Below are 112,974 nucleotides of genomic sequence, written 5' to 3'. Positions count from 1 at the left end.
CCGGGCTTGTTTTGTTCTCTGGTAGAGCAGAACAGGCTCAGGGCTACTGAAAGCCCGCTCCGTACCGCTTAGCGGTCGGAGCCGGGTAGTTTACTGCTGCCTATCCATTACGCCCAAGTCTGGTCACTCTTGAGGGTAATGGGGGAGCAACAACTTATTATTGTTATTGGAATTGATTGGATTCACGGGATCCCAGCCAACTGGCGGGCCACCAGGGCGGGAAGTTGAGCCAACGGGATCCCTTCCAGGGCTTCTGCCGCAAAAGCGCAGGTGAGGAGTTGCCTGGCCTCAGCTTGGGGAATACCCCGGCTTTGCAGATAAAAGATCTCTTCCGCCTCCAGTTGGCTGACGGTGGCCCCATGGGCGCATTTGACGTTATCGGCAAAGATCTCCAGTTGCGGCTGGGTGTCGACCCGGGCTTTGGGGCCTAGGAGCAGGTTGCGGTTGGTCTGGGCGGCGTCCGTCAGTTGGGCCTCTCGGCTCACCAGAATCCGTCCGCTGAAGACCGCATGGGCCGTCTCGTCCACAATGCACTTGTGCAATTGGCGGCTGCTGCCGTGGGGGGCCTGATGCACCAAGCGGGAGTGGGTGTCGCTGTGCTGGGATCCCTTCAGCAGCGTTAGCCCCTGCAGTTGGGTGTGGGCCTGGGCTCCGGCTTGGGTGATCTCCAGGTTGTGGCGGGAAAACTGGGATCCCCACTGAATGGCCTGGAGGCGGTGGTGGCTGTTGCGGCTTTGGCGCACGGCGGTCTGGTTGATGTGAAAAGCCTGAGACCCCTGCCTTTGCAAAATCACATGGTGCAAACGAGATCCCTCTGCCAGGGCGATCTCCGTAACCGCGTTGCCAAAGGGGATCCCGGATCCCAGGGATACATGATCTTCGATCAGCGTGAGGGAGCTGTGGGCTTGCAAAGACAGCAGGCAGCGGGGCTGGGCCAAAACGGCCTCTCCCTCAGGAGCCACCGTTATGAACAGCAGGTGCAGCGGTGACGGAACTTCCTGGCCGGGCTGTAGGCCAATCTGGATCCCATCTCCCAGATGAGCGGTGTTGAGGGCCGTAAACACATCCGTCTTGGCCAGGGTTTGCAGCAACTCCCCTGGGGCTTGGGCTAAAGGGATCACCTGCAAAGCGGTGGGCAGGCCGCTCAAATCAGAAAGCTGGGGGGCAAAGTAGCCGTTGACGAACACGGCGTGGCTGTGGCTGGCTTCCGGCCAAAGCCAGGGCTCTAGGGTTGCCGCATCCAGAGCCGGATCCGCCGCGACAGCCAGGCGAAACTCGTGGGCCAGCAGCGGCGAGAGATCGCTGTATTTCCAATCTTCTTCCCGTGGGGTCGGGATCCCCAGTTCGGCCAGTTGGGCGCGGGCCTGCTGCCTAAGGGTGGTGTAGGGATCCTGCCTTTCCGGGATTTGGCCGAGGATGTGCTCCAGGAATAGGCGGCTCTCTGGGGCGAAAGGTTTGGGCAAGGTGGCGCTCATCCCTCTTCCTCCCGCCGGGATGTTGCGGCTGCTGATTCTTGGCCCAACTGAGTTTTGATCCAGTCGTAGCCCCGTTCTTCCAGCTCCAGCGCCAAGGTCTTGTCCCCGCTGATGACAATACGCCCCCCTTCCATCACATGCACGTGGTCGGGGGTAACATAGTCCAGCAAGCGTTGGTAGTGGGTGATCAAGAGCATGGCATTCTCAGGGCCGGCCAGTCGGTTGATGCCGTGGGCCACAATGCGCAGCGCGTCGATATCCAGACCGGAATCCGTCTCGTCCAAAATGGCCAGCGTAGGCTCCAACACCGCCATTTGCAGGATCTCGTTGCGCTTTTTCTCGCCGCCGGAAAAGCCCTCATTCACAGAGCGCTCCAAAAAAACGGGATCCATTTTGACAATATCCAACTTTTCCCGTACCAGGTCGTCAAAATCCAGAGCATCCAGTTCCGGCTGATCCCGATATTTCTGGCGAGCGTTGTAGGCGGCGCGCAGGAAATCCAAGTTGCTCACCCCCGGAACCTCGATGGGGTATTGAAACGCCAAGAAGATCCCTGCCCAAGCCCGCTCCTCCGGTTCCATTTCCAGAAGATTCTTGCCCAGATAGAGGATCTCGCCTCCTGTCACCCGGTAGTCGGGGTGGCCAGCCAAGATCTTGGAAAAAGTGCTTTTTCCAGAGCCATTGGGGCCCATGATGGCGTGGATTTCTCCGGCGCGAATTTCCAGGCTCAACCCCTTGAGAATGGGGGTGCCGTCGATCTCGGCGCTGAGATCTCGAACGGATAAGATAACAGGGCTGTTTTCACGGATCATGGCTAGACTCTAGGGTTGACACCGAAGGGCAGGAGCTGAAAAGTTAAGGGATCCCTAAACCAGGTTTGGATTTTGGGCCTAAGGATCCCCTATAGCTCTATTGGGAGTGGCGATTGAGGATATCCCGGATCTCTGTCAGCAAAACCACTTCTGGTGGGGGCAATGTGGGAGGAGATTCTTCCTCCTTTCGCTGTAGGGTGTTGATCGCCTTCACCAGTAAGAAGATGGCAAAAGCGATAATCACAAAATCAAACACAGCTTGCAGAAAGCTACCGTAGTTAATCGTAACTGGGTCTTCAGGACTTCCACCGATTTTCCAGACCAAGTTCTGGAAGCTCACTCCACCAATCATCAAGCCTAAAACTGGAGTAAACAGATCTGCTACAAAAGAAGTCACAATCTTCCCAAAAGCACCTCCAATAACAACGCCAACAGCCAAATCTAAGGCATTGCCCCGGCTGATGAACTTTTTGAACTCCTCCAGAAATGCCCTCATGGGGAACTTCTCCTGCCTAGCCTTACGGTTCAAAACTCCTTGATTATCCCCTCTCCCCCCCTGCATCCATGCGCTGTTTGCAACGTCGCCAAGCCCTTGGGCCGCCTCTGGCTTCAGGGGATCACAGCCCTCTGCCTTGGGAGTTACCTAACCCCTTACCCTTCTCCTGAAAATGGCAGCGCCTGCTCCCACAGCGTGTCAGCGGCCTCGCCCACTTGCTCAGCTTCGCATTGGGAGCAATCCCCTAGCCGACGGATCCCTCTAACTTCAGGCTCAGCAACCGATCGGCTTCTACGGCAAACTCCATCGGCAATTGGTTGAACACCTCTCGGCAGAAGCCGCTGATGATCATGGACACGGCATCTTCCATGCCGATCCCGCGCGACTGGAAATAGAACAATTGCTCCTCTCCAATCTTGGAGGTGGAAGCTTCGTGCTCCACTTTGGCGGTGTTGTTTTGCACCTCAATATAGGGGAAGGTGTTGGCGCTGCACTGATCCCCAATCAACATGGAATCGCACTGGGAAAAGTTGCGGGCACCTTCCGCTTTCGGCCCGATTTTGACCAGGCCGCGGTAGCTGTTTTTGGAGTGCCCAGCCGAGATCCCTTTGGAGATAATTTTGCTGCGGGTGTTGCGGCCCACGTGAATCATCTTGGTGCCGGTATCGGCCTGCTGGTAGTTGTTGGTTAGGGCAACCGAGTAAAACTCGCCCACCGAGTTTTCCCCCACCAACACGCAGCTAGGATATTTCCAAGTGATGGCCGAGCCGGTCTCCACTTGCGTCCAAGAGATTTTGGAGTTGGCCCCCTGACACAGGCCGCGCTTGGTTACAAAGTTGTAAATGCCCCCTTTGCCGTTTTCGTCGCCGGCATACCAGTTCTGTACCGTCGAGTACTTGATCTCGGCATTGTCTAGGGCGATCAGCTCCACCACCGCCGCATGCAGTTGGTTGGTATCGAACATGGGGGCAGTACACCCTTCCAAGTAGCTGACGTAGGATCCCTCGTCGGCAATGATCAAGGTGCGCTCAAACTGGCCCGATTCGCCGTTGTTGATGCGGAAATAGGTGGAAAGCTCCATGGGACAGCGCACCCCTTTGGGCACATAGACAAAGGAGCCATCGCTAAACACCGCCGAGTTCAGCGCAGCGTAGTAGTTATCGGCAATGGGAACCACACTGCCCAAGTACTTGCGCACCAGCTCTGGATACTCCCGCAGCGCCTCTGACATGGAGCAGAAAATCACGCCTTCCTTGGCCAGCTTCTCCCGGAAGGTGGTGGCCACCGAGACGCTGTCGAAAATGGCATCCACCGCCACATTGGCCAGCCGCTTTTGCTCTGACAAGGGGATCCCCAATTTCTCGAAGGTCTCCAACAGCACCGGATCCACTTCGTCCAGGCTCTTTTTCTTGGGCTGCACCTTGGGGGCCGAGTAGTAGACAATGTTTTGGTAGTCAATGGGCGGGTAGCTGACGTTGGGCCAGGTGGGCTCGCTCATCTTCAGCCACTGGCGGTAGGCCCGCAGCCGGAACTCTAGCATAAAGTCCGGCTCCCCTTTCTTGGCCCAGATCTGCCGAATCACCTCTTCGTTCAAGCCTTTGCCAATCGACTCAGAGGGGATGTCGGTTACAAAGCCGTACTTGTAGGGCTGGTTGACCAGGGCGCGGACGCTCGTAGACATGGATGGCTCTCGGGTAGTGACAGGGTAGAAACGCGACTAAGACAGATGGCCAAATAAAACAACAGAGTTGTTGTTTAACTGATCCTCAGGTTACTTTAGCAATGATCCCGTTGTCAAAATAGCAGAGAGCTGTGCTGGCAGCGGCAGCCGATTAACCCAGTCTAACCAGGAGGGCGAGGGTGGACAGCACGCGCAAGATCACCGGGCAGGTCGCTCAACCCGCTTCGAGTAAGCAGGCCATCTTGGTCTACCTGCGCAAGGCGGGGCAGGCCAACGCCCAAACGCTGGCAGAGCACCTGCGCATTTCTCCCCAGGCCATCCGCCGCCACCTCAAGGATCTGGAGGCAGAGGGGTTGATCCAACATGTCGCTCAACCCAATGGCCTAGGCCGCCCCCAGCATCTCTATCAGCTCAGTCCCTTGGGAGAAGAGCAATTTCCCGCCAGCTACGATGAGTTTGCCCTTGGCCTGCTCAACACCCTGGCCGAAACTCTGGGATCCGAACAGATGGGATCCCTTCTCCACCACCAGTGGCAGCGCAAAGCCCGGGAATATCAGGCCCAACTGGGATCCGGATCCCTGCGGGAGCGGCTGGAGCGTTTGGTGCAGTTGCGCCAGGCAGAGGGTTACATGGCGGAGTACTACCCCTATCCTGCCGACCTGACTGTGCCGATGGCAGCAGAGGGATCCGAGCCTTACGTCGAGCAGTATGTGTTGGTCGAGCACAATTGCGCCATTGCCCAGATTGCCCACACCTTTCCCAGCGTCTGCGGCCACGAGCTGGAGATGTTTGCTGCCGCCTTGCCCGATTGCCGAGTAGAGCGCATCACCTGGCAGGTGCAGGGAGAACACCCCTGCGGCTACTGGATTGCCAAGCCGGCGGCTCGGTCGGCTTAAGACTTCCCGCTGGTCTCTCCGCCAGGAAACCGGATCCCTGAGGTGTCAAACGAGGTTTTTTCGGGTATAGTTATCTCGTACAGGTTTTAAGTTTGCTCTCCGCATGGTCTGGCGCGCTTCCTTTTTTGGCTACTTTAGCTTTCCCTGGCAACGACCAGGGCAGAAGGGTGGCGCGTAAACAAAGACCTACAGTTTACCCGAGTCAGTCCTGAAGCCCTGAGCCCAGCGCCAGGGCTTTTTTGATGGCTCGACGACCCCATCTACCCACTTGCACGCTGAGGACAGTTCCATGCCCCCTCAAACCGACAATTGCAATATCCAAGAGGTGACTCCCTTGATTGCCCCTGCTGCTGTCAAGGCCAAGCTGCCCCTTACGGAAACGGCAGCCCAGGTGGTGCTCTCCACTCGGCAAGCCATCCGCGACATCATCCACGGACGGGATCTCCATCGCTTGGTGGTGATCGTCGGCCCCTGTTCCATCCACGATCCTGCAGCGGCTCTGGAGTATGCCCATCGCCTCAAGCGGGTGGCCGACCAAACTCGGGAGCACCTGGTGATCGTTATGCGCACGTATTTTGAGAAACCCCGCACCACGGTGGGCTGGAAGGGCCTGATCAACGATCCCCACCTGGATGGCTCCTGCGACATTGCCACCGGCCTGCAACTGGCCCGTTCCATTCTCCTGCAGATCAACGAGCTGGGCCTGGCCTGTGCTACCGAGATGCTGGATCCGGTGACCCCTCAGTACACGGCAGATCTGGTGAGCTGGGCGGCCATTGGCGCCAGAACCATCGAAAGCCAAACTCACCGGGAAATGGCCAGCGGTCTCTCCATGCCTGTGGGCTTCAAAAACGGCACCGACGGGCGGCTGGAAATTGCGCTCAATGCCATTCTCTCCGCCAGCCATCCCCACAGTTTCCTGGGCATCGGCCAAGATGGCATGACGGCTCTGGTGAAAACCACCGGCAACCCGGATCGGCACATCGTGTTGCGGGGGGGAGGGGGCAAGACCAACTACGGCCCGGAAGATGTGGCGCGGGCAGCACTGCTGATGAAGGATCAAGGGATCCCGCGCTCGGTGATGGTGGACTGCTCCCACGACAACTCCCACAAGGATTACCGCAAGCAGGGATCCGTCTGTCGGGCAGTGCTGCGGCAGTACCAAGAGGGGCAGCGGGCTCTGATGGGGCTGATGCTGGAGAGCAACCTCTACCCGGGCAAGCAAACCTGGCAGGAAGGGGCGCCGCTCCAGTACGGGGTTTCCATCACCGATGGCTGCATCGGCTGGGAAGAGACGGAAGATCTGTTGCGGGAGATGGCAGCGACCGTAGAGGGAAGAGCGTTGGCCCTCAGCCGCTGAGGGACGGGGATCCCGGAGTTTGTTAAAGAATCAAAAAGGAAATGGGGATAAGGGGCAGCCTGCTCCTAGGGTCGAGCCAAGGTTTCGTTGTTTCGCCAGGCCCTGCGGGATAGGGTCTCCAGGTCGAGCTGGGAGGTTGTGATGGAGCTACAGATCCCCACCAGTGTCAGCAGCGACGGTCAGCAGCCCTATCCGGATCCCGATCGGATCCCTCGGCAACCCCCCGAGCAGTTGCGAGATCGGCTGATCGTCTCCGGCCTGCGCTACTACGGTTATACCGGCCTTGATGAGGCGGAACGGGCTTTGGGGCAATGGTTTGAGGTGGATTTCGAGTTGTGGGCGGATCTGCGCCCGGCTGCTCTCAGCGGCCAACTGTGTGATAGCCTCGACTACCGTTCTGCTGTGGCCGGGATTGCGGAACTGGTGAAAAGCAATCAGTTTGTGCTGATCGAGAGTTTGGCGGAGGCGATTGCCGAAATGGTGCTGCGGGAGACAGGGGCCAGCAAAGCTAAGATCCGATTGACCAAGTGTCATCCCCCGATCCCGGAGCTGACGGGGCGGGTTACTGTGGAGATTGTTCGTCCCTAGAACTTCTCTTAACCCTTTCCTACCGACCCTGTGCTTGCTCTAGAACTTGCTTCTCGTACCTCTGAGGACTGGATCGAACAGGCTACCCGGCACATCGATCTGGTCTTGCTAGACCACGCCAATTGTGAGAAAAAAGCAGCGGGCAACGCCCTCAGCTTGCTGTTTCGCTACCCGGCTAACGGGCGTTTGGTGGAAACCCTCTCGCCGCTGGCGCGGGAGGAGCTGCAGCATTTTGAGCGGGTGCATCGCCACCTGCAACGGTTGGGGATCCCCATCAAGCCCTTGTCGGCTGCGCCCTATGCGGGTCGCCTGAACCAACACCTGCGCCGCTCTGAGCCAGAGCATCTGCTCGACACCTTGCTGGTGGCAGCCATTATCGAGGCCCGCAGCCACGAACGCTTGGGCCTGTTGGGGATCCACGCGCCCGACCCAGAGCTGCGGCAGTTTTATCTCTGGCTGGCGGCTGCGGAGGAGCGCCATTGGCAGCTTTATTTGGATTTGGCGTTGGAGCAGTTTCCCGCCGATCAGGTGCAGGAGCGGCTCGATACTCTACTCCAGGTGGAGGCCGAGATCTTGTCTTCCCTTCACCCCGAACCCCGTGTTCACAGCTAGCCCCACTCCGTTTCCCCCCGCGGTGCAGCTCCCATGTTTCAAGCGACGCGGCAGTGGTTGGCCTTCTGGTATACAACGGTTACGGCAGTGTTGCTGCTGTTGTTTGCCGGCAGCTTCTATTGGTACGTGCAGTCAACCCTGATTGAACGGGTGGACGATACCCTTGGCCATGTGGTGGAAATTGTCGAGCGGTCTTTGGTGGTGGATGAGAGCCTCTTGGATCCGCAGCAAGCCCGCCGCAGCTTGGAGGCCAGCTTTCGGGATGATCCCAGCACCCTAGAGGACGATCACATCGACTTGGAGTGGTTCGGCCCTCAAGGAACGCTCATCTGGTCCACGGTGCCCGGCGGGATCCCTGCCCCCCTGTTGACCGAGGGATCCCTGCACACTGCCCGTATCGCCCCTGGGTATTGGCTGCGCCAGTTCACCGAGCCGATCGTGGCCCATGGGAAGCTGCTGGGCTATCTGCGGGTCAGCCATCCTTGGTTTGAGGTGAGCAAGCCAACGCGACAGTTGATCCGGGATCTTTCCCTGTGGGTGGTGGCCGGCTTGACGAGTGTGGGAGCCATCGGCTGGATGCTCTCCGGTTTGGCCATGCAACCCATCCGGCAGTCTTATCAGCAGCTCAAGCAATTTACCGCCGATGCCTCCCACGAGCTGCGCAGTCCCTTGGCCAGCATCCAAACCGCGGTACAGGTGGCTTTGGCAGATTCCCAATTGGATGCCGACACCCGGCAGCGCTGGCAGATGGTGGAGCGGCTGTGTTTGCGGCTGGGTCGCCTGGTGGATGACCTGCTGTTTCTGGCCCGCCACGACAGCGGTATGGTGCCTTTCCAACCCCGTTGCTGTGCGCTGGATGCTCTGCTGCTGCAGGTGGTGGAGGAGCTGCAGGGCCTGGCCAACCAAAAACAGATCCGCTTGCAGCTGGAGATTGCTGCCCCTGAGAGCGGGACGGAACCTTCTCCCGCCCAGGTGGATCCCTTCGGTTTTTGGGGAGATGAAGATCAATTGGCCCGCCTGTTTACCAACTTGATTGAAAACGCCCTTCTCCACACTCCCCCCCAAGGAGAGGTGCAGGTGAGGCTGGAGCAGCGGCTGCGCTCCGGATCCCCAGAGCTGGTGGTGCGGGTACAAGATACCGGGCCAGGGATCCCGCCTCAGGCTCTGCCCCATGTGTTCGATCGCTTTTATCGAGCAGATCCGGCTCGCAGCGGGGATCCCGGTCGCCTCTCAGGGTCAGGTTTGGGGCTGGCGATCGTCAAAAGCATTGCCCAACAGCATCAAGGTCAGGTGCAGGTGGAGAGCGAGCTGGGCCAGGGATCCAGCTTTGAAGTTATTTTGCCCCAGCGGCAGTTGGAAATCTGTACCCCAGAGAGGGTCTGAAAGTGCTCTGGAAAACAGACAGTCCTCGGTCAATATGCTAGCTTTAAGCCAACATTGACTGAGTCTTTATTCAGAACTGTATTAAGAACCGTATTGGCCCAGTTGAACTAAATTTCTGGGTGTCAAAGACCTTCTCTTAACCTTTGCTTTCCAGATTTAAGAATCTCTCTTTTTCCCGGATAAAACAGCAGAGATGGGATCAGCTCCCAGGCTCTTGCCCTTCTCAGCCGGCTGCTGAGCTGTTGATTGGGTGATGAGTGAGTGCAGTCCGCCCGCGCAGCCCCACAATTTCCCATTGAATCCTGTGCCAGGAAAACGTTATGTATCGCTTCCAGGTTCGTGCCATCACCCAGCCGGGCGAGAGAATTGCCTTGGTGGGATCCAGCGCAAAATTGGGCTCCTGGGATCCCTGCCATTGCATTTGGCTGCAAACGGATCCGACTCGCTATCCGCTGTGGTGGGTAGAGTTGCCGTTGAGCCCGGCAGATGGCGCGCCCGGCCCGTTGTTGCCCTATAGCGGGTGTTCAAAAGAAATCCCTCGAGTAGAGTACCGGTATCTGCGCGTTCAAGCCGGTGGCGAAGTGATTTGGGAATCCGCCGCTGTCAATCGCTGGGTGCCACTTGAGCCGGAACCTTTACCGGCAGTTTTGATTGTCGAGGATGGGGAGTTTGGCCAGATCCCTGCCTATCCTTACGGCTATTTTGCCGATCCCATTCCTGAGGTCGAACCGGAAAATCCGCAAGGGCTAAAAGTCGTCATTTTGGGCAGCTCCGTTGCCCTGGGGTGCAGCGCTTGGCTGTTGCGAGGTTGGGCTTGGCTGTTGCAGAAAGCTCTACAAGAGCGCTATGGCCATCAAGTGCGAAATCTCTCCCAATTGGGGGCCAATGTCAGCCGAACTCTGTTGCGGTTTGAGCAGGCGGTGATCCCTGAACGTCCTGATGTCGTTATTGTTGCCCTGTCCTTGGGAAATGAAGGCTTGGTATCGGCCTTGCCCCAGCATCGCCGCGCCCTGCAGAGGCGGTTTGAAAACGGCCTGCAGCGGCTAATTCAGCGAATTCAAGACATTGGAGCCTTGCCAGTTCTGGGAGGGGTTTATCCCCATGCAAACTACGGCCCAGAACAGCATCTTCTTTTGCAAGAAACTCAGCAAAGAATGCTCAGCTGGGGATGCCCTGTGTTCAATTGGCTGCCTCATTTGGAAGATGGACAGGGCCGCTGGAAACCAGACCTTGCTTTTGACCCAGCTCACCCCAATTCCAAGGGTCATCAGGTCATGTTTGAGGCCATCGATCTCTCTCTTCTGGATCCCGGCCAAGTTAGCTCGGCTCGTGGCAAGCTCCCTCAACCCATTGGGGAGCAGGTCATTTTTGAAGAGGAGCATGGTTTTTGGGTAACCGTAGAGACGGGCAAAAGTCAATTTCGCATCGTGAATATAACTCCCTACCCTTACACCATCACGCCCACTTGGCAACCTTTGCAAGCCGCTTTCCAAAAAGTAGGTCTACAGCCGGGTCTGTATATTGGCAAAAGCGATGAAAGGCTAGGGGATGCTACCTTATATTCCCTTTCCGTACAAGAAGATGGTTCGGTGCAAACCACCCTCTCCGTTCCTGCAGATGCCGATCTGGTCTTCTCCCCAATAGCTCAGTTCTTTTCCTCGGAATCAGTAGAAACGATCTTCGAGGATGGATCGTTGATCCTTCTCAAGCTCAGTGGATCCTCAGAAGGCTCTTCTAATCCCATACCTCGCCTGTGCGTGATCAACCAGAGCAGTCACGAGTACAACATCCACCCCATGTGGAAGGAAGTGCGGGCCGCTCTCAAAGCCATGCCAGCGGGTGTTTATGAAGATCCGAGCCACCGGGAAGCTCTCTTCCGCACCTTGATGATCGGGGAAGGCGGCCTCGAAAGCCGGGTAAAGGCTGCTCCTGGATCGGTCATGCTGCTGGAATACACCTGCAAATTATCGGATATTCATCGTGTTGCCATTGTGCCGTTAGGGGATCGCTGCGCGGTGCGAATGCTGCTCTACAAGTTGGAATATGACGGGCCTGCCTTTCCTTTTGATTTGACACGCACCAGCAATTTGGCTGATGTGGCCGATATGATCCACAACGAGTTTCAGGGCATGTGGGATCCGCAATATTTACACTACAGCCCTGAAGATCGGCGAATTTACCACAGCAAGTGGACGGGCCTCTCTTTTGGCCATGAGGTGGAAGAGGGGGAGGATCCACTTCAGAATATGCACCCCATCCATGAGCGAATGCGAACTCGCTACACTGCTCGCGCCAAGCGTTTTATGTATGTTTTGGAAAAAGCCGATAAAGTCTTGTTTGTGCGCACAGGGGGTTGCCGGCGAGAGGCCGTTGTTGACTTAATGGATAAGCTGGCGGCTAAGCGCAGGGGCAAGCCTTTTCTGCTGCTGATTGTTTCTCCTCAGTCTTCTGATGAGTTTGCCGGGATCCCCAATGTTATCCATTATGAGATGGAGTTAAATCCCGACCGCATGTGTGCAGATCCTGAGCATTGGAAGTACTGCACAGGGGTAATGAGAGATATTCTCCATTCTTTGGGGGTCTCTACCCGAAATCTTTTCTGGTGCCCTCCACAACTGTAGCCGTTCCAAGGTTTCACTGCAATTCGAAAGAATGATCGCTGCTGCCCAAACGCTCCGCGCCGCTTCCGCGACCACCCCCAACTCTTCTCCCAAGGGGACTCTGAGGTGTTCAACTCCAGAAAGCTGATGATCGGACTCGAACCGACGACCTGCTCATTACGAGTGAGCTGCTCTACCAACTGAGCTACATCAGCAGGGCTTTGAAGTGAGGACTGGATAGGAGAATCCGCAGACCCACCGGTGGGCCTATCGATTCTAACTCATCCTTGCCTTGCTCGGGATCCCCAGCGCCATAGCCCCAAAGATAGCCCCAACGTCAGCCACGCCAGCCAATCCCCCGCGCGATTGTAGAAAGTTGTCTCAGAACGCCGCTTCACTTCTCCCGTAATCACCCCCCGCTGAAAGATGGGGCCAACCTGCTGGAGCCGACCTGAGGGATCCACCACCAGATTGCCGCCTGTGTTATTGACAAACACCACGCCCCGCCGATTTTCCACAGCCCGGAAAACCGAGAGCTGGCCATGCAACATCGGCCAGTGGCTATTACCAAACCAGCTATCATCCGAAATCACGATCAAAGACTCGGCGCCGCGACGGGTTAAAGTTCGGCTGGGCGCAGGCAAGACACTCTCCAAGCAGATCATCACCCCCAAAGGCCCGAAAAGCTCCCCTCCGTCCAGAGGCCGATAGCCATCGGTTGAAGGCACGTAGCGCCCCGACTCGAAATAGGGAAAGATCCACTGCTTGCCAAACCCATCCAGTAAGTTGCCCCGGGCGTCAAACAACAGGGCCGTGTTAAAAAATCGCTGCTCTGGCTCCGGCAAATGGGCTGTGCGGGGATCCGGCTCTGTTGCCCCCGTAATCAAAGCGCCTTCCGGCGGCAGAATCGCTTGCATTGGCTCGATCACGTAGGGTTCCAGGCCAGTATTCAGCAGCCGTGCCCGCAGCGCCCCCTCCGGCCAAACCACCAACTGTGCCCCAGCAGCCACCCCCTGGGCAGAAAGCTGATGCAGCTCCCGGTAGCGCTCCAGGCGGTAGTTCCAACTGCGATCGGCTTCCAGCCAAGCCACCTGCTGCACCGCCGCCACCCGAAAGTCAGGATCCCTGTTTTCGACGGCCAAGGCATCGAAGTAGGCCAGGCGTGCGCTTCCATAGGCCAAGACCAGCCCCGTCAACCCCAGGCCGCAGGCGAGCGTACCCCAGAAATCCCTGTTCCTGAGCATCTCACCCAAAACGTTTCTCAGGGATCCCCCAGCCGCCTGCCACCGGCTGGAAATCTGCCTGGCCATCTGCCAAAGAACCCCATTGACGAACACGGCATAGAAGGTAACCCCCCAGATCCCCGTAACATCGGCTACTTGGATCCCGAGGGGCCAGTCGAACAACAGGGATCCCCAGTGGAAAGGGATGGGCCACCAGAGCAAGCCCAACAGCCCATCCAAGCCCGTCCAGACCGTGGCCAAACCCAGCGGACGTGCCCAAACCGGCAGGGGACGACTCAGTTGCAAACTCAGGAGCGTAGCAGTGGTGAAAAAGAGGGGGATCAGGGGAGCCACCACCACGCCCCCCAGGATCTCCCAGGCGCTCAACACCTTAACCGAGAAGGGATCCACCCAGAAGGCATACAGGCAAACCCAAAACCAGAGGCCATAGGCCAAACGCCACCGCGCCCACCCTTGCCGTTGCTCGCACAGGCCAAACAGCAGGGCTAAGCCCAGCAGCGCTCCCGGAAACCAGTGCCACCAGCGGTTGGGGAACCCCAGACAGAGCAGCAGGATGGCTAGACCCATCAGCCAGCGGGATCCCTCGCCTGGGTTTCTCTTTTGGGGCAGATCCTGCCGTTGAGTTGAAGATTTCAGTTCCAGCTTCATCACCTCAATAAAGTTCAGCCTATTCGGGAAACCCCACGTAATGCCCTAGGATTGAACACGCCCTTGCCAACAGATCTTCTCCAGAGTAGCGTTTTGCAGCAGCCGGGAATATCTCCTGGAGCACAGAACTCCTACTGCTTGAATCTAAAGCTGTGTTAACATTTTGCATAACTTCAGGGGGCTGGCGCCTTCCGGCTTGGGTTGGGGATCCCGTCAGCGGTGCGCGGCACTATGGGCAAGGTTTTGGTTTTGAATGCCTCCTACGAGCCGCTCAACATCACCAGTTGGCGCAGAGCGGTCGTTCTATTGCTTAAGGGCAAGGCCGAGCAAATCGAGCACAATGGCCGAGTGGTGTACGGCAACATTCCCTTGCCCACTGTCATTCGTCTGCGCCACTATGTCCACGTTCCCCACAAGGAGATCCCGCTTACGCGCCGCAACGTCCTCTACCGGGATGGGCATCGTTGTCAGTACTGCGGCTGCTTCGGCGAAGATCTCACCCTGGATCACGTGATCCCTCGGTCTCGTGGCGGCGGGGATACTTGGGAAAATGTGGTCAGTGCCTGTGTGCGTTGCAACGTGAAAAAAGGGAACCGCACCCCCCGCGAAGCCGGTATGCCCCTGCTGCGCCAACCCCGCCGTCCCCACAGCACTCTTTACTTTGAAATCTCCAAAGCCGTCGGCAGTGGTTCCCATCGAGAATGGTCTAAGTACACCATCGGCCTAGAAGGGGATCCCCAGGAGGAATTGTTGGACAGCCCAAGCTAGACGGGCCGCCTAGGGATGGACTTCCGATACAGGGGCAGCTTTGGAAATGGGGGGAGAAGTGGTGGCTGGGATCCCGGTCTCGATCCACCGGTGAATCAGGGCATTGACCTCTTCGGGGCGCTCATCGTGGGGGCAGTGGCCAGCCTCCAGGAAGTATTCCACTGCTTGAGGGTAGTGGGCCCGGTACAGCTTAGAGCGTTCCCGAGCCCGCATCCAGGGATCCCGTTCTCCCCAGATCAACAACAGCGGGCGCACCAAGCTGCACAGCAGCTCATCTACATACCGTCCCTTCTGCCCACCTCGCATCAAGGCCACAAACACATCGGCAGCCCCCGGATCCTGGGTGGGGCGATGGATGGCCTCGACCAGCTGATCGGTCACGGCTGCCGGGTCGTAGTAAACCTGCTTCAGCTTGGCTCGGATCACGTGCGGCTGCCGCAAATACTGAAACAGCAGGTAAGACACCAGGCGCTGGCGCAGGCCCCAGCCCACCAATCCGCCTATCCATTGCCGCCATCCGGTCGGGGATCCTTTGAGGGTGGAAAACCCACCTGCCCCATTCAAAAGCACCACGCCCCGCACCCACTCCGGCCACTCCGCCGCAAAACTGAGCACCACATAGCCGCCCAGGGAGTTGCCGATCCCCACCACAGGCCGACGGATTACCTGTTGGCAAAAGTCCCGCAGCTGATCCCGCCAGATTTCGGCGCGGTAGTCCCAGTTGGGCTTGGCGGAGCGACCGAAACCCAGCAAATCGATGGCGTACACCTGGTAGTGTTGAGCCAATTCGGGAATGTTCTTGCGCCAGTGGTCGGTGGAGGCTCCAAAGCCGTGCACCAGAAGCAGAGGCTGCCCCTGCTCACCCTGTTTGACGTAATGAACTGACTGCCCCCGCCAGATCCACTGCGCCGAAATGGGAGTGGCCGATGCCGATGTCGAAGCCATAGGAGTTGCTTGTAAGCCTTTCTTAATTCTAGGTTCTTTGCAGCTACTCCGGGGGGAAGCCCACCCTCTACGGGCAACGTAAGAGCAGGGGGCCTGTTAGACATAACCTCTGCTTTTTAGGCTTTGTATCACCAGGTCAATACATTCGGGGATGCTTTGCTCGGCAGTTTTGCACACCACCTCCGGCTGTTCCGGCGGCTCGTAGGGATCGTCAATACCGGTAAAGTGCTGGATTAAGCCTGCCCGCGCCTTTCGATAGAGGCCCTTCACATCCCGACGTTCGCACACCTCCAGGGGGGCATCCACAAAGACTTCGATAAAGCTGCCAATATACTGCCGTACCTCCTGCCGTGCTGCCCGATAGGGGGAAATGGCCGACACCAGCACAATCACCCCGTGCCGAGTCAGCATCTCCGCCACAAAGCCGATGCGGCGAATGTTCTCCTCCCGATCCACTTTGCTGAAGCCCAGACCCTTGGTGAGATGTTGCCGCACCAGGTCCCCATCGAGCACTTCCACCGGCAGCCCCCAAGCGCGCAACTGCTGGGCCACGCCGCAGCTCAGGGTGGTTTTGCCCGCCCCGCTCAATCCCGTAAACCAGACCGTTACCCCCCGCCGCGACATCTGTCTGTTTGCTTCTGTCTGTTTGCTGTGGATCCCTGAATCTTTGGCCCCGCCAGAATATCATCTCCAAAGCAGGGTGGTACACTCGAAACACGGCTTGCGCCAGCCCCAAAGCGCTCCGCGCCGCCAACACGACAGCAATCTTTTACCGGCCATGTCCCCTCTAACTTCGCCTCTTGCCAGTGCTCCCTCGGGATCCCCGACAACTGCCGAGCTGTTTGCCGAGCATGTGATGGCCACCTATGGGCGCTATCCCCTGACCTTGGTGCGCGGGCAGGGGTGTCGGGTTTGGGATGAGCAGGGGCGCGAGTACCTGGACTTTGTGGCCGGCATTGCCACCTGTACCCTGGGGCATGCCCACCCGCTGTGGATTCAGGCGCTCACCGAGCAGGCACAACAGTTGCACCATGTTTCCAACCTTTACTACAACCAGCCGCAGGCACAACTGGCTCAATGGCTGACCCAGCACTCCTGTGCCGACAAGGTGTTTTTCTGCAACTCAGGGGCGGAAGCCAATGAGGGAGCCATTAAGCTGGCCCGCAAGTATGCCCACACGGTGCGCGGGATCTCAGATCCGGTGATCCTCACCGCCCATGCCAGCTTCCATGGCCGCACCCTGGCCACCATTACCGCCACCGGCCAGCCCAAATACCAAAAAGACTTTGCCCCTCTGGTGCCCGGCTTTGATTACGTTCCCTACAACGACATCGAGGGCACAGCAGCGGTGTTGGAGCGCTGGGGCGAGCGGGTGTGTGCCGTGCTGTTGGAGCCGTTGCAGGGGGAAGGGGGGGTTGTGCCGGGGGATCCCGCCTATTTTCAATGGTTGCGCCGGATCTGCAGCGAGCGGGGCATTCTGCTGATGTTGGATGAGGTGCAGGTGGGCATGGGCCGTACTGGCATGCTGTGGGGCCACTGTAACCTGGGGGTGGAGCCGGATGTGTTCACCTTGGCCAAGGGCCTGGCCGGTGGGATCCCCATCGGGGCCTTGTTGGCGAAAGACTTTTGCGCCGTGTTTCAGCCGGGGGATCACGCCAGCACCTTTGGGGGCAACCCCTTGGCTTGTGCGGTGGGCCTGGCGGTTTGCCGCACGCTAATGTCGGAGAGTTTGGTTTGGAATGCCCAGCAGACAGGGGTGTATCTGCGTCAGGGGCTGTCCCGCTTGGCGGAGCAGTTTCCGCAGCTCGTTGAGCAAGTGCGGGGCTGGGGCCTGATTCAGGGCTTGGTGGTGCGCATCCCGGCGGCTGAAGTGGTCAAGGCAGCCATGGACTGCGGGCTGTTGTTGGTGCCGGCAGGATCCCAGGTGGTGCGCTTTGTGCCCCCCTTGATCGTCACCCCGGCAGAAATTGACGCGGCTCTAGCGATGTTGGCATCGGCTTTGCAAAGGTTGGCCGCCTCCCTTGGCCATTCCGGGGCAGCCTAGCCTCGCCAGACTTGCCGCAGAAATGCCTGCAACTGCTGTCGGGCAGGGAGCTCGTGGGGAGCGGGATCCCTTGCCTGTTCCAGAAGGGGCAATACCTCCTCCGCATAGGCCGGAACAAAGCCGGCAGCAGGCCAGAGCAAATCCGAGGTGGCCCGCAGGTTGAAGACTTGGGATCCCTGCCTGAGCAGGAGGGGCCGCACCCAGAGCAGCGGCGGGGTGTCAGAGCCTGCCTCAAGACTGTGGCGAGAAACCTGAATCAGCTCCACATAGAGGGTGGCCTGCGACCCTGGCAGGGCGAGAATGGGACGGGGTGAGGGGGGAGCGCTGCCCACTTCCGCCGAGGCGGGCAAAGGGCGCCCCAGCAGACGCAGGCCCTCAACAGAGTCACACTGGGCGGGCAAACAAGGCAACAGGGTCATGCAATCGTTGACCGGAAACTGTACAGACTGTACTTATCCTAATCGATGGCTTTCTTACGTTTCTTTGGCAGGCGGGTTGGCCGGGGATCCCGTCTTTGCGGGCATTTCGTGAACCCGATTTTGTGGCATGGTGCTAGGTAGCTTTCTGATCAAACTTGGACGGATCCCGCCATGATGCACACTTTTGTCCCGCCCCACCGCTTTTTCCCCTACCTGACCTGGACGGAGATCCAGGCCATGCCCGACAAAGAGAACGTGGTGATCATTCAGCCGGTTGCCTCAATCGAGCAACATGGGCCCCACCTGCCCCTGGTGGTGGATGCCTGCATCGGCACGGCGATCATTGGGCGCGCCATGGAGAAGCTGGAGCCTGAGATCCCGGCCTATGTTTTGCCCACCCAATGTTACGGCAAAGCCAACGAGCATTGGCATTTCCCCGGCACCATTACCCTCTCGGCTCAAACCCTGATGGCGGTGCTGACAGAAGTGGCAGAGAGCATCTACCGAGCTGGGTTTCGCAAGCTGGTGTTCCTCAATTCCCACGGTGGCCAGCCACAGGTCCTGGAGATTGTTGCCCGCGATCTGCACCAGAAGTATGAAGATTTCATGCTGTTTCCGGTGTCGGTCTGGCGCGTTCCCCACGAAGGACGAGAGCTGTTTACCGAGAAAGAACGGGAATTGGGCATTCACGCCGGCGATGGGGAGACCAGTATGCTGATGCACCTTTTGCCGGACACGGTGCGAACCGACCGATTGGTCTGCGAATATCCCCACGATCTGCCGGAAAACAGCCTGCTCAGCATGGAAGGGCGGATCCCTTTCGCTTGGGCAACTCGCGATCTCACCCAGAGCGGAGTTTTGGGCGATGCCACCGCCGCCACGCCGGAGAAAGGCAAAGTTTTGGTGGAGTCCATGTCTGACGGCTGGGTGCGGCTGATCCGAGATCTGCACCGGTTCCAGCAGCCCAAGGCTTGGCGCAAAGCCCCGCTGCTGGTCTAGGGATCCAGGCAAAAGACCTACGGCCTGCTTTGTGAAAGGCTTTCGCCAGAACTGGCCGACCAAGATACGACCTGCTGACGCGATCAGGGCAGCTTTTTGCTGGGCTGCTGCAAACTCTATCTGCCCAATGGGAAAGGGTGATACCTTGACCCCAGAACACACCCGTTCTGGTGGAAATGGGGTGGATTTGGGCAAAGTTCACCTGGCCACCGCCCATGAGGGTATGGATATCTTCATCGCTAACGGTCAGGAGCTGCAGTCGAAGCGGCAGTACCCGGAAAGCCGAAGGGGAAGCTGGCCCAGTTGCTGCGTTGCAGGCAAAAGGGTTCGCGGCGGTATCGCCGACTGGTTCGTCATCTTTCCTGTCGGGCCCAAGCTGTTCGCCTCTGGCGGCGGGGAGCGCTTGAAAGAATCCTCGCCCTCTGGGTCAAGACTCAATTAACCAACGGCTCCAGCCCCCGCAAACACGCTGCCAATGCGGCGCATTGCCTCTTCCACGTTGGCGCGGCTGTTGAAAGCGGACAGGCGCAGATAGCCCTCTCCGGCGCTGCCGAAGCCAGAGCCAGGGGTACCCACCACATGGCAGGTGTGCAGCAGCTTGTCAAAAAACTCCCAACTGCTCAGCCCATCGGGTGTTTTCACCCAGACGTAGGGGGCATTCACGCCGCCATAGACTTGGATCCCCACTTCGGCCAACTGCTGGCGAATGATGCGGGCATTTTCCAGGTAAAACTGCACCAGACCTTGCACCTGCGCTTGCCCCGCTTCGGAATAGACCGCCTCCGCCCCCCGCTGCACAATGTAGGACACCCCGTTGAACTTGGTGGATTGACGGCGATACCACAAGCTCCACAGATCCACCCAGGATCCATCGGCAGCTTGCCCCCGCAAAGACTTGGGCACCACCGTAAAGGCACAGCGGGTGCCGGTAAACCCAGCGGTTTTGGAAAAGGAGCGGAACTCGATGGCACATTCCCGCGCCCCTGGAATCTCGTAAATGGAGTGGGGGATCCCGGGCTCGGTGATATAGGCTTCGTAGGCGGCATCGAACAGGATCAGGGAGCCGTGGGCACGGGCATAGTCCACCCAGTTTTGCAGATGCTCCCGTGTGGCCACTGCGCCTGTGGGGTTATTGGGGAAGCAGAGGTAGATCACATCCACCTTTTGGCTGGGCAGGCTGGCGGTGAAGTGATTTTCGGCAGTGATGGGCAGATAGACCAGGCCCTCGTATTCGCCGCGTTCGTTGGCCGGCCCCGTATGGCCCGCCATCACGTTGGTGTCCACATAAACCGGATAGACAGGATCCGTGATGGCGATGGTGTTGTCGTGGCCGAGGATATCCAGGATGTTGCCGCAATCGCACTTGGAGCCATCGGAGACGAAGATCTCGGAAGCGTCGATATCGCAGTTGCGGGCCTGGAAGTCGTGCCGGGCAATGGCCTGGCGCAGCCACTCGTAGCCCTGCTCTGGCCCATAGCCGCGAAAGGTGGCCCGTTCCCCCATTTCCTCCACCGCCCGGATCATGGCCGTTCGACAGGCTTCCGGCAGCGGCTCGGTGACATCGCCAATGCCCATTTTGATAATTTGAGCTTCGGGATGGGCGGTGGCAAAAGCCTGCACCCGCCGGGCGATCTCGGGAAAGAGATAGCCGGTCTTGAGCTTGAGGAAGTGGTCGTTGATCCTGGCCATGGAGGTTTGCCGAAGAGGAGGTCATCGGCTTTTCAGTGTAGCTGTTCGCGCTAGCGGGACGGAGTCCTTAGCCGGTTCCGGGCCAGAACTCTTCTACGTCGCGGTTCCCCTGCCCATAGCAACAACCCCGGCGGAGGCGGGACGGAGTAGGATGCTACCTTGGCAAAGATTCTTTGGAGAGCAGGGATGAAGCAGCAGAGGGGAATGGCTCGGCACGAGAGGTGGGCGGTGGGCCTGTTGGCGATCTGGGTTTGGCTGAGCTGGGGGGTGGGGGCCTGGTCTGCTCCCCTTTGTCGGGATCCCCTCTTGCTGCGGCAGATCTTGGCAGCTCTGGGCCGCCCGGAGGTGAAGGTAGAGGAGGTGGCCCTTTTTGATTCGGATCAGTGCCTTGTCCAACTGGTGCTGGATCGTCAGGGGTTGAGCGGATCCCTGCCGCCCGAAATAGGCCAATTTCGCCGGTTGCGAGCCTTGTCCCTCAGCCACAACCAACTTTCCGGCCCCCTGCCGCCCGAGCTGGGGCAACTCGGCCAGTTGGAAAACCTGTTTCTCGACTACAACGAATTCTCCGGCTCCATCCCATCCGAGCTGGGGCAGCTGCGCAACCTGCGCGGCCTGTTTTTGGATCACAACCAGCTCTCTGGGCCTATTCCCCCCCAGCTGGGGCAACTGCGCCACCTGGAAAACCTCATCCTGCAAAACAACCGCCTCAGCGGCACCCTTCCCGGCCAACTGGGCCAGATGAGCTCTCTCAAGGGCCTGTTTTTGGATCGCAATCAGCTCTCTGGGCCTATTCCCCCCCAACTGGGGGAACTGCACCATCTGGAAAACCTCTACTTGTCGGACAATCGCCTCAGCGGATCCCTGCCCCCCGAACTGGCCCAACTGAGTCAGTTGCGGGATCTGCGCTTGGCACGTAACCAGTTCACGGGAGAACTGCCGACCTTTTTGGCAGAACTGCCCCGACTGGAGCGGCTGCACATCGAGGGAAACCCCGGCCTCTGCTTGCCGGCCGCCCTGTCGGAGTGGTTTGCCGGCCTAAACCCAGCGGATCCCCTGCCATCTCCCCTCTGCTCATGGACTCCGTCCCGCTAACGCGACCGGTAGCCTACTGGGACTCCGTCCCGCTCAAGTGCTCCGCACCGCGACCGCGAACGGCGCAAGTGTGGGATCCCAGCTTGTCCCGGGTGGAGGAGGAGAGCCGTAGCGACGACCAGGCCACTCCTGCTCGGTGGGCCACCACCACTCCAACCGCCTCCAGATAGGAGGTTACCGACACATGAGGGATCCCCAACTGGCGGGGGTGCACCTGCATCACGGTGGTGTTTTCCTCGACGGCAATGAAAAGCGGAGGACGGGCAAGGACTCCGTCCGTTCGCGTCAGCGGCGGAGCATTGTGGTGGGGTTGCGACAGCATTGCGGAGCCATAACGGCTGGCCAGGTGCAGCAAGCCAGGCCCCCCAAAGGCAGTGGCCGGGGCAATGACGCTGTCCACCTGCTCTGCTGTCAGGTCGCCCGGTTGGGCGGGATCCCCGCTCTTGACGAACTGGGGAGCGTAGCTGAGGCCCACCAAAACCGAAGGCAAGAAGGTAAACCCCACCTCTTCAGCAGCAGCGCGGGGGTGAACCGGCTTGGGGAAAGTCTCAGGGTAGAAAGCGGGGGCATGGGCACAAGGGATCCGCAACTCCCGCACCACCAGGTGGCTGATCAGGGCTTCGACGCCGGCCAGGGGATCCACCCCCCTTCCCTGCTCGTACTGGCTGAAGTCCAAGTCATCCGGAAAGCGGGCCACCACGGCAATGGCCTCTGCCCCCAGGCGAACCAGCTCCTGGGCAGTCTCCAAGAGAGCATCAGGCTGGGCCAGGGATCCCTGGCTGGCTCCTGAGGGGGAGAAGCCGACGGAAACGCCCAAGGGTTGGCGGGTCAAGCGCCAGGGGCCAATGTTGAGCCCCAAGGTGGCCTGAGCAGCCTGCATCACCTGCAGGTGGCGTTGTTGCAGATCGGGGGGGATCCCGGCATCCAGCACCACCCCAACACAGTTTTGGCGCACTGGCCGCAAATTCCACACCCCCGCACAGAACTGATCCAGGCCGTACCCTTCCACGTACAACACGTTCCCCATCGGCCAAAACAAACTGGCTCCGTTTAACACGTTGGGATGGGTAATGACCCGCTCTGCGGCTGCTGCCAGAGTGCGGGCAACAGGCAGGGCATCCCCGGCAAAGCCGCCAATGCGGGCACCAATGCCGGTGGGGATGAGCAGGAGGCTGGTGTAGGGATGGCTCATGCTGCTATGTCTACAGCACTCTATGCTGCTACACGCGAACGGGAACCGCACCGCTAACGCCGGACGGACAGGATCTGCTGGGCTAGGGCCTCGGCCCGCCGCACACAATCTCCCAAGGCCACGCCATCCAGGTAGTTGGCACACACCCACACCCCTGGGGTTTGGTCGGCCAGGCTGGCCTGCAATTGGGCAATCCGCTGCCGGTGGCCAAGCGTATATTGCGGGATAGCCTGGGGCCACAGGCGCTCTCCCAGGCGGATGGGTTCGACAGGGCGGGTGAGCAGGATCTGGCTGAGTTCTGCATGCACAATTTGGGCCCGCTCGTCAGGGGAGAGCGCCGTAATGGGCGGGATCCCTTTCTGGCGGGCAAAAGCCGCATCGGTAGCTCCCCCGATGAAGCTGACCAGGCAGTGATAGCCCTGAGGAGCCCGCTCTGGAAAGAGGGAGGAGGCCCAGATGGTGCCCAGGGTGCGCAGGCCCTGAGAGCGAGGGATCAGATGGCCAAACCCTCGCAGCGGTTGGGGGAGGGCTTCTTCTGGATAGGCCAAAGCCACCACCGCCACAGGCGGGTAGGGGATTTCCCTCAGCAGCCGGCTGGCCTGGGGGTTGAGATCCTGCAGGAGGGTGGCAGCAGCGTAGGCAGGGAGGGTGAGCACCACCTGTTGAGCCGCCACCCAGTGGATTTCTTCTGGGGCCGTGTGCTCTGCACCGCTGTCGTGTATGACGAAGCCCACCCGGTAGCCCGTCTCATCCCGCTTGAGATGCACAGCCCGCCAGCCCAGCCGCAGCGCACTGCCCAGTTTCTGGGCAATCGCCTCAGGTAGCTGCTGCAACCCCTGCCGCAGGTTACCCAGTTGGCCCCGCTTGGGAGGAGGTTGGATAGGGGAGTTGCCGCTGTCCTGTTGACGGGTTCGCGGGAGCGTCGCGTAGCGATAACGGCTGCGCAAAGCCTGCACAGCACCGGCAAAGAGGCTGCCGTAGCGTTCTTCCAAGCCGGCAATGCGGGGGAAGGCTGCCAAGGCGCTGAGCTGATCCGGATCCCCGGCATACACCCCTGAGGTGAAAGGTTCGACCAGCCGCTCTACCACCTCGGATCCCAGTTGCCGCCGGAAGAATTGCCGCACCGTTTCCTCTCCGCCTGGCGGCGGCGCAACAAACCCCAACAAGCCGCGCAAGGCCCGCAACTTGCCGCCCACGCTCAACAGCCGCGAGCCAATGGCTGCAGAAGGGCTCAGGGGCACCGGCAGCAGCGCTTTCTCCCAGTAAACGTAGCGGGGCAGCTTGGCATCGGCCAGCACCAGGTGCTCCGCCAAGCCCACCTCGGCAATGAGGTTAAGCAGGGCGGGGACGGGGGTAAAGCTGTTGGGGCCCTCTTCCCAGCGATAGCTGTCTTTGGATTGGGTGGAGATACAGCCCCCCACGCGGGAGCTGGCCTCGGCCAGGAGCAGCGGCTGGGTGGATTCATCCTTGGGGGATAAGCCCTGTTGTAATCGCAAGGCCAACGTTAGGCCGCTGATGCCCGCCCCCACCACCACCACCTCGGCCTGCAAGGACTGCGTCCCGCTAAAGTGCTCAACAGAAGAGTTCATCTTTTGGGTTCCAACGGGGTTTTCAATCCTCAAGAGTCAAACAATTATGCTCTGAGCCGCTCCCCGTCCCACCAGCGCGTTCGCGTCAGCGGTGCGGAGCATTTTGGATCTATAGCAGCTAGCGCAGCACCCGAAATAGGCTGGGGATCCCGGCTACCTGGGGCAGTTGTTGGATCTCGGCCAGCGCCTGCCGGCAATCGGCCTCGCGGACGGTGTGGGTGAGGATGACGATCTCCGCCTGCTCTTGGTGACATTCCTTTTGGGTAATGCTCTCCAGGCTAACCCGGTGGCGGCCAAAGCAGGTGCCAATCGCCCCCATTACCCCCGGCTGATCCTGGGCCAACACCCGCACGTAAAACTCCGACTCCAATTCCGAGAGAGGGATCAAAGAGGCGGCAGCGGGGAAGCAGGAGAATCCCCACAGCGGATTGGGGGCATCAGCCCCCGTTTGCCGGTGGGCAATCAGGGTCAGCAGATCGCCAACAACGGCACTGGCAGTCGGCCCCCGCCCCGCCCCCGGCCCCGACAGCACCACCTGCCCCAAAGGATCCCCCTGCACCAAAACGGCATTGTCCACACCGTTGATGTTGGCCAAGGGGTGGGTAGAGGGCAGAAGGGTGGGGTGAACCCGGATATCCAAAGCCATCTTCGCTGCCTCCCCGCCAGAGTTGGCCCTTTGGGCGATGGCCAAGAGCTTGAAGGTGTAGCCCCACTCGCGGGCATAGCGAATGTCGGTGGGGCTGATGCCGCGGATCCCTTCGCAGGGGATGGCTTCCCGCTTCACAGACACCCCGAAAGCAAGGCTGGCCAAAATGGCGATCTTGTCGGCGGCATCCCACCCTTCCACATCGGCGCTGGGATCCGCTTCGGCGTAGCCGTGGGCCTGGGCCAGGGCCAGGGCTTCCTCAAATGAGCTGGCCGCCTGGGTCATCTGGCTGAGGATGAAGTTGGTGGTGCCGTTCACAATGCCCCAGACCGCCTGGATGTGGCTGGCCTGCAGGGACTGTTGCAAGGGCTGCAGAATCGGGATCCCGCCCCCGACTGCCGCTTCCAAGAGCACCGAGACTTTGGCTTGGGCTGCCGCCTGAAAGATCTCCTCCCCGTGGCGGGCGATCACCGCTTTGTTGGCTGTGATCACCGGTTTGCCGTGGTCAAGGGCTTTTAAGATCAAGGTGCGGGCCGGCTCCAAGCCCCCCATCAGCTCGATGACCACGTCGATTTCCGGATCCGACACGATTTGCTCCAGATTGGTGGTCAGGCGCTCAGGTGGGATCCGCACTTGCCGTGGCTTGTCCAAAGAGCGCACCCCCACCGCCGCAATCTCAACCGACTGCAAGAGAGGATGCCGGGGTTGCTGCAGAATTTGCACAACACCCGTGCCAACCGTGCCCAGCCCCAATAGCCCAACTCGTTCGCGGTAGCGGCGCATAGCGCTTTAGACCACAACTCTTCCTTTTGCCTGCTGTTCCCGTTAGCGGGACGGAGTCCTTTGCCCTGTGAGGGCTCCGCCTCGCCAATGCAAACAGGAAGCGGACGGGATCCCCTCACCATTATCACGCTTGGATCCACGCTCTGCTAACGCGACCATGATCCGCATGCAGAGCACTTTGTTCGCGCTAGCGGGACGGCGTCCTTAGTTGGGATCTATCACTTGTCCGCCAGAGAATCCCGCAAGGCACGGACAAAGTGATAGGGGGGCAAAGGGGCGCTCCAATCCAGTTGCCAATGGGGGTGCTGATCCAGCCAGGTTTGGGTGAGCTGAGCGGCGGCTTCCCACTCGGCAGAGGTGAGCAAAAAGTAAAGCCGCAAGGCTTCTCCTGGCTGGGGATCCACCCTTTGCACAGGCCAGGTGGAAGGCCAAAGCTGCTGTAGGGCTTGCTGCTCCTGCTCTTGCTGCTCTTGGGCCTGTCGTTGCTGGAGATAAGCTTGCTTGCGGGCCAACAGATAGGCTGTTCCGCTCAGGGAGGACTGTGGCTCCGGTTGGGGCTGAGGTCGAACCCTTCCTTTGAGACAATACTCGGCCCGCCCCCCAATGGCTGCGAGGGCTTGTTCGTACTCCGTCTGCCGGGACAGCAGATGGGATCCCAGCTTTTCTGCTGAGAGGAAGCAGGTGCCGAAGCGCAGGGGCAGCACCGGCATCTGGGCGAACAGTCGGCAGATCACCTGGTCGTGGCGCAGGGCAGAACGCACCAACACCTCATCCGAGACTTGCAGCGACTCCGGATCCGGCATCGGCTCCACAGCAGCGGCAATTCGGCTGCCTGTCGGGGAGAACACCTGCACCGACCGATGGATCCCCTCGGTTTGCCGGATGAAGGGCAAAAGTTCTGGAGCTGGCTGCGGGAAGAAGGCGTAGGTGTAAAGGGGGCTGTTGATACTCTGCTCATTCCCGTCAGCAGTACGGAGCACTTGGGGTTCTGGCTGAGCTGGGAAGGTCATGGTCTCGGATTTAAGACGAGTAGGTAAGACGGGTAGGCTCGCCTTCCCAGTCTACGCAACCTAGGATTGGGATCTTTGAAACCTACAGGGTTCCACCTATAGAGTTCCACGGCCAGAGTTCCACGGCCAGCCTGGAGATGCGATAGACTAACCTCGCATCGGTTCTGCACAGGCTGGGGTGTCTGGGGCCGGAACAGGGCCTGTTTTTAGGCGGGCTCCCCACCCCAACCCCCCCAACAGGTGAGGCCATGACCAGCCGCCCAGATTTCCAACTCTTCGAAAAAGAAGAAACCGAACGGTTGCGGGATCTGCTCCCCGCTTCTTTCCGACCCTTGATCACCATTGTTCCCCACTTCGGGGGCGAAGCCCTGCTCATCTCCCGCCGCAAAGCCCCTTGGCAGCCCCAGGGCACAATTGCCATCGATTTTCGCCGTTGGCAAGGGATCCCTCAGCCGCAGCGGGATCTGTTGTTTCTGCGGGAGGTGGGATGGCTGGGCAACCGCAATTGGTTGCAGCCGGGGTTTTACCAATCGCTGGCCTTGATGGGGGGCATCACCACCGTGGCGGAGCTCTCTTTGCAGCACCCCTTTTCCGCTCTGTTGGCAGGTGGCATTACGGCTCTCTCCGTCCGGCAGATCTGGCAAAACCTGAACCGGGAGAGCGCCCATTTCGACGCCGATGAATTTGCCCTGCGCCGTGCTCAGTTTCGCGGCTACACCCGACAGGAGGCCGCTCAACACCTGGCAGATGCCATAGAACAGGTTCTGAAGCTGGATCCCACCGATATCCTGACGGCGCTACGGCTGCAACGGCTGAGAACCATTGCCCGCAACCTGGCTTCTACCCCCCCCAGCGGAAACGCCTGAGGCCAGTTGCACTTGGGTGATGGCCACCCGACCGGAGAAGCAGATGTCGGTATCGGTTTGGGGATCCCGAGCGCGCTCCGCATAGCGGCCCCGATAGCGAAACCACAGCGACTCTGCCCCATTTCCCTCGGCTTCCACTGCATAATCGAGCGGCAGGGGTTGGGTGCAGAGGGGACAATAAACCCGCTCCGGCAGAGGGGATCCGGCGGGCAAGTGAGGCAGGTTCACATTCCAAAACGCCCCCCTGGGCAGGGATTGTTCCATCAGCTCCGCCAAGATTTCCCGCGTCCACCGCTGGGCTTGCTCCCAGTCGATGGGTTGGCCCCCTGCTCGGTATTGGGAAATGGCAATTCCCGGGATCCCGCGCATCGCTGCTTCCCGTACCGCCGCCACCGTTCCCGACAGATACACATCCGATCCAAGATTTCCCCCCTCGTTGATACCGGAAAGCACCCAATCCACCGCTGGGGCCAGCTTGAATAGGGCCACCCGCACACAGTCGGCAGGGGATCCCTCGACAGCAAAGGTGCGCTCGCCGCGGGCCAAGGCTCGAAAAGGTCGCCCCGTCGTCACCTGGTGGCTGCAGCCGGAAATCTGCTGGTGGGGGGCCACAATCCAACAGTGTTCTTCCGGGATGAGAGAGTTGAGGGCCAACTTGAGGTTGGCCAGCCCGGCAGCCTCGATGCCGTCATCGTTGGTCAGCAATACCTTCATTCCTACTTTTCCCTTCTGCCGGCAACTTCTTGGGTGAGTCCCAGTGGCAAATCTGGAGATCTTGGGTGCAAAAGCGATGGGGATCCCGTTCTTCTTTTACCCTATCCCTAGGGGGGCAGCGTCTCCCATGCCGCGTCCCCTGATCCATCGTATAAACTGATACCGGAGGATTGCGATGACCACACGGGTAGCCATTAACGGATTTGGTCGCATTGGGCGGGCCTTCCTGCGGGTGCTGCTGTCTCAGCCAGCTCCAGAGCTGGAGGTGGTGGCAGTCAATGACCTGACCGAACCCGACAACTTGGCCTACCTGCTCCAGTTCGACTCGGCCTATGGGCGCCTGCCCCAAACCGTGAGCGCGGTGAACGGACATCTGCAAATCGGCAGCCACCTGAAAGTCCGGGTTTTGGCAGAGCGGGATCCGGCACAACTGCCCTGGAAAGATCTGGGGGTTGACCTGGTGGTGGAATCGACCGGCTTGTTCACCAAACGAGAGGGGGCGGCCAAACACCTGGAGGCCGGGGCCAAAAAGGTGATCATCTCTGCTCCTGCCAAAGGCCCCGACTTGACGGTGGTGATGGGGGTCAACGACGACCAATACGACCCAGAGCGGCATCACATCGTCTCCAATGCTTCCTGCACCACCAACTGCTTGGCGCCGCTGGCCAAGGTTTTGTTGGATCGCTTCGGCATCGAGACCGGCTTTCTCACCACTTGCCATGCCTATACCGCCACTCAGGCAATTGTGGATCGCCCGGATCCCAAAGATTATCGGCGGGGCCGCTCAGCAGCAGTGTCGATCGTGCCTTCCACCACCGGGGCCGCCACGGCAGTGGCCGAGGTTTTGCCCGCCCTGAGAGGGAAGATGGATGGCCTGGCGCTGCGGGTGCCCACCTTGACCGGCTCGATTGTGGACTTTGTGGTGCGTACCGAGCAGCCCATCACCAAAGAAGCCGTCAACCAAGCCTTTATCGAGGCTGCAGAAGGCCCGCTGCGCGGCATCCTGGCCATTGCTCCGCCAGAGATCGTATCGGCGGATATTGTCGGGGATCCCCACTCTTCCATTGTGGATTTGGGATCCACCATGACCTTAGGGGATCGCACGGTGAAGGTGCTCTCCTGGTATGACAACGAGTACGGCTATGCGGCGCGGCTGGTGGATCTGGCGGCCAAAATCGGGGCTGCGCTGTAGGCGGCCATCCTTGTTGCGTTCAAGGCAAGGCTATTAGAACCGGATTTGCGGTGGGGCAGTTACGGTTCAGATGCGGTTGTGGCCGGGGTTGCAGTCGATGAAGGGGGGCCAAGCCACAGTAGGATCACCATCGCCGGAGCAGCTGTCATCGCTGTAATCAAATAAAACAAAGGCCAATTGACTGCAGCCGCCAAATAGCCCGACACGGCCCCGGCCAAGGTTCCCCCCACGGCAAATACACTGGTGAGCAAAGCATACTGGGTGGCACTAAATTGCCGATCGCAAAGGCTCATCAAAAAAGCCAGAAAAGCAGCCGTGCCCATGCCCCCGGCCATGTTGTCGAAAACGGTTGCCCCCAGCAGCAGCGGATAGTTTTGCCCCACCAACCCAATCGCTCCCAGGCCCAAATTGCCGATCCCTTGCAAGGCTGCGAAAATGAACAGACAGCGGTAGGTGCCGATGCGGCTGACCCACTCCCCCCCCACAAAAGCCCCCGCCAAGGTGGCCAACAAGCCTATCCAACTGCGGATAATGCCCAGATCGCTGGTGCTAAACCCCGTCTGCAACAAAAATGTAGGGGTCATTTGCCCTGCCAAGCTGTCCGGCAACTTGAAGCAGACCACAAACAGCAGGATCGCCCAGGCCAAGCGGTGCCGCCAAAAAGATTGAAACGGCTCGATGATGGCCGACCGCAAAGAGGTAGGCTTGAGGGCGCTGTTTTCCGGCTCAGGGGCCAAAAACGAGGTAATCAACCCGATCAACATCAGCAGCGCCATGATCCCGTACACCTGCCACCAGGGCAAATAGTCCGCCAAGATCAAGCTCACGCCACTGCTGACCAGCAGCGCGATGCGGTAGCCGAATACAAAAATCGCTACCCCTGCCCCCATCTCCCGCTCTGCCAAGATATCGGTACGGTAGGCATCCACCGCGATGTCCTGAGAGGCGCTCAAAAAAGCCACCAGCAACCCCACCAGAAAGATCGGGCGGGTGAAAACCGTGATTCCCGGCCAAGTCTGGGCCAGCTCTTCCCATCCCAGAGCTTCCAGCCAGGTTTGGGTCGGATCCTGAAAACCCAGTAGCCCTATGCTGAGCAGCAACAGCACTTGGGTCAGGGCCATCCACCCCCGCCGCCGACTGCCCCGCAGGGATCCCGGTGCCGGCAACAGAAATCGATCCAGAACAGGCGACCACAAGAACTTAAAGGAGTAGGGCAAATTGAGCAGGTTAAACAAGCCGATGGCAATGGTGGTCAAGCCCGCTTGGGTCAGCCAAGCATTCAAGGTGGTGTTGATCAGCAGCAGCGGCAAACCCGAAGAAAACCCCAACAGCAGCAGAACGCCCATCTTAGAGCTGCCGTAGACGCCCAACATCCGCCTCAAGACGCTTGCCCCCGCCTCAATCATGACTAGCCCTCCCCGCCATCCTGTCTATTTTCAGGGATCCCTGTATTGCCAGTATGGTCATTTCAATTAAACTAGGGCACTGCACCCACACCTAAAACTCTGAGTGCAGCAGGCTATAGGGCTTTTCAAGGACTCCGTCCCGCTGGCGCGATCAGCAGCCCAGGCGTCTCACCTTAACCTGAAATGACCATAACATCCCAGTGAAACTCCCCATTGCGTAGCTCCCCTCTCTCAAGGGGAGAGGGACTTCCCTTAGGGCCAATCCTGAACGCAAACCACCTGCTGGGTTTGGGCAGATCGCTCGGCTGCCTCGGCCACCGCCAGGGCGTGGAGCATGTTTTCAGTATGGATATAGAGGGGTCTGCCGTGGCGCAGGTGATCCAGCACCATGCGGGTGTCTTGCTCGAACAGGCCGTGGCGGGATCCCGTCTCTAGAGGGTGGGCGCTGCCGGGCCGCAGCAACGTTGCCTCTTCGCCGTTGATCAATAGGCCCCCCCGTTGACCGTGGAACTCCAGTAGCCGCTGCGAGCACCACAGGGAATCCCCCTTGCCATAGGTCAACACCGCCAGCAACCCACTGGCAAAACTCAGCTGGGCTGTGCAGTAGCAACTGCTGTAGCGGTGGGGCAGATCCGGCCCGTCGTAGCGCAGTTGGCAGCTCACCCGTTCTACCCTGCCCAACAAGTCCACCAAGCGGTGGATGCGAGAAACGGCCCCCATGAGGGGGAAGCCAAACAACTCAGGCCGATAGGTCCAGCGATCGGGGGCGGGGTGGGTGGCGGTGAGAGTGATGTAGCGAACGGCAAACAGCTTGCCCAACCCTTCCAGCTCTTGTTTCAGCAACCGGTGAACGCCGCTAATTAGCTCGATGTGTTCGACGTGCAGCAGCACTTGCCGCTCGGCTGCCAATTGCACCAAGGAACGCGCTTCGGCAGCGCTGAGGGCGAGGGGATATTCCACGACGGTGTGGATCCCTGCCTCCAGAGCAGCACGGGCAATGGCGGCATGATCCCGATTGATGGTGCTGACAAAAACCAGATCCAGCCGCTGCTCGCCCAACAGAGAAGACCAGTCCGAATAGGCGACGGCCCCCAACTCGGCGGCAAAAGCATCGCTCCGGTCGGGAGCTCGACCGGCAACAGCGACAATCTGCACTTGCCCATCTTTGCGCAAGGCCTCGGCCCGTGAGCGAGCTGCGTAGCCGGTGCCGATGATCCCCACCCGCAAGGTTTGTTCCCTCCCCTAGCCTGCCTCTGTCTGTAGCATCACACAGGAGGGATCCCTTCCACCAGCTGGCAATCGGGATCTCGCTCTCCCCAGGTCTACTGCTGCACCCTTTGCACCATTCATTTCCGATTGCAGCAACCTGTGTGATTGTGTTGGCTCTCCTCTCCCGGGGGGCAAGGGCAGTCAATTGCAGCCCACCACCGGGAAAAAGAAAGGAATCTGTCTCAAACCAACCCAAAGCGGCTCCTCTGCAGAAGGAAAATCACTCGTGCCCGCCCCACAGAGCCGTTCGCCGATGGAGGGTCAGCGTGGGCATTGGGAAGAAGCCGCTGTCTCAACCTGCTGTACCCGCGACGCAATGGCAAAATGCCGCTCCAACAGATCCGGGATCCCCTGGGGGGAAACGCCGCTATAACGGGCTTTGTCGGGCATAAACACCACATGGGGGCCCCGTTTGCAATCTTTCATGCAGCCCACCCCCTGCACGCAAATCGAACCAGAGTAGGCGGCCAAGTGGGCGTTCAGGGCTTGCATCACCGCTCCGGCCCCACGCCGATAACAGTCGGATTTCTGGCAGACCAGCACCTTACCTTTGATGTCTGTACCTTTGATATCTCCTTTGATATCTGTGATGTTTGGAGCAACCGGTTCGGAAGCTGCCTCAGCCCCAGAAGCCGAAGACAAACCCCCCGCCCTCTCTCCGAGGGGAACCACCCGGTAAAGCACCCACTTCTCTCGCCCTTTGTGCGGATCCACCTCCCGCTCCCCACAGATCTGCACGGTGTCTCCAGGTTTGAGGGTGCGGTAGAGGGCAGAGCGCAGAGACTTGGGGATCTTGCCGGAAAAAACGTCCGCTCCGGCTTGCCAACGCAGGTACTTGAGCTTGCCGTCTTTATCGGGAAGAAATCCCAAAAACCGGCCTTCCGACTCAAACGGGATTCCTTGCTTAGGGAACTTGCTCATCTTGACCCCCAGCCTCTGTGTTGAGCTGCCAACAAGCCTCTAGGCCATCCAATAGCTCCTGTCGTCGCGCTGTGTGCTGACGGATCACGCTGCGCACCTGTAGAACAGCCAATGGAGTACTCACCTCCACCCGCAGACGACCATCTCCTGTACAAATCGCCGGGATCCCCAATTCCATCAGCCGCCGACCAACGCGCCAGCGCTCGCCCAGAGGAATGTTCAAGAGATAGCCGCGCTCAGAGTCCAGAAAGACGGGGTTCATGGCCGGGATCAGCACCTCAGAGTAAAGAATAGTGAAGAGATGAAACAAATTCTCAATAGCCTTTCAAAAAAAAGCCAGAGGCCGGAAGCTAGGCAGGCTCAAGCCCACCTGTAGACCCTCTGGCTAGACTCTGCCGTTCATCAAGCCGAACACCAGGCTGTCGTTGGCCAGGAAGTGATGGAGATGGAAGGCGCGATCCTCTGTTTTCAACAGGATTTGCTCGTAGAGGTAGCGGGTGGCCCGATCCCCAAGGCTCTCCGCCTGGGCTGCCTGTCGCCGCAGCAGATCGATGATGGCCTGCTCTGCCGCCAGGTCGTTCATCAACATTTGCCGCGCCTCAAAAGCTCCATCCGGCTCAGGGGTAAAGCAGCAAAGCTGGGCCAAGGTGGCAAAGCTGGCTACCGGCACACCTCCCAGACCTTCCAGGCGCTCTCCCAAGTCGTGGACATGCTCCCTCACCTGCTCGTAATGATCTTTGAAAAGCTGGTGCAGCGGATAAAACTCGGTGCCCTCCACCACGAAGTGATGCTTTTGGTACTGCAAATACAGCCCCTGGAAGCTGGCCAGCAGGGCGTTCATCCCCTCGCAAACCGGCTGGGTTACCTCGGTGCCAAGCAAGACAGGATTGTCGCGCACGCTGTTGAAAGACTGGCGCAGGGTTGAAGTTTCGGACATAAAATTCTCCAGCACAAGTTAAGAGGAGCTGCGAATCCTAAACTGCCCGCCATAGCGGGCCTGGGATCCTTGGGTGTTTATCTCCAAATCTAGCATAGTGCAGAAAATGGCTCTTGTGAATAACTCTCAATAAGCCCGTTGTTGCAGATCCCTTTGGAGTGGGATCAGGGCGCAGACAGATTGGCTCTTGGCTAGGTCAGTCTCCGGTATCGGAAGAAACTTGGCAGTAGGATCCGCCCTGAACTACCTTTGTGGGGCTATCGGCCTTAGGGGAAGAAGCAAGAAGCATGTCTCAGAAAAGCCCATCCTTCTTAGAGAAACTGACTGACCTAACCCGCCAAATTGTTGACCGTGCCCGAGGCATCCCAGAAGCTTCTGAATCTCTCGAGAAGCCAGAAGCCTTTAAGTCTTTCTGGAATTCGGTGTCTCAGATACTACAGAAGGACCTCCTAGAGGCGCAGACAGAGTTGGGCCACTGCAACATCCTGGTCATTGGCAAAAGCGGGGTGGGCAAGAGCACCTTGGTCAATGCAGTGTTTAGAGATGAGCTGGCCCGTACCGGTGTTGGCAGCCCCGTCACCCGCCACATTCGTCAGTATTCCAAGCCAGGTTGCCCAATCACCATCTACGATACACCTGGCATGGAACTAGACGGTGAACAGAATCAGCAAGTTCGCCTGGAGGTTTCCCAGCTTATCGAGGAGCTGCGCTTTAAGGATCCTGAACATCACATCCATCTTGTTTGGTACTGCCTCCACCACGAACTGAAGCGGTTGGAGGAAGTTGAACGCAAATGGCTAAAGGAGTTGGAACTCAAAGACGTTCCCGTCATCTTGGTCTTAACCCAATGCTTGGAATATCCCAATCCTGAAGAGAGCGAGTTTTTCCGGTATTTGCAGCATCAAAATTTGCCTGTCCGCTACATTGTTCCCGTTTTGGCCCGCAACAAGGCAATTAACCGGCAAATTACCATTCCTGCCCACGGGCTGGAGCACCTAATTGGCTGCACGCTAGAGCTTTTGCCGGAAGTGGCTCGCCTTGCCTTTATCCGCCAGCAATTGCTGCGGGTGGATCTCAAAGCCGAGGCTGCCTTTAAGTACGTATCAGGCTATGTGGCCAGTGCAGCGTTTATCGGGGCAGTGCCCCTTCCCTTTGCAGATGCCCCTCTGTTGGTTACAGCCCAAGCAGGCATGATTGCCAATATCAGCTTTATTTTTGGCTTCGAGGCTTCCCCTTCTTTTTACTACTCTTTGATAGCCGCTTTGGCAGGCACTACAATTACAACAGCAATCGGGCGAACGATTGTGTCCAACTTGCTGAAGATGATTCCCGGCCCGGGGATTGTAGGCAGCGCTATCCAATCCACTACGGCAGCCACCCTCACTCTCTCTCTGGGCCTGGCCTATATCGAGCTGATGAAGGCCATCGCCCGCGCCAAAATCCAAGGGATCCAGCTATCTCCAGAAGAGATGAAAGATATCTTTATACGCGAGTACCAAAGTTATGTTGCCTCGGGATCCAAAACTCTGAAAGATGACTTTTCATCCTAGCTTTTGCGTAGGTACTGAATCTAGGGCAGGGGAAGGTCGTGGGGTCTCAAACCCAAAGGTGCCATCGACCAGGTAGAGGGGGCGGCCTTTCACTTCTTCAAAAACGCGGCCTAAATACTCGCCAATCACGCCCAAGCTGATCAGCTGGATCCCGCCCAAAAACAAGATCATCACCGCTAAAGAGGCATAGCCAGGTACATCGGAGCCAAAGAGCAAGGTGCGGATGATGAGAAAAAGGCCATACAAAAAGGCTGGAACCGAGATCGCCAACCCTATGTAGCTCCACACCCGCAACGGCCAAGAGCTAAAAGAGGTGATGCCTTCTATGGCTAGGTTCCACAGCCGCCAGTAGTTCCACTGGGTTTTGCCGCGAAAGCGGGGGGCGCGATCGTAAAAAATGGCCGTTTGCCGGTAGCCCACCCAGGCAAAGATCCCTTTCATAAAGCGGGTGCGCTCTCGCAGCTGTTTAACTGCCTCCACCACCTGCCGATCCAGCAGTCGAAAATCCCCCGTATTGCGCGGGATCCGCACCTGGCTGAGTTGATCAATCAACCAATAGAAGCCGTTGGCTGTAAAGCGTTTTAGCCAGCTCTCCCCGCGGCGGCTGCGGCGCACCGCATAAACCACCTGATAGCCCTGCCGCCACTGCTGCAGCATCTCCGGGATCAGCTCCGGCGGATCTTGCAAGTCGGCATCGATGGGAACAACAGCTCGACCAGAGGCGTGATCGAGGCCGGCAGTAAGGGCGATCTCCTTGCCATAGCAACGGGAAAGGTTCACCACTTTGATACGGGGATCCCGACGATGGAAGGCAATGAGCTTTTCCAGCGTGTTGTCTTGGCTGCCATCGTTGACGCAGATAATCTCGTAGGGGATCCCCAGCGGCTCCAAGGTAAGTTGCAGGCGTTCGAACAGGTGTTCCAGGTTGTCCGCCTCATTTTTGCAGGGGACAACAACCGATAATTCAACCAACTCAACCGGGGGCTCAGACAACATCGAGAGGTGTCAGAATCGGGATCCCGTAGTTGGCCATCATTGTGCCATCAGGGGGTGGCCGACATCTCCGCCACAATCGAGCGCAGCTCGTCTTCCGAGATGCGGTAGACCTCGTTGCAGAATTGGCAAACCGCTTCTGCCCCCTTGTCGGTGTGGATCATATCGAGCAACTCGTCCCGCCCCAGCATGCGCAGAGCCCCCTTCACCCGGTCGGAATTGCACTTGCAGTAGAAGCGGATGGTGCGCATTTCCGGCGCAATTTTCAGATCCAAGTCGCCCAGGCAGATTTGCAACAGCTCCCGCAAGCCGCCGCCACCAGCCAACATCGGGCTAAATTCTTCCACTTTGGCCAAACGGGCTTCCATCTCTGGGATCAAACTGGCCGGCGCCCCTGGCATCAGCTGCAACAACACTCCGCCGGCGGCGCGTACCCGCTGTGAGTCGAGATTTACTCCCAGAAGGACTGCCGAGGGAATCTGCTCTGAGGAGGAGAGGTAGTAGGTGATGTCGTCTCCCACCTCTCCCGAAACCAGCTCCACCGCGCTGGTGTAAGGCTGGCCATACCCCAGATCCCGCAGCACATGGAGGTAGCCATAGCGCCCAACGGCTTGGCCCACATCCAACTTGCTCTCGGCAGTGAGAGGAAGCTCAATGGCGGGGTTGCTCACATACCCGCGTACCGTGCCATCCAAGCCGGCATCCACCCAGATGTTGCCCAAGGGGCCATTCCCTTTCAGTTGCAGGTTAATCCGCGCCTGGCGTCGCTTCAAGTTGGCCGCCAGCAACAGGGCTGCGCTCATGGCCCGCCCCAAGGCCACTGTCGCCACATAGGAGAGCTTGTGCCGCTCCCTTGCCTCTTGTACCGCCTGGGTGGCCACCAAGCCCACCACTCGGATTTTGCCTTCTGCCGCCGTGGCCCGGATGAGGTGATCCGGCAGAGATGAGGGCGTACCCTCAGAAATACCTTTCGCTCGCTTCAATCGTTCTGACCCAGAGGCATCCGTCATCGCAACCTCAACGCATGTCTTAAACCAAGCCTGCAGGGATCCCCTGGCGACTCAGCCTTCATTCTAAGTGAGTCTAAGTGAGATTGTAGCCCCTCTCTTGCCGGACTTTGGGGAGGGAACTGCCCTGTCGGGCCTGTCGGGGCGGGAATGGGACTGTCCCTTTTCTGGGAGAGATTTTAAGAAGTGTGAAGATCTGAGATGGCAGACGGCAAGCATATCGGAAAATAACTTGCGGGTATGCTCGTCATACTCTTTAAAAAATCGACTTGAGGATGGATATCCATGAGTGTTGTTACGAAATCGATTGTGAACGCGGACGCGGAGGCCCGCTACCTCAGCCCGGGGGAACTGGATCGGATCAAGTCCTTTGTCACCTCGGGCGAGAAGCGGTTGCGCATTGCTCAAGTCTTAACCGAGTCTCGTGAGCGCATCGTCAAACAAGCTGCCGACCAGCTCTTCCAGAAGCGCCCTGACATTGTCTCTCCGGGGGGCAATGCCTACGGGGAAGAGATGACGGCGACTTGCCTGCGGGATATGGACTACTACCTGCGCCTGATCACTTACGGCATCATTGCCGGCGATGTCACCCCGATTGAAGAGATCGGCCTGGTGGGTGTCCGCGAGATGTACAACTCTTTGGGCACACCCATTCCGGCGGTGGCCGAGAGCATTCGTCAAATGAAGCAGGTGGCCATGGGTCTGCTCTCTCCTGACGATGCGGCTGAAGCCGGCTACTACTTCGACTTTGTGGTGGGGGCAATGAGCTAATCCCTCATTGTTTTTGCCGCACAACCCTTTGCTGTTCGTCGATTTGGATTTAGGAAGCTCATCATGCAAGACGCAATTACTGCTGTAATCAACAGCTACGATGTTCAAGGCAAGTATCTGGACAGCTCGGCCATGGAGAAGTTGAAAGCCTTCTTCGCCACAGGCGAGCTGCGGGTGCGGGCGGCTGCCACCATCGCGGCCAATGCCTCCACCATCGTCAAGGATGCTGCTGCCAAGGCGTTGCTGTACTCTGATCTCACCCGTCCTGGCGGCAACATGTACACCACCCGTCGCTATGCTGCCTGCATCCGCGACATGGACTACTACCTGCGCTACGCCACCTACGCCATGCTGGCCGGGGATCCCTCCATTCTGGACGAGCGGGTGCTGAACGGGCTCAAGGAGACCTACAATTCCCTGGGAGTACCCATTGGGGCAACCATCCAGGCCATCCAAGCCATGAAAGAGGTAACTGCCGCTCTGGTGGGTGCTGAGGCCGGCAAGGAAATGGGGGTGTACTTCGATTACATCTGCTCTGGCCTGAGCTAACTCCCGGCGTCATTGCCTCAGGGGAGGTGCATTCTTCAACGAGCACGGCGGGCGATTTGCCACAGGGATCTGGTGTGCTAGCTGAAGTACGCGAGCTTTCTGGGGTGAGTCGCCTGTTTTGCTGGTCAAGATAGCCCATTTTGTTGTTGAGCGGGGATCCCATATCATGCGCATGTTCAAGATCACGGCCTGTGTGCCCAGCCAAACCCGAATTCGCACCCAGCGGGAGCTGCAAAATACCTACTTCACCAAGCTGGTGCCCTATGAGAACTGGTTTCGGGAACAGCAGCGCATCCAGAAATCGGGTGGCCGCATCCTGAAGGTGGAGCTGGCCACGGGTAAGCCTGGGATGGACGTAGGACTGCTGTAGTTCCCCTATTCGTTCGTTGCTTTCCCTCGGATACTGAGAAATAGCCCTCTGCAGATCCGGTATGCCCAGCTCTGGAAGCTCTGTTCTTGGGGTTGGGGTAGCGGATCTGGCCGTTTTGTAGGGGTGGGGGTAGATGTTGCCTGATGTGCCGACCCGGTTGGAGCCAATCATCGCTGCCCACAACCTGAGCAAGGTTTACCCGGTGGCCGTCAAGGATCCCGGAGTGGTTGGCACCCTGCGCCACTTTTTTCGCCGCACCTATCGCCACATCCCGGCAGTGCAGTCCGTGAGCTTTCAAGTTCAGCCGGGGGAGATGGTGGGATTTTTGGGGCCCAACGGGGCGGGCAAGACCACTACCCTCAAGATGTTGACTGGTTTGATCTATCCGTCCGGCGGCACGGTGCAAGTGGTGGGTCATGTGCCTTACCGCCGGGAGCCGGCGTTTTTGCGGCAGATCACCCTGGTGATGGGGCAGAAGCAGCAGCTCATCTGGGATCTGCCGGCAATGGACTCTTTGCGCATCAACGCTGCCGTTTACGAGATCCCTGAGAAGGAGTTTCGGGAGCGGGTGAGGGAGCTGGCGGAGCTGCTCGACCTAGAAAGCAAGCTGAAGCAACCAGTGCGCAAGCTTTCCTTGGGGGAGCGGATGAAGGCGGAGCTGTTGGCGGCTCTGTTGCACCGCCCGCAGATCTTGTTTTTGGACGAGCCCACCTTGGGGTTGGATGTCAACGCCCAGGCCGGCGTGCGGCAATTTCTGCGGGATTACAACCGCCGCTATGGAGCAACGGTGCTGTTGACCAGCCATTACATGGCCGATATTACTGCGCTGTGCCAACGGGTGCTGGTCATCAACGCGGGGCAGCTCATGTACGATGGCGACCTCGAGGCATTGCTGGAGCGCTTTGCCCCCTACCGAGAGGTGAGGTTGAAATTGGCTCGCCCTTGCCCTGTTGCCCAACTGCAGCTCTATGGAGAGGTGCGCACGGACGGGGATCCGGGCAGCTGTGAGGCGCGGCTGTGGGTGCAGCGGGAGCAGCTCACCCAAACGGTGGCCAAGCTCTTGGCAGAGCTGGATGTGCTGGATCTAACGGTAACCGACCCGCCCATCGAGGAAGTGATCGGGCGGGTGTTTGCGGATGGGATCCCTTCGGCCAGCCCATAGGGTCATTTGCAACAGGGTTAGGTTGAGCGTGGGCTCCCTTCTTCCCCAAGAGGAGAGGGGCTGGGGGTGAGGGTCAGCAGCGAAGGATCCCAGCTTTGTTGGAAACGACTGGGATTCCCTAACCCTTCCCTCAGATCTTCTGGGCAGCAGCCTCGCGCTGGTCAGCCGTCGAGCGTGCCGCGTGCAGCGCAGAGTAGAGCTTGTTGAGGGCATTCATGTAGGCTTGGGCCGAAGCGACGATGATGTCGGTGTTGGCGGCATGGCCGGAAAAGATGCGGTCTTCGTGGCGCAGGCGGATGGTGACTTCCCCAATGGCGTCGATGCCGGCAGTAACCGATTGGACGGAAAACTCGATCAGCTTGTTGGGGATATTGACGATGCGGTTGATGGCCTTGTACACCGCATCCACCGGGCCTGTGCCCACGGCAGCGTCCACCCGCTCTTCTCCTTCCGGGGTTACCAGCCGCACCGTGGCGGTGGGAGCTTCCCGATTGCCACACACCACTTGCACATGCTCCAGGCGATAGAGCTCCGGCACCGGGCGAGTTTCGTCGTTAACAATCGCTTCCAGATCCAGGTCGGAGATTTCTTTTTTCTTGTCAGCCAGCTCTTTGAAGCGCAAGAAGGCCTTGTTCAGATCCTGCTCCGACAGCTCGAACCCCAGTTCTTTGAGGCGGGTGCGAAAGGCGTTGCGGCCCGAGTGCTTGCCCAACACCAAGGTGCTCGATTGCAGGCCGATGGTCTGGGCATCCATGATCTCATAGGTCTGGCGGTTCTTCAACATGCCGTCCTGGTGGATGCCAGATTCGTGGGCAAAGGCGTTGGAGCCGACGATAGCCTTGTTGGGCTGCACCAACATGCCAGTGAGGTTGGAGACGAGGCGCGAGGTGCGATAGATCTCCTGAGTTTTGATGTGGGTGAGGGGCTTCTCGGAGTCCACCGGCAGGCCGAAGTAGGGGTTGAAGTAGCTGCGCCGCACGTGCAGGGCCATCACCAACTCTTCCAGGGCTGTGTTGCCGGCCCGCTCACCAATGCCGTTGACCGTCACTTCCACCTGACGTGCGCCCTGCTTGATCGCTTCCAAGAAGTTGGCCACCGAGACGCCCAGATCGTCGTGGCCGTGCACAGAAAGGATCGCTTGCTTGATGTTGGGCACGTTCTCGCGGATGCCCTTGATCAGTTGGCCGAACTCCTCCGGCATGACGTAGCCGACGGTATCGGGGATGTTGATGGTTTTGGCCCCCGCCCGAATGGCCGCCTCAATCACCTGGTATAGGAACTCGGGATCGGAGCGGGTGGCGTCCATCATGGAGAACTCCACATCGTCCACGAAGGACTTGGCGTAGGCCACCATCTCCTCGGCAATTTGCAGCACTTCGGCGCGGGTTTTGCGCAACTGATACTTCAGGTGAATGTCGGAGGTGGAGATGAAGGTGTGGATGCGGGGCTTGGCAGCAGGCTTCAGGGCGGCGGCGGCGGCCTCAATGTCCGGCTTTAGGGCACGGGCCAGGCTGCAAATCACAGGGCCATCGGGGGTTCCCACCTGCTCGGCCACCTTCTGCACGGCCTCAAAGTCACCGGGGCTGGCATAGGCAAATCCCGCTTCGATGATATCGACGCCCAGCCGGGCCAACTGCCGGGCAATGGCCAGCTTTTCTTCGGTGTTGAGGGTGGCGCCGGGGCACTGCTCCCCGTCTCGCAGGGTGGTGTCGAAAATGAGTACGTGATCCAAAGCTTGGCCATCAAACGCAGCGACCGCGGCAGCATCCATAACGGTTACTGGGATAACGAAACATTGCCTTACTATTTTGACATTAACTGGCAGGGGTTCTAACCTGGCTCGGGGGAGATTGGGGTGGGCTCTGTTAAATTGCCATTTGGCTTGTTTTCCCTGCGTTCCTCGGCGGCAGAAGGAGATGGAGAAAGGTGGATCCCGAAGGCGCAGGCGAGCAGTTGTTCATACTCTTTCTCATCCCTGAGAGGGCGTTCCCAGCGGCCTTCTGGGGTGGTCTCGATCCACTTAAAAGAGCCATTGGCGCGGGCGGTGAGGGTGACCCGTCCGGTCGGAGTGGCCAGGGTGCAAAGGCGCAGCCGGGTAAACATCGATTCTGGCGAAGTTTGGTGAAAGTGGCACATGGGCTCGAACTCCTGCAGGGAGCGTGGGATCCGATCCAGAAGAAATAGAGTTTTCCAGGTGCGATCCGGCTGTTCCTGCTGAATGAGCCAATAACGGCAAGCAGTGGGATCCCCTGGCCAAGGGGTGAGGCGGTAGCGTCCTTCAGCCTGGGCTTGAATCCCGGGATCCCCCAGCCGCAGCGGTTCGCGAAAGGCATCCCCATACCCCACATCTGCCAGCCAGGCTGTATCGCCAATGTTCACCTGCACAGCCAAGTGGTCGCACTCAGGCCCAAAGCGGACATCGAACTCCGACCGGCTCACCTGTCCTGAGAGTAGGTGTACCGAAAACCCCATCCCCTGCAGGGCAGCGGCCAGCAGGCTGTTCAGCTCGAAGCAAAACCCACCCCGCCGCTCCCGGACAATCTTGTGAAACAGGGGATCCCGCTCCAGGCGAATGGCACGACCCCGATGAATGTCCAGATTTTCAAACGGCACCCGCAGCAGGTGGGCTAGGTGGATCTGGCGGAGGGTTTGCAGGGTGGGCTGGGTGGGGCCAACGTAGCCAATCCGATCCAAGTAGGCCCTGATTTGGGAGGGGGTCAGTGGCTCTAGCATCAGCACAGAAGCCGGTTGGCTGCAAACTGCAAAGCAAGCTTTTGACCTACCCTAGCCTTGCCACGAATCCCCGGCCAGAGCCAGAAGAACAGTTCACTGGAATCTGAAAGACGGCATCTTTTCCCCGGAGCCGATTTTTCTGTGGCTGTAGGGATCCCTGATGGCCAGGATATGGGCAGAGGATTCTGGTGGACAAACCGGCCAAAGATTGCCCAATATTGTCCACAAGACCGTCCAAAGCAGGTGGGAGCGCTACCGATGGCTGCTGCCCAAAATTTGCCCTCCGATGAGCTTTTTCCCATCACGCTGAAGCTCTTTGCCGTCTATCAAGAAGTAATCGGACAAACCGAGATGCGCCTGCAGGTGAGCCCTGGTACCACCGTCGGGCAACTGTGCGATCAACTGATCCAGCGCTACCCCAGCTTGGCTCCTTGGCGCTCCCAAACGCGCTTCGGTCTCAACCTCAATTTTGTAGCTGCCGACACTCCCCTATCGGCGGGAGACGAAGTCGTTCTGATCCCTCCGGTCAGCGGGGGCTGAAAAGGCACAGAAGGAGAATGCTACGATAGCGGCAAGAAAAAAAGAAGGCGAAGCGTTACATGGCAGAATACACTCGGTCAATTTCCTTTTATGGGCGGGAAATTGACATCAATATTGGGCTGATGGCCCCCCAGGCAGGGTGTGGGGTTTGGCTGACTTCGGGCGAAACCTCGATTTTGGTTACCGCCACACGGCAGCCAGGCCGGCCTGGCGTTGATTTTATGCCCTTGTTGGTCGATTACGAAGAGCGCCTCTACGCAGCGGGGCGGATCCCAGGGGGATATCTGCGGCGAGAAGGCCGGCCACCGGAACGGGCCACTTTGATCTCTCGCTTAATAGACCGACCCATTCGTCCGTTGTTCCCGGAATGGCTGCGGGATGATGTGCAGGTGGTGGCCACCACCCTCTCGGTGGACGATACGGTGCCGCCCGATGTGTTGTGTATTTTGGGAGCCTCGTTAGCCATTCACGGCGCTCGCATCCCCTTCAATGGCCCCGTGGCGGCGGTGCGGGTGGGCTTGGTCAAGGATGAATTTATCCTCAACCCCACCTATGCCGAAATTGAGGCGGGCGATCTGGATCTGGTGGTGGCCGGCTGTGCCGATGGCGTGATCATGGTGGAAGCCGGGGCCAACCAACTGCCGGAAAAGGATGTGGTGGAGGCCATCGAGTTTGGTTTCGAGGCCATCCAGGAGCTGCTCAAAGCTCAACAGCAAGTCCTGGCGGATCTCAACATCACCCCGGTAGAGCTGCCCCCTCCCCCCAAAAACGAGGAGCTGATTGCCTTTGTAGAAGAGCAGGCTCAGGAGGGCATTCGCTCCATTCTCAGGCAGTTTTTGGACAAGACCAGCCGGGAACAGCAACTGGAGGAGCTCAAGGCCAAGCTGGAGGCCCAAATCCAGGAACGGCCAGAGGGGGATCCCTTGCGGCTCTATCTTCTGGAAAACCCCAAAGAGTTGGACAACCAGTTCAAGGCTCTGCTCAAGAAGCTGATGCGCCAGCAAATCCTGCAAGAGGGGGTGCGGGTGGATGGGCGCAAGCTGGACGAGGTGCGACCGGTCTCTTGCCGGGTGGGTTTGATCCCAAGGGTTCACGGCAGTGCCTTGTTCAATCGCGGCCTCACCCAAGTCCTTTCCATCACTACCCTCGGCACCCCCGGCGATGCCCAGGAGCTGGACGACTTGCACCCGGTGGATGAGAAGCGCTACATGCACCACTACAATTTTCCGGGCTTTTCAGTGGGAGAAACGCGGCCTTCACGCTCCCCGGGGCGGCGGGAGATCGGTCATGGGGCGCTGGCGGAGCGGGCCTTGGTGCCGGTGCTGCCCAAGGAAGAGGAGTTTCCCTACGTGGTGAGGGTGGTGTCGGAAGTGCTCTCCTCCAACGGCTCCACCTCGATGGGATCCGTCTGTGGCTCCACTCTTTCCCTAATGGATGCTGGGGTGCCGATCAAAGCGCCGGTCAGCGGGGTGGCCATGGGCCTTATTAAGGAGGGGGATGAGGTGCGCATCCTCACCGACATCCAGGGGATCGAGGACTTTCTGGGCGACATGGACTTCAAGGTGGCCGGTACGCGGGCGGGGATCACCGCTCTGCAAATGGACATGAAAATCACCGGCATCACCGTTGACGTGGTGGAACAGGCCATCCGGCAAGCCAAGGCCGGACGCGAGTTCATCCTCGACAAGATGCTGGAGACCATTGCCGCGCCTCGACCCCAGTTGGCCAAAACGGCTCCCCGTCTGCTCACGTTCAAGGTGGATCCGGAGGACATCGGCAAGATCATCGGCCCCGGTGGCAAGACCGTGCGCGGCATCACCGAAGCGACAGGGGCCAAGGTGGACATCAGCGACGACGGCACAATCACCGTGTCTTCCTCGGTGGGCGGCCAGGCGGAGGCGGCGCGGGCGATGATCGAAAATCTGGTGCGGCGGGTGGAAGAGGGGCAGGTGTATTTGGGCAAGGTGACCCGCATCATCCCCATCGGCGCTTTTGTGGAGTTTTTGCCCGGCAAAGAGGGCATGATCCACATTTCGCAACTGGCGGAGTACCGCGTCGGCAGGGTGGAAGACGAGGTGGCTGTGGAAGATGAGGTGGTGGTCAAGGTGCGCAGCATCGATCACAAAGGCCGTATCAACCTCACTCGCCTCGGCATTAGCCCTGAGGAAGCAGCGCGGGTGCGCAACCATCACCACTGAGGCTGCGGTTTTCCCCCAGCAACGGGGGGGCCAGGGATCCCCTCGACAGCCGCCGGCAGCGGCCAAAATGGCAGAGAAAACTCCATCGCGACAGCGGTGCGGAGCGCTTTTTAGCTGGCTCGCGTCTGCACTGCCGTTCGTGTGGTCGCGTCAGCGGTGCAAAGCCCTTTGCAATATGCCGGATCCCGTCCCTCCCTTTCTCGTTGGCCAAGGCTATACTTCTCCAGCTCGACTGTCCCCCTCCCGGCGGCGGCTGGGCTGGGCGTTGGCTTGGGGCTTGGGTTGGGCTGCTCTGCTTAACCTTTCTGCTCAGCATCCTTTGTTGGTGCGGATGGAGAGCGACGCCCAGGAGTGGCTGTACGCTTGGCGTGGCCCTCAGCAGCCTTCTCCCGAGGTGGTGATCGTCGGCATTGATGGTCGTATAGGACTCGATCGCGACAGCGGTGCGGAGCACGTTCCCGCTAACGGGAACAGCGGACAGGGGGAAAGCAATGGCCGCACCAGTGGTGCAGAGCACCTTGGCCAACATCAAGTTGACTTCCTTCTGGAACGGGCCAACTACGCCGGCCTGACGTTGCGTCTACTGGAAGAAGCTGAGGCCAGGGTGGTGGTGCTAAACCTGCCCAGCAGCTTTGTGGTACCTCAAAACCTGGGCAACGAGAACTTAGATGCCCCTCTGCGTCAGGTGGTACAGCGCTACCCAGATCGCTTGGTCCTGGCCACCCGCAGCAGCGAGAGCTTTGGCCGCTCCGAGATTAACATCTACAACCATTTTCTGCCCTTCTCTTCTCTGCGGCTGGAGTACCTGGTGCCGCCAGAGCATGTGCAGGGGGTGGTGCAATATCGGGTGGATAGGGCCGGGATCCTGCGCCAGGCCCAGCTGCGGGGGCTCTACCTGCGCCGCGACAGCCAAGAGGAGCAGATGTTCGCCTCGGTCGAGGCTCTGGCTTTTGCCAAATACGACCCGGAGCGGGCCAGCCGCTGGTTTCGCGAGCGGGGGTTGCAGCCGATCCAATTCAACCCCCTCGGATCCCAGCACGGGATCCCTATCATCCCCATCGAACGGGTTTGCCCTCCAGCTGTTCTCCAGGCAGGATCCGGGTCTGTTGCCCCGATGATCAACCCCAGCCAAGCCTGCCGCGGCCAAGAAGGGATCCCTCCCCTCGATCCCGAAGTTGCCGACCAATTGCGGGACAAAATTGTCCTGGTGGGTTTTGTGGGCGGCTACCCCGAAACCTTCCCAGTGCGGACTGCGGATGGATCCCAGATTGCGGCGGTGGAGCTGCAGGCGCAAATCCTCTCCAGCCTGCTCACCGGAGAGGTCTACCAATCTGTGCCAGAGGGGGTGGCGGCTGCGGTGGTTTTGCTGCTGGGAGTGGGAACGGGACTGCTTTTGGTGCTTTATCGTCCCCCCCTACGTTCGCGTCAGCGGTGCGGAGCACTTTTGAGCCCTTGGGGCTGGAAGCAACAGCAGTTTCTCCTGCGGCCTGTGGTGGGGCTTGCCGTTTACGAAGGGTGGGCTGTGGCCCAGTTTCTACTGGGGCGTTGGGTTTGGCCTCTCGTCTTGCCGGCCCTGGCCAGTGGGCTAACGGGGGTGAGCCTGCTGCTCACTTTGGTCATTGTGGAGAATCAAGAACGGCTCTTGGCCCAGCAACAGGAACTGGAGCGCCTGCGCCGAGCCGAACAGGAGGCAGCTATCGACCAAGCCCGCAAGTTGCTCTACCGAGTAGCCACCGACATTCACGATCGGGAGCTGCAGGAGTTGAAGGTGGTGATGGACGACTTGGAGAGCTTGCAATGGCAGCAGCAGCAAGGCAGGTCGCCCGACCCCGCCGTCTACGATCACCTGCTCGAGCAACTGGAGAGGATCGGACGCGGGATCCGGAATCAGCTCAACGATGTGCGCACTCTAGCTGCCAAGCTGCGCATCTCCCCCAGCTTACGAGAAGGGCTGCATCGAGGCATCGAGATCTATCTGGATGAACTGATCCAATCGGGCAGCCTAACGCTATCTGTAGAGCGGCAACTGCAACCGCTGCAGGAGCCCAACACCGGTGAGTGGTTTGATCAGCGAGAAGACATCTTGCGCTTTTTGCGGGAGGCCATCGGCAATGTCATCGCCCATGTACAACCCCCCAAAGGCAATGCTTCCTTTGTCAAGGTGTCGCTGGCCCAAACGGAGCGCCACTGCTGCCTTTCCGTGGTCAACGATGGTATCGAGTACGCTCCCGGCCTCAGCGGCGGCTACGGCAGCAAGGCCATGAACACCATCGCCCGCTATCTACCCAAGGGATCCTGGCATCGCACCCGCACCCCAGAAGGCCATACCCATGTCGAGCTGCACTGGGAGATGCCGCTCTGAAAGACCTACACAGCACTGAACAGAACAGATTTTTGCTCAGCGCTGTTGCTTTCTTCCTGCTTCAGCAACCCTTGACTAGCGGTAGGTTTTAGACCTACCACCCCGCCAGAGGAGTCTCCACAGGCGTTAGTTCCCCCAGAGCTTGGGGTACATTTCAAACGGTAGCTGGGGTCTAGAAACATAAACCTAACCACCCGCTCTCTGCACACTCGCACAACTGCCTAGCGCTTGCACATCAGGTTGTAGAGAACTGTGCAGCAAAGTGAGGACTCGGTCCCACTATCGCGAACAGTCAATCGGCGATTAGAGACAGCCCTCTTCCTAGGAAGCGTTCTTTGGCTTATCGGCCCAGGGACTGCAGCCAGCCAATCAGGGTGGTACCAGACAGAGCTTCAAACAGGATCAGGGCAACAAAGCCGATCATTGCCAAGCGCCCGTTCAAGCGCTCTGCATAGTCGGTGAAGCCCACGCGGGGGGTGCTATCCACATACATTTCTGGCTCAATGGCGTAGTTGTTCAGCCGACCGCCTTCTTCGACGACGACGGAGCGATATCGGGTCATAGGGTTCTCCTTGTGCTTTCTTCACCAGCGTAGCTCGCTTTGCATGGGATTGTAAAGTTTTATTTACAACGTTGTTGACGCCCAATGTTCCGAGCTGCCGGGCAGAGTTCAACCAGGCCAGGAACAGCCTGTAAGCAGGGTTGTGGCTCTTGTCTCAGTACAGGGGAGCTGATAATAGCAAGGGGACTGGAGGACAACTATGTCGGCGCTGGAGCGGTTAAATACGCTGCTGGATGGCCAGCCGGTGGCCAGCTTGGCGGTGCTGGAGCAGGGATCCCCGGCGGTGTCGTTGGTGCCTTTTGTGGTGCAGCGGGATCCCTTGCGCTTTGCCATTGTCATCAGCGATCTTTCTGGCCACACCCAGGCTTTGCGGGCAGATCCCCGGGCCGCGCTACTCATCCACGAGCCGCCCACCCCAGGGGATCCCCGCAGTAACCACGCCCTGCCGCGGGTGATGGTGAGCGGAGAAGCCCAGTTTCTCAGCCGCGAGGAGGCGCAGGCGCAGGGGTTTGAAGCCCTCTACCGCGCCAAGTACGAGATTGCCGAGATGATCCTAAGTTTGGCGGATTTTCACTTCTGTCAGATCGTCCCCAAAACTGGTAGCTTCATCCAGGGGTTTGGCCAGGCATTCCGGCTGAGCGGCCCCAACCTGGATCAACTGGAGCACCTTGGTCGGGCGTAGATTATGAGAATTCCAAGGGCAGCCCGCGCCATCCTTGAGCCCAGGGAAGCTCTTGCTGCGCCGCTTCCTAGCTCCCCTCTTCTGGGGGGAGAGAATGGAGTCCTTTCTCAGGTTTTCGGGTGGGATCCCGGATCCAGTCCAACAGCAGCGGGTTGACCAGCTCGGGGGCTTCATCCTGGGGGCAATGGCCAACCCCTGGCAACGGGATGAACCCCACCACGCAAGGAAACTCTGCCAGGGCCCGCCCCAGAGCAATGGGTTCCCAGGGATCCGCTTCCCCCCACAAGATCAAGACGGGACAGGTGAGCTGAGGCAAGAGATCTTCAGCCAAAGGCCCCTGAGAATAGCGCACAAAGGCCAAAAAGACCTCTGCCGCCCCCGGCTCCAAAGCGGGTTTGAGCAAAAGCTGGATCAGCTCCTCGGTAACCGCTTCTTTGCGCCCGTAGGCTTGGAGGAGGATATTGCGAATGGCCCTAGCCTGGGCCACCTGAGCAAAGAAGAAACGACCAAAGGGGGGCCACCCCAGCAGGGATTGCAGCAAAGGGGTAAACTGGCGGCGCAGCCAGGAGACCTGGCCCCGTTTCCGCTCGTGCAATAGCCGCAGCGAGGGATCCAACATCGCTACCCCTAAAACCTGGGCCGGATCCAGAACCGCCGCCTGCAAAGCCACGATGCCCCCAATCGAGTTGCCCACCAGGTAGGCCGGCTGGCCCATCACCTCCCGCACAAAATCGGCCACCAGGGATCCCCAGGTCTCGAAGGTGTAGGGCAAAGGGGATCCCGGCAGAGGCTTGGCGGATCCCCCAAACCCCAACAAATCAATCGCATACACCTGACAGTGCTGCCCCAGCTCCGGCAAATTTTTCCGCCAATGGTCGCTGCTGGCCCCAAAGCCATGGATGAGCAACACGGCTGGGCCTGTGGATCCCGACTGTTGGTAGCGAATGGGCTGGTCACGCCAGAGCCAGCGATGCTCTGTGTTCGCGTTGGCGCTGCATGGCAACATGGGGGTGCAGTGTAGGTTTGAGTCAGCGTTGCGATCCTAACCGTTCGCGACAGCGGGACAAAGTCCTTGTGATCGGGGCAACTGAGAGTACTGGCGGAGGGTGGCCCCCTTCCACCCGTTGGCGCACTTGAATCGAGGAACAAGGATCGGCCTTCCTCTGAGTTGGGTGATCCCAAGGGGCACCACCAAGCGGCTACAACATCCCATCTCAAGCTTCCGGGAGAAAGTGGGGAATACTGGCAGTTGAGGGTTTTGCGGTGGGTCGGCTTTGGTTTGGCTAGTTGGCCTCAGCTTGTTTGGTAGCGCTTTTTGCCTCTTCTGGGGACAGTTGTTGGTGGGCAAGTTGCTGTTGCCGCTGTGGGGGGGATCCCCCCTGGTGTGGAATACCTGCCTGGCCTTTTTTCAGGCCACCCTGCTGCTGGGCTACCTGTGGGCAGACCGGCTGGGGCGCGGGCTCAATCCCAGGATGGGGGTGCTAATCCACGGGATCTTGCTGCTGGTCGGGCTGAGGCTTCTGCCCTTTCAGCTGGGGATCCCCGGCCAACCGGAAGGATGGTGGCCCCCTCTCGCTCTGTTGGCAGACTTGACTTTGGGAGCTGGGGTGCCGCTGTTTCTCCTGTCGGCGACGACGCCGTTGCTGCAACGGGGGTTGGCGGCAAGAGGGGTCGCGGGGCAACGGGAGGCTTTGGATCCCTATTTTCTCTATGTGGCCAGCAATGCCGGCAGCTTGGGCGGGCTGCTGGGGTACCCGCTGTTGTTGGAGCCTCGTCTGTCTTTGGCTTGGCAAACTCTCCTGTGGACGGGATCCTACGCGCTGGTGGCAGCCCTGGTGCTGCTAAGCGGGGTGGGTCTGCTGCTCAGTCGCAACAGCGTTGCGGAGCAACAAGAACGTGGGGCGGATTCCCAGGGATCCGGCGCTGCTCCGGGGGATTTGACTGTTTCCTGGCGAGAGCGTTGGCGCTGGGCGGGGCTGGCTTTTTTGCCGGCGGGCCTGTTGGTGGCGGTCACCACTTTGTTGACCACCGACGTGGCGGCGGTGCCCCTGTTGTGGGCCATCCCCCTGGGGATCTATCTGCTGACATTCATGCTGGCTTTCGGGGGGATCCACCCAAATAAGGGGGTTTTGGGAACGACAGCTCTTCTGGCCTGCGGGGCGGTGGGGACACAGGTCTTGGGCTGGGTGAGGCCGGGTTTTTTGCTTTTGCCGCTGCATCTGACCACCTTTGGGCTGGTGAGCTGGGGCTGCCACAGCCGGTTGGCTTGCCGTCGCCCGCCGGTGGAGCAGTTGACGCAGTTTTACCTGTGGCTGGCTTTGGGGGGGAGCTTAGGGGGAATGTTCTCTGCCCTCTTGGCACCGCAGGTGTTTGAGACAGTGCTGGAATATCCCCTGTTGCTGGGGATGTCGCTGGCCGTGCTGGGGGCGCAGGGGGGGCGGGTGGGCCTGTGGCTGGGGCTGGGGCTGCTCCTGCCTTTGCTGCTGTTGCACTTTCGACCGCAGGCGTTGCTGCAGGTGGGCGCTGGGGTGGGTTTGGCGTTGGGCTGGGCGGTGCTGGCGCTGTTGGTGTCAGGGGAGAGCCGTTCACAGCAGCAGAGCGGAGCCCCTGGCTGGCAGGCCAAGGTCGGTTGGGTGGGAGCAATGGCGGGGTTGGTTGTGCTGCTGGGGCAACCCTGGCTGCAGCCGGGACTGCAGGTGATCCACAGCGAGCGCAGCGCCTTCGGCCTCAACCGGATCGTGGAATACCAAACTGAGCAGGGATCCTTCCGCAGTCTTCTGCACGGCACCACTCTACACGGCAGCCAAAACTTGGATCCGGAAAAAGCGCTGGAGCCGCTGACCTATTTCGCTCGGCCTGGGCCCGTTGGGCAGGTGTTTGCGGCGTTCAGAGCCCAGACTGTGGATCCCACGCCCGCCATTGCGGTGTTGGGGCTGGGGATCGGCACGTTGGCCGCCTATGCCGAGCCAGGGGATGAGTGGACGTTTTTCGAGTTGGATCCCACCGTGGCCGATTGGGCGGGGCGCTATTTTTCCTATCTCCGGTGGGCCCAGACGCGGGCGCGGGTGCAGGTCATCCTCGGTGATGCCCGGCTCAGCCTCAAGGGGATCCCAGAGGGCAGCTACGACCTGATGGTGATGGATGCCTTCAGCTCTGACGCGGTGCCGGTGCATTTGCTCACGCAAGAGGCTTTGGCCCTCTACCTCAGCAAGCTCAAGCCCCAGGGCTGGCTGCTGTTCAACATCACCAACCGCCACCTCGACTTGGCCCCGGTGTTGGCCGGCCTGGCCGGATCCCTGCAGCTTCACGCTTGGCACCAAGACCATCGGGATCTCTCCCCTGAGCAACGCCAGGCGGGGCTGGCCCCTTCCCACTGGGTGCTGTTATCGCCGCGCGACGCTTCGACGACCGCCTCAGCAGGGCGGAGCCCTTTGGCCCAAAACTCTGGAGTCCTGCAGGAACTGGATCCCTGGCAGCCCCTTTTGCCCCAGGCCGGGGATCCCGTCTGGCGGGATGACTTTTCCAACCTGCTGCAGGTGATCCGTTGGCCCCGGATCCCTTTGCTAAAGGGTATCCAGATCCCCAGTTTTGGATAGGAATCCGGCTGTTATCGCTTATGCAACGCTTCGGCGAATGCATTAGGGTTGGGGAGCAGAAAAGTTAAAGAAATCTTTACAACTCGAAGTTGGTATGAGTTATGATTGTTTGCAACGTAACTGATGTCTGCTCGGGAGTCCGGCCCATGTCTCCTCTACAAGCCCTCACTGGCAATCCTCAAACCACCATGGCTGAAACCTCTGCGGCTCGTTTCGTGGCAATCGGGGGCAGCTTGCGGCCCAATTCCCTGACGTACCAGGCGCTGGAGGTGGCGCGGCGCGAGTTTGAGAAGTTGGGGATCCCGTTGCACATCCTCGATCTGCGGCAGATGAAGTTGCCCTTTGTGGATGGCTCGGAATCCTATGCAGATTATCCCGATGTGGCGGTCTTACAAGCAACCATGAAGCGGGCGGATGGGATCATCCTAGCCAGCCCGGAGTACCACGGCGGCATCAGCGGCAGCCTGAAAAATGCACTGGATCTGTTGAGTTTTGAGCAACTGGAGGGTAAGGTCTTTGGGTTAATCAGCGTTTTGGGCGGCGAGAGCAACAGCAATACCCTGAACCAGATGCGCTTGATTGTGCGTTGGGTGCATGGCTGGGTGATCCCAGAGCAAATCGCCATCGGTCGGGCTTGGAGCGCTTTTGACGAGCAAGGCAATCTCAAAGACGAGAAGCTAAAACAGCGCTTTCAACACTTTGTCCAGAGCTTGGTGACCCATACTCACAAGCTGCGAGGGATCCCAGTGGTGAAGCCCTCCTGAAATTACAGTCATTCCAAACTAGATTGAGACACTCTCCAAGCGTTCCGCGACCAACCCCAGGGAAGTTAGGAAGCCATGAAGGACGGCTGCAGACAGACTACACTGGGGCTGGGTGAGAGATGAAAACCAAATCTTTCACTGCGTCGAGGATGGGGCGAACGCCCGACGTCGAGAATCCCTGCCCCTTGGGGCGGAGAGTATGCCAAAGTTGTTCCAAACAGCAACAAGTCCGGGCTCTCTTCTTCTCACCTGTTGCTCAGCGTTGCCCAGCAACAAATAAGGCTCAGATCCGACGGAGATCTGGCTGAGAGGGCATTGACTTGCAGAGGAACCCGCAGAATAGCTCCACACAGGTATGGTTCAGTCTGTTCCCCCTCATTCCGATAGAGCTGGGCCAATATCTCCCCTGGTGGCCCTGCAAGCAACCTTGCAGCAGATGCGGGAGCAGAGCGATGCCAACACCCTCGTTCAGCTCACGCTGGAGTATGTCAAGGCGGCGTTTGGGGCGCCGCTGATCTGGCTGGCCTTTTACAACTATCCAAATCACCAGTTGGTGGGTCAGGGGGGAGTGACCCTTCTTGAGGATCAAACCCTACTGCGGGCGGTGCATCCTCTACAGCCGGGGGAGATCCTGGAGCAGGTGGTGATCGAGCAGCGACCGATCAGCCTGCCTGACCTCTCTCAGGAACCGCGCATGGGCATTTGGCAGCGGGAGGCCAGGCGACTGGGCGGGATCCAGGGCTGTTTCATTTATCCCTTCTCGGCCTACGGCCCGCTGTCGCGAACGGCAGTAGGACGGCGGCGCTGCTTGGGGATCCTGATGCTGGGATCCCAAATGTGGGGGGTTACCACCCATGAGGACGAAAAGGCTCTCTTGGGAATTTTGCTGGGGCAGTTGGCAGCTTCTCTGCAAGAGTTGGAAAACGCTTGGCAACAGCAGACCGAAAAGCGCCTTGAGGATCCGCTCCTGAGGTTGGGAACGGCGATGCGCCAGGTGGGATCCCTGCAGGAACGGGTCAGCCTGGTGAGGCAGGAGTTACAGTCTTTTCTGGGCGCTGTCCACATTCAGGTGTATTGGCACGAGCGTAGCCAGGGTCAGTTCGTTCCCCACGGGAGCGTCCCCAAAGCTGTTCGCGACAGCGGGGCGGAGAAAGTCGGAGCAGGGCCGACAGGAGAGGTCAGCCTTTCGCTGCGGGAATTGGGGGACATGTACTACACCCTCGCCGATGGCCAGGTGGTGGTGGGCGGCACAGGGACGACTCGCTCTGAGGTTCCCCCCAAGCTGATGCAGCAGTTGCGGGCCCAGGCCGTTTTGGCGGCCCCGATTTTGCTGGAAAAGGATCTGCTGGGGTTCATCTGGGTGCAATCGGATGTGCCCCGTACCTGGCAAGCCGCTGAGCGACAGTTGGTAGCTGCTGCCGCCAATGGGTTGGCCTTGGCTGCCCCCCTAGAAAATCTGGATCGCCGCATTCGCCAGTTGGCCGATGACCAAGAGTTTGTGCAACAGGTGGGCCGCTCGCTTTACAACCCGGCGGAGCTGCAACAGGCTCTCCAGCAAGCCGTTGTCGGCCTGGCCCAGCGCCTGAAAGTCGGTGCAGTGGCCGTGTTGACGGTGGATCCCGACAGCCCCATCCCCCGCCTCTTCTACGAGTACCGCAGGGAAGGCAAGCAGACTTTGCCACAGCAGCTCAGCCCTCTGAGCGACCAGGACTGGCAGGATCTCATGCGCAGCGAGGTGGTCGTGGCAGAAAACTACGACCAAGATCTGCGCCTGCTCTCTTGGCGGCAGGAACTGGCAGGGGTTCGTTCCTTGATGCTGACCCACACCGGGGTCGGCGGTACCGCCACCACACCCGTGGAAGGGCTGCTCTTGGTGTTGCATCCCCAGCTACGGACCTGGAGCCGGGAAGAGCGGCAACTGCTGCGGGGGATTGCCCAACAGGTGGGGGTGATCCTGCGGCAAATTCGGTCAGAACAACGCCGGCAACGACAAGAGCAGTTGCTCAAGGGCCTGATCACCACTTGTTTAACCTTGCAAAACTCGGCCACCTTGTCAGATCTGTACACCACTACCACTCGACAGACGGCCCAATTGCTGGGGATCCCTCTGGCGCTCATGGTTAGTTGGCAGCCGGGGGAAAGCCGGGCTCAGCTCCAGGGGCCTTTTACTACCGCTGCCGGGACGGAGACCGGCCCCACCGAGATCGATCTGCAAGATCCCCTACTGGCCTACGCGCTGCAGTCGGCAGAACCTCTGCCGCTCACCCAGATCCCCCCTGCCAGCCGCACTTGGCTCAGTCGCGTCAGCGGTGCGGAGCACTTTGCTGCCGGCCTGGGATCCTGGCTGCTGGTCAACACTGTCCCAACGGAATCTCAGGCGGGAGCTTTGGGAGTTTTGATCTTGGGGGCAGAAGCGGGCAAGGTTTGGGATCCCGACGAGCGGGCGGCTGTGATGCTGATCGCCCAGACCTGCGGCTGGACGGTGCGGCGCTTGCTCTGGATGCAAACTTTGCAAGAGCAGCAGGAGGTGCTCAGGGAGTTGAACTGGTACAAACACCGCCGCCTGATGGACATGCAGAATGCCCTTCTGGACAGCCTGCGCCGCCTGGGTCAGGTGCCGGAGATTCCCGGAGACGAAGCCACCCGCTGGCAAAAGGTGGTGGAGATCGGCAGAGGGCTGCGGGATCTGACTGTCTCCACAGGGCCGTTGTTGCAGTCGGAAACTTGGCAGGTGCAGCCGCAGTCGCGGTCGGTGCCCTTGGCAACCTTGGTGCGCAAAAGCCTGCGCCGGGTGGAGGGCCTGACCCAAAAACGCAAGCTGTGGCCGCGGGCCCATGGGGACATGAGCATTGCCGTCCAGGGGGATCCCGAACGACTGGAGATGGTGCTCTGGGAGGTGTTGACAGCCGCTATTTTGCGCAGCCCGGAAGGGGGGCGGCTGGATCTGTGGAGCCAAGCCAGCGTTCGCGACAGCGGTGCGGAGCCCTTTGGCTATGCAGAGCTGCTGGTGGTGGATCAGGGCAGCTTCGACCCTCACCTGATGGCCGCCCTTCAGTTGGGGCCAGAGCAGGTGATCTACGCAGATCCTCTGCTCAAGTCGCCTCTATCGGTAAGTCCTGGTCTGGAACTCAGCCTGTGCCAACGGGTGGTGCAGCGGATGGGGGGCCAGCTCTCCTTTTACCTCTCTTCCGATGGGCGTTGTGTCTCTCGGCTGCTCCTGCCGATGGGCAGCGACGAGCCCCATCCCCCTGGGTAGGAAAAAGCTGTGTTGCCGGTCACCTTAGGGGGACAAGGTTCTGAGCAGCCAAAACAGGGGCAGTAGAGCCAGTAGGCCGCGATCCAGCCGCCGCAGTTGTAGGCGGTGCCAGCGCAGGGGATGGTCTGGGCCGGTCAGCCCACGGGCCTGCATTGCCATAGCCGTCTGTTCGGCACGCAGGAGCAAGTTTTCAAAAAAGCGCTCCACCAAGGCCAGCAGGGTTTGCATCCCGCCCCGGAAACTCAGGGATCCCCAGCGCACATCCCGAGTTCGCACCGCCCGCGCCAAGTTTTGCACCTCTTCCATCACCAAAGGCAGAAAGCGCAGCGCCAAGGTGAGGGTGAGAATTACTTCGGCAATCGGCCAGCTCCAACGCTTGAGAGGCTGCAACCATTGGCCGATCCCTTCGGCAATTTCTTCGGGGGCCGTGGTCAACAAAAACAAATGGGTGGCGTAGAGCAACGTAAAAATGAGGGTGCCCAGCCGCAGCGCCACCGATAGAGAACGGCGGGAGACCTGAAAGGTTCGTCCCAATAGGGAAAACTGAACCAGGCGGTAGCGGTAAGGGGTTTGCCAAGCACGGGTTTGCGCCCGCCAGGCACGGTCTGGGGATCCCTGTTCTACGGCCAAGTCGAAGTGCCCTGCACCGCTAACGGGAACAGCGGGGATCCCGGTCAGCCCATAGCCCACCACCTGCATATCCTGCCGTTGCGGTTGGGGAAAAACCCCCAATCCATCCGGCGCCAAGCTGGTGATCCCAAAGGTGAGCAGGCTCAGGGCCAGCACCAGGGAGAGTTGGCCCGACCAAACCCGGCGCGGCAGACGGGCCGCCACAGTTAGCAGCAGAAGAGCCACCACCACGGCCAAGCGCCAACCATTGCCGGCCAAAATGGGGCTGAGGAGAAAGCTGAGCAGCCAGGCCAGCTTAACCCGCGGATCCAGGCAATGTAGCCAGGTGCGAGGCTCTTCCAGATAAATCCCCAGCGGGGCATTGCGCAGAATATCCACAACAGTTGAGAAGGAAGCAGACTATACCCCTTAAAAGGGCGGGACCGAGAACTCCGTCCCCGTAGCGCGGTCGCAGCAGCGTTGCGGAGCAATAACAGCTGGCAGCAAGGGAGAGCTAGAGCCGTTCCACCAGACGGGTGGAGCCCGACTGGGCGGCGACCCATCCCCCGGGCGCGCCATCTCGCTCAATGCGCAGCCAGACGGGCACCTGTCCCTCCCCAGCCTGCACCTCCACCACCCGCAGCAGGGCTTGGCGTGGGGCTGTCCCGACAATGGCTCCCGTCAGGCTGGGTTGCTGGCGAATGTTGAGGCCATCGTTGGAGACCACCCGCACCTGTTGTACTCCTTGCCACTCCGCCAGAGGGCCGGTTAGCTCAGGCGGGGGAGTGAGTTCCGTCTGGCCGGGATTGTCGTTCGCGGAGGCGTCGCGTAGCGATATGTCAACCGGCGGCTGCTCAATTTGCACCTGGGGTTGCTCCAGCGGTGGTGCCGGCGGCGGCGTGAAGAGGCCCCGCAACATTTGCCAGATGACCAATAGGGAGAGGATGCCCACACCGACCACCCCGGCCATTCGCGCCAGCGGTGCGGAGCCCAAACGAACGCCAGCGGGAAAGGTAGGACGCTTACGGCCCCCCAAGCGGCTGCGGCGGTAACGCTCCACATCCTGCAAACCGATCGCGCCAGCGGACCTTAGGCTCTGGACTCCGTCCCCCTGAGGGGAACGGTCTTGGGCGCGTTCGCGACAGCGGTGCGGAGCACTAGAACTCTCATCCGCAAGAGCAGAGACGCCCGCCTTGGGGGTGCTCCGGTAGGAGGGCAAATCCGAGAGGCGCGGGGGTTCTGGCGGGGGCATCACTCCTCCCCGTTGCCAAGGGGTGGGGGGGCGCTGCAATTCTTGGGTTGGATTAGGGGGGCGCACGCCACCCACCACGGCAGGCAAATGAGGTGGGGGATGGGGGACTTGGGGAGAGAGCATCCCCGCCGGCGGATCCTCGCGGCTGGGCATTTCGTCCAGGTAAGCTTGCACTTGGGGGTTGTCGAAGTAGGCTTGCAACGTCGCTTGGGTGGCTTCCAGACCGCGAAATTCCGGGAACACCTCCTCCTGAAACCATTTTTCTGTGAAGCGGCACAGACCCGGCAGATGGTCGGGAGAACCGGCGGAGTGTTCTTCGATAAACTGCAAGGCCTCTACTTCTTGGGTGGAGCGCAGATGGGCGAGCGCGTCTTCGGTCTGCCCCAGCAACAGACTACAGATGGCCTGCTCCAGATGCACATCCTGCCGCTGCGCCAGACGAGCCAGGTAGCCGCGAGCACGCCGCACCAGAGCCGGGCGGTTTTCCAGATAACCTGCCGCCAGCAACACCTGCACGGCCAAGTAGGCGGCCACCATCGAGGGACGCTCAGCCTCCCGCTCGAACAACTCCTGCTGTTCTTTGAGGGTGAGGTGGCGACGTACCCGTTGGATAAAGCGCAGGAAATCTTCGGTGCTGAGGCCAGAGCCATCTTGCCCCATCCCCTCGATGCCGCCCCGTTCGTCCAGCATGGCTTTGAGGAGAGCCAGTCCCTGCTGTCGCTCCCCGTTCCCATCAGCGGTGTGTCTTCCAGCTTGGGCGGGAGCACTTTGGCTGAGGAGTTGCAAAATGCGATAGGGGCGCAGCTTGCCCAAATCAATGCGGATCTCCGCCTGCATCTGCGGAAAGGCCTGATACTCCTCCAGCTCCGCCAAGCCCGCCTGTAAAGAACGCGCCGCCTCCTCGTAGGATCCCTGTTGCCAGGCTTCTCGACCCAGTTCCAGACGAGCGATGGCCCGCGACAAAATGGCATCGGAACGAGCAGGGTGGCCCTGCTCCAACATCTGCTGAGCCAGATCCAACGCAGGCTGGTACTCTCCGGCTTCGCAATACAAGCACAGCACTCCCGGTAAGCGCGCCTCCTCCACCGCCAAGGTGGGATCCGCCGGCATAAGGTGTTCGTCGTAGTTTCGCCGCGCCTCAGGGTCGAGCAGTACGGAAGCCGCCTCTTGGATCAGTTGAGCGCGAGCTTCCACAGCCTGTGGCGAGAACCCCAGCAGCCAGGAGCGCTCGCCCGGCTTGAGATCGATCCGCTCCCGGTATGCCTGTTCAATCTGATGCTCATCTGCTCGTGCCGACAGCATCAAAACCCGATAGTAGTCGAGGGGCACTCGCACCGTCATGGTTTTTGTCCGCGCTCTCCTGTTCGTGCCAGCGGGACGGAGTCCTTGGACAACTTACCCGCATCGACTTAACTGTAGTCCTTTTCGTGGGTAAAAGGGATCCCCCCTCGGGAATCGCTGCTCCGCCCCTACCAGTTCCAGCTACCCGGCTCTCCTTTGAAAGGGCCTACGACCTTTGAGGTGATCCAACCGCCGTAGAAATCTCCGGGTTGAGGCCGGACTCGTTCTCCACCTACCCGGCACTCCTGCACACGGCCTGGATAAAAGGCAAGGTAGTCGCGGATGGGCAAAAACGCCGGGCTGGGATCCGGATAGCTCCAGGCGGCATCTACGGCTGTTTGGGATCCGACCTGAACTGTCCAGTAGCAGGCAGCCCCTTTGAACTCACAGAAAGAGGTGCGAGAGCTGGGGCGGAGATACTGCAGTCGAACGTCGGTGGGGGGAATGTAGTAGGTGGGCGGGTGGCTGGTTTCCAGGACGCGGTAGCAACGGCGGCTTTGGGCAATGAGCTCGCCATTGAAGAGAACTTCCACCAGTTCTGTGGTGGGCTCCAGACGAGGTGGGCGCGGATAGTCCCAGACAGATTCTTGTCCTGGATGGGGAGAAATCGGTTGGGGAGACATGGGTCAATATCTTCAATATCTCGGTTGGGGAGACATGGGTCAATATCTTCAATATCTAAAGCAGACGGGTGGCCTCCAGCAGTTTGGCGTACTGGATCAGCAGCAAAGACTGTTGCTCCGGCAAAGGCTGAATAACTCCCTGCTGCTGCAGACGGCTTAGCACCGCCGTGGCTGTCTCTCGGCTAACCTGGCTGAGATCGGCCAAATCCTGGGGGGGAGGGTAGACAATGCGCATCCCCTGGGGGGTCTTCTCGCCAAAAGCTTCCGCCAGTTGCACCAGCGTATGCACCACTCGCAGCGGGGGGCTCTGCTGGTCAAGATCCGCCTGCAAGTTGGCCAGGCGCAGGCGACGGGAGAGGCTGCAGGCCAGCTGGTAACACAGTTGCGGCTCCCGCAACATCAGCGCTTTGAAGGTTGCCGCCGGGATCCCGGCCACCCGCAGCGGGGTTAGGGCCAGCACATCTCGGGAGCGGGGAGCTTCGTCCAGTACCGCCATTTCCCCCACCCAAGCGCCCGGCCCCAGCAAGGCAAGGGTTTTGGTGCTGTCTTGCGCCCGCAAAGCCCGCCGCACCTTAGCCCAACCGGCGAGGATCAGATAAACTACGCTGCCCCAGGCATCTTGCATGAAGAGGGCCTGTCCCGCCGGGATATCCCGCAGCTTGACCTGGGATCCCAACCATTGCAAGGACGTCGCCGAAAGTTCGGCCAACATGGGTACCGCCTTGAGCTCGGAGAGGACGGCAACAGGAGCATCGGAAGTCATGGCGGGTCGGACGTTTCACCATACCGCAAGCCCACTGTAGCCCAGTTACCAACTCAAGAGCTATCCTGCAATCCACCACCCCGCCATGTGCGCCAAGATCTAGTGAGGAGGTGGTCTTGCTGTGGAGTCTTGCCGGTATGGCCCTCAGAGCCTCTAGAGCTACCCTGCGGTTGAGGGTGGGGGGAACCCAAACTCTGCCATTTCGTCTGGGCAACAGAGGTTCTGTCTGGGAGGGGATCCCTCCGCTGTTGTTGTTAGAACTTATGGATGCCTATGGATGCTGCCCTCAGCGACATCAGTGGCCAGCGCTGGTCCGTCTTGGTGAAGAACGTGCCTGTGCGGCCCGAAAAGCTCGCTGATGTGGATCTGGTGCTGATCTGTCAGCAGGGATCCCAGCCCCATCGGGAGGCTTTTGCCGAGCTGATGCGTCGCCATCAGGCCCATGTGGACAAGGTGCTCTATCATCTTGCCCCGGACTGGCAGGACCGGCATGACTTGGCCCAGGAAGTTTGGATCCGGGCCTACCGCCACCTGAAACGCCTACAGGAGCCGGCAAAATTTCGCAGCTGGCTGGGGCGGATCGCCACCAACCTGTTTTACGACGAGCTGCGCAAGCGCAAACGACAGCAGCAGCCCCTTTCTCTGGATGCGCCGATTCAGATGCGGGATAGCGAGATGGAGTGGGAGCTGCCCAGCGAGAGCCCCAGCCCCCATGAGCACCTCGCCACTTGCGAGTTCTATGAGCGATTGCACCAAGCCGTCCGCGACCTGCCGCAGGCCTTTCGCCAGACAATCCTGCTGCGGGAAATTCAGGGGATGGCTTATGAGGAAATTGCCGAGATCACAGGGGTGTCTTTGGGCACTGTTAAGTCTCGCATTGCCCGCGCCCGCGCCCGCTTGCAATCCACCCTAAAACCCTACCTTAATGGTGAATGACCATGGTTCGCGGCAACCCCAACCCCGACCCCAGGGATCCCCAGCAAGAGCTGCCGGTGGTGGATGAGCGCTTTGAACAGTTGAGCGCCTACCTGGACGGGGAATTGTCGTCCCAGGAAGCGCGGCAGGTGGAAGATTGGCTGGCCAGCGATCCTCAGGCGCGGCAACTGTACAGCCAACTGGCAGCTCTGCAGGCCGGTTTGGCCAATCTCAAGGCCCCCACCTTGGATCCCATCCAGACGGAGCTGTTGATCAGCCGTGTGTTCGCTGAGCTGGATCGGCGGCCAATGCTCGACCTGGGCTGGCGGCAACGTAAGGGCACCCCTTGGGGACGGGTGGCAGCGGCTGTAGTGGCCTTGGCAGGGGCGGGCTGGGTGGGATGGCGTTGGTCTCATCCCCAGCCTTTGGTATCGCTGGAAGATCCGCCGGTGCGCGTGGCCATCGTGCCTGCCTCTGCTCGTGTTGCCCAACGCTATCTTTTCGAGCCGGGGCAAAAGCAAGATGCCTACTCGATTTTGTTTGAGACAATCCCCAACCGTGGATCTCGCCCCGCCAACGCGACCAGGGCCGAGGTGGGCTGGGAATGACCTGAGCAGGCTTGAGAAAGACTGAGGAGCGCAGGGTGGAAAAAGCAGTTCGCTGGGCTTGTGGGCTAGGAGTCTGCCTTTGGCTATGCAGTCTGGGATCCCTGTCGGCCCAGGCAGATCCCAGCAGTAGCCATCTGGCAACGCCGTCCGCGCCGGCGGGACGGAGTCCGAAGCAGTTGCACTCCTCTCCCAGTGGACAGGAGCCTGCCCCCCAGCCCACAAACCTGCCTTCACCCGGATCCCGTCTCACCCCTGCCCCCGATCAAAACCAATGGGCCCCTCCCAAGACGGAGCTATCGCCCTTTCCGGACTTCCCCCTTCTCAAGGAGTTGGATCCGCCCCCGCCAAGCTTGGCCGACCTGGGCATCCATTGGGATCGCTTGGCCCTGCTGCCGGATCCCGAGCTGGCAGAGGAAATGGATGTGGAGTTCAGCCGCCGTCTAGCCCGCCTAAACCGGCAAATTGCCAACCAACAAGAGCGCCTCTACCGCCTTTTGCAAACCTGGGACTCCGACGAGGCCGATATCCGCCAAATTCAGGCCCAACTGAGCCAGTTGCGGACAGAACGGGATCGCCTAGCTCTGGAACACCTGTTGATGCTGCGGCAGCTGCAAGAGAACTTCGCCCTACCTCTACCCAATCGCTCTGCTGCCAGCCCTCCCTGAGGAGTCCTTGGGTTCGGGTTATGATCTGAGGGAGGGGCAGACGCGACCACCAACGGAGCTGAGGGATGGCCAAAGTGCCCAGCAACCCAGACATTGAGCAATTAGCTGCTGCCATTGGCAAGGAAGTTTACATCGATGTAGCCCGCTGGCATCTTTACCTGCGCGATGCCCACCTGCATACCCTTTTGGCGGAGCGACTGGCACCCCAGGTGATGGCAGGCAAGGTGGATGAGGACGCCGTCACAGAGATCTTGCAAGGGATCCCGGTGAAAGTGGGGGGTGGGCGCAAAGAATTGCCCCTGGCCGATCTCCTGCCGATGCAAAGCCTGCTTAACCTGCTGGATGTGCTGGAGGAGTTTAGCCGCAAATGGGCTCAATAGAGAAAGGTGGAGCGGTGCATCACCCGCCCAAACCTGTGGGATGCTGGCCCGGCCCCTGGCTCAAGCTCGGCAGCCTTATTCCGCTGCTCTGGCTGTTGTCGGCCTGTCAGGGAACCGAGTGGGGAGAACGGCTGGAGCGCGCTGTACGCCCAGTAGGTCTGCCCACAGCCCAACCTGAGCTGCCGGCATCTCCCTCGCCTCAACCTTTGCCGGGATCCATCCCACCCTCTATCTCGATCCCCACTGCTCCCACCCCTTCCTCACCCCTGCCCAGCCCGGACAGCAGCCGCTTTACAGACTTGGAGCCCGGATCTCTGGTGGCCCGTTCGGTGGGATACCTAGATCGGTTGGGAGTTTTTGCCGATATCTCCAGCAGCGAATTTCAGCCGCAGCGCAGCGTTCGTCGCGGAGAATTTGCCCGTTGGCTGGTGTTGGCCAACAACGCCATCCACGCCGATGAGCCCAGCCGGCAAATCCGCCTGGGATCCCCCTCGGAACGCCCCCTCTTTTTGGATGTGCCGGAAGAGGATCCCCATTTTCGCTACATTCAAGCCCTGGGAGCTGCTGGCTTAATTACCGGGGATGCCAATCGAGAGTTTCGCCCCAACAGCCTGCTGTCCCGGGCGGAGTTGATCCGCATGAAGGTGCCTCTGGACTTACCTCCCGGCCAGATCAAGGGATCCCGAGCGGAGCTGGAGGAGCGCTGGGGGTTCACCGATGCGGCGCAAATTCCTCCTGAAGCCATTCCTGCTCTGGTAGCCGATCGCAGCCTAGAGAATGCCTCCACCGTGCTGCGCACCTTTGGCCCCATCCGCACCTTCAACCCCTTCGAGCCGGTCAGCCGCGGGGAAGCCGCCATCGCCCTGTCGGCTTTTGGGGAACGAACGGCCCAAGACGCCATACCCCAGCCGCCAGCCTTGCCAGACCCAACCCCTGAGCCTCAGCCTTCTCCCCCTGCCGCAGAACCGGAGCAGACGGCTTCTCCCGAGCCGGATCCCACCCCTGCCTCTCCCTCGGATGCTGCTGATGAGCCCCCTGGGCAGACCCGACCCAACCCCCCGGAAGTCGCCCCAGGAGAGGGTAGGATCGTCACGCCGGGTAAGCCCTAACCCTGAGGTGAGAGGGATCCCATCGGCGTATACTGTCCAGGTTTTATCAGCAGATGGAACACCTCAGAGCTCCAGCAGGGATCCCTGCTACGGCTCTTACAAGGAGCAAAAGGAGCCATAACAATAAAAACTATCCCTAACTCCCCTCGGGAGAGGGGCTGTACAGCGCAGAGGACTTCCGCCCCCATTCCCCAGGCGGCTCTAGCTCTTGCCAGTCCCCTGAGCGCCCCTCTGCTGGGGAAAACCCTTGCCGCCCATAGCCTATAGAATGGGGGAAGCCAGCCTTGGAAAACCTGCAGGGATCCCAACTGTGTCCGCCATTGTTCCTGAAATCCGTTCTGCCGATCTGCTGCGCTACACCGTGATTGGGTCGCGGCGGCCCAGCGTGTACTTTTGGGCGGTGGCGCTGACGGGGGGAGGGCTGGGCTTTACCTTGGCCGGCCTTTCCAGCTATCTCCACCGCAATTTGCTCCCCTTTTCCGATCCCGCCAGCCTGGTGTTTATTCCCCAGGGCATTGCCATGCTCTTTTACGGGGTGCTCGGATCCCTGGCGGGGCTATACCAGTGGCTGAGTTTGTATTGGAACTTGGGAGGCGGCTACAACGAGTTCGACCGGCGCACGCAAAAGATAACGCTGGTGCGCCAGGGCTTTCCGGGCAAAAACCGTGAAGTCCGCCTGGAGTATGACTTTGCCGATGTGCAAAGCTTACGGGTGGAGCTGAGAGAGGGGCTTAACCCCCGCCGAGCCATCTACTTGCGGGTGAAAGGACGTGGCGACATCCCCCTCACCGGCGTAGGCCAGCCACCTCCCCTGACGGAGATCGAAAACCAGGCAGCCGAGATCGCCCGCTTTCTCAACGTCAGCCTAGAGGGCATTTGATTCCCTGCGGTGCCATTGCTTTGACCCCGCCCTGCTGGTCGCTTGAGCGAGACGGAATCCCATCCTTGGGCAACAGTGAAACCATTGAGGGGGATCCAGAACTGTGGAGTCGAATAGAGAGTTGTCGAGATTGTTTTCAATGTAGCGGGATCTCTTCGAGGAATGATCTACCCTTGATGCCAGCGCAGTTGTTGCCTGGGAGAAGCCTGTGATGGCCAACCTGAACCCCTTCATTCCCCTACAGGCCAAGAAGCTGGGGTCTATTCTGTTTCGCCTCTGGCTAACTCTTCTGCTCTCATTGGGCTTGGCCTTGCTCACGCTGCTGCTGACCCCCCATTCCGCTCATGCTGCCCGTGGGCCCCTGTATCGCTTGGGTCGTCCAGAAGGGGCGGTCTCGATTGTGGCTTGGGCAGGCTACATCGAACGGGGGGAAACGGATCCCGCCTATGACTGGGTGACCGGCTTTGAGAAAGAAACCGGCTGCCAAGTCAGCGTTAAGGTGGCAGCCACCTCCGATGAGATGGTGGCCCTGATGAATGAGGGCGGCTTTGATCTGGTGACGGCCTCCGGCGATGCCACCCTGCGACTGATCAAGGGGGAACGGGTGCAGCAGATTAACCCCCGCCTGATCCCCAGTTGGGAGACCATCGACCCGCGCCTGCAGGATGCTCCCTGGCATACTGTGGATGGCAAGCATTACGGCGTGCCCTACCAATGGGGATCCAATGTGTTGATGTACAACACACAAGTCTTTCCGGAACCCCCCACCAGTTGGGATGTGGTGTTTGAAGAGAAAACCTTGGCAGATGGCAAATCCAACAAAGGCCGCATCCAAGCCTACGATGGCCCCATCTACATTGCCGATGCCGCCCTCTACCTGAAAGCCCACCGCCCAGAATTGGGCATCACGGATCCCTATGAGCTAACCCGTGAACAGTTTGATGCCGCCCTAGATCTGTTGCGACAGCAGCGGCAACTGATTGGACGCTACTGGCACGATGCGGCGGTGCAGGTGGATGATTTTGTCAACGAAGGAGTGGTGGCCTCCGGCTCTTGGCCCTTCCAGGTGAACCTGTTGCAGTACGAGGAACAGCCCATCGCCAGCGTGGTACCGGAAGAGGGAGCCACCGGCTGGTCTGATACCACCATGCTCAGCGCTACCGCCAAACACCCCAACTGTGCCTACCTGTGGATGGAACATTCCTTGAACCCGAAGGTGCAAGGGGATCTGGCGGCTTGGTTTGGGTCGGTGCCGGTGGTGCCAGCCGCTTGTCAGGCCAGTGAGCTGCTGGGGCCGGAAGGTTGCCAAACCAATGGCATCGACAATTTTGAGCGCATCTCCTTCTGGAAGACGCCGGTGGCCGATTGTGGGGATGGCCGGATGGATTGTGTGCCCTACTACGAATGGGTGACCAACTACATCGCTGTGATTGGCGGGCGCTAATGGAGCAACCTTAACGAGATCCTAGACTCTTCTTAAAAATTTATTAACTGTAATATGACATAAATACAAATGAATGAACCATCTCAATGAATTTGAGATGGTTTTTGCTTTTCAGGCAAGACTTCTAGGGCCTAGAGGAGGAATTTTTACCTCTTCTGGGTTCGTCAGATGCTCTTGTTGATTGCCATAGTTGGGAGCTTTTATTCATGATGACACTATCTTCTTTTGGAACTCGGATCCCGTTGGGAAAGCTGGTGATGGGAGCTGGATTGGCGGGAGCTGTCACCTTGGGGTTGGGCAGCAGCCTTTCTCAGGCTCGTCTAGACTGTCCCCGCCCTCCTCAAATGGATGCCCGCTACTGTGATCAGGTGGGGGATCTGGTTGCCGATTTGCCGGAGGATCCCTCGGAGTGGGTAGATCCGGAAGTGCTGTTGGTGTCTTATACCTCCTCAGAAGAGCCAGCTGTCTATGCCAATACCTGGGCTGAATTCACCGCTCACTTAGAGGAAGTCACCGGTAGACGGGTGCAATTTGTCCCTGCCGATTCTCAGGCTGCTCAGTACGAGGCAATGCGCGCTGGACGTCTACACATTATGGGTACCTGCACAGGCTGTACTCCTGTAGCCGTGAATGTTGCCGGCTTTGTGCCCTTTGCCATTTTCCAACAAGAAGATGGATCCATCGGCTACGAGATGGAAGTGATCACTCATGTGAATAGCGATATTCAAGCCCTCGATGATATTGCCGGTCGTCGTGTAGCTTTTACCCATCCTTCCTCCAACTCCGGTTATATCAGTGCTCGCATTTTGATCAAACAAGAGACAGGCTTGGATGATGAGGCAGGAGACTACATCGCCGAGTTTTCTGGCAGCCACCAAAACTCCATTTTGGGTGTGTTCAACGAAGACTACGATGCCGCCCCCATTGCCAACGATGTGCTTAATCGCATGTGCCTCAACGAGCAAGTGGATTGTAGCCAGTTCCGCAGCCTCTACAAATCGGAGACCTTCCCCAGCGGCTCTTTCGGCCATGCCCACAATCTCCACCCTGAGCTGGCAGAAAGGATCCGAGAAGCCTTCTTTACTTTTGAGTTTGAGGGCACAGCCATGCGACAAGCTTTTGACCGGGTAGCTTTTGCACCGATTACTTATCAAGAAAACTGGGAGATCATCCGTCGCATTCAGGAAGAAGAGGGCGTGGAATATACGCTTTAGGCAGTCCTCAGGGATCCCCTGCCCAGAGAGGATCCCTGATTTACATAGTTCTGAATCTAGAGCTGAATCTAGAGAAATCGCACTGGCTGGTTCCGTCCATACCCCATCTCGACGAGTATGTGATAACCCACTCTTAACTTCCTATTAAACCTGTCTTAACTCTACAGGGGTCAAACAGCGCTACTATATTATTAAGTTTCGTTAGGCGACGTGAGTTTTGCAGATCTTCTTTGGGTTCTGTAGCTTATGAATTCACATCAAGTCTCTTGATTAGCTGGATCTTCTCGCCCACTTTTGTGTTTTTTAGCTGATAACGGTTTGCTTCATCTTGCATTCGGAGATTTTTGCAATGTTGGCGTTTTGCTCTGTGGCTCGTCTGTTATCCAAAAGCCTTGCCCTGGCTGGTTTGGTTGCTGTGCTAGTGGGTTATCAATCTGCTCAAGCTCAATCTTGCCCTCGTCCGGCAGGCATGGATGAGCGCTATTGTGATGCCGATGGGGATCTGGTGGCGGATACTCCGACGGATCCCGCTCAAATTGTCAATCCTGACACTTTGCTCATCTCCTACACTTCTTCCGAGGATCCCGCCGTTTATTCAGAAACCTGGCAGGAATTTACCGACTACCTCAAGCAAGTGACCGGTAAAGATGTGCAATTTGTGCCAGTTGATTCCGAGGCCGCCCAAACCGAGGCACTGCGGGCCGGACGTTTACACATCATGGGCACCTGCACCGGCTGTACCCCCCGCGCTGTGAACCAAGCAGGCTTTGTGCCTTTCGCCGTTTTTGCCAAGGAAGATGGTAGCTTTGGCTACGAAATGGAAGTGATCACTCGCATCGATAGTGGCTTGGAAAAACTAGAAGACATCAAAGGCCGCCGCATTGCTTTCACCCAGCCCTCCTCCAATTCCGGCTACATCAGCGCCCGTATTTTGATCGAGGCGGAAACTGGCTTTAAGGACGGTGTGGACTACGAAGCCACTTTCTCTGGGGGGCACGAAAACTCCATTTTGGGTGTGTTCAACGGAGACTACGATGCGGCCCCCATTGCCAACGATGTGCTCAACCGCATGTGCATCGCCGGACAAGTGCAGTGCGATCAGTTTCGTACCCTCTACAAATCGGCTACTTTCCCCAGCGGCCCATTTGGCTATGCTCACAATTTGGATCCACAGCTGCAGGAGAAAATCCGCGAGGCCTTCTATACCTTTGACTTTGCAGGCACTAAGTTGGCAGAAGCCTTTGACCGAGCTTCCTTTGCTCCCATCACCTACAAGGAAGATTGGGAAGTGATCCGGCTGATTCAAGAAAATGCCCCTCCCCAATAGGTGGGCTGAACAGAATCGGGATCCCTTGTTCAGGGCAAGCCATAGGGGATCCCTTCTGATTTCAAAATTCTCTCAAGATTGCAAACATCTGGTTCTAGAAGGCCCGCAATTGCAAATGTCCACTTCAAGTAGGTTATCAAGATGCTACGTATCGACTCCCTCAGCAAACGTTACCCCACAGGCGATATGGCCCTGAAAGGGGTGACCTTAGAAGTTCCCGATGGGCAGGTGATGGCCTTGATTGGTCCTTCGGGTGCTGGGAAAAGTACGCTGCTCCGTTGCATCAACCGCTTGGTGGAGCCGACCAGTGGCAGCATTTGGCTCAATGGAATCGACCTCACTCGCTTGAACACCCGGGAGTTGCGGCAAGCACGACGCAAAATCGGCATGATCTTTCAGGAATATGCCCTCGTGGAGCGCCTGACCGTGATGGAAAATGTTCTTGCGGGTCAGTTGGGCTACGTCAATTTTTGGCAAAGCTGGTTCCGCAAGTTTCCCCAAGCCACCATCGACGAAGCCTTCCGCTTACTGGATCGAGTGGGATTGTTGGACTTTCCCGATAAGCGGGCAGATGCTTTGTCTGGGGGGCAACGGCAACGGGTGGGAATCGCCCGGGCTCTCCTGCAAAACCCAGAGCTGCTATTGGTGGATGAACCGACCGCCAGTTTGGACCCGAAAACCTCCCGCCAAATTATGCGCCTGATCAACGAGCTGGCTTCAGAGCGGGGCCTATCGGTGATCATCAGCATTCACGATGTGCCTCTAGCGCAAATGTTTGCCCAGCGGATCGTCGGTTTGCGGTTTGGGGAAGTGGTGTATGATGGCCCCCCCAATCGCCTCACCCCCAGCGTCTTAAACGAAATCTACGGCGAAGAAGATTGGAATGCTTCTGGCCCAGCCCAAGACTCCGAAGAAAAACGAAGCCGTCTCGGCTGGAGTAGCCACCCACTAAGGGATCCCTTGCAGAAGTCAGTAGAAGTCAATAGAAGTCAGTAGTGCGGAGCACACCCATGGCACAGGCAACGACACTGAGCGGGCGCCAATGGTCGCCACCACCTTTGATTAAAAATCCTTGGGTTCGCTGGGGACTGATTCTTGGGGCGGTCATTTACCTGATCTTTGCGCTTTCTACTCTCAATTTCGATCCAGCCCGGGTAGCCCGCGGTATGCAGCGTAGTGGCCGTCTCTTGTTGGCCTTTTTGCATCCCGATTTCACCACCCGCGGCAACTTGATTTTCACCGGGATGCTGGAAAGTGTGACCATGGCCGCCATTTCCACCGTGGCAGGATTTATTGTCGCGGTTCCGGTGGGGTTTGGGGCCGCACGCAACTTGGTGCCAATGCCGGTCTACCTGGTTTGTCGTGGCCTGATTGCCCTGTCGCGCACCTTCCAAGAGGTGATCATCGCCATTTTGTTTGTGGTCATGTTTGGCTTTGGGCCTTTTGCTGGAGTGCTCACCCTCATCTTTGGGAGTTTGGGTTTTTTCAGCAAGCTTTTGGCAGAAGACATCGAAGAAATTGATGCAGTACAGGTGGAGGCGATTCGCTCCACGGGGGCTTCTTGGCTCCAAATGGTCAGCTACGCGGTGGTGCCGCAGGTGTTGCCCCGCATGATCGGCTTGACTCTGTATCGTTTCGACATCAACATTCGGGAGGCGGCCGTTCTAGGGATTGTCGGTGCCGGTGGGATTGGCTCTACCCTGAACACCTCCTTACGTCGCTACGACTATGACACGGCCTCTGCCATCATCCTTGTGATTATCGCTCTGGTGATGGTGGTGGAATTGAGTTCTGGTTGGATTCGCAAGAGGGTGCAATAATGCCTGTTCTGGAAAGCAGTGGGATCAAGACCTGGCAGTGGCGCAATCAAAAGCAAACTTTGCTTGAGTATGCCTTCTGGTTGGCTCTGCTGTTACTGATGTTTGCCTGCGCTAAGTTCATTGCAGACCGTACCACCTGGGGCTTTGTGCTGGATGCACCGCGCCAGGGAAGAGAAATGCTCTCGCGGGGGGTACCGCCCCGTTGGGACTACATGTCACAGCTTTGGCGCCCCCTTTGGGATACCCTCACCATTGCCACATTGGGTACGGCCCTTTCCTTTGTGATTTCGGTGCCGGTGGCCTTTTTGGCAGCCCGCAACACCACTCCCAATTTGCTGGTGCGCTACATCGCCCTGTTCATCATCGTCGGCACCCGTTCGGTTAACTCCCTGATTTGGGCTTTGATCCTGGTGGTTGTTCTTGGGCCAGGGGTCTTGTCCGGAACCTTAGCCATTGCCCTACGCTCTGTCGGATTTATGGGCAAGCTGATCTATGAAGGCATCGAAGAGATTAACGAAGAACCAGTAGAAGCGATCCGTTCCACGGGGGCTAGCGGTGCCCAGGTACTGAGCTATGCCATTTGGCCGCAGGTGATCACCAACATCCTCGGGGTAACAATTTACCGTTGGGATATCAATTTGCGAGAGTCTACGGTGGTTGGATTGGTCGGTGCCGGTGGAATTGGCCTACAGCTAGATGCTTCCATCAACACCCTGCGCTGGAATCAGGTGAGCATGATCCTGCTTGTGATCTTCGTTTCTGTGTTCATCAGCGAGTGGATCTCCGCCAAGGCCCGGCAAGCCCTGACTTAGCCCAGGGATCCGGATAGGCTACGGTGAAGGGCAGTTTGCAACAGCACAACTGTATGACTCATGACGGAAGAACTGTTTCGGGCGGAGGCCTATCTCACCACCTGCCAGGCTCGGGTAATTGCCCTTGTGGATAACGGGATCCAGTTGGATCGGACGGTATTCTATCCCACCGGCGGTGGACAACCCGGCGATACGGGATCCCTGATTACATCGGACGGTCGTGTCATCCCGATTGTCGATACCCAAAAGGGGGAAATGGGCATCCTCCACATCCCGGCAGAGGGATCCCCACCCCTCAGTCTGGGAGAGTCAGTCAGCGCCAGCATCGACTGGGAACGTCGCTATCGGCACATGCGCATGCATACGGCTCTACACCTGCTCTGTGCAGTGGTAGAAGGTGGCGTTACGGGGGGTCAGGTGGGTGAAAGCAAAAGCCGATTGGACTTTAACATCCCTGGAGAAAAACCCGACAAAGAAACCCTGACGGGTGCGTCTCAATGCTTTGGTACAAGGTAACCACGCCGTGAACCCCCGCTGGGTTAGCGATGAAGAACTAAAAGCCAATCCCAGCCTGGTGCGCACCATGTCGGTCAAGCCCCCCACCGGACAGGGGCAAGTGCGCTTGCTGGAAATTGAGAATGTGGACTTGCAACCCTGCGGCGGCACTCATGTACGGGCGACAGGAGAAATTGGCAAGTTGGTGGTGAGCAAGATCGAAAGCAAAGGCAAGCAAAACCGACGCATTGTGGTCAGCTTGGTGGATCCCTGAAAAACTACAGACTACCCTTGGCTGGGCTGAGTCAATGAACCCAAAGATCCATCGACTGCCACCTGAAGACTCGCCGACTCTGGAATGGGCGCTTGTGCTGTCGGGAACCCTAAGAACGGGCTTTGCTCCACCGCCTGGATGGACAAGGTAAACAAGGGGTTGGAGAGAATCCCGGCAAAGATGGTGGCCACCAGAGTCAACACCATACCGACCCGCAGAGCAGGCATACCTTCTGCCTGCCAGTTGGTCTCGGGGTAATTTTGCACCGAAACCGACATCTCTTGCGGCTCTTTCACCACAATCGTTTTCACCACCCGCACGTAGTAGTAAATGGAGATAACACTGGTGACCAACCCCACCAACACCAGGGTATAGGCCCCCGCCTGCCAACCGGCCCAGAACAGATACAGCTTGCCGAAGAAGCCCGCCAGAGGCGGCAACCCACCCAAGGAGAGCAAACAAATGCTCAAGCACAGGGTGAGGAAGGGATCCTTCTGGTAAAGGCCGCTGTACTCGTTGATTTCGTCGGTGCCGGTCTTCAGGCTGAACAGGGTGATGCACAAAAAGGCCCCCAAGTTCATGGCCAAATAGACCATCAAGTAGAAGATCAAGCTGGCATAGCCGGCCTCAGTGCCCGCCACCAAGCCGATCAAAACAAAGCCCGCCTGTCCAATGGAAGAATAGGCCAGCAGCCGTTTGAGGCGGGTTTGGGCAATGGCCACCACATTCCCCAGCACCATGGTCAAAATGGCCAGCACCGAGAGCACCGCCCGCCACTCTTCCGTCATGGCCGGAAACACGGTGGCCAGAAAGCGCACCGCCAAGGCAAAGCCTGCTGCTTTGGATCCCACTGACAAAAAGGCCACCACCGGCGTTGGGGATCCCTCGTAGACATCAGGAGTCCACTGGTGAAAGGGCACTGCCGCCAACTTAAACCCGATACCACCAATGCAGAGGACCAAAGCGATGATCCCTGCCAAGCCGGCATCCCCCATAGAGGAGGCAATGGCTTCCAGCTTCGTTTGCCCACCCGAAAGGCCGTAGAGCAGCGACATGCCGTAGAGAAAAATGGCCGTGCTGCTGGCCCCGATCAAGAGATATTTCAGGGCTGCCTCCGAAGAACGGGGATCCCGCTTGGTGTAGCCGGCCATCAGGTAGCTGGCAATGCCCAGGGTTTCCAGAGATACAAACACCAGGATCAAGTCCGTCGCCCCGGAGAGGAACATGCCCCCCAAGGTGGCCGTGAGCAGCAACACATAAAACTCGCCTGTGGGGGCTCCCGACTGGGCGATGTAGCGTTCTGCCATCATCACCGTCAGCACCGCCGTCCCCACCACCAGGCCACGGAAGAGAATGCTGATGGGATCCGCCGCAAAGCTGCCCAAGAAGCTCTCCAACTGGGGCTGCTGCCATTGCAACACCAAGGTCACCAAGGCCCCGATCAAGCCAAAGATGGAGAGGGCCGGAAGACTTTTGCGCGCCGCCGAACCACCGACCAAATCCACCACCAAGACGAGCAAGAGGGTGAGGGTAACCACCACTTCCGGCCAAATGGCACCGGCATACAGGTTTCCGGTTGGGGCAAAGACATCCATAGGAGAAGACTATGAAGAGAGATTAAGGGGATCCACAGCCAGCATACCGCGATTTCTGGTCTCTCTCCCCGCTTCAGGCATCTCTTCTCCCAATCGTCTCCATCAGCGCTCTCAATCTACAGGCTCAGTAGAGCTTGGCGCTGGAGGTGAGCACCAACTTCAGGCGGGCGTGGATCAGATCCAAGTCCGCCAGCCCCAGGTCGATCTCCCCATCGATGACGATGCCGGTGTGGATCAGCCGATCCAAGAGTTCCAGCAGGGATCCCTCGCGGTGGGGTTGTCCGGGGTAGTAGTCCCCCTGGCGGGGCAGGAGGGTGCCCAGATCTCCGAGCTCCAGGTTCAAATCCGCCGGGTCAATCTCCAACAGGCTGCAGATTTGTCGAATTTGCTCCCGCAAGGCTTGTAGGCTGCTGCCGGCCCGCTCAATCTGCTCTGCAGAAAGGCGCTCGGCCTCCATTTGCCGCACCACCTGCGCCTCCATCAACTGCCGCAACAGCTCCACCAAGGTCAGCACCAGAGAGGCCAAACCGGCTTCCGGGCGTTTCCGGCCAGGGGTGGGCCGAGTCTGGCTCAAGTCTTCCCAGCTGGCGGGACTAATCGAAAGGCGCGGCGGGGGAGGAGAAGCAATCCAACGGTCAAAGGGCTGACAAAGCTGTTCCAGGCTGAGCAAGCGGAGACGGGGATCCCGCGCGACTTCTTCCCTTTCCTCCGGCAGGTTGTAGCCCCAGTCGGCCAAAAACAGGAGAACTTGCTCCAGCTCCGGCACCGTCTGCACCTGGCGCAGCGTCTGCAGGCGATCCTCCACAAACCACAGCTCAGCGGGTGGCACTTGGGCAGCAGCAAGCAGCCGCTGGAGGGTAGTGGCTTTGGGGGCGCGCACCTCCTTGCCCAGAATGCGGTGGCGTGGCAGTTGGATCCCTTCTCGACCCAAGAGCTGCTGGATAAACCGCCCCTCTTTGGTGCTGAGGATGGCCAAGCGCGGCTCCCCTGCAGCCTGAAGCTGGCGCATCCAGGCCGCCACCCCCGGATAAAAGCGGTGTAGCCCCAGCCACCCCTGCAGATCCTCTTCAATCCAACGATCCCGCACCCGATCCAACGCTTGGATTAGAGAGAGGGCAGGGATCCCTGACTGCTGCAACAACTGCTGACGCCAGCCCGGCCAGTCTTGGCGCAAGTCCTCCTCCCGGATCCCTTGCTGCAGCCCCCACAACAACAAAGGCATCTCCCAGCCGGTCTCGATCAGCGGGCGCAGACGGTCAAAAGCAGGACGCAGCGGCTCTAGCTGAGCAGGAGCCAGGCCCCACACCTGAGCACAAACGCGGCAGGAGGAAGCAAAATACTCCGCCCGCCCATCGCAGAGCACACCATCAAAATCCAGAACCAGAATGCGGGGGGACATTCGCCGGGGCCTAGCGAACTCCATACCTGAGTCCCCCTGAGGGCAAGTTGCAAAAATGGGGCCAGAGGCCAAGTTAATTCAACCAAACTGTTCCACCGGAGTGGCCCAACCTAATTGGATTCCGAGATACGAACGGACTGGATCTCCACTGGATTCAGCGGGCGATCCTGGGGGCCGGTGGGAGCCGTTGCAATTTTATCCAACACATCCTCTCCCTCGATCAATTGCCCAAAGATCGTGTAGTTGGGCGGCAGCGGGTAGTCGGCATGCATGATAAAAAACTGGCTGCCGTTGGTGTTGGGGCCAGCATTGGCCATCGCCAAAGTGCCGCGGCTGTAGGGACGTTGCACCGGCTCATCGGGAAAGCGGTAGCCCGGCCCACCCCGCCCTGTACCCGTGGGATCCCCGCCCTGGATCATGAAGCCGCGGATCACGCGGTGAAAGATGACACCATCGTAGAAGTGGTCGTTGGCCAAAAAGACGAAATTGTTGACGGCGAGGGGAGCTTCTTGCGGGAACAGCTCCAGAACCATTGTGCCGGCGGTGGTCTCCATCGTGGCCGTGTAGGACTTGGCCGGGTCGATCACCATCGGCGGGGGACTGTTGTAGGTTTTCACGGGTTTGCCCAATTGTTGTGCCAGGAGCAAATCGCGAGAAGAATGCGGGCGGGCCAAGACAGGGAGAGCACTCAGCCCCACCCAAAGCACCACCATCAGCACAGCTAACTTCACCAGGCTGGCCAACTTAGATCGCGCACGCACAATTCTTGCAGGAAAGCTCCATCCCCATCGTACCAGGATTCTGTCCTAGCCTAATTTTCCCCGGACTTGGATGGAGGCTTGGCTCGCCGCACCAGCCAATAACTCACCGAGAGGGCCAACGTCGCTGCCCCCAAGCCAATGAGCTCCAACCCCCCCAGCTTCTCGAAATCAAAAATGATGATCTTGCGGGCCACCGCAATCAAAGAGGTGACGATCACCAGCTCCACCTGCACCACCTGCTTTTGCAAGTAGGCGGTAATGTTCTCTAGAATTTCCAGCGCAATCAGAATATTTAAAAAGAGGCCGAAGATCTCGATTAAAGTGGTGGAGAAAAACCCAGTTGGCTCCATCAACAAATCTGCCACCAAGAACCGGGCCAAGTCCACCACTGCTACTGTGATTAGCCCGATCATCAAAATTGAAAGCAGCTTCGAGATCAGGCTTTCCAGGCGGGTGATGGCCCGCAAAAAGGGATCCTCCTCTTCCGTCTCGTGGGGATTGTGCAACAGCCACTTGAGAAACTGCATCACCAACTCCGACGGGCCCAAACCCCTGTGTTCTGGTCTCAACGACAACATTATCCGTCCCAACCGTCTTGCCGGGAAGCAGGCAGGGATCCCTTGGGGCGATGATTGCGACACCGCTCAGAACAGTATTTCACCTCCGACCAACAGTCGGCCCACTTTTTGCGCCAGGTGAAGGGTCGCTGACAGGTGAGACAAATCTTGCTGGGCAAATCCGACTTCTTCCGTTGGCGTGGCATGGTGTACTGCAAAACAAGGTCAACTCTGTAGTCAGTTTAACAATCCTACCGGATGCTGACCGTTACCATCACGGGGGTGCTTGGCCTGCGCCCCACCTTAGCAAAAGCTAAATTCTGAACCTTCTGAGAAGAGAAACCGAGTAGCCTCTTGAAATCCGATGAGATCTCTGCCCTAGGTCCGCAGGGAGCTGGGTTTGCTGAAGGGTCAACCGGTTCTGTCCTGTATCCAAGCAAAGTTTCCAACATCCGCTTGTGGATGTGAGTTTGTATGAAATCTCAACCAAATGGGACGAATGTAGCTGTTCAGGACTCTCCTCCTCCACTGAAGCGGGTTGAGGTACGGCTCAGCAAACCCGGCAGCCGGGCAACTCAAGCCTCGCTTTCGGAAGACTCAGTGGGCGTATTTTTGCGGGAAATGGCTCGCTACCCACTCCTCAATGCCGAGCAGGAAGTGAAATTGGGACGGCTGATTGCAGAGGGGGGAGCCGCCGGGGAACGGGCGAAACGGGAATTGGTTAGGGCCAACCTGCGCCTGGTGGTCTCGATTGCCAAAAAGTACTTAAATCGCGGTGTGCCGTTTCTGGATCTGATTCAAGAAGGCACCATTGGCCTGATCCGAGCCGCGGAAAAATTTGAGTACGAACGCGGCTACAAGTTTTCCACCTACGCCTACTGGTGGATTCGCCAAGGGATCACCCGCGCCGTTGCCAATCAGGGGCGCCTGGTGCGGATCCCGGTGCACATGGTAGAAAAGCTCAACCAGGTGAAGCGGATCCGGCGAGATCTGACCGAAGCCCTAAACCGTCGCCCCACCCAAGCAGAGATTGCCAAAGCTCTGGAGATTTCCCCCGACAAGCTGGACGCTCTCTTAACCCTCTTGGAAGCCGGTCGCCAAACTCTTTCGCTGCATACTCCGGTCGGCAAAGAGGAAGATACGGAGCTGATGCAGCTTATCGAGGCCGCCAACGGCCCCACTCCCGAATCCCAAATGGACTTGTACCTGCTGTCTGCCCAACTGGAAGAGATGCTGGAGCAGCTCAGCCCCCGAGAGCAAGAAATCCTCAAGCTCCGCTATGGGCTGAAAGATGGCCACCTGCACACTCTCTCCGAAATTGGTCAGCTCTTCGGCCTGTCTCGAGAGCGCGTCCGACAAATTCAAGCACGAGCCATGCGCAAACTGCGCCATCCACGCCGACAGGAAATTTTGGCGGACTGGATGACCTCGTTTTAGGCAGTAGGCCACGGCTGCTCCACAGGCGAAACCCAGGATTCCGCAGCAGTTTATGTTCAGCAAAGCTCTGCAGAACCAGGACCAGAGGCGTGCCCCCACTTTTGGACAAGGGATCTGTCAACTAGCCCATCTTCTGCAACTGCAGGGGGTGAGGCTGAGGGCGGCTGCGCAGGGCAGCTTCGATCAACCCCAAAAAGAGGGGGTGGGGGCGGTTGGGGCGGGAGCGAAACTCCGGATGGAACTGGGTGGCGATGAAAAAGGGGTGGCTGGGCAGCTCGATAATCTCCACCAAGCGGTTATCCGGCGAGACTCCGCTGATGATATAACCAGAGTCCAGAAAAAGGCTGCGGTAGGCATTGTTAAACTCATAGCGATGGCGGTGGCGCTCGTAGATGATGGTCTCGCCATACAGCTTGGCCGCCAGGGTATTGGGCATGATGCGACAGGGATAGAGGCCCAGCCGCAGGGTTCCTCCCAGATCTTCCACATCTTTCTGCTCCGGCAAGAGGCTGATCACCGGGTGGGGGGTATCGGGGTCAAACTCGTAGCTGTTGGCCCGCTCCAGGTGGGCAATGTGACATCCCCAGTCGATCACCGCGCACTGCATGCCCAGACACAGCCCTAGGAAGGGAATGCCTTGCTCGCGCACGTAGCGGATGGTAGCCACCTTGCCCTCGATGCCGCGATTGCCAAACCCCCCTGGCACCACTACCCCATCCACGCCGGAAAGCAATGCCTCTGGTCCCCGCTCTTCGATCTCCTCAGAAGAGATCCAGCGCAGGGTGACACCGGCATTGAGGGCCAACCCGGCATGGCGCAGGGCCTCGGCCACCGAAAGATAGGCATCCGTAAGGCGCACGTATTTGCCGACAATGGCAATCTCCACCCGCTCTTGGGGGTGGTGCAGCCGCTTCACCAAGAGCTCCCACTCCCGCAGGTCGGGCTGCTGGGGATCCAGGTTGAGGATCTCCAAAACCCGCTGCGCCAACCCCTCCTGCTCGAGCACCAAAGGCACATCGTAGATACTGGGGGCATCCTGAGCCTGAATCACACATTCCACCGGCACATCGCAAAACTCGGAGATCTTCTCCTTGATCCCGCGGGGCAATGGCTGTTCGCAGCGGCACACCAACACGTCCGGCTGGATACCAATAGAGCGCAGCTCCTTCACCGAGTGCTGGGTGGGCTTGGTTTTCATCTCCCCTGCCGCCTTGATCAAAGGCACCAGGGTAACATGCACATAGGCCACGTTGGCCCGGCCCACATCCTTGCGAAATTGGCGGATGGCCTCCAAAAAGGGCAAAGACTCGATATCTCCCACCGTGCCCCCCACCTCCACCAGCACCACGTCGGGGTTGGTCTCGCGGGCCACCCGCCGGATCCGCTCTTTAATCTCTTGGGTAACATGGGGGATCACCTGCACCGTGCTGCCCTGATAATCCCCCCGCCGCTCTTTGTGGATCACCGCCTGGTAGATGGCGCCGGTGGTAACGTTGTTGAGCTTGGACATGTTGGTGTCGGTGAAGCGCTCGTAGTGGCCCAAGTCCAAGTCCGTCTCGGCGCCATCGTCGGTAACAAACACTTCCCCATGTTGGTAGGGACTCATGGTGCCGGGATCCACATTGATATAGGGATCCAGCTTCAAAATCGACACCGTGTAGTTGCGGGATTTGAGCAGGCGACCCAAGCTAGCCGCTACAATGCCTTTGCCGATGCTGGAGACCACTCCGCCCGTGACGAAGACAAACTTGGTCATAGCTTGGATCCCTTGCCTTTTTTTGATTATGCCAGGGATCCCTTAGCGCAGAGAGCGGATGGGGCCGTTGTAGAGGATGGTGGTTTGAAAGGTGCGCCTGTCTACCCGCACCTGGGTTTCGATGCTGGGCTGGACGAAGCCGGGCTCTCCCCCCCGGAAGGTGAAGATCCAGGCGTCTTCAAACTCTTCAAACGGCGAGTCAATGGCTGCCCCGTGCATGGAAGCTTCGGCGCGATAGCGCTGCAGGCCCCCATTGGCGATCTCGGCAGCTTGGCGGGCCAGGTTTTTGGCGCGGTTGAGATCGCGGAAGTAGCGGCTGATCTCCTCAAAACTCCCCCTGGGCAGCGGTCGCTGGGGAGCAGGGGTTGCCGGCACAGGCCGGGGATCCGGCACGATGGGCAGGGTGGGAATATCGGGACTGGGGGGCAAGGGTTCGACGGGGATGGGAGTTCCAGAGGGGAAAAGAGGGGTGATCACCTGCGCTTGGGCAGCCCTTCCAGCCAGAAGGGATCCCCACAGGAGAGCCATACCGACGGAGCTGACAGTAGAGACAAGAAAAGTGGGCTTCATGGAGCCATTCCTCGCAAAAGTTCTGGGTTGAGAGACGCTGCAGCTCTTGAATGGGATCCTATCGATTCAGTTCCTTACAACAGCAGAGTCAAAAGCCTCTCCTCTCCTTCCAACCCCGGTCACAGGCTTGGGTCGTTCACGCAACCTCGGCTGCTGTCAGCAATGTCTGCTAGATTTTTGGAGAGGATCCCTGGCCACAGTGGGAGGATCGGGGTTCAGCAGGAGCAGCCATGGAGTTCGTCACCCTCGCAGATGCAGGGCTAAGGTTGAGCCGGGTGGGCCTGGGCACTTGGGCGATGGGCGGCGGCTGGTGGGGCCCTTCCGACCGCCAGGAATCTTACACCACGATTCGCAAAGCCATTGATTTGGGCATAACCACCTTCGACACCGCTCCCATCTACGGACTGGGTGTTTCGGAGGAAGTGCTGGGGCAAGCGATCAAAGACTCAGGTTGCCGCGATCGGGTGGTTCTCGCCACCAAAGCGGGACTGGAGTGGACAAACAACAAAGTGGTGCGCAACTCCAGCCTGCCTCGCTTGGCCCAAGAACTGGAGGATTCTCTGCGCCGCTTGCAAACAGATGTGATCGATCTCTACCAAATTCATTGGCCGGATCCCTTGGAACCGATCGAAGAAACGGCGGCGTTTCTGGGGCAGTTGCTGCAGCAGGGCAAGATCCGCGCCATTGGGGTCAGCAACTTTTCCCCAGAACAGATGGATCGGTTTCGCCAGGTGGCTCCTCTGCACACCGCCCAGCCCCCCTACAACCTGTTCGAGCGGCAGATTGAAGCAGAGGTCTTGCCCTACTGTCGAGAGCACGGCATTCACACTTTGGTGTACAGTCCCCTCTGCCGAGGTCTGCTGAGCGGACGGATGACGCCGCAAACCACCTTCCCCCCAGGGGACATGCGCGCCGGGATCGATCCCAAGTTTGTTGAACCGCGCTACTCCCAGTACCTAAAAGCGGCAGAGGCATTGAGCCGGTTTGCTCAGGATTGCTATGCCAAGACCTTGGCCCAGTTGGCGGTGCGCTGGCTGCTGGATCAACCGGGGGTGAGTGTGGCGCTGTGGGGGGCACGCAAGCCCTATCATCTGGAGGCAATATCCGGCCTTTGGGGCTGGTCGTTGGATGCGGAAGCGATGCAGACCATCGAGGATATTTTGCAAAGGTATGTTCCCGAGTCCATTCCCCCCAGCTTTATGTCCCCGCCTGCCCGCGCTGCCTAACCCGTACCCTTGCCCAGATTGCCGGGATCCCAGTCCTACGATTGAGTTTGGCAAAAAATGGGATGTAGAGCCCTGTCCTACCGCTACATAACTGGCCAGTAGGGCGAGGGGGCTGTTAACCACGGGAGAACAAAGATGGCCATCCCAGATGCATTCGCGTCAGCGGTGCGGAGCACTCTGACCCATAAGGCCCATAAGGCAGACAGGCCAAGGGATCCGGCTGACCAGAATGGGCCCACAGCGCCTTCTCAGGCGGGATCCCTGATTCTCCAGGTGGGGGGCATGAGTTGTGCCGGCTGCGTCCGCACTGTCGAGCAGGCTCTACTGAGACAGCCGGGGGTGGTCAAGGCCAGCGTTAACCTGGTTACCGAGTCGGCCCTTGTGGAATTTGCCCCTGGGATCCGGCCCGACCCGCAGCACCTAGCCCAGATTTTGACAGAGGCAGGGTTTCCCAGCCGCTACAGTTCAGAGGGTGAGGCCCTCTCCGGCGGGAGTTCCGTTCGCGTCAGCGGTGCGGAGCACTCTCAAGATCCCTCTTCCCCTCCCGGTGGGTGGGAAGAAGCCTTGGATGTGCCTGCGGATCCCCTCTCTCGGCAGCGACAGCAGACCCGACACCACATTCGCCAAGCGCTCACCGCCGCTTTTTTGCTGCTGATTTCTGCCGCCGGACACTTGGATCTCTTCGCCCGTCTGGGCTTGCCCCTCCTTAATGATGTCTGGCTGCACTGGGGCTTGGCGACCTTGACTTTTGTCGGCCCAGCTCGCGGCATTGTCCTGGATGGTTGGAGAGGGGCACGGCGGCTGGCCCCCAACATGAACACCCTGGTCACCCTGGGATCCGGATCCGCTTACCTGGCCAGTCTGGTGGGGTTGTTGGCCCCTCAGGTGGGCTGGGAGTGCTTTTTCGACGAGCCCGTCATGATGCTCAGCTTCATCCTGTTGGGACGGGCCTTGGAACAGCACAGCCGCCTGCGGGCGGCCAGCAGCCTGCAATCGCTGGTGAGCTTGTGTCCCAGTTTGGCTCGGCGGGTTCAGCCTGCAGAGAAGGCGGGATCTCTGGCTTCCAGCCCAGAGGGGAACCTGGATCTGGGATCCCAAACCGGAGAATGGTGCCCTGTCGAACAGGTGCGAGTGGGGGATTGGCTCCAAGTGCGGGCCGGCGAACAGATCCCGGTGGATGGAGAAGTCATTGCCGGCCAGGCCACGGTCAACGAGGGGATGCTGACAGGGGAACCCTTGCCGGTGCTGAAACAAGCGGGGGATCCCGTGGTGGCGGGAACGCTGAACCAATCGGGGTTGCTGCTGTGCCGGGCGACGCGCACCGGGAAAGACACCACCTTGGCCCAGGTCATTCGCCTGGTGGAAGAGGCCCAAGCTCGCAAGGCCCCCATCCAAGGGATAGCCGACCAGGTGGCGGGCTACTTCACCTATGGGGTGGTCACGCTGGCCATTCTCACCTTTGGGTTCTGGTACTGGATTGGGATCCCGCTTTGGGGGAGCGGCGGTGCGGAGCACTTCGTCCTGGCGGGGTTCAGCCTGCACGCCCATCTGCATCTGGGTGACCATCCCCCTCACCCCACACCCCTGCTCAGCAGCCTCAAGATGGCCATTGCGGTTTTGGTGGTGGCCTGCCCCTGTGCTTTGGGGTTGGCTACGCCGATGGCCATCCTGGTGGGTACTGGCTTGGGAGCCGAGCGGGGTTTGCTCATCCGAGGGGGAGATGTTCTGGAGAAAGCCCATCGCTTGCAAACGGTGGTCTTCGACAAAACCGGCACCCTCACCCAAGGGGATCCCCACCTGACGGACTGTCTCAGCCTTGACCCATCTTTGGATCCCCATCGCCTACTCCAACTGGCGGCCACAGTGGAAAGCGGCACTCGCCACCCTCTGGCGCAAGCCATTTTGCAAGCCGTCCGCACCCAGGGTTTGCCGTTGCTCTCCGCCGGCGAGTTTCAAACCCAGCCGGGGATAGGAGTCGCCGCCCAAGTGGAAGGGCAGGCAGTGGTATTGGGATCCCTGGATGGGCTGGCTGCTTTGGGGATCCCAATTTCCCCAGAGGCGCAGGCCCAGGCCGAGGCGCTACTGGCAGCCGGCAAAACGGTGGTGGGCGTGGCTCTAGGGGGATCCTTGGTGGGGCTGCTGGCAGCCCAGGATCCCTTGCGGCCCGATGCGCAGGCAACGCTGCAACAGCTCCGGAAAATGGGCCTGCAGGTGGTTTTGCTAACCGGCGATCGGGCGGAGGTGGCCCACCAGGTGGCTGAGGCTCTGCAAGTGCCAGGTCTCCGCGTTATCGCCGAGGTTCACCCGGCAGACAAAGCTCAAGTCATCCGCGACCTGCAGACCCAAGGCCAGAGAGTTGCCATGGTGGGAGATGGCATTAACGACGCTCCGGCTTTGGCCCAAGCCGATGTGGGCATCGCCCTGCACTCAGCCACTGATGCGGCCTTAGAAACCGCCGATATCATCCTCATGCGCAACCGCCTCTGGGATGTGGTGGAAGCTATCCGCCTCAGCCGCGCCACCTTCCGCAAGATCCAGCAGAACCTCCTCTGGGCTGTCGGCTACAACCTGGTAGGGATCCCAGTGGCAGCAGGCGTGCTCCTACCCCCCTTTGGCATTGGGCTTAGCCCGGCAATCGCTGGGGGTCTCATGGCCTTGAGTTCCCTCAGTGTAATCCTCAATTCACTCCTCTTGAGGCGAACTTTTGTACCCCGTAGATCTTCGAGTAGCCGCAGCTAAAAAAGTGTTAAAAATTACGAATGACTAAGTATCGATCGTTAAGTCTTCCGAGGTTTTACTGAGCTTCTGACACAATTTCCGCTGCGTCCAAGCCAAAAATTCGGCAACTTCGATTACATTTGATTAAAAAGATTAATCCGCTTTAACTTTTGAGGATTTGGTTGTAAGATTAGACCGAAACCAAGCTGTAAGCGCATCTTCTGGTTTCTTACTTAGCAAAGCAAAAACCGTGAAAATACTGAGAAAGCGCATCTTGCAGCGGTGAAGGGAGCAAAAGTATGGCGATGCTTGGAGATCTTCAGGAATTTTCCTTATGCGACCTGTTGCATTTAATGGAAAAGGGTAAGAAAGCAGGGCAATTATCCATCTGGGCACCCAATGGCATTCAGCGGATTTGGTTTTACCAAGGTCGGGTGGTCGCCGCCCTCACCCCTGAAGAAAAACATCGTTTGGAAAGCCTGCTGACGCGCTTTGGCTTGGTGGACGAGCAGGTGGTCAGCCAGTTGGTCGCTAGGGGCTTGGAGGAGCCTCTGGGGTGTTGCCTGCAGCGGCAAGGGTTGATCTCGCCCGTAGATTTGGCCAAGCTCTTTCGCCATCAACTGCAAACCGGCCTCTACAGCCTCTTCGCCCTCGAATCCGGCCAGTTCAGCTTCCTGCCCAACGTGCCCATGCCCTACCGAGAAATGACCGGCCTGAGCAAAGGCGCCACCGCTGCTGTCCTGGAAGCCCTGCAGCAGCTCAAGCTAGACCAGCGCCCCGAAAAAGACCTGCCCGAACCCGATAGTTGCTTTTGGCGTACCAGCACCGAACTGCCTCTGTTCAAGCTTTCTGCGCTGGAGTGGGGGATCCTGGAGCAGGTGTCGCCTTCTCGCAAGCTGACGGCTTTGGCTCGAGCACTGGGGGCAGACCTGCTGGAGGTGCGCTATGCCTGTGCCCGTCTGGCCAAGCTGGGGTTGATCAGTCCCTGTGAGGGGCCAACGGTTCTGGCTCGGTCTGGTCACTGGGAGCTGTCCAAGTCGATTGCTGAGGAGGTGAATCCCGAGCCGGTGAGGGAGAGGCTGGGGGTAAGGGTGCCCGGTTTTCAGGATGAGAGCGGCCCGGTCAAGCCTTCTCTGGTCAGTCGATTAGCCACTCTCCTCAAGGGCATGCGCGAAAAGTGAGGCAAACCGACAGAGGGAGAACAATCCTCTGGCTTTGTAAAGAAGTTGGGAGATCCTGCTAACTTTTATCTAACTTCTGTTCAAAGAGAAAGCAAAAATAGGGGTTTTACTTTACAAAGCAACATGATCCAGGCCAAGGCCGAAACAAAGCGAACCAGAAGCCTTCTGTGAGAGGATTGAGAGTACCGCCTGATCGTATTCTGATTGTACTCCATGATAGATTTTCCCGGACGGTCAGTGTAATTGCTAGCGGGCAGAGTATCGAGCTAAAAAAAACACGGTCGTAGATACACGATTGTTGACCGAGAGTCCATGTACAAGAATAGGGATGTCTAAAAAATCACTGAAGCATTGATTTTTCGCCCATTCCATCGAAGTGGAGGTTCAAAAAATTCTTATGGCTATAGTTGGAGACCTCCAAGAATTTTCCTTGCCCGATCTGTTGCAGCTGATCGAGAGAGGCAGCAAAACAGGACAGCTCTGTATCTGGGCGCCCAGAGGTATTTACCGGATTTGGTTTTACCAAGGTCGGGTCATTGCCGCCCTACCCCCCCAAGAAGAACACCGCCTGGAGAGCCTGCTGGCCCACTCTGGCTTGGTGAGCGAGCGGGTAGTCGAGAAGCTGGCTTCCTTTTGTGGCTTGGAGGAGCCCTTGGGACGTTGCCTGCAGCGGCAAGGGTTGATTACCCCAGCAGCCCTGGCCAAGCTCTTCCGCCATCAACTGCAAACCGGCCTCTACAGCCTCTTCGCCCTCGAATCCGGCCAGTTCAGCTTCCTGCCCAACGTGCCCATGCCCTACCGAGAAATGACTGGCCTCAGCAAAAGCGCCACCGCTGCCGTCCTGGAAGCCCTGCAGCAGCTCAAGCTAGAGCAGCAGCCCGAAAAAGACCTGCCCGAACCCGATAGCTGCTTTTGGCGTACCAGCACCGAACTGCCTCTGTTCAAACTTTCTGCGCTGGAGTGGGGGATCCTGGAGCAGGTGTCGCCTTCCCGCAAGCTGACGGCTTTGGCTCGAGCACTGGGGGCAGACCTGCTGGAGGTGCGCTATGCCTGCGCCCGTCTGGCGAAGCTGGGGTTGATCAGCCCTTGTGAGGGGCCAACGGTTCTGGCTCGGTCTGGTCACTGGGAGCTGTCCAAGTCGATTGCTGAGGAGGTGAATCCCGAGCCGGTGAGGGAGAGGCTGGGGGCAAAGGTGCCTAGTCTTCAGGATGAGAGCGGCCCGGTTAAGCCTTCTCTGGTCAGTCGATTAGCCACCCTCCTCAAGGGCATGCGCGAAAAATAAAAGCATAGGGATATTTGCAGTCATGTTTTCGGTTTTCGGGTAGAAACATTAGAAATAGTGAATCAGCAGGGAGATGTAGGATGGCTAATCTGTCCTCTTTGCAGGCGATCCTCCAGAGCTATGTTGCCAACACACCGGAAGTCCAGGGAGCAGCAGTGGTCACCCCCGACGGGCTACCTTTAGCTTCCACACTGCCTGTGGGTATGGATGAAGAGAGAACCTCTGCTATGTCGGCTGCCATGCTTTCTTTGGGCGAACGGATTGGGAGAGAGCTAGGGCGCGGAGCCATAGAGAGAGTTTTTGTACAGGGGGAAAAAGGATACGGGGTTTTAACCAGTTGTGGCCCCGATGCCGTCTTGCTGACAATTGCCAGCCATGAAGTCAAGCAAGGCTTGCTCTTTTTGGAAATTAAGCGAGTCGCGGCAAGCATTGCAGAGGCAATGAAGTAAGAAAATCAAATGTGGAGGCTAAGTTTTTGATTCTGTCCTGACGTTGAGGGAAGTATGGCCATTAAACCTTCTGAGCTGCTCCAAGTCCTGATCTCGCGCACGCAATTCACAGATGATGACAAGAAAATTTTGCAGCAAAGCGCCGACTGGGGCGGCAGTATCGCGGCGGAAATGTCAGACGCCTTTTACGGCTATCTGGATCGCGATGCCGAAATGGCGGCAGTGATAGCCAAGCACAACCGGCAGCGGCTGGGCCAAACCTTTGCCGACTGGTTCAAGGAAATGTTTACGGGCATGGATAACTGGGGGCCACAATACGCTGAGCGGCGCTGGAAGATTGGCATAGTTCATGTGCGCGTTGGGATCGGCCCTCAACATGTTGTGCCTGCTATGGCCACAGTTGTGCAGGAGGTCAGTCGGCGGTTGGTGAAAGAAGGCAAGCCTGAGCAGTTGCGCACCAGCTTGAGCAAGGTCTGTATGATTGACCTCTCTTTTATTGAGCAAGCTTACCTTGAGGTGGCCTATAACGCCGTGCAACAGGAAACAGGCATGAGCGAGGCCTTGTTTAAGCGCTTGATTGCTACCGGGGCTAACAGCTTGGCTTCCTCTTAATCAGGATTGAGTAGGCCCGTCTGCGCTGGGGGTTTACGGCTGAGGCTAACCATGAGCAATATTCTCCGCATTGTTGTAACAGGGCCGGTGGGAGCTGGAAAGTCTACCTTTATTCGCACGATTAGCGAGATTGAGGTAGTAGACACCGATTGCAAAGCAACAGACGAGGTAGCAGAACTGAAGAAAACCACGACGGTAAGCATGGACTTCGGCCGCTTGAGAATTGGAGAGGAGGAAGAAGAGATGTGGCTGCATCTCTACGGCACTCCCGGCCAGTCTCGCTTTAACTTTATGTGGGATATTTTAATTAAGCGCGCCCACGGCTATGTTCTTCTGGTGCCTGCGCACTTGCCGGGCCAATTTCGCAACGCCCAAGCTATTCAATCTTTTATGAAAGCCAGGACAAGTGCCCCCTGCGTGATTGGGATCACCCACGTCGATCAACCCAATGCCTGGGATCCAGAAGACATTTTGTTAATTTTGGGGAATCAAGACGGCGCGATTCCCCACACCACTTTGAATGCTCAAGAGCCGGCTTCTGTTGCCAACACGTTGCTTCTGTTGGTTGAGCAAATGATGCCCCAGGTGGTTGTTTGAACAGATTTTCAGGTATCCAGCAGGCTACAGCTTTTTTTAGCAACATCGACCCCAGCCAACACAGGCGTATCTTTTGTGGGACAGGGATCCCTCCCGTGAAGCCGAAAAACGGGAGATTGGATTCGGTGGAGATTTGCCGTATAATGAAATGTCCTGAGTGATCTTTCTTGCCAGCCATTGAACCAAGGGGATCCCTGCTGTGTTGCTTCTTGACTGCTCTCCCCTGACCCTTTCCCCAGAAGAAGCGCGGGAGAAACTGCTATATCTCCTGGCCCAACTGGCTTACCGAGAAGGCTCCTTTACCCTCACTTCTGGACAGAAGAGCCCCCACTACATCAACTGCAAGCCGGTCACCCTTCACCCCCAGGGGGCTTATTGGGTGGGATCCCTGCTGCACCGGCTGTTGCCTCCCGAAACCGAAGCAGTGGCTGGGATGACGCTGGGGGCAGATCCCCTGGTGACGGCGGTGAGTTTGGCCTCTCTTGGTGCTGAGCCTGCCAACCTAGCCGCCCTAATCGTGCGCAAAGAGCCCAAGGGGCACGGCACGCAAGCCTGGATCGAGGGGCCAGAACTGCCGGCAGGCAGTCGGGTGTGGATCCTGGAAGATGTGGTGACCACCGGCAGTTCTGCTTTGAAGGCTGTCGAACGGGTGCGGGCAGCCGGCTACCGGGCGGAAGGGATCCTGGCTTTGGTGGATCGGCTGGAAGGGGCAGAAGACCGCTGCCGAGAAGCAGGGATCGCCTTTCGTCGCCTATTCACCCTTCCAGAAGTGCAGGCTTGCCATCGGGCCTTGACCTCAGGAAAATCAAAGGACTAGCCTGCCCCCTTGGTGAGCATCAAAGCTTTGGAGAGCGGACATGCTGCCCCCTGCCTACTCAGCTCTGCCCAGCCGAAATCTGCCGAGCCTACCGCATCGGGCGCGGGTGGCTGTGTACGTGGTGATGAACATCGAGCACTTCACCTTTGGCAAGCTGGGCACGGCCATTCAACCCCATCTCACCAGCTCCCCTGAGATCGCCAACTATGGCTGGCGGGACTACGGCAATCGGGTGGGCATTTGGCGCCTGTTTGAGCTGTTTGCCGAGCTGGGGATCCCGGTGACTGCCGCCCTGAACGCGGAAATGGTGCAGCTTTACCCCCCCATCATCGAAGGGATCCGCCAATACGGCTGGTCGGTGCTGGCCCACGGCTGGAACAACTCCACCGGCCACAGCGGCCTGGCCCGTGACGTCGAACAGGAGCTCATTGAGCGCAGTTTGTCCCTTTTGGAGAAGGTGTCGGGATCCCGCCCTTGGGGCTGGCTGACGCCGGGGTTTTCCGTTAGCGAGAACACCTTTGACCTGCTCAAGGCTGCCGGGATCCGCTACACCACCGACTGGGTAAACGACGACCAACCCTACTGGCTGCAGACTGCCGCCGGCCCTCTCTTGGGGATCCCCTACACTCTAGAGGCCAACGACATCAGCCTTTGTCTGAGCGCCCGCCTGCCGGCAGAAGCCTTTGCCCAAGCCCTCATCGACCAGTTTGATCAACTGTGGCAAGATGGGGAACGCTCCCCCCGCGTCATGGCCATCGGCCTACATCCTTTCATTGTCGGGCAGCCTCTGCGGATGGGATCCCTGAAAAAAGCCTTGCAGCACATCCAATCTCGCCCTCAGACTTGGCTCACCACCGGTGATGGCCTCTACGACTGGTATGCCCAAGCCTGCCCTGCTCCTGAGACGCCCTGACGGGATCCCCTGGCCAGAGGGAAAAGCGCGTCTTGGCCTTGGATCCTGCTCATTTTTTAACTTTGTTCTAATTTTGTCTTGTCTGGAGCTGTCCACCGTGGCTCCAGAAGTGACAGCATAGGCGGTGAAACCACCTAGGGCAAAAGGGCTTGGCCATGCGCATGGGCAGACTCAGTGGGATCCTCCTGCACCCCACCTCGCTACCGGGGCCATTTGGCATCGGCGATCTGGGGCCATCGGCTTATCGTTTTGTGGACTTTCTGGTGGAGAGCGGCCAGCGCCTCTGGCAGGTTCTTCCTCTTGGGCCGACCGGCTGGGGCAACTCCCCCTACATGAGCTTTTCCTCCATTGCCGGCAACCCGCTGCTCATCAGCCCGGAGCTATTGGTGGGGGCCGGTTGGCTGGATCCCAACAGTTGGCAGGATCTGCCCCAATGGCCAACGATCCAAGCCGGATCCACCGAGCGGGTGGACTACGAAACCGTGATCCCCTTCAAGCTGGGCCTGTTGCACCGCGCCTGGGCTACCTTCAAAGAAAAAGCTTCCGGCCCCGATTGGGAAGCTTTCCAAGCCTATTGCGCTGCCGAGGCCGACTGGCTGCCGGACTATGCCCTGTTCATGGCCCTCAAGGATGTGTACGGCGAGCAAGAGTGGAACCAATGGGATCCGGCCTTGGTGCGACGGGATCCGCCGGCCCTGCAAGAGGCTCGCGACCGCTATGCCGATGCCATTACCGAGCAGATGTTTTGGCAGTATCTGTTCGCCCAGCAGTGGGGATCCCTAAGGGAGTATGCTCATCGGCATCAAGTGCGGCTCATTGGGGATGTGCCCATCTACGTTGCCCCCAACAGTGCCGACGTGTGGGCCAACCGGGAGCTGTTTCACCTGGATGAACAGGGACGGCCTTTACAAGTAGCCGGTGTGCCGCCGGACTATTTCAGCCCCACCGGGCAGCGCTGGGGCAACCCCCTCTACAACTGGGAAGTGCTCAAGGCCCGTGGCTACGACTGGTGGATCAAACGCATGCAGGCCATTCTCAAGCAAGTGGATTGTGTGCGCATCGACCACTTTCGCGGCTTCGAGAGCTACTGGGCCATTCCAGGCGATGCAGAAACGGCTGTGGAAGGGGAGTGGCAAAAAGGGCCGGGGGCAGATTTCTTTCAGACCCTGGCCGACAAGTTGGGGGAAATCCCGGTGATTGCCGAAGATCTGGGAGACATCACGCCCGAGGTGTTGCAACTGCGGGATCAATTTGGCTTGCCCGGCATGAAGGTGTTGCTCTTTGCCTTCGGCTCTGGGCCCGATAACCCCTATTTGCCCCATGCCTATGAGCGCAACTTTGTCGTTTACACCGGCACCCACGACAACAACACGGTGGTGGGTTGGTTTAATGACCCGGATCGCTCGGAGTGGGAAAAACAAAACCTGCTGCGCTATTTGGGCTGCCAGGGATCCGAGGGCATCCATTGGGATCTCATTCGCCTAGCCCTTGCTTCCGTAGCCGATCTGGCCATCATTCCCCTGCAAGATGTGATGGGCTTGGGGGCAGAGGCGCGCATGAACTTCCCCGGCACCACCGAGAACAACTGGGCCTGGCGCTACCGCGAAGAGATGCTGCGGCAGAACATGATCCAGCGCCTGGCCGAGATGAGCGTCACCTACGGGCGCATCTCTCCTCAAGAGTTGGAGCAACGGCGAGCAGCCCTAGCCCAAGAACGGGCGGCAGGGTCTTCTCAAGCTGCCCCCAGCCTCGTCTAATGCTGGATCCCGCCCATCAGCAGCCCTAGCTGCTCTTCGGTGGCCTCTTCAGGCCTGAGTTCTCCTACCAGGCGGCCCTCATGGATCACCAAAATGCGATCCGACAAGCTGATCACCTCATTCAAATCCGCCGATACCAGCAGCACCCCCATGCCCTGATCCCGCGCCTGCAGGATGCGCCGATGAATGGCCTCGATGGCCCCCACATCCACCCCCCGCGTCGGTTGGGCAGCCACCAGCACCTTGGATCCACAGGAAAGCTCCCGCCCCACAACGATCTTCTGGGCATTGCCGCCAGAATAGCGGCGGGCCGTCAGGGAAATGCTGCGGGGGCGAACGTCGAAGCTCTCCACCACCTGGCGGGCATGTTGGTCAATGGCCTCTTCCCGAAAAAATCCCAACCAGCCGGTATACGGCTTTTGATGGTGATCCCCCAGGATCAGGTTGTCGCGGGTGGGGAAATCCAGCACCAAACCTCTCACATTGCGATCTTCGGGGATATGACTCAGACCCCAGCAACGCACCTGTCGGGCCGAAGCAGACAGGGATCCGGCTCCATAGCGAATTTGGCCGCGGTAGCTTCTCAAGCCGGTGATCGCCTCCACCAATTCCGTTTGGCCGTTTCCCTCCACACCGGCAAGGCCCACAATCTCGCCGGCACGTACCTGGAAGCTCGCCCCCGCCACCGCCGGCTTCCGCCCCGGTATATCCACCCACAGATCTCGCACATCCAGCAACACCTCCCCAGGGGTAGCGGCCTTTTTTTCAACGGTCAGACTGACTTCCCGCCCCACCATCAGCCGCGCCAGTTCCTGGGCATCGGTTTGGGCAGTGGGCAACGTCGCCACCACCTTGCCATCCCGAATGACGGTGACGCGGTCGGCCAGTTGCATTACCTCCTTCAGCTTGTGGCTGATGAAAATGACAGCTCCCCCCCGCCGGGCAAAGCGGCGCAAAAACGCAAACAGCTCGCCTGCCTCCTGCGGAGTCAACACTGCCGTCGGCTCATCCAAAATCAAGATGCGGGCCTTGCGGTAGAGCATTTTCAAGATCTCCACCCGCTGCTGTAGGCCTACCGGCAGATCCTCCACTCTGGCGTCGGGATCCAGATGGAAGCCCATCTCGGCAATCAACTGAGCCACCTCAGCCCTGGCCCGACGGAAATCGACCTGAAAAAGATGGCCGGGTTCGGCCCCAAGAACCACGTTTTCCGTAACCGTCAAGGGATCCACCAACATAAAGTGTTGATGCACCATCCCAATTCCCAACCGAATGGCATCGGCAGGACTGTGAATTTTGGCCGGTTGCCCATCCACTTGAATGGATCCCTCGTCCGGGCTGACCAACCCATAGACGATCTTCATCAGGGTAGACTTGCCCGCCCCGTTCTCCCCCATCAGCGCCAGAATCTCTCCCCAACGCACCTCCAGATCGATGTGGTCGTTGGCCAGCACCAGAGGATAACGCTTGGTGATCCCCTGCAAGCGAAGGGCAATATCGCTGCGATGGGATCCCTCTGCCAAAGAAGGATCAGGCCCACTCATGAGGTGCTTCTTGAACGCCTTTTCCAGCATAGGTTGTGAACTGCCATGCCAGAGGAAAGCATTTCTGGGGGTATTGTGAGAGTCTCTCTTTTTCTAAGCACTATGGTCATTTCGATTCAAACTGGGACACTGCACCCACACCTAAAACGTTGGTCACGTCGTTACGTCGTCGCATCGTCGCGTCAGCATTGCGGTTCCCGTCAGGGTGCCGTAGGCATAGCAATAGCGCTGCGGAGCAATAATGCACGGGGCCAGAAGGCTTTTTTCAATAGCCCAGGCGTCTTACCCTAGCCTGAAACAACTATGTCTAATAACTAATGGTGCAACATCCAAGGTCGCCCACAGGATTGGGAGCGATATTTTGGCGAGTTTGGATCAGAATTTGAGTGCTGTTCACGCTTGATCAGTTTGGGTTCTCTTCCCCCCTTTGAAATAGGCAAAGAGCTGGAAAGCTGAACCATGGGAACTGAAATGAGACGTTTCCCTTCCTGATTGCAAGAAGGACAATAGGCCGGATCTCGATATTGAGATAAGGGCCGCCATACCTCAAACTCCCCACAGGTTTGACACTTAAACTCATACAGCGGCATCTTCCTATTCCACCCCCTTGAACGAGGCATCGGATAACATTCACCTAGGGAGAATATCTATGTCGAAGATTTGCGTAGGAACAGCCACCGTACAGCAAGCATTGGGAATATCGACGATCCCACTCACTCTGCCCTCCACCGGTGCAGAACTGAGCAGCAGATAAGCTTGTTCTCCCGTAAAGCCGAATTTTTTCAGATATTCGATGGCATTTAAGCAGGCGCGTCGATAGGCAATGTGAACATCCATATAATGCTGCTTACCTGTAAGCTCGTCCACAGAAATGCCCTCAAACACAAGGTATTCCGAGTAACGTGGCTCAACAGGGCCGGGCTTAAAAATGGGGTTAACCAATCTGTACTTCTCAACACCACCCTTGATTAGATCGACGTGGAGATCGATGTAGCCCGACATCTCAATAGCGCCACAAAAAGAGATCTCCCCATCCCCTTGCGAGAAGTGAATATCTCCCATCGACAGCTTGGCACCCTCCACGTAAACCGGGAAGTAGATCCGTGTTCCTTTAGACAGGTTTTTAATATCGCAATTACCGCCGTGCTCTCGCGGGGGCACCGTCCGAGCCGCTTCAGCAGCAACCCGCTCATACTCTGACTTGGGCAAAGTTCCCAAAATTGCGTTCTTGGGATTGGGCAAGGCGGCCAGCACAGGCTGATTGCCGGATAGCCCCGCGCCGTAAGTGCGCAAATCGGGAGCCGAAGCGACCAGCTCAGCTTCCCGCTTATTCCAAGCCGCCAGCAACTCGTGAGATGGGGCACAGCCAATGAGGCCGGGGTGAATGATGCCGGCAAAGCGCACATGGGGAATGTGTCTGGAAGTGGTGTAAATGCCTTGAAAATCCCAGATGGCTTTGGCCGCGTTGGGAAAATGATCGGTGAGGAATCCCCCTCCATTTTCTTTGGCAAAAATACCTGTAAACCCCCACTCGTCTCCCGGCAGTGGCCCAATGTCTAACAGATCGACAACCAGGATATCTCCAGGCTGGGCGCCGTTAACCCAAATAGGCCCACTCAAAACATGGACAACGCTTAGGTCAACCTGCTCAATGTCGGAAGGATCATCGTTGTTTTTGATTTGCCCATCCGTCCAGTCTTTACACTCAATTCGGAATACCTCGCCAGGGTTTACAGAAACCACAGCGGGAATATCAGGATGCCAGCGGTTGTGACCCGGTAGATCCTGTTGATCCATTGGCTTAGTCAGGTCAACTTTAAACAGCGTTTTGGGCATGGGATCCTATCCTTGAGTCATCACTCTGCGGTCAGACTTTGAATGCACAAAAGCCTATCTCCAATAGAGAAGCTAATACTGTAGTAAAAGCTACAATTCATAGTGCTGTTATCTACAATCGCAGAGCGGGAGATGAGGAGCTTAGATCGACAGGCTATTTCACTGCAATTCAAAGTAACTATCAATCAATTCACCAAAGTAACGGCCAATCCATTCGGCGACAGATCGATTTAGCCGTCAGCTCCTAAAGCGTTGCAGGATCCTCTCCAGAAAATCCCTAGAGAACATGGTGGGTTGTCGGCCAAATCCTGATTTTTCAATTAGCCCCCTTGGCTTCCCTTGAGAAAGGGAAACTCAAGCTCTTTCTTGAGATCCTCAGAACCTGGGATCCTCAAGTTCTGAAAACCCAGTTGCCGCAAGCCAGGGATCCCGAATGCCCAAGCTAGTCAAGTGCCTGTAGCTGGGCTAGGAAATCTGCCACCGTCAGGGATCCCAGCTCTTGCCCATGACGCTGGCGTACGCTCACCGTTCCTGCCGTTTGTTCCTGTTCTCCCACGATCAACATAAAAGGGATCCGGGCCTTCTCGGCATTGCGGATTTTTTTGGGCAAACGATCGCTGTCGGCATCGATGTGAACGCGGATCCCATGTTCCCGCAGTTGATCCCGCACTTGGGTGGCATAGCCCAGATACTGATCGGAAATGGGCAAAATACGCACCTGTTCCGGGGCCAGCCAGAAGGGAAAATCCCCAGCGTATTCTTCAATCAGGATCCCAATGAGTCGCTCCAGCGAGCCAAAGGGAGCACGGTGAATCATCACCGGACGCTGCCGGGATCCATCCTCAGCTACGTATTGCAGATCAAAGCGCTGTGGGTTTTGGTAGTCCACCTGAACCGTGCCCAGTTGCCACTCCCGATCCAGCGCGTCGCGGAAAATAAAATCCAGCTTCGGCCCATAGAAGGCTGCCTCTCCGATCCCTTCAAAGTGGGGCATCGACAACTTCTCCACAGCGCGACGGATGGCATTTTCGGCTTTGTCCCAATCTTCGGGGGATCCCAGATATTTGTCCGACTTGGGATCCCGGAAGCTGAGGCGGGCGCGAAAATCCTTGAGCTTGAGCTTATCGAAAACCACCAAAATGAGATCGACAACCTTGAGAAACTCCTCCTCCAATTGATCGGGGCGAACAAACAAATGGGCATCGTCCACCGTGAAGCCACGCACTCGCGTCAGACCTCCCAATTCCCCCGATTGCTCGTAGCGATAAACGGTGCCGAACTCGGCATATCGTAGGGGCAAATCGCGGTAGGATCTCAGCTCGGATTTGTAGATTTGGATGTGAAAAGGACAATTCATCGGCTTCATGACAAAGCCCTGTTCAGCCGCACGCGCCTGCTCATTCTCTGACATCATGGGAAACATATCTTCCCGATACTTTTGCCAGTGGCCGGAGATCTTGAACAAGTCCACACGGGCAATATGAGGGGTAACCACCGGCAGGTAGCCCCGCTTGAGCTGCTCCTGCTTGAGAAAATCCTCCAGCACCGAGCGCAGAATGGTGCCCTTGGGTGTCCAGAGAGGCAGCCCCGGCCCCACCTCATCCGAAAACAAAAATAGGCCCAGTTCTTTGCCCAGCTTGCGGTGATCCCGCCGTTTGGCTTCTTCCAGCCGCCGTTTGTATTCTTTCAGCTCCTCTGGGGTCTCCCAGGCGGTGCCGTAGATGCGTTGGAGCTGCGGCTTGGTTTCATCCCCCCGCCAATAAGCGCCGGCCACACTGAGCAAATCAAAGGCTCTGGGGTTGAGATCTCGGGTGTTTTCCACGTGGGGGCCAGCACAGAGATCCCACCATTCATCCCCCAAGTGATAAATGCTGATGACCTCTCCTTCGGGAATGCTGTCCAAGATCTCCAGCTTATAGGGTTCGCCGAGGGCTTCGATTCTGCGCCTGGCTTCTTCCCGGCTCACCTCCTCGCGGATCACCGGCAAACCTTTTTTGATGATCGCCTGCATCTCTTTTTTGATGCGGTCGAGATCCTCAGGCGTAAAGGGTTCGGGATGGTCAAAATCGTAATAGAAGCCGTAGTCGGTGGTGGGGCCGATGGTCACCTGGGCCTTGGGAAACAGCTTTTGCACCGCCATAGCCAGGACATGGGAAGTGGTGTGGCGGATGCGCTCCAGTTGGGGAGACTCGTGAGTGCGCAGCAGTTTGAGGGTGCTGTTGGCCTTCTGAGGTGATTCGGCTGGCTGAGACATCGGAACCTACTTTGAAACAAACAAATCAAATACTGTGTCCCTATCTTAGGCTGGGGCGAGAGCGGCAGGGATCCCAAGCTGAGTCCATTCCCCTGTTTGCCGAGTCAATCGCAAACCTGACAACTGGGCCCGGAACAAGGGGGGAAAGTACACAGTATCCTAAAGGGGTTGACCCCCACACCCGAGCCATGATCTCTTCGCGCACCGACTTCACGGAATGCCCTGTCGCCTCTGCTCCCCCAGTTTCCGAAACCGGCCCGGCTTCTCGTCCTGAATCTTGGGCTGCCCCCGTTCTGGCCGCCATCGATGTGGGCAGCAACTCTCTCCACATGGTGGTGGTGCGCATCAATCCCCGTATCCCCAGCTTCACCATCATCTCCCGCGAAAAAGCCACCGTGCGGCTGGGGGAATACTGCAACCAGACGGGTGCCCTGACCCCTGCAGCCATGGAGCGGGCCCGAGTGGCCCTGGAACGATTTTGCCGCATTGCCGAGAGCTTTCAGGTGCATTCCATTGTTGCGGTGGCCACCAGTGCTGTGCGCGAGGCCCCCAATGGGCCGGAGTTTTTGAAGCGGATTGAACGGGAGCTGGGCCTGCGGGTGGAGTTAATCTCGGGGCAGGAAGAGGCCCGCCGCATTTATCTGGGAGTGCTCTCGGCGATGGAGTTCCACAACCGGATGCACGCGGTGGTGGATATCGGCGGTGGCTCCACCGAGCTGATCTTGGGCAATGGCCAAGAGCCGGAGTTTCTGCGCAGCATCAAGGTGGGAGCTGTGCGTCTAACCCAGGCTTTTTTGCACCACGATCCGCCCACTTCTGGCGAACTGCAAGCCCTGCGCCAGCACATCCGCGGCATGCTGGAATCCCCCATTGAGCAGATGAAACGGATCGTCGCATCTTCACAACAACAGGGATCCCTGCCTTTGGTGGGCACCTCTGGCACCGTCGAGTGCCTGGCCCAGTTGGATGCCCGCCGTCGGTTGGGCGCTCTCCCCCATCGCCTGCAGGGGTATGAGTTCAGCCTGGAAGCCCTGCGCGGCTACATCAAAGAGCTGCGCTCCCTCACGGTGGCCGAACGGCAAAAGCTGCCCGGCCTGGGGGAAAGGCGGGGGGAGATCATCCTAGCCGGGGCGGTCATCTTGGAAGAAGTGATGACCCTGCTGGGGGTGGAGCGGATCCAGTTTTGCGAACGGGCTCTGCGGGAAGGGCTGATCGTGGACTGGATGATCGGCCAAGGGCTGATTGAGGATCGGCTGCGCTACCACAGCTCGGTGCGGCGGCGCAGCGTCCTCAAGTTGGCGGAAAAATACCAGGTGGAGATCCCCTATGCCGAGCGGGTGGCCGAGTTTGCCCTCAGCCTTTTCGATCAAACCCGCGGCATCCTGCATGGCTGGGGATCCCGGGAGCGGGCTCTTCTCTGGGCGGCGGCCATGCTGCACAACTGCGGCCACTTCATCAGCCATGCCGCCCACCACAAGCACTCCTACTACCTGATCCGCCATGGAGAACTCTTGGGCTTCAACGAAGAAGAGGTGGAGGTGATCGCCAACTTGGCCCGCTACCACCGCAAGTCGCCCCCCAAGAAGAAGCACGAGAACTTCCAGCGCCTCAGCGACGAGCGGGATCGCCAAGTGGTGCTGGAACTGAGCCCCCTGCTGCGCATAGCCTGTGCTTTGGATCGCCGCCGCCTGCAGGCCATTCAAGCCCTGCACTGCCGTTTTCAGCTCCTGGGAGAAGGCCCCCGCCGCATGGAGTTGATTTTGGATCCCAGGCATCCCAAAGACGACTGTGCCCTAGAGTTGTGGAGCTTAAACGAGAAGAAAAAAGTCTTCGAGCAACAGTTCAACCTGCAGGTAATCCCCAAGCTCTCTACCCAGATCCAGCGCAGCGCCGATCCCTTTGAGGCAGCAGTTTAGCCTTCTCGGGGATCCTAGCTAAGGGGCGATGGTAATGGGCGAGGGGCTGGTTTGGGTGGTCTTTTGGCCCCCTCTTTGCAAAATCACCTCGATGATGCCGTTGTTGACCGGCTGCATGTTGAAGGGCAACTGCTGCTGGGTTTCGTATAGGCCCGGCGCTACCTCCCGCATTTCGACTTCCGGCGTTACCCCAACAATCCGAAAAGCAGCCCGCCCCCCCGGATCCCCTCGCATGGTGACTTTGAGAATTTCTCCCATGCGCAGATTGGTGCTGTTGGTGGTGACACTGAAAATCTGGGGCAGTCCCGTGGCGACGGGTGCGGAAACCGGCTGAATGGTGGAGCGGGTTCCTCTGGAGCCATCGATGGAAAAAGGAAAAATCTCCCGATGTTCCTGGCTGAGGCCGTCCTTGGTGAGCACAATCCTCAAGGTGGGATTGTTGGCCTGGTGGGTGGGGGCTACCACGTAGGTGCCTTCGTAGTGGTTGGGTCGTACCTCCCGCATCGGCTGGTTCAGGGCCAGATTCCCCAGATCAAACTGGGCGATCCCTCCGGACTCTCCCCAAATGGCAATGGTGAGAATATCCCCTTCCACCAAGTCGCGCTGGGGATCCAAGCGAATGGCCTCAATGCGCGGATAGCGATTGCTGGCTGCAGTCAGAGGGGCTGGCTGCGGCAGAGGAGCTGGGGGCGGAAACACCGACTCCACCGGCGGGGGAGCGACATTGCCCAAGGCCAGTTGAGGTAGCCGCCGTTGAACGCGGGTACTGACGCCATTGAGGGTCAACTGAATACTGATGTCGGGGCCAAAGACGGCATCCTGAGGACCAAGGCTATAAACTGCGCGGTAGTAGCCGGGCTGCACCTCCTGCATCGGCAGACCCTGAACCACGCTGCCGATATCAACCGTAGCCCTGCCGTTGGGAGTGGCCTGCGCTTCAATGGTCAAGGTTCCCCCTGCAGGAACGCTTCCTCCCTCGGGAGTGATCCGCGTTTGGAAGATTTCGGGTTGGACAGTCTCGGCCACCCGGGCTGGGGAGGGACGCAACTGGGCCACAGGGGGTGGCAAGGGCGGAAGCTGACCGCGATACACCAGGGCCTGATGCAACAACACCGCCCCTTCTGCTCGCCTCAGCACGCGATTGGGCTGAAGACGAGCTGGATCCGGCACATTCACCAGCAGCCCCGCTTCGCCTGCCATGGCCACAAAAGCCCGCCCTACCTCCGGCACATCAGCCGCATCGGTGTACAGAGCCATCCAGCGCTCAATGTCGGCCTGGGTGGGAGCAGGCAATTGCAGAGCCCGCACCAAAATGGCCAGGGCTTCCAGGTGGGTGATATCCCCTTGCGGGCGAAACTCGTTGCCCTCGTATAGGCGCATGGCCCCCGCCTGCAGCACGGCTTGGGCAGTCCAATAGTCGGGGGTGTTGGGCTCTAGGTCGCGAATCTCCTGCACCTGGTTGGGATTGGGAATGTAGCCGAAAAACTCCGTCAGCCACTGGGCCAATTCCAGACGGGTCAGGGTGGCTGACAGGGGTTCTTGGGTGATCACCACATCTGTCTGACGTTCCAGAGCCGCCACGTAGGGGTCGGTCCAGGCCAGCGAGGCTTGCTGCTCCACCCCTTGGGACCAAGCCGGCAAGCTGACACCCGACCAGCCCAGCGTCCAACACAAGCTCAGAGCTAGGGGCCACGAGCACCGCATAGCTGTCACTCCTGTTCCAACAACATCCCCTCAGGGCCAGCTTATCTCAAACTTCCGCCCCATCCTCAAGCCCTCGATGCCCCTTGGGATTGCGCCCTTTGGCAGTGAGATTCTGAAAACTCGGGTAAGAAGGTTCGCCGCAGGGATCCCTTAGGAGATTTTACCTATGCAAGACGGGATCCGGCTTGACAGCAAAGGGCCTAAGCAAGGGTCTCGTAACTTGTAGTTGTGCATCCAAATCCTTATCATTGTGTTATAGACTCAGAAAGTTCAGAAAGCACTTTTGCCCCTACCCTAGGGAGGAGTTTCATGGCTGGCAGCACCGGAGAGCGACCTTTTGTCGATATCATTACCAGTGTCCGCTACTGGGTTATTCACGCCCTGACCATTCCCGCTTTGTTTTTGGCAGGCTGGCTTTTTGTGAGCACTGGCCTGGCCTATGATATTTTTGGCACCCCGCGCCCCAATGAGTATTTCACGGCAGAGCGCCAGGAGTTGCCGATCGTTAGCGATCGCTTCAATGCTCTGGAGGAGCTGGAGAGGCTGACTCGCTAGGAGTGCCCGTGGGTAAGTGGACTATTCGTTGTTGCAATTTGTAAGTTGATTGAGCTTTTTGCGTAGGGTGATATCTATGGCCACTAAATCTGATGAACCCGTTTTTTACCCTGTTTTTACCGTCCGTTGGCTGGCGGTGCATACCTTGGCGATCCCAACTGTTTTCTTCTTGGGAGCTATTGCTGCAATGCAGTTTATTCAACGGTGAACCCAATGGCTGATCAACCCGAAAGGAATCCCAACTCCCAACCGGTGGAGCTAAACCGCACTTCCCTTTACCTGGGTTTGCTGCTGGTGTTTGTGGTTGGGCTGTTGTTCTCCAGCTATTTTCTCAACTGAGGCCAGGATCCCACTCTGCTCTTGGAGTTGGGAAAGAGCGCAGGGGACAATGCTGGCTTTTGGCTAGCCCTTGCTCCCCTTTGCTAAGTTTACTGAGAATGTAATTGCTGCTAGTTCTGTCTTTTTTGGAGACCAGTTGCTATGACCAGTCAAGCAAGGATCCCTTTGTGGATAGTGGCTGTGGTTGCCGGTTTGGGTGTGATCACGGTAGTTGGGCTCTTTTTCTATGGCTCCTATGTGGGCCTAGGCTCTAGTCTGTAGGTTTGAGGTTTTCGGTCTGGTAGTAGCCCCCAATAGGTAGGGGTAAAGGGTCCCATGGTTTTTACGACCTAGCCGAATTCAGTTAGGCTTTGTTGACCCATGGCCAGTGTATCTACCACTTTTTTCGGGGCTACCTACCACAGCGCAATATCGATCCCTTGCCCAGCAGGGATCCCACTTCATTGCAGACCTTAATACTCAACTTAATACTCAATACACAGTCCGAAAAAGCTGCCGCTATTCCTCACCACTGGTTACAACCAGGCGGTGAATCTGGACTTCTCTCTTCTCCCCCTGGAGAGGGTGAAGTTCGCGTTAGCAGGTCAGGGATCATGGGCAAGAGCGCGAATTGCTGAGGACAGGTTCTGCGAGGGAATGTCTCAAACTTATGTCTCAAACTTATTTAGAAGAGTTATCTCTGTGTTAAGCGAGCATGAACTTTTTTAACGATCCGGGTGGTGGTTGCCGAGAGGGTAACTTAGGCCCCGTAGAATGAATCGCAAAATTCCAGGCAGGACATTCGGACATGGATTACATTCGCACCTTTAACGACGATCCCTGCGAGGGGCATCTTTCGACGCCCATCAGCGATTCTCCTGTCACCCGTCTGTTTATCAACAATCTCCCCATCAACCGTCCTGGCTTATCGCCGCTGTTGCGGGGTCTAGAAATTGGGCTGGCCCATGGCTATTTCTTGGTAGGGCCAGAAATTGTGCTGGGGCCGCTGCGGGATTACCCTGAGGCAGCTAACTTAGGCGGGCTGGTTACGGCGATGGCGATTGTGCTGCTGGGAACCGCCTGCATGTCGGCCTATGGCAGCGTTACCTTCGGAAACAAGCCGGAGACGCCGGGGGCCGCTCCTCTGGCTACAGCTCGGGGTTGGGGGGATCTGACGGCAGGATTTTTCTTGGGAGGTATGGGTGGAGTGTTCGCTGCCTACTTCCTGCTGGAGAACTTTGCCGGGATCGACGCCATCTTTCGAGGGTTGGTGAATTAGTTGTCAAGTTTGTCACATCACTTGAGAGGAGCAAAATCATGACCGGTTCTTACGCTGCTGCTTATCTTCCTTGGATTTTTATCCCCATTGTTGGTTGGCTGCTTCCTGCGGTAGGCATGGCAGTGCTTTTTTTGTACATTGAGCGGGACTAGTCCCGGAGTGCTTTGATACTCACTAGTGCTGATTAATTTCAATTATTTCAGGCTAGAGATCAACCCCAGATATTGAGGCAGGGATCCCTTTTTTAGGGATCCCTCTCTTTTGGTCAGGATGATTTCCATCCGCGCTACCAGAGTCCCGAAAGGCGAAGGCTGTCCCCTCACCTCTTTTTTTTTTTTAGGAAGGGAGCATTTCCAAAGGACTTTAGATTGGAGCAGGATCCGGCGAGCTGATCCCAAGCCAACAAGGGGAAGGGCAGCTTCCGCAACACCCTTGCAACTTCAACGAGAAGGAGGAGTCGATGGCCAGCCTTAACTTTCCAACCCTGCGTATTGGGGATCCCATTCAAGAGGGCAGTTTCCAGGTTTTCCCTCTCTTTTCTCAGGGGGAGCAGGAAGTTGCCTATCGCCTTCCAGATCTGCAAACCAAGGAAGCAACCATCACCGAGGTGAGCGAGGCCGGAGCAGTACCTCACCTGGTTGTGGAAAACCACAGTGAGTTCCTATTGCTGCTGGGAGTACCGAGCAGAGTCCCAGCGGGGCGACCAAGGCTCAGCTCTGTTCTATGATGGGAAGGTGGTTTATCTTTCAGCAGTCTCTCGGCAGTAGTGCCAGGCTTCTCACCTAAGCTGGTTCCCCCTTTGGGGGATCCCTAGAAATTGGAAAAAGAAAGAAATTGGAAAGAAAAAACATCCTGAGTTAGCTCGGTCACCGCCTGTTTGGCTTCCTGGCGGCCTCGGCAATACCGCTCTAACCGCTCGCTAACGGAGATGGGATCCCCGACGGTCACGTGAACCCCCCGCCAGCCTAAGCGAGGGCGGGCTGGGTAGGATTCCCCTCGAAGGCGGGCCAGCACATCAAATAGAATGAGGGCAGTTTCTGCCAGCCGCTCAAAAGAGGGTTTGCTCAGCAAATACTCTTCCTGGACGGCTACACAGCTTTCCACCAAGCGCATGTGCTGCAGGTAGAGCGTTGCCTGGTGGGCTTTCCAGTCGAGCAACCCCCGCTGCAGGGGAGACAGGGATCCAGGATGCCGCAATTCTTCTCGGTAAATCTGGATCCAGGCGACTTCTTCAATGCGGCGGCAGCGGCTGTTCCAATCCCCCTGGGGAGATAGGCCAAAGTAGGTCTCTGCGGTTTCCAGGGCTCTGTGGAGCAGCCGCTCCAGGCGAGCGTTAAAGTGGCCAGGGGCTAGCCTCTGCTCTATCCGTGGTTCTTCTTCATCTCTCCCAGAGATGAAGGGAGGTAGGTCGTAGAAAGCTTCCAGTTGTCCCAGGAGATGCTGGGCTAGGCGGCAGATCCGCTGGGTGTAGCGAAGGTTGGGGCTCCTGGAGGATCTTGGCTCTGGCTTCGGAGGCGTCAACCCACTCAGGTGCTCAAGGCGCGCCAGCAGGCGCTCCAGCTTCGTCCAGGAGGGATCCGTGTAGTAGTACCGAATGCCAATGGGCAGCAAAATGACGGTCTCTGAGCGACCAGCTTTGGCCAGGTCCTCGGCGCACCAAAAGCACAGCTGAGCCATTCCCGGTTCCAGGGGATTGATCCGTTCGCTGTGGCCGTTGGTGGCTCCTTCTGGGGCGATTGCAAAGGGAAATTGCCCATCCAGGAGCAGTTGCCGGGCCGCCTTTAGCGCCACCCGATCCACCCTCCGACCGCGGCGTATAGGGATCCCGCCCAGGCGAGACAACAGCCACCCCAGCCATTCCCCTCCCCAGAGGGGCATGCCCCGGTCGTAGAGAAAATGGGCGTGAAGGGGTTCTCGAAGGCGGATCCCTTGTCGACGGGCGGCTTCGGGCACCAGGCGAGATAGAACGTACAGGCCCACCAGCGGGTCATCCACCTCCACATGTCGGAAAGCCAGGACTAGGCGAATTTGACCCTCCTGGAACTGGTGGTAGAGCCGCGCCAAGATCTCCGCCCCTGTGGCCTCGATTTTGGCAATGCCGGAAGGAAGCCAGCGCCGCACCCTCACCCGCAAGAGCAGGGGCAGGATCCCGTGGACGAGCCGTAGCACCCAGGCGCTATAGGCGGGCGGAATAAAGTCGAGGGGAGGACGGGCAAAATGGGGCGGTGGTGACAAGAGCAAGATTTGTTCCCAAGGTAGCTCAAGAGAAGAAGTGTAGTTAAACGCAAATCAGATTCATATCCCATCGCTCAGATTATTCATCAAGTCGCTACAGAGATCACTGGATATGCAGCCATTCTCAATCAATAATCAATATCAACAATATCAATGATTGAGATCCTTCCCCTGAGACCCCACGCCGTCGGCGCAACCGCTCTCTACTCTCCTCAAGCCCCCGACCCCTCTCTCACAAGGGGAGATGAGAGTTGGGAATCGTGGCCATGTCGTGCCCTTTACATTGCTTTCTTTGTCTTCCGTTGCAGTGAAGACGCTCTCTTCTCTCTACTTTCGTCTCTTAACTCAAGGTGGCTACAGGCTGGGCCTCTGCCAAGAGCGCCTGAGTTTGCAGGTCGGTGATGGTGACCAACAAGCGCCGCGAGCTATCAATGGCAAATTCGACGCGAAGGCGATCCTCTCCCACGCGGCCAGGGGGCTGCAAACGGGCCAGACAAATTGGTGATGACTCCGTCGAAGTAGCGCGAACGGTTGGGGATCCAAGAGGAGCTAGGGATCGGAAATCGGTTTGCCGGGTGAGTTGACGGCTGCTCATCCGCCCCAGCTCGTCGTAAACCACTTCCGACTGGACTACCTGGGCCACTTCTCCCACCTCTAGGCGAATCTCCGTTTGTCCGTCATTGGCCACTTGCAGGATCAAGGGCTCAGCCCGTCGGCAGGGATAGGGGCTGCCCTGTTCGAAGAGGGGGTAGTAGATGTAGCTTTTCTGCAAGGGATCCCAGAGGCGGAGGGCATAGCTGTGGTGCAGGCGATCCTCCAGCTTCACCTGGCGGCCCACCTGCAGGGCGCCCAGGGCCACAGCATCGAAGGGGCGTTCGCAGCGCACTTTCTTTTTGCCGAAGTAGGAGCGCAGCAGCTCTTGAACTGCTGGCAGTTGGGAGCTGCCTCCTACCAAGAGCACCTGCTCAATTTGGTTCTTGCCCAATCCCCTCGCCTGGGCGGTGAGGAGAACGTCGTCTAGGCACTGGCGGATTTGATCCAAAAGCTGACGAGCTTCCAGGATCTCTTCCAGCTCCTGCCGGCTTAACTTCAACTCATGGGCAGTGAGGGCTTCGTCGTCAAACCAACTGCCCACCGCTTCCATCTGAGTGGAAAGGGCGATCTTGAGCTGTTCCGCCTGCTCCAGGAGGTTGAGCCAGCCCAGAGCTCCAATTTGCTGTCGGCTTAGCCCCAGTTGCTGCAGTAGGTAGTCGGCAATCCAAATGTCGATGTCCACCCCGCCCACATAGGCATCGGCCTTGGCGATCACCTCCGCTTTGAGGACAGGGCTACCCGCTTGGGGAGCGAGGGTGCGCACCAAGCTGAGATCCAAGGTACCGCCGCCGAAATCCACCACCAGCACTAGGGATCCCGGCTGGCCAACCGCATAGCCCAGGGCTGCTGCCGTGGCTTCATCGACAATTTGAACGGGATCCCAGCCACAGGCACTGGCCACTCCCCGCAGCCAATTGAGGTAGCGCTCAAAAGAGCCGACAGGGGCGGTGAACACCAGCTGTTGCGGCTGCAGGTGTTCTTTCGGGACAGCTTCCATCACCGTCTGCAAAAAAGCTTGGGCCACCCTCTCGGCGTCGTAGCGCTCTCCATCTAGAACTCGCGGCGGAGGGACAAACTCCGCCACCAAGTCCCGCTTAAACCCCTGAAACAGCCGTTGCGGATCCACTGCCCCCCACCGACCGGCGCGCACGGTTTCCCCCACCAGGAGCTGGCCTTTTCCCTTCACGTAGACCAAGCTGGGAATAGCCGAGTGGTCTGGGCGAGAGAGGCCGGGAAGAGTGAGGAGACGGGGCACTGCTTGGGCGGGATCCCAAACTGCCACCACCGTGTTGCTGGTGCCAAAATCAATGGCTAGGGTCGCTTTGGGGGCAGGTGCCATCAGCTCAATCCTCCAGGCAGGGAACGGCTGACTTTGGCTGGGCAGAGGACGTGGTCACCGCGGCGGTAGCCGACAAAGCGAATGTAAACGGGATCCCCCTTCTGAATATCCGGCTGATCCGGCTGATGCCGTTGCGGATCGAAGGGGACGGATTCAAGGGGGCTGCCAATGGACTCATACCCCCAGTGCTGCAGCAGAGCATCCAGGGATCGAAACAAGGCAATCACGTTTTGGGCCGGCCAATCGGGCTTGCGCTGGGCAATCTGGCGGACAGTGGGGTAGCTGGTCAGCAGCGGCTGCAGCAGAGAGAAGAGGACTTCTGAGGAATCGGTGGCTCCCATTTTGTCATTCCCGTTGAGGCGCAGCAGGGATCCCAAATCCCACTGCAGAGCGGCAGCCAACTTTTGCAGTTGCTCCAGGCGCAGGGATCCCCACTTCCCCTGGCGCACCTGATCAAGGGCGCGGCGGCTGATCCCGGCCTGGGCCTGTAAAGCCCGCCAAGAAGACAGGCCAACAACCCGCATCCGCTCCAGCAGGCAATCATCCAGAGGTTTCTTCACCATCGTTTTTGCCAGGGATCCCTACCGATCTTGTCCCAGATTCGGGGCTTGGCTCAGGGATCGGCAAGGCGCAGGGAACGGGCTATAGCTTCCACATCTCGGTCATAGCGCTCGCGCCGGCTGGCCGGGTACACGAACTCAAAGCCAGCTTGCAGCGAAGGGCGGACAACTGTTTTGAGATAGAAAATCCGCTGGCCAAAGGGGTCCGCACCGCTGACACGAACGGGCTCGTAGCCGGAGACCACAAAGAAATCCCGGCCAACAGCTTGGTAAGTAACCCGGCGTTGGTTTTCCCGGCTGCGGCGAAGTTCTTCCTGCAGGGCGCTGGCGGGCGTTGCTTGAAAAATGTTGTACTCACCCCAAACGCGCAGCTCAGCCCCGTCTTGACCGAGAAACACTTGGCCATCGCCGTTGTCGGATTCCCCTTGCGGGATAAAGTCTGCCGGGTAGTCGATGCGGTAGCCGAAACGGGCATTGAGATAGGGCCGGAAACCGGCTTGGGCAACGGGAAGGGCGGGGGCGGGAGCAATGACGGGGATCCCCGCTCCTAGGATCAGTCCGGCAAGCAGACAAGCTAGGCGAGCAGCAGACTTCATGGTTTTGATTGCTCTAATCTGTAGCTATCCTAAGCTCTCTCACCTCCAGCCCCTCTCCTAGGGGGACAGAATTTGGTTTGTCCAAGCTCTTTCCCAAAAGACAAAGGGAATAGGAATCCAAGTTTCACTGCCGTTGAGAATGGGTCGGTTGCGCCGCTTGTATCTGGGTGCCACTTGAAATAGTAGGTATAGCATCTTTTTCGAGAGTTTGAAATAAAATACCGATTTTTGGGCCACTATTTTGTTTTGTCGACCAAGTTTAAGTTTGCCGATCAACATCAGGGTTTTGGCCGGAGCGCAGCCGTTCGATTTCTTCTCTTGCCCGCTGGATAGCGCTGCAATTGTCTACCGCTGCCCAGGTAGAGGCCAGAAACAGCCCAGGGAGAGAAACCTCTCCTTCTTCGTCGCTAAACAACACGCCGATGAAGAGACACCACCCCAGAAAGATCATCAGAGCTTTCCACCGCCGCGTGTAGAGGTAGGCTCCGAAGGCAAGCAGAATGGACAAAAAGATCGCCACCCCCTGAGACTTTTGAGAAAGGGCATAGGTACGACGAATTTCTGCATCCGCTCTTTTTTGATCTTCTTGCCGCAGCAACTCTTGTAGATGTTCGTCCATAGGCCACCCAAACCTGACGGCCTTATCTTAAAAATCCTGGGAAGACCCTTGTTCAAAACAACTTTTCGGGATCCCACGGCAGAAGAAGAGAGGCGAGACTGGTCATCGCCCCTTCCTTCTGTAGAATGGGAAAGCCTCTCTCTAGTTGCAGGCTACAAGGCCCGGACGGACTCTGCCATGACCTCAGCTTCTTTTGCTTTTTCCCCTCGTGTTTTGGATCCCCTTGACCCTCAAGTGCGTCCGGATCCCCAGGGGCGGTTTGGGCCGTTTGGGGGTCGGTTTGTGCCGGAAACCCTGATGAGCGCCCTAACGGAGCTGGAGGAAGCCTTTGAGCAGCATTGGCGGGATCCCGACTTTCGCGCCGAGTTTCACAACCTGTTGCGGGATTTTGTTGGGCGGCCCAGCCCCCTCTACTTTGCCCAGCGGCTAACCGAATACTACGGCGGCCCGCAGATCTACCTGAAGCGGGAAGATCTCAACCACACCGGCGCCCACAAGATCAACAACGCCCTTGGCCAAGTGCTGCTGGCGGTGCGCATGGGCAAGCGGCGGATCATTGCCGAGACTGGCGCCGGCCAACATGGGGTGGCCACGGCAACCGTGTGCGCCCGCTTTGGCCTAGAATGCGTCATCTACATGGGGGCGCTGGATATGGAGCGGCAGGCCCCCAATGTGCAGCGGATGCGCCTTTTGGGCGCTGAGGTGCGGGGAGTGGAATCGGGCACGCGCACCCTCAAAGACGCCCTCTCCGAGGCCATCCGCGACTGGGTAACCAACGTGGAGACCACCCACTACGTCATCGGCACGGTGGCGGGGCCCCACCCTTACCCGAAGCTGGTGCGGGCCTTTCACGATGTCATCGGCCAGGAGACGCGGCAGCAGTGCCAGGAAAAATGGGGAGGGCTGCCGGATGTGTTGCTGGCCTGTGTGGGGGGTGGATCCAACGCGCTGGGGCTGTTCAACGAGTTTGTCCGGGATCCCCAGGTGCGGCTGATCGGCATTGAAGCTGCCGGAGAAGGGCTGCACACGCCCCGCCACGCCGCTACCCTCAACCGCGGTCGCATCGGGGTCTTGCACGGGGCGATGAGCTACCTGCTGCAGGATGAAGAAGGTCAGGTGCAGGAGGCCCACTCCATCAGCGCTGGCTTGGATTATCCTGGCGTGGGGCCAGAGCACAGCTACCTAAAAGAAATCGGGCGGGCCGAGTACTACGCGGTTACTGACGACGAAGCGGTGGAAGCGCTGCTGCTGCTGTCGCGGCTGGAAGGGATCATCCCCGCGCTGGAGACGGCCCATGCGCTGGCCTACCTGAAAACTTTGGCCCCACAGCTCGGATCCCAGCAACGGGTAGTGGTCAACTGTTCTGGGCGCGGCGACAAGGATTTGAACACCGTTTTCAAGTATTTGCAGCAGAGAGGGCGTAGCTTTTAGAGTACGGTTGTTGTGACCACCAACGGGATTCTCTTGGGTGTTCACCTGCCGAGTTCACTTCACGGTTCGATTGCTGGGTCTTCTCGGCCTGCTCCTGGCTGCGGGGCTGGGCTTGTGGACGGGATCCGTGGGTGGTCCGCACCGCTGGCACAACCGCACGGGCGAGACGGAGTTCAATAAGGACTCCGTCCCGCTAACGCGATCAGCAGGGATCCCCTCTCCCAGCCGGCGACAACCTCTCCCTGACACCCTGCCGGCGCTGGCGCGTCAGGCCATTGCCTACTACTTCGCCACCGGCCAGGTGCTGCCACCTCCAGAGGAGATCCCGCCCCACTGGCGGCGCTCTGCGGGGGTTTTTGTAACGGTGAGTACAGGGGGTCGGCCCCGCGGCTGCTGGGGCAGCTTGGATCCCAGCGGCGAGGACCTGGTCAGGGCCACCATCCGGGCGGCGGTGGGGGCAGTCACCCGCGATTGGCGCTACGTGCCTCTGCGACCTGGGGAGCTGGAGTCGGCCTCCATTCAGGTAGCCATTGTGCGGCGGGTGGTGCCCATTGCGTCGGCGGGACGGAGTCCTTTCGCCGCCGTGGAGCAGGTGGATCCAACCCGCACGGGCTTGTTTATCCGCTCCGGAACACGGGGGGCGGTGTTGCTGCCGGGAGAAGCTT

106 protein-coding genes and 1 tRNA gene (1 of these 107 cut by a window edge) are annotated in these 112,974 nt (G+C 58.7%); 60 read left to right on the top strand and 47 right to left on the bottom strand.

Annotated features, from left to right (window positions below; translation table 11 throughout):
* Positions 1–182 precede the first annotated feature (182 nt).
* From sufD to sufB, 4 genes are all read right to left on the bottom strand, one after another.
* Entirely contained in the window at positions 183–1,475 is a 1,293-nt protein-coding gene (gene sufD / locus ACVWZG_RS07495) for a Fe-S cluster assembly protein SufD (RefSeq protein WP_457406065.1), read from the bottom strand.
* Positions 1,472–2,287 (bottom strand): Fe-S cluster assembly ATPase SufC, encoded by an 816-nt coding sequence (gene sufC, locus ACVWZG_RS07490; protein WP_457406068.1) that lies wholly within the window; start codon positions 2,285–2,287, stop codon positions 1,472–1,474. The genes sufD and sufC overlap by 4 nt, the downstream gene beginning before the upstream one ends.
* A 97-nt stretch (positions 2,288–2,384) precedes the next feature.
* Positions 2,385–2,783 (bottom strand): large-conductance mechanosensitive channel protein MscL, encoded by a 399-nt coding sequence (mscL, locus tag ACVWZG_RS07485; RefSeq protein WP_011431004.1) that lies wholly within the window; start codon positions 2,781–2,783, stop codon positions 2,385–2,387.
* A 244-nt stretch (positions 2,784–3,027) separates the two neighbouring features.
* Positions 3,028–4,464, bottom strand: a complete 1,437-nt coding sequence (gene sufB / locus ACVWZG_RS07480; protein ID WP_099883711.1) for a Fe-S cluster assembly protein SufB — start codon at positions 4,462–4,464, stop codon at positions 3,028–3,030.
* A gap of 179 nt (positions 4,465–4,643) precedes the next feature.
* On the opposite strand from sufB, the gene sufR reads away from it, so the two are divergent.
* The 6 genes from sufR (at position 4,644) to ACVWZG_RS07450 (ending at position 11,924) form a co-directional block, all read left to right on the top strand.
* On the top strand, positions 4,644–5,360 hold the full coding sequence (gene sufR / locus ACVWZG_RS07475; RefSeq protein WP_457384734.1) for an iron-sulfur cluster biosynthesis transcriptional regulator SufR: 717 nt from the start codon (positions 4,644–4,646) through the stop codon (positions 5,358–5,360).
* A gap of 289 nt (positions 5,361–5,649) precedes the next feature.
* Complete coding sequence (locus ACVWZG_RS07470) at positions 5,650–6,720, top strand: 3-deoxy-7-phosphoheptulonate synthase (RefSeq protein WP_457406071.1); 1,071 nt, start codon at positions 5,650–5,652, stop codon at positions 6,718–6,720.
* 141 nt (positions 6,721–6,861) lie between these two features.
* A complete protein-coding gene (gene folB, locus ACVWZG_RS07465) occupies positions 6,862–7,308 on the top strand; it encodes a dihydroneopterin aldolase (protein WP_071818161.1) in 447 nt (148 codons plus the stop codon).
* A 30-nt stretch (positions 7,309–7,338) separates the two neighbouring features.
* Complete coding sequence (gene miaE / locus ACVWZG_RS07460) at positions 7,339–7,920, top strand: tRNA-(ms[2]io[6]A)-hydroxylase (RefSeq protein ID WP_414349667.1); 582 nt, start codon at positions 7,339–7,341, stop codon at positions 7,918–7,920.
* Between the two features lie 33 nt (positions 7,921–7,953).
* Positions 7,954–9,303: a sensor histidine kinase gene (locus ACVWZG_RS07455; RefSeq protein ID WP_457406074.1), complete on the top strand. Its 1,350-nt coding sequence runs from the start codon at positions 7,954–7,956 to the stop codon at positions 9,301–9,303.
* 320 nt (positions 9,304–9,623) lie between these two features.
* Positions 9,624–11,924 carry a DUF1796 family putative cysteine peptidase gene (locus ACVWZG_RS07450; protein ID WP_457406075.1) on the top strand — a complete coding sequence of 767 codons (2,301 nt, stop codon included), beginning with the start codon at positions 9,624–9,626 and terminating at the stop codon, positions 11,922–11,924.
* A 121-nt stretch (positions 11,925–12,045) separates the two neighbouring features.
* Here ACVWZG_RS07450 and ACVWZG_RS07445 read toward each other — a convergent pair.
* Positions 12,046–12,118, bottom strand: a tRNA-Thr gene (locus ACVWZG_RS07445).
* A 66-nt stretch (positions 12,119–12,184) separates the two neighbouring features.
* Positions 12,185–13,795 carry an apolipoprotein N-acyltransferase gene (gene lnt, locus ACVWZG_RS07440; protein WP_457406076.1) on the bottom strand — a complete coding sequence of 537 codons (1,611 nt, stop codon included), beginning with the start codon at positions 13,793–13,795 and terminating at the stop codon, positions 12,185–12,187.
* Positions 13,796–14,026: 231 nt separating this feature from the next.
* On the opposite strand from lnt, the gene ACVWZG_RS07435 reads away from it, so the two are divergent.
* A complete protein-coding gene (locus ACVWZG_RS07435) occupies positions 14,027–14,563 on the top strand; it encodes an HNH endonuclease (RefSeq protein ID WP_011433030.1) in 537 nt (178 codons plus the stop codon).
* Positions 14,564–14,572: 9 nt separating this feature from the next.
* Here ACVWZG_RS07435 and ACVWZG_RS07430 read toward each other — a convergent pair whose 3' ends face one another.
* Entirely contained in the window at positions 14,573–15,508 is a 936-nt protein-coding gene (locus ACVWZG_RS07430; protein ID WP_011433031.1) for an alpha/beta fold hydrolase, read from the bottom strand.
* A 96-nt stretch (positions 15,509–15,604) separates the two neighbouring features.
* Positions 15,605–16,132 (bottom strand): adenylyl-sulfate kinase, encoded by a 528-nt coding sequence (gene cysC, locus ACVWZG_RS07425; protein ID WP_414422263.1) that lies wholly within the window; start codon positions 16,130–16,132, stop codon positions 15,605–15,607.
* A gap of 154 nt (positions 16,133–16,286) precedes the next feature.
* Here cysC and ACVWZG_RS07420 point away from each other — a divergent pair, with 154 nt between their 5' ends.
* Entirely contained in the window at positions 16,287–17,552 is a 1,266-nt protein-coding gene (locus ACVWZG_RS07420; protein WP_457406079.1) for an acetylornithine/succinylornithine family transaminase, read from the top strand.
* Here ACVWZG_RS07420 and ACVWZG_RS07415 read toward each other — a convergent pair.
* Positions 17,549–17,971 carry a hypothetical protein gene (locus ACVWZG_RS07415; protein WP_457403136.1) on the bottom strand — a complete coding sequence of 141 codons (423 nt, stop codon included), beginning with the start codon at positions 17,969–17,971 and terminating at the stop codon, positions 17,549–17,551. The two genes, ACVWZG_RS07420 and ACVWZG_RS07415, sit on opposite strands and share 4 nt — an antisense overlap.
* Before the next feature lie 174 nt (positions 17,972–18,145).
* On the opposite strand from ACVWZG_RS07415, the gene ACVWZG_RS07410 reads away from it, so the two are divergent.
* Complete coding sequence (locus ACVWZG_RS07410; protein ID WP_011433035.1) at positions 18,146–18,970, top strand: creatininase family protein; 825 nt, start codon at positions 18,146–18,148, stop codon at positions 18,968–18,970.
* A 145-nt stretch (positions 18,971–19,115) separates the two neighbouring features.
* Complete coding sequence (locus tag ACVWZG_RS07405) at positions 19,116–19,412, top strand: hypothetical protein (protein ID WP_457406082.1); 297 nt, start codon at positions 19,116–19,118, stop codon at positions 19,410–19,412.
* On the opposite strand, the gene ACVWZG_RS07400 is transcribed toward ACVWZG_RS07405, so the two are convergent.
* Positions 19,409–20,659, bottom strand: coding sequence for an LL-diaminopimelate aminotransferase (locus ACVWZG_RS07400; protein ID WP_011433036.1), 1,251 nt, complete (start codon positions 20,657–20,659; stop codon positions 19,409–19,411). The two genes, ACVWZG_RS07405 and ACVWZG_RS07400, sit on opposite strands and share 4 nt — an antisense overlap.
* Before the next feature lie 204 nt (positions 20,660–20,863).
* Here ACVWZG_RS07400 and ACVWZG_RS07395 point away from each other — a divergent pair, with 204 nt between their 5' ends.
* Positions 20,864–21,751 (top strand): leucine-rich repeat domain-containing protein, encoded by an 888-nt coding sequence (locus ACVWZG_RS07395; protein ID WP_457415320.1) that lies wholly within the window; start codon positions 20,864–20,866, stop codon positions 21,749–21,751.
* 13 nt (positions 21,752–21,764) lie between these two features.
* Here ACVWZG_RS07395 and ACVWZG_RS07390 read toward each other — a convergent pair whose 3' ends face one another.
* The 4 genes from ACVWZG_RS07390 to ACVWZG_RS07375 form a co-directional block, all read right to left on the bottom strand.
* Positions 21,765–22,943: a DUF3326 domain-containing protein gene (locus ACVWZG_RS07390; protein ID WP_457406086.1), complete on the bottom strand. Its 1,179-nt coding sequence runs from the start codon at positions 22,941–22,943 to the stop codon at positions 21,765–21,767.
* Positions 22,944–22,996: 53 nt separating this feature from the next.
* Positions 22,997–24,532 (bottom strand): protoporphyrinogen oxidase, encoded by a 1,536-nt coding sequence (gene hemG / locus ACVWZG_RS07385; protein WP_457406087.1) that lies wholly within the window; start codon positions 24,530–24,532, stop codon positions 22,997–22,999.
* Between the two features lie 118 nt (positions 24,533–24,650).
* Entirely contained in the window at positions 24,651–25,961 is a 1,311-nt protein-coding gene (locus ACVWZG_RS07380; protein WP_011433040.1) for a homoserine dehydrogenase, read from the bottom strand.
* A gap of 218 nt (positions 25,962–26,179) precedes the next feature.
* Positions 26,180–26,971: a GvpL/GvpF family gas vesicle protein gene (locus ACVWZG_RS07375; protein WP_457415318.1), complete on the bottom strand. Its 792-nt coding sequence runs from the start codon at positions 26,969–26,971 to the stop codon at positions 26,180–26,182.
* A gap of 248 nt (positions 26,972–27,219) precedes the next feature.
* Here ACVWZG_RS07375 and ACVWZG_RS07370 point away from each other — a divergent pair, with 248 nt between their 5' ends.
* On the top strand, positions 27,220–27,837 hold the full coding sequence (locus ACVWZG_RS07370) for a DUF3318 domain-containing protein (protein ID WP_457415316.1): 618 nt from the start codon (positions 27,220–27,222) through the stop codon (positions 27,835–27,837).
* Here ACVWZG_RS07370 and surE read toward each other — a convergent pair.
* Complete coding sequence (gene surE / locus ACVWZG_RS07365) at positions 27,769–28,551, bottom strand: 5'/3'-nucleotidase SurE (RefSeq protein WP_457415314.1); 783 nt, start codon at positions 28,549–28,551, stop codon at positions 27,769–27,771. The two genes, ACVWZG_RS07370 and surE, sit on opposite strands and share 69 nt — an antisense overlap.
* A gap of 175 nt (positions 28,552–28,726) precedes the next feature.
* Here surE and gap point away from each other — a divergent pair, with 175 nt between their 5' ends.
* Positions 28,727–29,743, top strand: a complete 1,017-nt coding sequence (gap, locus tag ACVWZG_RS07360) for a type I glyceraldehyde-3-phosphate dehydrogenase (protein WP_457395030.1) — start codon at positions 28,727–28,729, stop codon at positions 29,741–29,743.
* 59 nt (positions 29,744–29,802) lie between these two features.
* Here the strand turns inward: gap and ACVWZG_RS07355 are convergent, their stop codons facing one another.
* From ACVWZG_RS07355 to dpsA, 5 genes are all read right to left on the bottom strand, one after another.
* Positions 29,803–31,089, bottom strand: a complete 1,287-nt coding sequence (locus ACVWZG_RS07355) for an AmpG family muropeptide MFS transporter (protein ID WP_457397119.1) — start codon at positions 31,087–31,089, stop codon at positions 29,803–29,805.
* A 312-nt stretch (positions 31,090–31,401) separates the two neighbouring features.
* Entirely contained in the window at positions 31,402–32,376 is a 975-nt protein-coding gene (locus ACVWZG_RS07350; protein ID WP_011433046.1) for a Gfo/Idh/MocA family protein, read from the bottom strand.
* A 303-nt stretch (positions 32,377–32,679) separates the two neighbouring features.
* Positions 32,680–33,339, bottom strand: coding sequence for a (2Fe-2S) ferredoxin domain-containing protein (locus ACVWZG_RS07345; RefSeq protein ID WP_457406098.1), 660 nt, complete (start codon positions 33,337–33,339; stop codon positions 32,680–32,682).
* Positions 33,323–33,601 (bottom strand): Asr1405/Asl0597 family protein, encoded by a 279-nt coding sequence (locus ACVWZG_RS07340; RefSeq protein WP_414328987.1) that lies wholly within the window; start codon positions 33,599–33,601, stop codon positions 33,323–33,325. Before ACVWZG_RS07340 ends, ACVWZG_RS07345 begins: the two co-directional genes overlap by 17 nt.
* Before the next feature lie 123 nt (positions 33,602–33,724).
* Positions 33,725–34,276, bottom strand: coding sequence for a DNA starvation/stress protection protein DpsA (gene dpsA / locus ACVWZG_RS07335; protein ID WP_457406101.1), 552 nt, complete (start codon positions 34,274–34,276; stop codon positions 33,725–33,727).
* A 287-nt stretch (positions 34,277–34,563) separates the two neighbouring features.
* Between dpsA and ACVWZG_RS07330 the strand changes: the two genes are divergently transcribed.
* Entirely contained in the window at positions 34,564–35,826 is a 1,263-nt protein-coding gene (locus ACVWZG_RS07330; protein WP_457396359.1) for a YcjF family protein, read from the top strand.
* Here ACVWZG_RS07330 and ACVWZG_RS07325 read toward each other — a convergent pair.
* Together ACVWZG_RS07325 and hslO are read right to left on the bottom strand one after the other, a co-directional pair.
* Positions 35,818–36,822, bottom strand: a complete 1,005-nt coding sequence (locus ACVWZG_RS07325; protein ID WP_414349686.1) for a glycosyltransferase family 2 protein — start codon at positions 36,820–36,822, stop codon at positions 35,818–35,820. The genes ACVWZG_RS07330 and ACVWZG_RS07325 overlap by 9 nt on opposite strands.
* Before the next feature lie 47 nt (positions 36,823–36,869).
* Positions 36,870–37,760, bottom strand: coding sequence for an Hsp33 family molecular chaperone HslO (gene hslO / locus ACVWZG_RS07320; RefSeq protein ID WP_414328989.1), 891 nt, complete (start codon positions 37,758–37,760; stop codon positions 36,870–36,872).
* 351 nt (positions 37,761–38,111) lie between these two features.
* On the opposite strand from hslO, the gene ACVWZG_RS07315 reads away from it, so the two are divergent.
* The 4 genes from ACVWZG_RS07315 (at position 38,112) to ACVWZG_RS07300 (ending at position 40,678) form a co-directional block, all read left to right on the top strand.
* A complete protein-coding gene (locus ACVWZG_RS07315; RefSeq protein ID WP_011433053.1) occupies positions 38,112–38,597 on the top strand; it encodes a globin family protein in 486 nt (161 codons plus the stop codon).
* A gap of 63 nt (positions 38,598–38,660) precedes the next feature.
* Positions 38,661–39,146, top strand: a complete 486-nt coding sequence (gene apcB, locus ACVWZG_RS07310; protein ID WP_011433054.1) for an allophycocyanin subunit beta — start codon at positions 38,661–38,663, stop codon at positions 39,144–39,146.
* 166 nt (positions 39,147–39,312) lie between these two features.
* The gene (locus tag ACVWZG_RS07305) at positions 39,313–39,516 is read left to right on the top strand and encodes a phycobilisome linker polypeptide (RefSeq protein ID WP_011433055.1); all 204 of its coding nucleotides are present in this window, start codon (positions 39,313–39,315) and stop codon (positions 39,514–39,516) included.
* 133 nt (positions 39,517–39,649) lie between these two features.
* The gene (locus tag ACVWZG_RS07300) at positions 39,650–40,678 is read left to right on the top strand and encodes an ABC transporter ATP-binding protein (protein WP_457406102.1); all 1,029 of its coding nucleotides are present in this window, start codon (positions 39,650–39,652) and stop codon (positions 40,676–40,678) included.
* Positions 40,679–40,808: 130 nt separating this feature from the next.
* Here the strand turns inward: ACVWZG_RS07300 and ACVWZG_RS07295 are convergent, their stop codons facing one another.
* Both ACVWZG_RS07295 and ACVWZG_RS07290 read right to left on the bottom strand, forming a co-directional pair.
* Positions 40,809–42,449 (bottom strand): 2-isopropylmalate synthase, encoded by a 1,641-nt coding sequence (locus ACVWZG_RS07295; RefSeq protein ID WP_414416403.1) that lies wholly within the window; start codon positions 42,447–42,449, stop codon positions 40,809–40,811.
* 59 nt (positions 42,450–42,508) lie between these two features.
* Positions 42,509–43,411, bottom strand: coding sequence for an arylamine N-acetyltransferase family protein (locus tag ACVWZG_RS07290; protein ID WP_457406104.1), 903 nt, complete (start codon positions 43,409–43,411; stop codon positions 42,509–42,511).
* A gap of 258 nt (positions 43,412–43,669) precedes the next feature.
* Here ACVWZG_RS07290 and ACVWZG_RS07285 point away from each other — a divergent pair, with 258 nt between their 5' ends.
* The 3 genes from ACVWZG_RS07285 to ACVWZG_RS07275 all read left to right on the top strand — a co-directional run bounded on the left by ACVWZG_RS07285 (position 43,670) and on the right by ACVWZG_RS07275 (position 48,511).
* Positions 43,670–43,951 carry a MoaD/ThiS family protein gene (locus ACVWZG_RS07285; RefSeq protein WP_414357275.1) on the top strand — a complete coding sequence of 94 codons (282 nt, stop codon included), beginning with the start codon at positions 43,670–43,672 and terminating at the stop codon, positions 43,949–43,951.
* 59 nt (positions 43,952–44,010) lie between these two features.
* A complete protein-coding gene (locus tag ACVWZG_RS07280) occupies positions 44,011–46,149 on the top strand; it encodes a polyribonucleotide nucleotidyltransferase (protein WP_011433060.1) in 2,139 nt (712 codons plus the stop codon).
* 175 nt (positions 46,150–46,324) lie between these two features.
* Positions 46,325–48,511: a CHASE2 domain-containing protein gene (locus tag ACVWZG_RS07275; RefSeq protein WP_457406106.1), complete on the top strand. Its 2,187-nt coding sequence runs from the start codon at positions 46,325–46,327 to the stop codon at positions 48,509–48,511.
* Between the two features lie 340 nt (positions 48,512–48,851).
* Here ACVWZG_RS07275 and ACVWZG_RS07270 read toward each other — a convergent pair whose 3' ends face one another.
* Complete coding sequence (locus tag ACVWZG_RS07270) at positions 48,852–49,073, bottom strand: high light inducible protein (RefSeq protein WP_011433062.1); 222 nt, start codon at positions 49,071–49,073, stop codon at positions 48,852–48,854.
* A 199-nt stretch (positions 49,074–49,272) separates the two neighbouring features.
* Here ACVWZG_RS07270 and ACVWZG_RS07265 point away from each other — a divergent pair, with 199 nt between their 5' ends.
* The gene (locus ACVWZG_RS07265; RefSeq protein ID WP_414406518.1) at positions 49,273–49,755 is read left to right on the top strand and encodes a pyridoxamine 5'-phosphate oxidase family protein; all 483 of its coding nucleotides are present in this window, start codon (positions 49,273–49,275) and stop codon (positions 49,753–49,755) included.
* 67 nt (positions 49,756–49,822) lie between these two features.
* On the opposite strand, the gene ACVWZG_RS07260 is transcribed toward ACVWZG_RS07265, so the two are convergent.
* Entirely contained in the window at positions 49,823–50,761 is a 939-nt protein-coding gene (locus ACVWZG_RS07260; RefSeq protein ID WP_457395052.1) for an alpha/beta fold hydrolase, read from the bottom strand.
* A gap of 268 nt (positions 50,762–51,029) precedes the next feature.
* Here ACVWZG_RS07260 and ACVWZG_RS07255 point away from each other — a divergent pair, with 268 nt between their 5' ends.
* From ACVWZG_RS07255 to ACVWZG_RS07245, 3 genes are all read left to right on the top strand, one after another.
* The gene (locus ACVWZG_RS07255; RefSeq protein ID WP_457406108.1) at positions 51,030–53,351 is read left to right on the top strand and encodes a spermidine synthase; all 2,322 of its coding nucleotides are present in this window, start codon (positions 51,030–51,032) and stop codon (positions 53,349–53,351) included.
* A 188-nt stretch (positions 53,352–53,539) separates the two neighbouring features.
* Entirely contained in the window at positions 53,540–54,115 is a 576-nt protein-coding gene (locus ACVWZG_RS07250) for an NADPH-dependent FMN reductase (RefSeq protein WP_457406220.1), read from the top strand.
* 355 nt (positions 54,116–54,470) lie between these two features.
* Positions 54,471–57,371 carry a GAF domain-containing protein gene (locus ACVWZG_RS07245; RefSeq protein WP_457406111.1) on the top strand — a complete coding sequence of 967 codons (2,901 nt, stop codon included), beginning with the start codon at positions 54,471–54,473 and terminating at the stop codon, positions 57,369–57,371.
* A gap of 24 nt (positions 57,372–57,395) precedes the next feature.
* On the opposite strand, the gene ACVWZG_RS07240 is transcribed toward ACVWZG_RS07245, so the two are convergent.
* The 4 genes from ACVWZG_RS07240 to ACVWZG_RS07225 form a co-directional block, all read right to left on the bottom strand.
* Positions 57,396–58,379 (bottom strand): energy-coupling factor transporter transmembrane component T family protein, encoded by a 984-nt coding sequence (locus tag ACVWZG_RS07240; protein ID WP_457406113.1) that lies wholly within the window; start codon positions 58,377–58,379, stop codon positions 57,396–57,398.
* 115 nt (positions 58,380–58,494) lie between these two features.
* Positions 58,495–60,573: an SH3 domain-containing protein gene (locus ACVWZG_RS07235; protein ID WP_414419224.1), complete on the bottom strand. Its 2,079-nt coding sequence runs from the start codon at positions 60,571–60,573 to the stop codon at positions 58,495–58,497.
* 128 nt (positions 60,574–60,701) lie between these two features.
* Positions 60,702–61,196 (bottom strand): DUF427 domain-containing protein, encoded by a 495-nt coding sequence (locus ACVWZG_RS07230; RefSeq protein ID WP_011433071.1) that lies wholly within the window; start codon positions 61,194–61,196, stop codon positions 60,702–60,704.
* Between the two features lie 55 nt (positions 61,197–61,251).
* Entirely contained in the window at positions 61,252–61,959 is a 708-nt protein-coding gene (locus ACVWZG_RS07225) for a Crp/Fnr family transcriptional regulator (RefSeq protein ID WP_457406115.1), read from the bottom strand.
* A 273-nt stretch (positions 61,960–62,232) separates the two neighbouring features.
* Between ACVWZG_RS07225 and ACVWZG_RS07220 the strand changes: the two genes are divergently transcribed.
* The 14 genes from ACVWZG_RS07220 to ACVWZG_RS07155 all read left to right on the top strand — a co-directional run bounded on the left by ACVWZG_RS07220 (position 62,233) and on the right by ACVWZG_RS07155 (position 73,902).
* On the top strand, positions 62,233–62,895 hold the full coding sequence (locus ACVWZG_RS07220; RefSeq protein ID WP_414343224.1) for a sigma-70 family RNA polymerase sigma factor: 663 nt from the start codon (positions 62,233–62,235) through the stop codon (positions 62,893–62,895).
* Between the two features lie 2 nt (positions 62,896–62,897).
* Positions 62,898–63,482 carry an anti-sigma factor family protein gene (locus ACVWZG_RS07215; RefSeq protein WP_457384353.1) on the top strand — a complete coding sequence of 195 codons (585 nt, stop codon included), beginning with the start codon at positions 62,898–62,900 and terminating at the stop codon, positions 63,480–63,482.
* Positions 63,483–63,517: 35 nt separating this feature from the next.
* Positions 63,518–64,147, top strand: coding sequence for a hypothetical protein (locus ACVWZG_RS07210; protein ID WP_457406120.1), 630 nt, complete (start codon positions 63,518–63,520; stop codon positions 64,145–64,147).
* Between the two features lie 65 nt (positions 64,148–64,212).
* The gene (locus tag ACVWZG_RS07205; protein WP_011433076.1) at positions 64,213–64,527 is read left to right on the top strand and encodes a DUF3181 family protein; all 315 of its coding nucleotides are present in this window, start codon (positions 64,213–64,215) and stop codon (positions 64,525–64,527) included.
* Positions 64,515–65,636 (top strand): S-layer homology domain-containing protein, encoded by a 1,122-nt coding sequence (locus tag ACVWZG_RS07200; RefSeq protein ID WP_457406123.1) that lies wholly within the window; start codon positions 64,515–64,517, stop codon positions 65,634–65,636. The genes ACVWZG_RS07205 and ACVWZG_RS07200 overlap by 13 nt, the downstream gene beginning before the upstream one ends.
* Before the next feature lie 310 nt (positions 65,637–65,946).
* The gene (locus ACVWZG_RS07195) at positions 65,947–66,516 is read left to right on the top strand and encodes a photosystem I assembly protein Ycf4 (RefSeq protein WP_011433078.1); all 570 of its coding nucleotides are present in this window, start codon (positions 65,947–65,949) and stop codon (positions 66,514–66,516) included.
* Between the two features lie 211 nt (positions 66,517–66,727).
* Positions 66,728–67,960: an ABC transporter substrate-binding protein gene (locus ACVWZG_RS07190; RefSeq protein WP_457387125.1), complete on the top strand. Its 1,233-nt coding sequence runs from the start codon at positions 66,728–66,730 to the stop codon at positions 67,958–67,960.
* Between the two features lie 257 nt (positions 67,961–68,217).
* A complete protein-coding gene (phnD, locus tag ACVWZG_RS07185; RefSeq protein ID WP_457406223.1) occupies positions 68,218–69,174 on the top strand; it encodes a phosphate/phosphite/phosphonate ABC transporter substrate-binding protein in 957 nt (318 codons plus the stop codon).
* 349 nt (positions 69,175–69,523) lie between these two features.
* Entirely contained in the window at positions 69,524–70,501 is a 978-nt protein-coding gene (phnD, locus tag ACVWZG_RS07180) for a phosphate/phosphite/phosphonate ABC transporter substrate-binding protein (RefSeq protein ID WP_457406126.1), read from the top strand.
* Between the two features lie 141 nt (positions 70,502–70,642).
* Positions 70,643–71,497 (top strand): phosphonate ABC transporter ATP-binding protein, encoded by an 855-nt coding sequence (gene phnC, locus ACVWZG_RS07175; protein ID WP_457406128.1) that lies wholly within the window; start codon positions 70,643–70,645, stop codon positions 71,495–71,497.
* A gap of 14 nt (positions 71,498–71,511) precedes the next feature.
* Positions 71,512–72,321 (top strand): phosphonate ABC transporter, permease protein PhnE, encoded by an 810-nt coding sequence (phnE, locus tag ACVWZG_RS07170; RefSeq protein ID WP_457406130.1) that lies wholly within the window; start codon positions 71,512–71,514, stop codon positions 72,319–72,321.
* Complete coding sequence (gene phnE / locus ACVWZG_RS07165) at positions 72,321–73,133, top strand: phosphonate ABC transporter, permease protein PhnE (protein WP_011433084.1); 813 nt, start codon at positions 72,321–72,323, stop codon at positions 73,131–73,133. The genes phnE (ACVWZG_RS07170) and phnE (ACVWZG_RS07165) overlap by 1 nt, the downstream gene beginning before the upstream one ends.
* A 60-nt stretch (positions 73,134–73,193) precedes the next feature.
* Positions 73,194–73,649, top strand: a complete 456-nt coding sequence (locus ACVWZG_RS07160) for an alanyl-tRNA editing protein (protein ID WP_457394622.1) — start codon at positions 73,194–73,196, stop codon at positions 73,647–73,649.
* Between the two features lie 7 nt (positions 73,650–73,656).
* Entirely contained in the window at positions 73,657–73,902 is a 246-nt protein-coding gene (locus ACVWZG_RS07155; protein ID WP_202943694.1) for an alanyl-tRNA editing protein, read from the top strand.
* 11 nt (positions 73,903–73,913) lie between these two features.
* On the opposite strand, the gene ACVWZG_RS07150 is transcribed toward ACVWZG_RS07155, so the two are convergent.
* From ACVWZG_RS07150 to ACVWZG_RS07130, 5 genes are all read right to left on the bottom strand, one after another.
* Positions 73,914–75,497, bottom strand: a complete 1,584-nt coding sequence (locus ACVWZG_RS07150; RefSeq protein WP_457384346.1) for an NAD(P)H-quinone oxidoreductase subunit N — start codon at positions 75,495–75,497, stop codon at positions 73,914–73,916.
* 124 nt (positions 75,498–75,621) lie between these two features.
* On the bottom strand, positions 75,622–76,896 hold the full coding sequence (gvpJ, locus tag ACVWZG_RS07145; protein ID WP_457406133.1) for a gas vesicle protein GvpJ: 1,275 nt from the start codon (positions 76,894–76,896) through the stop codon (positions 75,622–75,624).
* A gap of 110 nt (positions 76,897–77,006) precedes the next feature.
* Positions 77,007–77,486, bottom strand: coding sequence for a peptidylprolyl isomerase (locus ACVWZG_RS07140; RefSeq protein ID WP_011433087.1), 480 nt, complete (start codon positions 77,484–77,486; stop codon positions 77,007–77,009).
* A gap of 221 nt (positions 77,487–77,707) precedes the next feature.
* Positions 77,708–78,184: a phosphate-starvation-inducible PsiE family protein gene (locus tag ACVWZG_RS07135; protein ID WP_457406136.1), complete on the bottom strand. Its 477-nt coding sequence runs from the start codon at positions 78,182–78,184 to the stop codon at positions 77,708–77,710.
* A gap of 50 nt (positions 78,185–78,234) precedes the next feature.
* Positions 78,235–78,420 carry a DUF2256 domain-containing protein gene (locus tag ACVWZG_RS07130; RefSeq protein WP_041437321.1) on the bottom strand — a complete coding sequence of 62 codons (186 nt, stop codon included), beginning with the start codon at positions 78,418–78,420 and terminating at the stop codon, positions 78,235–78,237.
* A gap of 268 nt (positions 78,421–78,688) precedes the next feature.
* Between ACVWZG_RS07130 and ACVWZG_RS07125 the strand changes: the two genes are divergently transcribed.
* Positions 78,689–79,651: a sigma-70 family RNA polymerase sigma factor gene (locus ACVWZG_RS07125; protein WP_457406139.1), complete on the top strand. Its 963-nt coding sequence runs from the start codon at positions 78,689–78,691 to the stop codon at positions 79,649–79,651.
* A gap of 121 nt (positions 79,652–79,772) precedes the next feature.
* Here ACVWZG_RS07125 and ACVWZG_RS07120 read toward each other — a convergent pair whose 3' ends face one another.
* Positions 79,773–81,407, bottom strand: coding sequence for a CTP synthase (locus ACVWZG_RS07120; protein WP_457406142.1), 1,635 nt, complete (start codon positions 81,405–81,407; stop codon positions 79,773–79,775).
* A 42-nt stretch (positions 81,408–81,449) separates the two neighbouring features.
* A complete protein-coding gene (locus ACVWZG_RS07115) occupies positions 81,450–81,977 on the bottom strand; it encodes a hypothetical protein (protein ID WP_414329187.1) in 528 nt (175 codons plus the stop codon).
* Between the two features lie 230 nt (positions 81,978–82,207).
* On the opposite strand from ACVWZG_RS07115, the gene ACVWZG_RS07110 reads away from it, so the two are divergent.
* The 10 genes from ACVWZG_RS07110 (at position 82,208) to malQ (ending at position 93,529) form a co-directional block, all read left to right on the top strand.
* Positions 82,208–83,203 carry an aldo/keto reductase gene (locus ACVWZG_RS07110; protein WP_457406144.1) on the top strand — a complete coding sequence of 332 codons (996 nt, stop codon included), beginning with the start codon at positions 82,208–82,210 and terminating at the stop codon, positions 83,201–83,203.
* A 135-nt stretch (positions 83,204–83,338) separates the two neighbouring features.
* Positions 83,339–85,942, top strand: coding sequence for a heavy metal translocating P-type ATPase (locus ACVWZG_RS07105; RefSeq protein ID WP_457406146.1), 2,604 nt, complete (start codon positions 83,339–83,341; stop codon positions 85,940–85,942).
* Between the two features lie 332 nt (positions 85,943–86,274).
* Positions 86,275–87,102, top strand: a complete 828-nt coding sequence (locus tag ACVWZG_RS07100) for a DUF4388 domain-containing protein (protein WP_457406148.1) — start codon at positions 86,275–86,277, stop codon at positions 87,100–87,102.
* Between the two features lie 397 nt (positions 87,103–87,499).
* The gene (locus ACVWZG_RS07095) at positions 87,500–88,384 is read left to right on the top strand and encodes a DUF4388 domain-containing protein (RefSeq protein ID WP_457406150.1); all 885 of its coding nucleotides are present in this window, start codon (positions 87,500–87,502) and stop codon (positions 88,382–88,384) included.
* An 80-nt stretch (positions 88,385–88,464) separates the two neighbouring features.
* Positions 88,465–88,833 carry a roadblock/LC7 domain-containing protein gene (locus ACVWZG_RS07090; protein ID WP_011433098.1) on the top strand — a complete coding sequence of 123 codons (369 nt, stop codon included), beginning with the start codon at positions 88,465–88,467 and terminating at the stop codon, positions 88,831–88,833.
* A 54-nt stretch (positions 88,834–88,887) separates the two neighbouring features.
* On the top strand, positions 88,888–89,445 hold the full coding sequence (locus tag ACVWZG_RS07085) for a protoglobin domain-containing protein (protein ID WP_457406152.1): 558 nt from the start codon (positions 88,888–88,890) through the stop codon (positions 89,443–89,445).
* A 51-nt stretch (positions 89,446–89,496) separates the two neighbouring features.
* Complete coding sequence (locus ACVWZG_RS07080) at positions 89,497–90,042, top strand: GTP-binding protein (RefSeq protein WP_457406154.1); 546 nt, start codon at positions 89,497–89,499, stop codon at positions 90,040–90,042.
* A 199-nt stretch (positions 90,043–90,241) separates the two neighbouring features.
* A complete protein-coding gene (pyrE, locus tag ACVWZG_RS07075; protein ID WP_457406157.1) occupies positions 90,242–90,859 on the top strand; it encodes an orotate phosphoribosyltransferase in 618 nt (205 codons plus the stop codon).
* 40 nt (positions 90,860–90,899) lie between these two features.
* Positions 90,900–91,772 (top strand): polysaccharide deacetylase family protein, encoded by an 873-nt coding sequence (locus tag ACVWZG_RS07070; RefSeq protein WP_457406160.1) that lies wholly within the window; start codon positions 90,900–90,902, stop codon positions 91,770–91,772.
* 155 nt (positions 91,773–91,927) lie between these two features.
* The gene (malQ, locus tag ACVWZG_RS07065) at positions 91,928–93,529 is read left to right on the top strand and encodes a 4-alpha-glucanotransferase (RefSeq protein WP_457406162.1); all 1,602 of its coding nucleotides are present in this window, start codon (positions 91,928–91,930) and stop codon (positions 93,527–93,529) included.
* Here the strand turns inward: malQ and ACVWZG_RS07060 are convergent.
* From ACVWZG_RS07060 to thrS, 4 genes are all read right to left on the bottom strand, one after another.
* Positions 93,526–95,073: an ABC transporter ATP-binding protein gene (locus ACVWZG_RS07060; protein ID WP_457406164.1), complete on the bottom strand. Its 1,548-nt coding sequence runs from the start codon at positions 95,071–95,073 to the stop codon at positions 93,526–93,528. The two genes, malQ and ACVWZG_RS07060, sit on opposite strands and share 4 nt — an antisense overlap.
* Positions 95,074–95,387: 314 nt before the next feature.
* Positions 95,388–95,663, bottom strand: coding sequence for an FmdB family zinc ribbon protein (locus tag ACVWZG_RS07055; RefSeq protein ID WP_041438561.1), 276 nt, complete (start codon positions 95,661–95,663; stop codon positions 95,388–95,390).
* A 40-nt stretch (positions 95,664–95,703) separates the two neighbouring features.
* Positions 95,704–96,909 (bottom strand): formamidase, encoded by a 1,206-nt coding sequence (gene fmdA / locus ACVWZG_RS07050; protein WP_414356687.1) that lies wholly within the window; start codon positions 96,907–96,909, stop codon positions 95,704–95,706.
* 442 nt (positions 96,910–97,351) lie between these two features.
* Positions 97,352–99,163, bottom strand: a complete 1,812-nt coding sequence (thrS, locus tag ACVWZG_RS07045) for a threonine--tRNA ligase (protein WP_457406169.1) — start codon at positions 99,161–99,163, stop codon at positions 97,352–97,354.
* Between the two features lie 188 nt (positions 99,164–99,351).
* Between thrS and ACVWZG_RS07040 the strand changes: the two genes are divergently transcribed.
* On the top strand, positions 99,352–101,079 hold the full coding sequence (locus tag ACVWZG_RS07040) for a Ppx/GppA phosphatase family protein (RefSeq protein ID WP_457406171.1): 1,728 nt from the start codon (positions 99,352–99,354) through the stop codon (positions 101,077–101,079).
* An 18-nt stretch (positions 101,080–101,097) separates the two neighbouring features.
* On the opposite strand, the gene ACVWZG_RS07035 is transcribed toward ACVWZG_RS07040, so the two are convergent.
* Positions 101,098–102,783 (bottom strand): S-layer homology domain-containing protein, encoded by a 1,686-nt coding sequence (locus tag ACVWZG_RS07035; RefSeq protein WP_457406174.1) that lies wholly within the window; start codon positions 102,781–102,783, stop codon positions 101,098–101,100.
* Between the two features lie 309 nt (positions 102,784–103,092).
* Between ACVWZG_RS07035 and psbE the strand changes: the two genes are divergently transcribed.
* From psbE to ACVWZG_RS07000, 7 genes are all read left to right on the top strand, one after another.
* Positions 103,093–103,338 (top strand): cytochrome b559 subunit alpha, encoded by a 246-nt coding sequence (gene psbE, locus ACVWZG_RS07030; RefSeq protein WP_011433109.1) that lies wholly within the window; start codon positions 103,093–103,095, stop codon positions 103,336–103,338.
* Between the two features lie 76 nt (positions 103,339–103,414).
* A complete protein-coding gene (psbF, locus tag ACVWZG_RS07025) occupies positions 103,415–103,546 on the top strand; it encodes a cytochrome b559 subunit beta (protein WP_011433110.1) in 132 nt (43 codons plus the stop codon).
* A gap of 5 nt (positions 103,547–103,551) precedes the next feature.
* Positions 103,552–103,677: a photosystem II reaction center protein L gene (locus ACVWZG_RS07020; RefSeq protein WP_011433111.1), complete on the top strand. Its 126-nt coding sequence runs from the start codon at positions 103,552–103,554 to the stop codon at positions 103,675–103,677.
* 141 nt (positions 103,678–103,818) lie between these two features.
* Complete coding sequence (locus ACVWZG_RS07015; RefSeq protein WP_011433112.1) at positions 103,819–103,938, top strand: photosystem II reaction center protein J; 120 nt, start codon at positions 103,819–103,821, stop codon at positions 103,936–103,938.
* A gap of 526 nt (positions 103,939–104,464) precedes the next feature.
* Positions 104,465–104,935 (top strand): photosystem I reaction center protein subunit XI, encoded by a 471-nt coding sequence (locus tag ACVWZG_RS07010; protein WP_011433113.1) that lies wholly within the window; start codon positions 104,465–104,467, stop codon positions 104,933–104,935.
* Between the two features lie 38 nt (positions 104,936–104,973).
* On the top strand, positions 104,974–105,087 hold the full coding sequence (locus ACVWZG_RS07005; protein WP_011433114.1) for a photosystem I reaction center subunit VIII: 114 nt from the start codon (positions 104,974–104,976) through the stop codon (positions 105,085–105,087).
* 308 nt (positions 105,088–105,395) lie between these two features.
* Positions 105,396–105,662, top strand: coding sequence for an ARPP-1 family domain-containing protein (locus tag ACVWZG_RS07000; RefSeq protein WP_414399589.1), 267 nt, complete (start codon positions 105,396–105,398; stop codon positions 105,660–105,662).
* Between the two features lie 83 nt (positions 105,663–105,745).
* Here the strand turns inward: ACVWZG_RS07000 and ACVWZG_RS06995 are convergent, their stop codons facing one another.
* The 5 genes from ACVWZG_RS06995 to ACVWZG_RS06975 all read right to left on the bottom strand — a co-directional run bounded on the left by ACVWZG_RS06995 (position 105,746) and on the right by ACVWZG_RS06975 (position 110,878).
* A complete protein-coding gene (locus ACVWZG_RS06995) occupies positions 105,746–107,170 on the bottom strand; it encodes a 1-acyl-sn-glycerol-3-phosphate acyltransferase (protein ID WP_414329878.1) in 1,425 nt (474 codons plus the stop codon).
* Positions 107,171–107,510: 340 nt separating this feature from the next.
* A complete protein-coding gene (locus ACVWZG_RS06990; protein WP_457406176.1) occupies positions 107,511–109,103 on the bottom strand; it encodes an Hsp70 family protein in 1,593 nt (530 codons plus the stop codon).
* Positions 109,103–109,666, bottom strand: coding sequence for a helix-turn-helix domain-containing protein (locus ACVWZG_RS06985; protein ID WP_457406177.1), 564 nt, complete (start codon positions 109,664–109,666; stop codon positions 109,103–109,105). Before ACVWZG_RS06985 ends, ACVWZG_RS06990 begins: the two co-directional genes overlap by 1 nt.
* A 50-nt stretch (positions 109,667–109,716) precedes the next feature.
* Positions 109,717–110,259: a hypothetical protein gene (locus ACVWZG_RS06980; protein ID WP_457406180.1), complete on the bottom strand. Its 543-nt coding sequence runs from the start codon at positions 110,257–110,259 to the stop codon at positions 109,717–109,719.
* A 259-nt stretch (positions 110,260–110,518) separates the two neighbouring features.
* Positions 110,519–110,878: a hypothetical protein gene (locus ACVWZG_RS06975; RefSeq protein ID WP_457406183.1), complete on the bottom strand. Its 360-nt coding sequence runs from the start codon at positions 110,876–110,878 to the stop codon at positions 110,519–110,521.
* A 177-nt stretch (positions 110,879–111,055) separates the two neighbouring features.
* On the opposite strand from ACVWZG_RS06975, the gene trpB reads away from it, so the two are divergent.
* Positions 111,056–112,309: a tryptophan synthase subunit beta gene (gene trpB / locus ACVWZG_RS06970; RefSeq protein ID WP_457406225.1), complete on the top strand. Its 1,254-nt coding sequence runs from the start codon at positions 111,056–111,058 to the stop codon at positions 112,307–112,309.
* A gap of 37 nt (positions 112,310–112,346) precedes the next feature.
* Positions 112,347–112,974, top strand: the 5' portion of a protein-coding gene (locus ACVWZG_RS06965) for an AMMECR1 domain-containing protein (protein ID WP_457406184.1). It continues 107 nt past the right edge of the window; the window shows 628 of its 735 coding nt (coding positions 1–628); the start codon lies at positions 112,347–112,349; its stop codon lies beyond the right edge, outside the window.

The organism is Thermostichus sp. OS-CIW-33 (assembly GCF_054059615.1).
Note: the sequence above shows the minus strand (reverse complement) of the source record. Positions and strands in the feature narration are given on the sequence as shown.

Coding starts and splice junctions, on each gene's coding strand:
- sufD (WP_457406065.1), bottom strand. CDS start 1,475: ATGAGCGCCACCTTGCCCAAACCTTTCGCCCCAGAGAGCCGCCTATTC.
- sufC (WP_457406068.1), bottom strand. CDS start 2,287: ATGATCCGTGAAAACAGCCCTGTTATCTTATCCGTTCGAGATCTCAGC.
- mscL (WP_011431004.1), bottom strand. CDS start 2,783: ATGAGGGCATTTCTGGAGGAGTTCAAAAAGTTCATCAGCCGGGGCAAT.
- sufB (WP_099883711.1), bottom strand. CDS start 4,464: ATGTCTACGAGCGTCCGCGCCCTGGTCAACCAGCCCTACAAGTACGGC.
- ACVWZG_RS07470 (WP_457406071.1), top strand. CDS start 5,650: ATGCCCCCTCAAACCGACAATTGCAATATCCAAGAGGTGACTCCCTTG.
- folB (WP_071818161.1), top strand. CDS start 6,862: ATGGAGCTACAGATCCCCACCAGTGTCAGCAGCGACGGTCAGCAGCCC.
- ACVWZG_RS07455 (WP_457406074.1), top strand. CDS start 7,954: ATGTTTCAAGCGACGCGGCAGTGGTTGGCCTTCTGGTATACAACGGTT.
- ACVWZG_RS07450 (WP_457406075.1), top strand. CDS start 9,624: ATGTATCGCTTCCAGGTTCGTGCCATCACCCAGCCGGGCGAGAGAATT.
- lnt (WP_457406076.1), bottom strand. CDS start 13,795: ATGAAGCTGGAACTGAAATCTTCAACTCAACGGCAGGATCTGCCCCAA.
- ACVWZG_RS07435 (WP_011433030.1), top strand. CDS start 14,027: ATGGGCAAGGTTTTGGTTTTGAATGCCTCCTACGAGCCGCTCAACATC.
- ACVWZG_RS07430 (WP_011433031.1), bottom strand. CDS start 15,508: ATGGCTTCGACATCGGCATCGGCCACTCCCATTTCGGCGCAGTGGATC.
- cysC (WP_414422263.1), bottom strand. CDS start 16,132: ATGTCGCGGCGGGGGGTAACGGTCTGGTTTACGGGATTGAGCGGGGCG.
- ACVWZG_RS07420 (WP_457406079.1), top strand. CDS start 16,287: ATGTCCCCTCTAACTTCGCCTCTTGCCAGTGCTCCCTCGGGATCCCCG.
- ACVWZG_RS07415 (WP_457403136.1), bottom strand. CDS start 17,971: ATGACCCTGTTGCCTTGTTTGCCCGCCCAGTGTGACTCTGTTGAGGGC.
- ACVWZG_RS07410 (WP_011433035.1), top strand. CDS start 18,146: ATGCACACTTTTGTCCCGCCCCACCGCTTTTTCCCCTACCTGACCTGG.
- ACVWZG_RS07400 (WP_011433036.1), bottom strand. CDS start 20,659: ATGGCCAGGATCAACGACCACTTCCTCAAGCTCAAGACCGGCTATCTC.
- ACVWZG_RS07395 (WP_457415320.1), top strand. CDS start 20,864: ATGGCTCGGCACGAGAGGTGGGCGGTGGGCCTGTTGGCGATCTGGGTT.
- ACVWZG_RS07390 (WP_457406086.1), bottom strand. CDS start 22,943: ATGAGCCATCCCTACACCAGCCTCCTGCTCATCCCCACCGGCATTGGT.
- hemG (WP_457406087.1), bottom strand. CDS start 24,532: ATGAACTCTTCTGTTGAGCACTTTAGCGGGACGCAGTCCTTGCAGGCC.
- ACVWZG_RS07380 (WP_011433040.1), bottom strand. CDS start 25,961: ATGCGCCGCTACCGCGAACGAGTTGGGCTATTGGGGCTGGGCACGGTT.
- ACVWZG_RS07375 (WP_457415318.1), bottom strand. CDS start 26,971: ATGACCTTCCCAGCTCAGCCAGAACCCCAAGTGCTCCGTACTGCTGAC.
- ACVWZG_RS07370 (WP_457415316.1), top strand. CDS start 27,220: ATGACCAGCCGCCCAGATTTCCAACTCTTCGAAAAAGAAGAAACCGAA.
- surE (WP_457415314.1), bottom strand. CDS start 28,551: ATGAAGGTATTGCTGACCAACGATGACGGCATCGAGGCTGCCGGGCTG.
- gap (WP_457395030.1), top strand. CDS start 28,727: ATGACCACACGGGTAGCCATTAACGGATTTGGTCGCATTGGGCGGGCC.
- ACVWZG_RS07355 (WP_457397119.1), bottom strand. CDS start 31,089: ATGGGCGTTCTGCTGCTGTTGGGGTTTTCTTCGGGTTTGCCGCTGCTG.
- ACVWZG_RS07345 (WP_457406098.1), bottom strand. CDS start 33,339: ATGAGCAAGTTCCCTAAGCAAGGAATCCCGTTTGAGTCGGAAGGCCGG.
- ACVWZG_RS07340 (WP_414328987.1), bottom strand. CDS start 33,601: ATGAACCCCGTCTTTCTGGACTCTGAGCGCGGCTATCTCTTGAACATT.
- dpsA (WP_457406101.1), bottom strand. CDS start 34,276: ATGTCCGAAACTTCAACCCTGCGCCAGTCTTTCAACAGCGTGCGCGAC.
- ACVWZG_RS07330 (WP_457396359.1), top strand. CDS start 34,564: ATGTCTCAGAAAAGCCCATCCTTCTTAGAGAAACTGACTGACCTAACC.
- ACVWZG_RS07325 (WP_414349686.1), bottom strand. CDS start 36,822: ATGTTGTCTGAGCCCCCGGTTGAGTTGGTTGAATTATCGGTTGTTGTC.
- ACVWZG_RS07315 (WP_011433053.1), top strand. CDS start 38,112: ATGAGTGTTGTTACGAAATCGATTGTGAACGCGGACGCGGAGGCCCGC.
- apcB (WP_011433054.1), top strand. CDS start 38,661: ATGCAAGACGCAATTACTGCTGTAATCAACAGCTACGATGTTCAAGGC.
- ACVWZG_RS07305 (WP_011433055.1), top strand. CDS start 39,313: ATGCGCATGTTCAAGATCACGGCCTGTGTGCCCAGCCAAACCCGAATT.
- ACVWZG_RS07300 (WP_457406102.1), top strand. CDS start 39,650: ATGTTGCCTGATGTGCCGACCCGGTTGGAGCCAATCATCGCTGCCCAC.
- ACVWZG_RS07295 (WP_414416403.1), bottom strand. CDS start 42,449: ATGGATGCTGCCGCGGTCGCTGCGTTTGATGGCCAAGCTTTGGATCAC.
- ACVWZG_RS07290 (WP_457406104.1), bottom strand. CDS start 43,411: ATGCTAGAGCCACTGACCCCCTCCCAAATCAGGGCCTACTTGGATCGG.
- ACVWZG_RS07285 (WP_414357275.1), top strand. CDS start 43,670: ATGGCTGCTGCCCAAAATTTGCCCTCCGATGAGCTTTTTCCCATCACG.
- ACVWZG_RS07280 (WP_011433060.1), top strand. CDS start 44,011: ATGGCAGAATACACTCGGTCAATTTCCTTTTATGGGCGGGAAATTGAC.
- ACVWZG_RS07275 (WP_457406106.1), top strand. CDS start 46,325: ATGCCGGATCCCGTCCCTCCCTTTCTCGTTGGCCAAGGCTATACTTCT.
- ACVWZG_RS07270 (WP_011433062.1), bottom strand. CDS start 49,073: ATGACCCGATATCGCTCCGTCGTCGTCGAAGAAGGCGGTCGGCTGAAC.
- ACVWZG_RS07265 (WP_414406518.1), top strand. CDS start 49,273: ATGTCGGCGCTGGAGCGGTTAAATACGCTGCTGGATGGCCAGCCGGTG.
- ACVWZG_RS07260 (WP_457395052.1), bottom strand. CDS start 50,761: ATGTTGCCATGCAGCGCCAACGCGAACACAGAGCATCGCTGGCTCTGG.
- ACVWZG_RS07250 (WP_457406220.1), top strand. CDS start 53,540: ATGGCTGAAACCTCTGCGGCTCGTTTCGTGGCAATCGGGGGCAGCTTG.
- ACVWZG_RS07245 (WP_457406111.1), top strand. CDS start 54,471: ATGGTTCAGTCTGTTCCCCCTCATTCCGATAGAGCTGGGCCAATATCT.
- ACVWZG_RS07235 (WP_414419224.1), bottom strand. CDS start 60,573: ATGACGGTGCGAGTGCCCCTCGACTACTATCGGGTTTTGATGCTGTCG.
- ACVWZG_RS07230 (WP_011433071.1), bottom strand. CDS start 61,196: ATGTCTCCCCAACCGATTTCTCCCCATCCAGGACAAGAATCTGTCTGG.
- ACVWZG_RS07225 (WP_457406115.1), bottom strand. CDS start 61,959: ATGACTTCCGATGCTCCTGTTGCCGTCCTCTCCGAGCTCAAGGCGGTA.
- ACVWZG_RS07220 (WP_414343224.1), top strand. CDS start 62,233: ATGGATGCTGCCCTCAGCGACATCAGTGGCCAGCGCTGGTCCGTCTTG.
- ACVWZG_RS07215 (WP_457384353.1), top strand. CDS start 62,898: ATGGTTCGCGGCAACCCCAACCCCGACCCCAGGGATCCCCAGCAAGAG.
- ACVWZG_RS07205 (WP_011433076.1), top strand. CDS start 64,213: ATGGCCAAAGTGCCCAGCAACCCAGACATTGAGCAATTAGCTGCTGCC.
- ACVWZG_RS07200 (WP_457406123.1), top strand. CDS start 64,515: ATGGGCTCAATAGAGAAAGGTGGAGCGGTGCATCACCCGCCCAAACCT.
- ACVWZG_RS07190 (WP_457387125.1), top strand. CDS start 66,728: ATGGCCAACCTGAACCCCTTCATTCCCCTACAGGCCAAGAAGCTGGGG.
- phnD (WP_457406223.1), top strand. CDS start 68,218: ATGGGAGCTGGATTGGCGGGAGCTGTCACCTTGGGGTTGGGCAGCAGC.
- phnD (WP_457406126.1), top strand. CDS start 69,524: ATGTTGGCGTTTTGCTCTGTGGCTCGTCTGTTATCCAAAAGCCTTGCC.
- phnC (WP_457406128.1), top strand. CDS start 70,643: ATGCTACGTATCGACTCCCTCAGCAAACGTTACCCCACAGGCGATATG.
- phnE (WP_457406130.1), top strand. CDS start 71,512: ATGGCACAGGCAACGACACTGAGCGGGCGCCAATGGTCGCCACCACCT.
- phnE (WP_011433084.1), top strand. CDS start 72,321: ATGCCTGTTCTGGAAAGCAGTGGGATCAAGACCTGGCAGTGGCGCAAT.
- ACVWZG_RS07160 (WP_457394622.1), top strand. CDS start 73,194: ATGACGGAAGAACTGTTTCGGGCGGAGGCCTATCTCACCACCTGCCAG.
- ACVWZG_RS07150 (WP_457384346.1), bottom strand. CDS start 75,497: ATGGATGTCTTTGCCCCAACCGGAAACCTGTATGCCGGTGCCATTTGG.
- gvpJ (WP_457406133.1), bottom strand. CDS start 76,896: ATGTCCCCCCGCATTCTGGTTCTGGATTTTGATGGTGTGCTCTGCGAT.
- ACVWZG_RS07140 (WP_011433087.1), bottom strand. CDS start 77,486: ATGGTGATCGACCCGGCCAAGTCCTACACGGCCACGATGGAGACCACC.
- ACVWZG_RS07135 (WP_457406136.1), bottom strand. CDS start 78,184: ATGCAGTTTCTCAAGTGGCTGTTGCACAATCCCCACGAGACGGAAGAG.
- ACVWZG_RS07130 (WP_041437321.1), bottom strand. CDS start 78,420: ATGCCACGCCAACGGAAGAAGTCGGATTTGCCCAGCAAGATTTGTCTC.
- ACVWZG_RS07125 (WP_457406139.1), top strand. CDS start 78,689: ATGAAATCTCAACCAAATGGGACGAATGTAGCTGTTCAGGACTCTCCT.
- ACVWZG_RS07120 (WP_457406142.1), bottom strand. CDS start 81,407: ATGACCAAGTTTGTCTTCGTCACGGGCGGAGTGGTCTCCAGCATCGGC.
- ACVWZG_RS07115 (WP_414329187.1), bottom strand. CDS start 81,977: ATGAAGCCCACTTTTCTTGTCTCTACTGTCAGCTCCGTCGGTATGGCT.
- ACVWZG_RS07110 (WP_457406144.1), top strand. CDS start 82,208: ATGGAGTTCGTCACCCTCGCAGATGCAGGGCTAAGGTTGAGCCGGGTG.
- ACVWZG_RS07105 (WP_457406146.1), top strand. CDS start 83,339: ATGGCCATCCCAGATGCATTCGCGTCAGCGGTGCGGAGCACTCTGACC.
- ACVWZG_RS07100 (WP_457406148.1), top strand. CDS start 86,275: ATGGAAAAGGGTAAGAAAGCAGGGCAATTATCCATCTGGGCACCCAAT.
- ACVWZG_RS07095 (WP_457406150.1), top strand. CDS start 87,500: ATGGCTATAGTTGGAGACCTCCAAGAATTTTCCTTGCCCGATCTGTTG.
- ACVWZG_RS07090 (WP_011433098.1), top strand. CDS start 88,465: ATGGCTAATCTGTCCTCTTTGCAGGCGATCCTCCAGAGCTATGTTGCC.
- ACVWZG_RS07085 (WP_457406152.1), top strand. CDS start 88,888: ATGGCCATTAAACCTTCTGAGCTGCTCCAAGTCCTGATCTCGCGCACG.
- ACVWZG_RS07080 (WP_457406154.1), top strand. CDS start 89,497: ATGAGCAATATTCTCCGCATTGTTGTAACAGGGCCGGTGGGAGCTGGA.
- ACVWZG_RS07070 (WP_457406160.1), top strand. CDS start 90,900: ATGCTGCCCCCTGCCTACTCAGCTCTGCCCAGCCGAAATCTGCCGAGC.
- malQ (WP_457406162.1), top strand. CDS start 91,928: ATGCGCATGGGCAGACTCAGTGGGATCCTCCTGCACCCCACCTCGCTA.
- ACVWZG_RS07060 (WP_457406164.1), bottom strand. CDS start 95,073: ATGAGTGGGCCTGATCCTTCTTTGGCAGAGGGATCCCATCGCAGCGAT.
- ACVWZG_RS07055 (WP_041438561.1), bottom strand. CDS start 95,663: ATGCCGCTGTATGAGTTTAAGTGTCAAACCTGTGGGGAGTTTGAGGTA.
- fmdA (WP_414356687.1), bottom strand. CDS start 96,909: ATGCCCAAAACGCTGTTTAAAGTTGACCTGACTAAGCCAATGGATCAA.
- thrS (WP_457406169.1), bottom strand. CDS start 99,163: ATGTCTCAGCCAGCCGAATCACCTCAGAAGGCCAACAGCACCCTCAAA.
- ACVWZG_RS07040 (WP_457406171.1), top strand. CDS start 99,352: ATGATCTCTTCGCGCACCGACTTCACGGAATGCCCTGTCGCCTCTGCT.
- ACVWZG_RS07035 (WP_457406174.1), bottom strand. CDS start 102,783: ATGCGGTGCTCGTGGCCCCTAGCTCTGAGCTTGTGTTGGACGCTGGGC.
- psbE (WP_011433109.1), top strand. CDS start 103,093: ATGGCTGGCAGCACCGGAGAGCGACCTTTTGTCGATATCATTACCAGT.
- psbF (WP_011433110.1), top strand. CDS start 103,415: ATGGCCACTAAATCTGATGAACCCGTTTTTTACCCTGTTTTTACCGTC.
- ACVWZG_RS07020 (WP_011433111.1), top strand. CDS start 103,552: ATGGCTGATCAACCCGAAAGGAATCCCAACTCCCAACCGGTGGAGCTA.
- ACVWZG_RS07015 (WP_011433112.1), top strand. CDS start 103,819: ATGACCAGTCAAGCAAGGATCCCTTTGTGGATAGTGGCTGTGGTTGCC.
- ACVWZG_RS07010 (WP_011433113.1), top strand. CDS start 104,465: ATGGATTACATTCGCACCTTTAACGACGATCCCTGCGAGGGGCATCTT.
- ACVWZG_RS07005 (WP_011433114.1), top strand. CDS start 104,974: ATGACCGGTTCTTACGCTGCTGCTTATCTTCCTTGGATTTTTATCCCC.
- ACVWZG_RS07000 (WP_414399589.1), top strand. CDS start 105,396: ATGGCCAGCCTTAACTTTCCAACCCTGCGTATTGGGGATCCCATTCAA.
- ACVWZG_RS06990 (WP_457406176.1), bottom strand. CDS start 109,103: ATGGCACCTGCCCCCAAAGCGACCCTAGCCATTGATTTTGGCACCAGC.
- ACVWZG_RS06985 (WP_457406177.1), bottom strand. CDS start 109,666: ATGGTGAAGAAACCTCTGGATGATTGCCTGCTGGAGCGGATGCGGGTT.
- ACVWZG_RS06980 (WP_457406180.1), bottom strand. CDS start 110,259: ATGAAGTCTGCTGCTCGCCTAGCTTGTCTGCTTGCCGGACTGATCCTA.
- ACVWZG_RS06975 (WP_457406183.1), bottom strand. CDS start 110,878: ATGGACGAACATCTACAAGAGTTGCTGCGGCAAGAAGATCAAAAAAGA.
- trpB (WP_457406225.1), top strand. CDS start 111,056: ATGACCTCAGCTTCTTTTGCTTTTTCCCCTCGTGTTTTGGATCCCCTT.